The sequence below is a fragment of the Fusobacteria bacterium ZRK30 genome (assembly GCA_024628785.1).
Classification (GTDB): Bacteria; Fusobacteriota; Fusobacteriia; order Fusobacteriales; family Fusobacteriaceae; genus Psychrilyobacter.
Window position 1 is genome coordinate 461,373 of record CP102405.1, and the last position, 115,343, is coordinate 576,715.

A 115,343-nucleotide genomic window follows, 5' to 3' on the forward strand; every position below is an offset into this window, starting at 1 on the left:
CATCCTTTAGAAAGGTATTCAGTAGGCATATAAAGTTTTGTCTCACACGACATCTCGTCCTCTTTTATCCTTCCTTCAAATATAGACTCTTTTTTCAAGAATCTATCTACAGAAGTGGCTGCCCTTCTTCCCTCTGACATCGCTCCAATTACTACAAATGATGAAGCACAATCTCCTGCTGCGAAGACTTTTTTATCGTTAGTTGACTGTAATGTAAATTCATCAGTTTCAAATGTTCCATTACCTTTTTTAGCTATTGTTTCTTCTTTATCAAAAGATGAATCTACACCTTGTCCTATAGCAAATACTACCGTATCCACATCTAATATTCTTTTATTTTCTTCATTAAATTTCGGATTAAATCTTCTATCTTCATCAAAGATAGATATACATTCTTTAACTTCAAGTCCGCTTATTTTTCCATCTTCACCTACAATTATTTTATTGGTCCCGACAGCTAGATTTATCTTAACCCCTTCTGCAAGGGCACCTTTAATTTCATGCATAGAGGAAGCCATGATTTCATAAGTAGATTCTAAACATACAGCATGAACTTCCTCTACTCCTTCAACCCTAAGGGATGCTCTGGCACAATCCATGGCAACATCTCCGCCACCAATAACTGCTACTTTTTTTCCTGTACCTTTAATGTTCCTTGTTAAAGAAATCTCTCTTAAATACTCTGCTGCAGAATACACCCCTTTATTATCATGGTTTTCTAATCTTCTATCTACCCTTCCTACATGTTTTCCAACAGCTAATATTACAGCATCATTTTCTTCCTTAAGAGTTTCAAATTCTATATCTACACCGATCTCTACCCCAAGCTTGATCTCTACTCCTAATTTTTCAAGGAAAGAATATTCTTCATCTATAATATTTCTAGGTAGTCTGTATTCAGGAATTCCTACTCTCATCATTCCTCCGACTACATCCAGCTTCTCATAAATTGTTACACTATGACCTTTTCGAGCCAAGTCTGTAGCTGCCTGTGCTCCAGCTGGTCCCGACCCGATAACAGCAATTTTTTTTCCTGTTTCAGTTTCTTTTGAGATATCCCAATTTTTATGGTTGTCGAAGTTATCAGCTGCGTATCTTTTAAGATTTGCAACAGATATTGGGTTGTCTTCCCCCCCTCTTCTACAGCCGCCTTCACATGGATGAGCACAAATTCTTCCTAATATTTTTGGTAAAAAAAGTTTTTCTCTAATTACAGATATAGCTTCTTCTCCGTTTCCTTCTCCTATCAATCTTACGTATCTCTTTATATCGGTATGCATTGGACATGCTGACTGACACGCTGGTTTAGAGTCTCCCATACAGTTATCAACAATATTCTGCATATTATCAATTATATCTTTTTTTAACATATTATTGCTCCTTTTAAAATTATATCTAATTTTTATGATTTTTTAATTATTTTCAGTTTTAACTTCAAGATTTTTTTTCTTTTTAAAATCATTGGGATTTATAGCAAAGATAAATACTCCTACGATTATTACTGCCCCACATACTGCTAAATAAGGTGTAATTTCTGTTCCTAATATTAGCCAGCTGAATATAATTGCCCAAAATGCTGCTGTACTGTTAAGAGCCGTTCCCATTGCAGCACCAATATAATCCACTGCCTTATACCATGAAAGATATGTTGTAGCTCCTAAAACAGCTATTCCGGCAAAATATAATATATCTCTGCTTTGGGCAATTTTTGCAACTACAGGGTATCCACCGACTGCCGGCATAATTACTAAAGCATATACCGCAAAAGATGTAAGGTATCTAACCGTAAGAAACTGCTGAGGTGATGCCTTTATATTATCTTCATCTTTTATTTTTTTCATAGCATAACCAATAATAACCCCTTCAAATGCCCATCCAAGAACAGCTATACAGGTAAATGCTATCCCTTTATAAAAATCCGGGTATAGTGAAAGATCTACTTTTGAATACCCCAGAGCTGCCGAACCTATTAAACTGATAGTTATTCCTATTACCGCTCTCATAGAAAGTTTTTCTTTTAGTATAAAGTAAGACAGAATAGCTCCAACACCTGGATAAATAACTGAGATACTAGACGCATAAGCTGGTGCAGCATATTTAATTCCTATAACATAACCACTCATCCCTACAGGAGCACCAACTATTGCTGCCAAAAGAGATACTTTACCTTTTTTAGTTTTTAACAGTTTAAAAACTCCTGCAAGTTCTTTTCTGAAAAACATAACAACTGCTAACCAAAAAAAACAAAACCCATCATGCAAAAACGCTGATACCAATGCACTTGATTTAAACCCTTGTAATGTCGGGTTCTGTCCAACCATTCCCATCAATACTGTATCCAATCCCCACGCAAATCCTACTAAGATTCCAAAAAACAATCCCTTTTTTACATTATTATTCATCCTTATTCTCCTCTATAGTTATTTAATTCTCAAGAGCATTATATGTAAGTTTTGTTTTTTTGTCAAACAAAACTTACCCTACGTAAACCTAAAAGTTAATATTAATTAACCAAAATAACACTTTTAATCTTTTATTTTTAATTTTTAATTAACTCAAGGTCAATTCAATGAATAAAAATATACAAAAAAAAGCAGCATTTCTGCTACTTTTTTAAAAGTTTTATTCTAAACTCTGAAATAACTAAAAACTTCTGTTCTGACTTACAAAGAATATTAGCTCTTGGAATCATATAAAATGATCCTTCTGTTTCAAGTTTATTTTTTTCTATATAATCCACAAAAAGGTTCATACTTTTTTTTCTTCCGTAAACATCATTTCTTGTATACATCACAAGATAATCCCCTTCATTTATCTCATTATTTTTCTTCCCATCATCTAAATATATATAATCAAATAGTTCCCATTTTTTTCCCTTGAAATTATCTTCCTCTATCACATAGACTATTTCCGATCCTAAATGTCCCATGGAAATACTGTTATTATTTCCAAAATCCCAAATAGCCTCTATCTCCCTATCTATATCGATTGGGATCCTTTCCCTTAAAGCTTTATATTTTTTCTTTTTAAACTTCTTTATTTCAAAAGCTTCATTTTTATCACCTAATTTTTCTATTATCTCCAATTCTTCTTTTATTTTATTATTCTGTTCTTTTAGCTTTTTTATCTTTTCTATATTTTCATCGTGTACTGTCCTCAAAATCTTAAATTTTTCATGACAGCATTTACCGCCAAATAACTCCTGAATTTCCTTTAAAGGACACCCCTTTTCCTTCAACTCTTTTATATACATCAATTTTTTTATATTTTCTCTCGAATAATGTCTCTTTCCTCTTCCTTCCTGAATAGGAGTTATAAGACCTAATTCTTCATAATATCTAATTGTTCTCGTTGTTATTCCCAGATATTGAGACACCTCAGTTATACTAATTAAATCTTTCATCTTCTTTCTCCTCATTTATTTAAGTATAAAACATCATAAAAATATATCTATACAATTTAATTTTTTTAAAGTGTAACCTCTATAATTATAACAATATAATACAAAAAAATATATAGCTTTTTAATCAACAAAAAAAACATAAAACCAGTAAACCCACAGGGGGTCTCTAATCTTATGTTCTTTATTTAAAGTTATAATATTATTTTAATCTTTTCTTAATTTCTTCAGTTTCTTTTTCAAATCCTGGTTTTTCTAACAATGCAAACATATTGCTCTTATAAGCTTCTACACCTGGCTGATCAAAAGGATTTACCCCTAAAAGGTATCCGCTGATTGCACAAGCTTTTTCAAAGAAGTAATACATATATCCTAAGTGATAAGGAGTAGCTTCCGGCAGATTGATAGTTAAGTTAGGTACATTCCCGTCTCTATGAGCTAATCTGGTTCCCTCTGCTGCCATCTTATTTACATAATCCATAGTTTTTCCCGCTAAATAGTTTAGTCCGTCTAAATTTAAGTCATCCTCTTCAATAACCATATCTAGTTCCGGTGTTTCTATATTGATAAGTGTTTCAAAAAGGTGTCTCTTTCCATCTTGGATATATTGTCCTAAAGAGTGTAGATCTGCAGTAAAGTCTGCTGATGCAGGATATAACCCTTTGTTGTCTTTACCTTCAGATTCACCGTATAACTGCTTCCACCATTCTGCGATATAGTGTAATCTAGGTTCATAGTTTATTAATAACTCTATGTTTTTACCCTTTCTATGAAGAATATTTCTTACAGCTGCATATTTATAACAGTCATTTTCAGCATATGGTTTCTTGTAGTCTACCATTGCATCTGCTGCTCCTGCCATAAGTGCATCTATGTCTATTCCTGCTGCTGCTATAGGTAATAATCCCACTGCTGTTAATACAGAGAATCTTCCTCCTACATTGTCAGGGACTACAAATGTTTCATACCCCTCCCCTGTAGCTAATTTTTTTAATGCTCCTTTTTCTGCATCTGTTGTAGCATAGATTCTATCCTTAGCTTCATCTTTTCCATATTTTTCTATAAGTAATTTCTTTAATACTCTAAATGCTATTGCCGGTTCAGTAGTTGTACCTGATTTAGATATTACATTTACTGAGAAATCTCTATCTCCAATTAACTCAATTAAATGCTTTAAATAAGTTCCTGAAATATTTGTTCCTGCAAAATATATCTCTGGAGTATCTCTTTTTTCTGCTGGTAATTCATTGTAGAATGTATGCGTTAAGAATTCTATTGCAGATTTAGCCCCCAAATAAGATCCACCTATTCCAACTACAATTAGAACTTCTGATTGTTTTTTTATTCTTTCAGCAGCGACCTTTATTCTTTTAAATTCCGCTTTGTCATAAGCTTCTGGTAAGTTTACCCATCCTAAGAAATCGTTTCCTGCTCCTGTACCTTCCATCAACGCTTTTTCAGCTGTCTCAATATGAGTATTCATAAATTCTAATTCGTGACCACCAAAAAACTGGTCATTATTAGAAAAATCAAATGATAATTTTTTCATCTTTTGTCCTCCTGTAATTACTTAATTCTAAATAAACAATATATCTATTATTTCAACTTTTCCAATTCCAACTTTAATTTTTCAATCTCAAGTTCATTGCTCCGAACCCTTTGGTTCAACATCTCTATATCGTCTTCATTGGCTTTTATCTTCTTTATATACAAATCTGTATTAAATCCCATCTTATTCAATTCATTGGAAAAATCATAGACTAGATGTTCTAATATCAATAGGTCTGACTGACTGGCCTTTGTTTCATCTATCTTATTCAAAGTTTTAGACAGATAGTAAACCAGATCATATTTATTGATATTTTTATCACCGTCAAAGCTTGTAGAATCTTTAGGCAGTATTCCATTTATATATAGATTTTCGATCGCTCTATATGCCCAATGTTCATTGGATATATCTCCATACATCTGTGAACTAAAAGTAATAGAGGTCACAGCTATAAATATTGTTAATATTTTTTTCATCTTTTTCCTCCATCCAATAACTTTAGTCTGTACTTTGAGTATAGCATATGTTTTTTTAGTTCGCAATTCCATTCAAAGTGTAAAATAAAACTCAAAAGTTGCAAAACAAAACCAATCTTCCTCTTGACAAATCAAGGTTTAGACTAAAGTTATATAAAACATCTAGATTGATTTTAAGCCTCTAAAAAGTCTTTAACATTTTGTATCTCATCTACACCCTGTATCCAACCTATCTCATAATATTTATTTAATTTATCTATATCGTGCTCTATCATGGAGGCATTTATATTTTTAGGTCTAATAATATAAGCTTTGCCCAGCTTTTCTAACATCTCTAAAATTTGTATCGATTCATTATAATATAGATATCTATATTTTATAGCTTTAGTTAAGTTAGGAAATTTAGGATACCAAATAGAAGAAATTTTATGATACCAACCTTGTTTTTCTTCAAACCCTTTTGGATGTGTAAGAATGGCTATTATCTTTTTATTTCCATCTAAAATAGCTTTTCTTACAGGAATTGAATCAGCAATCCCTCCATCTAAAAAATTTTGATCTTTATATTTTACAATCTCACTTAAAAAAGGAAGAGAACAAGAAGATCTAATGATATCATCAACATCTGTTTTTTCATATTTATCTTTTTCAAAATATACAGGTTTTCCAGTAATACAATCTGTGCTTACGCTTATAAAAGTATTTTTACTATTAAAAAAATTATCATAATTGAAAAAGTGTTTATCTCTATTGATAAATTCAAAAACAAATCTAGAATTTAGAACGGATTCACCTTTGATCAACCTTTTAAAATTAATTAACCTCTTATCATTGATATATTCTGTATAAACTTTATAGTTTCTCTTTTTCTGTTTAGCTATATATGCTGCGCCATTATAAGCACCTATAGAAACACCTATAACATATGGAACTTCTATTCCATATTCTAAAAATGCATCTAAAACACCTGTACTATAAACCCCTCTAGTTCCTCCACCTTCTAATACCAACCCAATATTTTTCATGTCTAAACCTCTCTTTTTAAAACTATAATAATTAAACTCAAATAACTTATATATTTCTTGATTTTTAATATTAAATCATTTACTAAAAGGCTCTTTGAATGATATATTTTAAATATAATCTTCACTGAAGAGCTAGAACTTATCTTACAATTAAAATTAAGAACAAGTTAAATATTTATATTCTATATAAATGATAGGTATAAACCTATTAATAAGGAGGAACTATTATGACTATAAGAAAATTAGAGATCTATTATACTGTATCTGAGATGCTTAATATGACAGAGGCAGCTAAGGTCCTTTATATAAGCCAGCCTTCCATAAGTCAGGTTATAAAAGAATTAGAAGAAGAAATGAAAGTTAAATTATTTCAAAGACTGGGCCGAAAACTTTATATAACAGAAGAGGGAAAGGTCTTTCAAAAATATGCATTGAGAATGTTAAATTTATATGAAGAATCACAGAAAGTAATGGAAGACATGAGGGAAGTCAGGTCTGGAAATCTAAGGATAGGAGCTAGTACAACTATAGGAACATATCTTTTGCCTGATATAATAGCCGACTTCAAACAAGAATATCCTAAAGTTGATATAGAACTATATATTACAAATACCCAGGAAATATCAGAAGATTTATTAAAAAATAATATAGATATAGGATTAATAGAAGGAAAAATAGTGATAGAAGAACTAGAAACAATGGATCTTTGGGAAGATGAATTGATAATAATATCATCTCCTAATAAAAAATGGAAAAAAGTAATAGACCGTAAAAAATTAGAAGAAGAAACTTTTATACTTAGGGAAAAAGGGAGTGGAAGCAGAAAAACCTATGAAGATGCTATGGGAATAAGAGATAAAAATGTCTTTGTATTTGGAGGGACTGAAGCAATAAAAAGAGCCGTGATAAAAGACCTGGGAGTAGCTTGTGTTTCAAAGTTAACTATAGGAGAAGAGGAAAAAAGAAAAGAAATAACCGTGAGTCGAATAAAAAATTTAGAGATAAAGAGGCGTCTAAAGCTGCTCTACCATAAGGATAAAGAGTTTTCTAGATTGATAGAAAAATTTATAGAGTTTTCAAAAGAATATAATCTATCTAAAAATTAAATATATATGCTGATCTCATTAGGTTATTCCCTATACTAAATATCAATAATTAGTATTTCCCTTATTATTAAGTTTAGCTTAAAATATAATTATATTAGTAAAGGGAGTAAAAGATATGAATATTAAAAAAATTATACCAGGATTTATTGTTTGTTCTGTGATTGCATATATCGGAAGTGTTTTAGGTGGGATATTCCCAAAATTAGGAGGTGCAAGTTTCGCTATTATACTAGGAATTATTCTAGGAAATACTTTAGTCAAAAGTGACAAATTTGCTGCTGGATCTGTTTTTTCAGAATCGAATCTATTGTCTTATTCAATAGTTCTTTTAGGAGGAACTCTCAACATATATAGTGTTTTTAGTGTAGGAGTTAAGGGAGTAAGTTTTATTATCCTTCAAATGGTCACAACTGTAGCTGCTGCTATAACACTTATAAAGATCATGTATGGGTTAAACTTCTAAAAATATAAAATTAATAAATCGAAAAATAACACAGTTATTTTTCGATTTATTTACTTTTAACGAATATTCAAAACTATGATATACTGTAAAGAAAATTACAATTTGGAAGGTGGGATTTTATGACTCGAAAAGAATATTTAAAAGACACAAAACGATTGGTTGTAAAGGTAGGAACATCTACTCTTACATTTGAAAATGGATTATTAAACCTGTCTAGAATAGACAAATTAGTCCGTGAACTGGCTAACCTTCATAACAAAGGATATGAAGTTATACTGGTTACCTCGGGAGCTATCGGGGCCGGGATGGGTAGTTTGGGATTAAAAGAAAGACCTAAAACTCTTCCGGATAAACAGGCTGTTGCATCTGTAGGGCAGGTTGCCCTTATCCATCTATACCAGAAATTATTCTCTGAATATGGAAAACAGATAGGACAGCTGCTTTTGACCAAGGGAGATATATCCAATCGTGGAAGATATTTAAATGCTCGAAATTCTTGTCTGAGATTGATTTCCATGGGAATCATTCCGGTTATCAATGAAAATGATTCGGTAGCTGTAGATGAGATAAAAGTAGGGGATAACGATACCCTCTCAGCTTTCACATCTACCTTGATAGATGCAGACCTGTTGCTTATCCTATCTGATATAGACGGTTTATATACAGGCAATCCAAAGACCGATCCAAAAGCCACCCTTATTAATACAGTTAAAAAGATCGATGATCATATTAAAGATATAGCGACTGGAGCTGGAAGTAAATTCGGAACCGGAGGTATGGCTACTAAAATAAGTGCTGGTGAGATAGTTACTTCTGCTGGAATCCCTATGATCATTGCCAAAGGATTTGATCCTTCTATTATAGGAGAGGTCATGGATGGCCAGGAGATCGGAACATTATTTTTAGAAACTAAGATAAAATTAAAGGCTCGCAAACATTGGATCACCTATGGAACCACAAAAACAGGTAAGATATTTATAGATGATGGAGCCATCACAGCTCTCAAAACTCATAACAGTCTTCTTTCTATTGGAATTGTAAGGTGTGAAGGAGATTTTCACAGGGGAGAAGTTGTCTCTATCTGTGACAGCAATGAAAATGAGGTTGCCGTTGGAATTTCTAACTACAGTCAGGTTGAGGTAGATCTTATAAAAGGGAAAAATTCTTCTGATATCAACCATATTTTAGGACACAAAGATTATGATGAAGTTATACATATGGATAACATGTTTATTTTTTAATAGAGGAGATATATAATTATGAAAAAATATATGAATGATATGGGTGTCTTAGCTAAAAAAGCTTCAAAAAAACTACTTCAAATGGATACCATTACTAAAAATAATATCTTGGAAGAGATGGCTAAAGAACTTTTAAATAATATAGAATTTATAAGATCAGAAAATGAAAAAGACCTGATTAAAGGTAGAGAAAATGGACTTACACCTGCTTTTATTGACAGATTGACTCTGACTGAGGAAAGAATCTATGGGATGGCCCAGGGGATCAAAACAATAATAGGTTTAGATGATCCTATCGGTGAAACTCTAAGCGGGTTCAGACATGAAAATGGGATGGAAATATCACAGATCCGTGTTCCTTTAGGAGTTATTGGGATGATCTTTGAATCTCGTCCAAATGTTACCGTAGATGCCGCTGTCCTTAGTTTAAAATCTGGGAATGCAATTATCTTAAGGGGCGGCTCAGATGCTCTTTGTTCAAATATGGCTTTGGCTAAGGTAATTACTGAAGCAGGTAAAAAATTAGGTCTGCCTCATGGAGCTATTCAATTAATTGAAAATACTGACAGAAATTGTGTAAATGAATTGATTACCATGAATGATTTTATCGATGTAATTATCCCCCGGGGCGGGAAGGGATTAAAGCAAGCCATTCTTGCAGGAGCTAGTGTTCCTGTTATAGAAACAGGTGCAGGTCTGTGTCATACCTATGTTGATCATAGTGCTGATTTTAAGATGGCTATAGATATTATTATCAATGCCAAAACTTCTAGACCAGGAGTGTGCAATGCCATGGAAACTCTGTTGGTTCATAGTGATAGTATCTCTAAACTACTGCCTAGTTTGGGAGAAAAATTAGGAGATTTAGGAGTAGAGATTCGAGCTGATGAAAGATCTATAAAATACCTGGCCAACGCTATCCCTACAACTGATAATGATTGGAATACTGAATATTTAGATCTTATTTTATCTATAAAAACTGTAGATTCTATAGATGAAGCCATAAAACATATAGATACTTACTCTACAAAACATTCAGAAGCAATCATTAGTGAAAATTATAAAAATACTCAAAAATTTTTGAGAGAAGTTGATTCTGCAGCAGTTTATGTCAATGCTTCTACCAGGTTTACTGATGGAGGAGCATTTGGATTTGGAGGAGAGATTGGTATAAGCACTCAAAAACTCCATGCAAGGGGACCTATGGGAATCAAAGAACTTACTTCTGTTAAATATATAATTAGAGGAGATGGACAGGTTAGATAGTCTAAATTCCAATTAAAATAAAAAAATGCCGATAAATTTCGGCATTTTTTTATTTATTTTTTCTAATCCTCTACAGGATCTGTTTCCTCTTTATTTTGTATTTCTTCCATCGTTTCATTGTATTTTTTTATAACAATCTCTGTTAAAACTCTTCTTAAATCAGGTGTAATAGGATGAGCTATATCCTTAAATTCACCATTGGGCATCTTTCTAGATGGCATAGCCACAAACATACCTTTTTGACCATCGATAACCTTTAACCCATGAATAACAAAACTTCCATCCAATGTGATGTCTGCATAAGCCTTTAACTTTAATTCATTTTCATTTTTTACCGTTCTCAGTCTTACATCTGTAATATTCATTTTTAGTACTCTCCTTTTTAGTTTATTCAAAGAAAACTACATATTTCAACTTTGCAGCCCTCCATTGTTGTTTTTATTTTGTCATAAATTCGATCTATATTATCTTTTTTTACAAAAGTGTAATAACAACTACCACTACCAGACATATGAAACTTTATACCCTGATCTTTTCTTAATTTTTCTAATTTTTTTCTAAAATTGATTATATTTTTATCCTCTAACAACAGTCCCTGTTCCAAATGATTTTCCAGATAATTCTCTAGCTCGTCTAAATTACCGGATTTCATCCCTTTTATAATCTTATCTATATCAGCATCTTTTTTATTTTCTAATTTAGCATAATTTTTATATGCTACTATAGTGCTTACACCAAAATCTGGTTTTATCAAAATTATTTTATCTTTTATATTGTTTTCTATTACTTCTAAATTTTCTCCTATTCCCTCTACCCTGCTAGGTTTATTTAAAAGGAAAAAAGGGATATCTGCACCAATTCCCTTGGTTATCTCTATTGCCCTTTGGAAATTTATGGGATTACCATAATATTTATTTAATGCATTAAAGAAAAATGCACCATTAGAACTTCCTCCTCCAAGACCGGCCTGAGACGGGATATTCTTTTTTAGATACACTTCTATCATCTGTTTTTCTAATCCTGTTTCTTGGTAGAACTCCTCATAAATTTTAGATATTATATTGTCTTTTCCAACAGGAATTTCTTTTATATTCGTATCTATTTTTAAATTTCCTTTTATCTCTTTAAAATTTATGGATAAATCATCCGAAAGGGATATGGGAACCATAACCATGTCTAAAAGATGATATCCATTTTCTGCTTTCCCAACTATATTCAATCCTAAGTTTATCTTAGCATTTGATTTTAACTCAACAATCACTGATACTCCTTTATGTATACGTTCAATAATAAACTGTTTTTTAACTCAAATTTTATAGATTAATCCTCCCTTTAACCACATTTCAGATTTACTCAACTGCGAATAAACTGAATACTCGTGGATTAAAAGAAAATATAACTATTCACCTATCTCTATCTCCTTTACCTCTAATATCTTAAATAATTCCTCAGCTTCATCTTTTTTAGTATTTCCAATAGGAACTTCTAAAACTTCAACTTTCATATATTTACTAAAATATTCCAACTCAATTATATCTCCCACATTTACTGTAGTCCCTGCCTTGGATATTTTTCCATTTAATTTTACCTTCTTATTATCAAGTACTGTCTTTGCTACAGGTCTTCTCTTTATTATTCTAGAAACCTTAAAAAATTTATCTAAACGCATCGTTCCTCCTAATTTTCATACCTTAAAAAAAAGGTACTATTCCATAATATTTTATACTATATTTTTTCTCCCTCTCCAAATTAAATATTTTTTAAGGTTATTTCTTTTTTGCTTCATCCCATAATCTATCCATCTCTTCTAGCGTACTTTCCTTCAGATCACAGTTATCTTCCACATATCTAAATCTGTTTTCAAATTTATTGTTAGTCTTCATCACTGAATCCACTATATCTATATCTAATTTTCTAGCAATATTTACCAATGTAAAAACAACATCTCCTATCTCTTCCTTTAAATTTTCCCTGTCATTTTTTTCATATGCTTCTTTCATCTCACCTAATTCTTCCTCTAACTTATTTAATGCTCCTACCTCATCTTCCCAGTCAAAACCGACTTTGGCAGCTTTAACCTGTAATTTATATGCCTTGGCTAAAGGTGGATAAATTTTAGGAATCCCGTCTAAGACAGATTTTCTTCCCTTGTGTTCCTTCTCTTTTTTCTTTATCTCATCCCAGTTCCTCACGACATCCTTTGTTCCTTCTACCTCTACACCTGCAAAAATATGGGGATGTCTTCTGATCAATTTTTCACTGACTTTTTTAGCCACATCATCAATAGTAAACTCCCCTTCTTCCTCCTTTATTAGAGATTGAAAGATAATATTTAAAAGAAGATCTCCCAGCTCCCCCTTTAATTCCTCTCCTCCTATATCCATAGCTTCCAGAGTTTCATAGGTTTCCTCCAATAAATAAGGTTTTAAACTCTCAATAGTTTGTTCCCTGTCCCAAGGGCATCCGTCAGGAGCTCTTAATTTTTTCATTATATCCACTAATTTATAAAATTCATTCATCTCTTTCCTCCATAGTAAAAATATATACAATATGTATATGCTCAATAATAAAGTCACACTTTAATATTTTACTTCTAGTTTTAATAGTATTTTATTTCTCTAAAAAATGCAATAAAATAGGCGGCTATGCCACCTATTTTATTTTCTATATAACTTTTATTTTTTTATATAATCTTTCTTTAATTCCTCTACCCAGGCTCTATATTCTTCAGCTCTTTTCTTATTTAACAGTTCCTTCTCTAAAGATGGTTTTACATCTTCAAAACTTAGGTATCCAGCTTCTTTTTTATCTTCAACATATATTATATGATAACCAAATTGTGTTTTAACAACAGTTCCATATATTTTTTCCGGCACTCCTGTGAAGGCTGCATCAGCAAATTCTTTTACCATTGAAGTTTTGTCAAACCATCCAAGTTCCCCGCCATTTTCAGATGTAGGTCCCTCAGAGTATTTTTTTGCCATCTCATTAAAGTTTGCTGGTGTAACTTCTGTTAATATTTTTTCAGCTCTTTTTTTAGCATCCTTTTTTTGAGCTTCAGTCATATCATCGCTTACATTTATTAATATATGAGCTGCTTTTATTTGTTCTGGTGTCTTAAAGTTTTCCTTGCTTTTTTCATATTCAGCCTTTAATTCTGAATCTGTTAACTTTACACCCTCTACTATTTTCTTGTTAACCACGTGACTGATTAATAGATCTTCTCTAATTCCTTCTAAATCTTTTTTATAAGATTCTGTGTCTTCAATTCCTGTTTTTACAGCTTCCTGTTTTAACATCTTTCTTACGCTTATCTCCTCTATCAGAGCTGCTCTACCCTTTTCAGATTTAGAGTACTCCTTATATTGAGCCGGCAGGGTATCTATTTTTTCCTGTAATTCTGCTTCAGTTAAATTTTCATTCCCGATAACCATAATTACATTAGATTCATCCTTAGTTTTTACCCCTCCCTCTTTTTTATTACAAGCCGTCAATGCCAATGAGGCTATGATCAATATTATTGCCATTTTTTTCATTTTTTTCCTCCTTTTATTTATAATCTTCAAAGAATTCTTTTATACTATCTATCTCAATAGCTCCCTCTTTTTGGAGGTATCTTATCTTTTTAGACAGGATTAATTCTTGGATTTTTTCAATATTTATTTTGTTCTCTATAAATTTTATCCTGTATGATCCACCCTCTAATTTTATACTTTGAATATGATTTTTCTGAGCTATAATCTTTATAGTTAGATATTCAAACAGGTCTTCTACAACTTTTGGTAATCGCCCAAATCTGTCTTTTATTTCACATTTCATCTCCTCTAATTCAGAGATTGTATCTATAGTAACTAATCTTCTATATACCACTATTTTTTCTACTTCCTCTATATATTCACTAGGTATATATCCGTGAATCCCTATCTCTAGGTCGATATCCTCTATTATAGGTTCTTTTCCCTTTATCTTTTTTATCTCTTCATCCAGCATCTTAAGATACATATCATAACCAAACATTTTTAATGCTCCGTGTTGTTTTTCACCTAAAATTTCCCCGGCTCCCCTTATCTTCATGTCTTCCAAAGATAACTGAAACCCTGCTCCCAGATCTTTTATCTCTTTTATTGATTCTCTTTTTTGTTTTCCTTTTTCCGTTCCGCCCTTTAAAGAATCTACCAGGAGATAACAATAAGCTCGCTTGCTGCTTCTTCCTACCCTTCCACGGAGCTGATACACCTGGGATAATCCTAATTTATCAAAATTTTCTATGAGGATAGTGTTGGCATTTTCTATATCTATACCATTTTCTATAATTGTCGTTGTAAGAAGTACATCTATCTCCCCGTTTTCAAAAGAATTTATCTTATACTTTATCTCATTTGAAGGCATCTGACCATGGATATAATCTATTACAACATATTCGGGAATTATCTCTTTTAACTCCTTTAACTTAACTTTCATGCCCTTAACTGAATTATATAGGTAAAAAACCTGCCCCTCTCTGGCAACCTCTTTCATTATGGCATTTTTTATATCACCTTTATTTTTTTCTATAATATAAGTTTCTACTGGTATTCTATTGGTTGGAGGAGTCTGAATTATAGATATATCCCTTATTCCCAAAAGAGCTAAATTTAATGTTCTAGGAATTGGGGTTGCTGTTAATGTCAACATATCCACATTGATCCTCATGGTTTTTAGATGTTCCTTTGCCTTTACTCCAAATTTTTGCTCCTCATCTATTATAACTAACCCCAGATCTTTAAACTTTATATCTTTAGACAACAATCTATGGGTTCCTATAATAAGGTCTATAACACCATCTTTTATTTTTTTTACTACCTCGGTTTGTTCTTTGGGAGTTTTCAATCTTGACAGCAGTTCCAATTCCAATGGGAAGTTTTGAAACCTTTCCTTAAATCTTTCAAAATGCTGGGTAGCCAAAACTGTAGTAGGAGCTAATATTACAACTTGCTTTCCATCCATAAGAGCTTTAAATGCCGCTCTCATAGCTACCTCTGTTTTTCCATATCCAACATCCCCACAGACTATCCTGTCCATGACAGATGGCGATTCCATATCCTCTTTTACATCTAATATAGCCTTTAGCTGATCCTTGGTCTCATTATATGGAAACCCTTCCTCAAATTCCTCCTGCCAAATAGTATCCTTGGTAAATGAATAACCTACGTTCATAGCTCTTTTAGCCTGTATTTCCAGAAGTTCTATTGCAAATTTTTCTATCTCTTTTTTTATTTTTTCCTGCCGTTTTCTAAACCCTCTTCTACCTAGTCTAAATATGTCAGGAACTACCCCTGGTTCAGATATATAACGCTCTATTTTATTTAGACTAGCTATAGGTACAAAAAGTTTATCTTCGTCTGCATATTTTATCTTTAAATAGTCTGCACCATTTATATCTTCTACTCCCAAATAAATTCCTACACCATAAGTTTCATGAATTATATAATCATTTGGTAGTATCTGATCTATTTTTTTAAATCTTATTCCATCTGCTCTTTTCTCACTTCTCTTTACCCTGATCCCCTTTAATTCCCTGTCTGTCAGGATAAGATCATCTTTATATTTAAATCCCTCATAGTGGGGATTTCTATGGATTTGTATAGATGTTCCGTCAAATATTTCAGTATATCTTCTTTTTTCCTCTGTCAAAATCGTTATATTTTTTTTTCGAGATAATTTTTTTATATAATCATAATTTTTATAATTTTCTATCTCCTCATCTTTAAACCGCTGTAGCTCTATCTTTTCCGATATCTTCTTTATCTTAGAATATTCCAGCCGGATCTCTTGCTCATCCTGTCTTTTATCTAAAATATATTCCTCTACCTTATAATTCAATATTTCTTCATTCTCTAAATAGACTTTTCTTTTGTCGTTCTTCAACCTATCCAGCAGATCTAAAAAAGTATAATTTTCATCTTTATTTTTGTTTATATACATTTGAATTTTATTTATTTTCTCCAGTGATCTCTGGGTTTCTGCATTGAATACACGTATTTCCTCTAAAAGATCATCGAAAAATTCCAAACGAATAGGGTGCTTTCCATCAAAAGCAAATATATCTAAGATATCTCCTCTAAGGCTGTATTCGCCTCTTTTTTCAACCAGATAATTTTTTTTAAATCCACTTTTTTCCAATTTTTCTATTATATTTTTTAATTTATATTCTTTTCCCACACAAAATTCTAACAGTTCAGAATTTATAAAATATTTTTTAAAGATACTCTCAATAGATATCAATATCTTTGAATTACCTAACTTTAATTTTTCCAACAACTCAAAGGTTATACAGTCGAATTCCTCCTCTGTATAATTATAATTTTCTATCTTTAAAACATCTATATCTTCCTTTAGTGTGAAATAGTAGTCGATTATATTTTTATTAGAAGAGGATATATATATTACCTGATCCTTTTCAGATTCCAAAAAATAGGGAACTCCTCCCCTATATAGTTTCCCATTATTTATTGTTGATTTAAACTTCATAAATACCCCTTTATTTTTGTTAGTATACATTTCCACCTTATATTTTTCAATGGTTCACTCATAGGATGTTTTTTCATCTTTATTTATATATAAAGAGTTTATCATAGATCTTATATGAAAAATACAATAAACTTTTTTTGGGTTTAATTTTTAGTAAAAAGAAATTTTATAATATTATATCATTTATGTATACACTCAATAATAAAAATATTTTACTAAATAAAAAAAGAAAATTTCTAAACTTTATTTTTATCCATATACATTTCTAGATTAAGAAATTCAATATCATTTATGTATACTGACAAAAATAAACATATTCCTTTCATTTTTTTTTATATCTCTTTAAAATAATTTATTCATAATCTTCATGAGGAAAAAAATAACCTATATATGTATACACTCAATAATAAAGTATCAATAAATAAAAAAAGATCACTTCTGCGATCTTTTTTTATTTATTATTTCCCATCTTTTAAAGCTATCCCTATATATTTCTTCAATGTTATAAAATATACTCTTTTGGATACCTTTCTTAAATTATATAAAAATTCTTTTGGTATATCCTCATATTGAGAACATAATTCCAGTGCTTTTTCTTCTATTATCAATTTTTGAAATTCATCTAAACCATGATAATCCTGCATAATATCATGTTTTGGAAGATCTTCAATAACATCTTTTATATTTGTTATCTCCGGATTCTTCAGATGTTTTCTTGCCTTCTTTAGTTGTTTCTTGCTTTTTAAAGGTTTTTCCCTGGTTACCTGATTAAATAATGTTAGATTATTTTTATTAGATTTTCTAGCATTTCTATCCATCTTTCTTAAATTTCTCAATATTCCATTGATATATTGAACTAAAGTAGATTTTATCTCTGAGTTAAGACGTTTATATAAAAGGTTTAATATATCAATAGCTACCTCTTCCCCATCTTCCCTTATAATCTTTTTAAATTTATTATCTACCCTCTTATTCCAAGCTCTAGAAACAAATATATTTCTTTTACACTTGATTATCTTACTTTGAAGTTCCTCTGAGAAATCTTTTAATCTTTCTTTTACATCTTCAGATAGGTTAATTTCATTAGTTTTATTCTTATCAACCTTTCCAGTAACTATCTCAGCATCTATTATCTCATTATCGTCTCTAATTTCTATTTCTTTTATTTTTTCTTTTATTTTTTCCTTAGTTATAAGTGATTTTTCTTTCTTAGCTTTCTTGGCAGCATTTACTGCGTCCCATTTACCTTTATATTCAACTTGTTTTTCTTCTCCATTTAAATAACTAGATATATGACAAGTTCCATCTTTATCCTGATTAAATCTATAGTTTATATAATAACTATCCTCTTCGGCAACAAATTCAGAATTAAAATACTCCATATATCCCAATTCTTCTAAAAGTAAAAAGGCTTTCTCAATTCTCTTTAAAACCTGCTTTACCCTGCTTAATACATAGACCCTTTTCTCACCAGTTTTATTTACTCTTTCAGTTTCCTGTTCCATTTTTAACGGAATTATAGCAGCTAAAGTTCTAATATTTATAGAATCCTCCTGCTTAGAATACCTTATTTTACTTATATATTTATAGATCCTTGCAGCAATAGGATCCTTTTCCATTATTTCAATCAAAGCTTTAGAATTATATTTTATATATCTTTTGTCTTTAATTTTATTTCTAATATTTTTATTTAAAGTTACTTTATAATATACCTTTGTTCCAACTTTAAGTTTTTGATAGGTTAACAGTTTAAATTCTTCATCTTCAAATTGATAATTTCCCAGCTTACTATGGTTAGATACTTCAAACTGGTATTCAGTACTTTTTAAATTTTTAAGAGCCTGAGCTACCTTGGTATAATAATTTCTATTCATCTTATTTCCTAAAAAATTAACTATAAAGTCTGAAATTTCAAACTTTATGTACTCATCTGTATCGTTGGTCTCCTTTTTTAATTCATAGAGAGATATCAGATATGTATAAATTTTCTCTTCAAAAATAGATGGCTGATAGATCTTGTCTTCTGAATTTTTTGCAACTAATGTACAATACATTGTTACTCCTAAATCTTCAAAAGAGTATTTAAAGTTTATTTTTTTATTTTGTTTTTGAGGAGTAAAAAATGGAAAAACTATCATTTCTATTGGTATATTAATTATATTTTCTTTTAAATCTAAAAAATTTCCAGTTTCTTTAATAACAACTTCTCGAACTTCTATCTCAGGAAGTTCACTCATTTTTATATCAACTTTAGTCAGGTCAGTCAACAATGATCCAGTTTTATTTAAATTAAATTTATCTATTAAACCTGCATTTGCTTCCTTTGACATAACTCCTCCATTAATTTTTGTCCATTCACAATAATAATCCCAGTGTCATTCATAGTATCATCAAAATTAAATAAATTCAATCTTTATTTTTGAAAGTATACATATAATCGGTTATATTTTTTAGGAATATAACTCATTTTACTTAACTTTTTTTATTTAATATAATCATCATAAAAAATCACTTTATTAAACTTTTAAAAAATAATAATAAATTATGTATACGAACATTAATAATATATATATACTAATAAATCCTAATTATCTTAGGGTTATAAAAAATAAGTATTGAAAAACCTAGTTTTAAACTATGTCCATACACAATAATAATTACATTATATTGAATTTATTGTATTTATTGACCCTTAAACCATCTCTGATATCTAAACCCTTAAAAACTAAGGTATTCTCATTATGTATATCTACAATAATAATACATCTATCTCTAAAACAACGTATTTATTGAGGTCATTTTATATCTAAAAATAATAACCCTTTAAAATAAAGGCTTTCATTAAGTGTATATCTACAATAATAATAAATATTTACTTTTTTCTTTTCTAGCCCTTATAAAATATAGATTTTCTTTATAACAAATATTGGCTTTACTTTTACTACATCTTACAAAAAACAAATACTCTTTTTGGTTACTTTTATAAAAAACTTATTTAAAATTATCTTGACAAAATATAACTTATATATTAGAATAATAAACTGAAATGACAATTTTTTTAACGTAACAGGAGGTGTAATCAAAAATGGCAAGCAAGAGAACTTTTCAACCAAATAAAAGAAAAAGAAAAAAAGAACACGGGTTCAGAAAAAGAATGGCAACTAAAGCAGGAAGATCTGTTTTAAAGAGAAGAAGAGCTAAAGGTAGAACGAAATTATCAGCATAAAACCCGGTGTTCATATCACCGGGTTTTTAAAAATATTTTAAGGAGATTTTATGTTGAAGTTAAAAACAAAATCTGAATTCTTAAAAGTATATAACCAAGGAGAAAAACACTTTGGTTATTTTCAGTTGATCTATTTTAAAAAAAATAATTTACAAGAAAATAGATTAGGAGTAGTAGCTAGTAAAAAAACTGGCAATGCTGTTTGTCGGAATAAGTTAAAAAGACTTTTTAGAGAAAATTTTAGAAAACAAGATAAAAATTTAAAACAAGGATATGATATAATTTTTATAGCTAAGAAAAATGCAGGAGAACAATTTAAGACTCTGAGTTTATCCATGATCGAAAAGGATAGTATAAAAATATTTAAAAGAGCCAAAATATTTCTATGAAATATCTTTTAATATTTTTTGTAAAATTATATCAGTGGTTTATTTCACCAGTCTTAAAAAAAAATTGTAGATTTCAACCTACTTGTTCTACTTATATGATTCTAGCAATAAAAAAGTATGGAAGTATTAAAGGTGTGTATCTAGGTCTTAAAAGATTATCAAAATGTCATCCTTTTTATAAGGGTGGTTACGACCCAGTACCTTAAATTATGAGGAGGAACAAAGTTGATCGGAGCTGTATACGGAGCACTTCAAGGCGTTTTAGAAAGTGCGATAGAAATGATGTATAATATTTTTGGGAATTATGGATTAGCTATAATTGGTATAACTATTTTAATAAAATTAGTATTACTACCACTTACGTTAAAACAAGATAAATCTATGGGTGCTATGAAAAAATTGCAACCAGAATTAGAAGCACTTAAAGAGAAATACAAAAACGATCCGCAAACATTAAATCAGAAAACAATTGAACTATATAAAATACATAAGGTGAACCCTGCAAGTGGTTGTTTACCTATATTATTACAAATGCCAATATTATTTGCACTTTTTGGAGTTTTAAGAAAAACAGGAGCAGATGGAGGAGTTATAGCAGATGGAGCTAAATTTCTTTGGTTAACATTATCTCAACCAGATCCACTTTATTTATTACCATTATTAAATGGTGCTGTATCTTATTTCCAACAGAAATTAATGAGTGCAAGTCAAGGATCTGCTAACCCGCAAATGAAAATGATGACTTACATGTTTCCTGTAATGATGATATTTATCTCATACAAGATGCCAGCAGGATTACAATTGTACTGGTTTGTATCTAGTTTGGCTTCAGTAGCACAACAATATTATATAATGAGTAGAAGGGATGAGGCGTAAAATGAACTTAACTTATCAAATTAAAGCTAAATCAAAAGACGAAGCTATAATCAAAGCTGTAAAAGACCATAATATTGATAAGAATAAAATCGTAGAAGTTATTGAAATATCAAAAGCAACTTCATTTTTTGGTTTTTTTAAAAAAGATGGAGAATACGAGATTCAAATGGAAAAAACAGTTGAGATAGTAGAGACTAAAATAGAAGATATAGTAGTAGAAAGAGCCAATGAATTATTAAATAATATGGGACTAGTTTTAGATGTAGATATTCTAGAAGCTAGAGACCATTATGTTTTAATCAATCTATCTGGTGAAGACAATGGAATAATCATAGGAAAAAAAGGTAAAACTTTAAATAGTTTTGAATACCTTTTAAATTCTTTATGCAAAAGTGTAAAAGTAGAAGTGGATGTAGAAGGATTTAAAGCTAAAAGAGCAGAAACTCTTAGAGATTTAGCTAGAAAAATGGCTGAAAAAGCATTAAATACTGATAAAATAGTAAAGTTAAATCCAATGCCACCAAGAGAAAGAAAGATAATTCATGAGATAGTGAACAAATATAAGGAGCTTGATACTTTCAGTGAAGGAAGAGATCCTAAGAGATATATTGTAATTAAAAGAAAAAGAATGGGGTAAAACTATGTTTGATACAATAGCGGCAATATCTACTCCTAGAGGAGAAGGTGGAATAGGAATTGTCAGAATGTCTGGAGGAGACTCTATAAACATTCTTTCGAAAATATTTAGACCGATATCTAACAAAAAAGTAGAAGAATTAAAGAATTTTACTATTAATTATGGACATCTGTATTCAGGTGAAAAATTAGTAGATGAAGTAATGGTCAGTATAATGAAGGGTCCCAAAACTTATACTAAGGAAGATATAGTAGAGATAAACTGCCACGGTGGATATCTTATGACTGAAAAAGTATTGGAGTTAGTTTTGTCTAGTGGAGCTAGAATTGCTGAGCAGGGTGAATTTACAAGAAGAGCTTTTATGAATGGAAGATTAGATCTTACCCAGGCAGAAGCTATAATTGATTTAATCCATGGTAAAACAGAAAAAAGTTTGTCTCTTTCATTGGATCAATTAAGAGGAGATTTAAAAGACCAGATATTACATCTAAAGAAACTACTTCTAGATGTAGTTGCCCATATAAATGTGGTTTTAGATTATCCTGAAGAGGGAATCGACGATCCGTTACCAGAAGGTTTAGTAGATAATTTAAAGGAAGTTTTAGAAACTTCGGATAAATTATCAGCCTCTTATACCCAGGGAAAGATGATTAAAGAGGGAGTAAAAACAGCAATAGTTGGAAAACCTAATGTAGGAAAATCCAGTTTGTTAAACTCTTTATTAAAAGAAGAAAGAGCAATAGTAACTCATATTCCAGGAACAACAAGGGATGTAATAGAGGAAATTGTCAATATAAAGGGAATACCACTTATCCTGGCTGATACAGCAGGAATCAGAAATACAGATGATATTATCGAAAGTATTGGAGTGGAGAAATCTGAAAAGTTATTAAATGATTCAGATTTAATCTTGTTTGTTGTAGATGGCTCTAGAGAACTCAGTGAAGAGGATCTTAGAGTACACAACAGTATTCATGCAGAAAAAGTTGTAGGGATATTAAATAAGATAGATATGGAACAAAAAATAGACTTATCTAAATTAGATAAAGTAGGTAGATGGATTGAAATTTCAGCGAAAGAAAATATTGGTATAACTAATATGGAAGAAGAAATATATTCTTATATTGTATCAGGTAAGGTTGAAGATTCATCGCAAACTTTAGTTATAACTAATATCAGACACAGATCTGCTCTAGTTAAAACAAAAGAAGCTATAGAAAATATATTTGAAACAATAAATATGGGATTACCAATGGATCTAATAGCTGTAGATTTAAAAGAAGCTTTAGATGCGCTATCAGAAGTGACTGGAGAGATATCATCGGAAGATGTTTTAGATCATATATTTAGTAATTTTTGTGTAGGAAAATAAATTATAAAAAAAATATGAAATACTGCAGATATTTCTGCAGTATTTTTTTCTTTTAATACATAGTATTTATATTTTAAAGAAAAAAATGTATACGAACAAAAATAAAGTAAAAAAAGGAGAACTTATGAATTATGATGTAATCGTTGTAGGTGGAGGACATGCTGGATGTGAAGCTGCACTAGCTTCAGCAAGATCAGGATTAAAAACAGCTCTATTTACAATATATTTAGATACTATAGCTATGATGTCGTGCAATCCTTCTATAGGAGGACCAGGAAAAAGTCATATAGTTGCAGAAGTAGATATATTAGGTGGAGAGATTGGGAAACATACCGATAAATATAATTTACAGTTAAAACACTTAAATACCAGTAAGGGACCTGCAGCCAGGATTACTCGTGGACAAGCGGATAAATATTGGTATAGGGTAAAAATGAAAGAGATGATAGAAAATACTCCTAACTTAGATAGTATTCAAGGTACAGTAGAGGACATTATTATTGAGGATGGACAAATAAAAGGTGTTATCTCCGACCTGGGAATTGAATATGGAGCAAGTTCGGTAATATTAGCTACCGGAACTTTCTTAAAGGGACGAATAGTTATTGGAGATGTAAAGTATCCTGCAGGTAGGATAGGCGAGAAGTCTGCTGAAAAATTATCAGATGCATTGGTTAAAAGCGGAATAATACTGGATAGGTATCAAACTGCTACTCCTCCAAGGGTGGATATGAGAACTGTGGATTTCAGTAAGATGAAGGAGATGCATGGAGAAGATCATCCAAAATATTTTTCATTGTTTACTAAGAAGGAAAAAAATAATAATGCACCTACATGGCTGACATACACAACTCCTGAAACTGTAAAAGTAGCTCAAGACTTGTTGGAGTATTCACCAATAGTAAGTGGGATAATAGAAACTCATGGGCCGAGACACTGCCCGTCACTGGATAGAAAAGTTTTAAACTTTCCTGAGAAAACAAATCATCAAATTTTCTTGGAATTGGAATCAAAAGAAACAAATGAACTTTATGTAAATGGTTTGACAACAGCTATGCCCCCATTTGCTCAAGAAAAAATGATGAGAACTATAGCAGGATTAGAAAATGCTAAAATAATGAGGTATGGTTATGCAGTAGAATATGACTATGCACCATCTTATCAGTTGTATCCTAGTTTAGAGAGTAAAAAGATAAAAAATCTTTATTTTGCAGGACAGATAAATGGAACTTCTGGATATGAAGAAGCTGCAGCTCAAGGATTTTTAGCAGGGGTAAATGCCAGTAGAAAAGTATTAGGGAAAGAACCTGTTATAATAGATAGAACAGAGGGTTACCTAGGGGTATTAGTCGATGATATAATCCATAAAAAAACTCCAGAACCATATAGAGTATTACCGTCTAGAGCAGAATACAGATTAACTCTTAGATTTGACAATGCATTTATGAGACTAATAGATAAAGCTAAAGAGATAGGTATTGTTTCTGAGGATAAAATTAAGTTTTTAGAGGACGCCAGAGAGACGGTAAGATATGAAGTTGAAAGAATAAATCAAATAAGTATCTCCATGAAACAGGCAAATGAAGTTTTAGAAAGTGTAGATGCCAAGGACAGATTTGGTAAAGGGGTAAAATTATCTGAACTATTAAAACAAAAAGAAGTTACCTATGATTCTTTGGGATTAATTATAGATGTTAAAGAGTTGCCTACATTTGTTAAAAACCAGATTGAAACTATAGTTAAGTACAATGCATTTATTGAGAGAGAAAAAACACAAATAGAAAAGTTTAGAAAATTAGAGAGTATGAAAATACCAGAAGGATTTAAATTTGAAACCATAGCAGGATTATCTAATATAGCCAGAGATGGATTAGAACAGATAAAACCGTTGTCTATTGGAGAAGCTACAAGGATAAGTGGGGTAACAGGAAATGATATAGCAATACTTATTACAAATTTAGAGAATATGAAATAAAATTTTAGGTAAAATACAAAGTATTGTCTGTTAACAAATATGTATATAGACAAAAATAAAGTTGAACTATATATATTTATATTTACTTAAAAATATTTTGTATGATATAATTTATCCAGGAGATGAAGCTCTCCTTAGATTTGGATCTAAAACTACTTGCAAAAAGTTAATGGCTTCTACACCGATACAATTTTTGTATTGGTGTAGAAGTTTTTTTATTATATATATTTAGGAGGAAAATTATGTTAAATGTTTTGGTTTCGTTTTTAATTTTATTTGTAGGTGGAGTAATAGTTGGAAAATTAGTTGAAAAAATATATCTGCCCAAATTAATAGGTATGATTGCATTTGGTTGTTTAGCCAATGTATATCTAAAAATAATAGATCCTGCAGCTTTGGAATTGGGGGGAGTTTTAAAAAATCTAGCTTTGGTCGTAGTATTATTAATAGCAGGTTTAGGGATTAGAAAAAAACAAATAAAAAAAGTAGGAAGAGCAGCAGTACTTCTCAGTTTGATACCTGTGTCAGTAGAGGGGTTGGCAGTTATGTTTTTATCCATAAAATTTTTGGGGCTGCCAACGATACAAGCTGGAATATTGGGATTTATAATAGCGGCAGTGAGTCCGGCAGTATTAGTTCCTGCCATGGTAGACCTGATAAAGAGAGGTTTAGGAGAAAAAAAAGCTATACCTCAAATGCTTCTGACAGGAGCTTCTGCAGATGATAGTGTAGCCATTGCTATGTTTACATCCTTCATGGGGATGTATCTAGGTACCAGTGGTGGAATTTTAAAAAATTTAATAACTATACCAATTTCTACAGCAATAGGAATAGTTGTAGGAGTTATAGTCGCTGTAATAGCAGGGGAAATATCTAAAAAAATAAAATCTGAAATCTTCCAGACTATATTAGTAGGAGGAATGGCAGTTGGAATGAGGATAATTGAAACTACATATCATTTAAGATACTTTAATTCCCTTTTAGGAATAATGGTAATTGGTTATGTAATAACTAACTATTATGAATGGTTAGGAAATAATATAATGGATGGTTTGGGAAAAGCCTGGTCAGTAGGAGCGGTATTTTTATTTACATTAGTAGGAACAGCTATAGATCCTTCACTTGTTGGAAATATATTTTATATTGGTAGCGTGATAGTATTTATATCTCTTATAGTAAGGTCAATTGGTGTATTAATAGCTCTGATAGGTACAGATTTAAATATGAAAGAGAGATTGTTTTGTGTAATAGCTTACCTGCCTAAAGCAACGGTTCAATCAGCTAAAGCTGGTATACCTGTTCAAATGGGTGTGGTAGGAGGAGAGTTGATACAAGCCATGGCAATATTAAGTGTAATTATAACGGCACCGGTAGGTGCTATTGGAATAAGGTTGAGTGCAGATAAATTATTGGAAAAAAAAATTAATTAATAAAAAAATATGTTATCAACATTACATGTTGATAACATATAAGTTGTCTGGCTGTAAGTCAATAAAATAAACGATAGTTGATGTTTTGTTTTTTAAAAACAAAAAAAACAAAAAAAACAAAAAAAAATTCATAAAAAAACAAAAAAATCCTTGACGAAAACTTGTAAACGCGGTATACTTCTTCTTGTCCGCGAGGGAAAGCGAAAGCGACTTGAAGCGAGACAAACAACAGGACATTAGCAATTAAATAGAGAAAGAAAGTGTAAATTAAAAACTCAATTGTCGTTTGAAACTTTGTTTTCAAACAATCGATTAAGGTGTACAGTGGAATGAACCACTATAAAAATAATTATCTTTTAATAGATAGCTAAACTTCATTTATGAAGTTAGGATATAAATTTGAATGTAGAGTTTGATCCTGGCTCAGGATGAACGCTGACAGAATGCTTAACACATGCAAGTCGACTGGAATTCTTCTTCGGAAGATAGTACGGTGGCGGACGGGTGAGTAACGCGTAAAGAATTTGCCCTTCAGACTGGGACAACTAATCGAAAGGTTAGCTAATACCGGATATTATGAGATCTTGGCATCAAGAACTTATGAAAGCTATATGCGCTGGAGGAGAACTTTGCGTTCCATTAGGTAGTTGGTAGGGTAATGGCCTACCAAGCCGACGATGGATAGCCGGCCTGAGAGGGTGAACGGCCACAAGGGGACTGAGACACGGCCCTTACTCCTACGGGAGGCAGCAGTGGGGAATATTGGACAATGGACCAAAAGTCTGATCCAGCAATTCTGTGTGCACGATGAAGGTCTTCGGATTGTAAAGTGCTTTCAGGTGGGAAGAAGAAAGTGACGGTACCACCAGAAGAAGCGACGGCTAAATACGTGCCAGCAGCCGCGGTAATACGTATGTCGCAAGCGTTATCCGGAATTATTGGGCGTAAAGCGAGTCTAGGCGGCTTGTTAAGTCAGATGTGAAAATGCGGGGCTCAACTCCGTATTGCGTTTGAAACTGGCAGGCTAGAGTACTGGAGAGGTGGGCGGAACTACAAGTGTAGAGGTGAAATTCGTAGATATTTGTAGGAATGCCGATAGTGAAGACAGCTCATGGACAGATACTGACGCTAAAGCTCGAAAGCGTGGGGAGCGAACAGGATTAGATACCCTGGTAGTCCACGCCGTAAACGATGTTCACTGGGTGTAGGGGGTCGAACCTCTGTGCCGAAGCTAACGCGATAAGTGAACCGCCTGGGGAGTACGCACGCAAGTGTGAAACTCAAAGGAATTGACGGGGACCCGCACAAGCGGTGGAGCATGTGGTTTAATTCGACGCAACGCGAGGAACCTTACCAGCACTTGACATACAACGAACTCGTCAGAGATGACTTGGTGCCGCTTCGGTGGAACGTTGATACAGGTGGTGCATGGCTGTCGTCAGCTCGTGTCGTGAGATGTTGGGTTAAGTCCCGCAACGAGCGCAACCCCTATCGTATGTTACCATCATTAAGTTGGGGACTCATGCGAGACTGCCTGCGACGAGCAGGAGGAAGGTGGGGATGACGTCAAGTCATCATGCCCCTTATGTGCTGGGCTACACACGTGCTACAATGGTTGGTACAGAGAGCAGCAATACGGCGACGTGGAGCAAATCTCAGAAAGCCAATCTTAGTTCGGATCGCAGTCTGCAACTCGACTGCGTGAAGTTGGAATCGCTAGTAATCGCGAATCAGCAATGTCGCGGTGAATACGTTCTCGGGTCTTGTACACACCGCCCGTCACACCACGAGAGTTGGTTGCACCTAAAGTAGCAGGCCTAACCATTTATGGAGGGATGTTCCTAAGGTGTGATTAGCGATTGGGGTGAAGTCGTAACAAGGTATCCGTACCGGAAGGTGCGGATGGATCACCTCCTTTCTAAGGAGCACTTTATGAGACCATGCAAATGGTATTACATAAAGAATATTTATACTGCTCTTTCTCTATTTATTTGGTAATGTTCTCTTTTTTGAGAGAAAATACCAGTTGGACATTGAAAACTATATAGTAATGAAATAATAAATTAACAATTTTATTAGATCTTCAGTTACACGAGAGTGTAACAATAATTAACGAAGAGTTAGAAATAACTGAACGATAATTAGATTTCAAAAATTCTAAAAACAAATTAAGCAAAAAATATTAAAATTCTATTTTAATAATAGGTTAAGAAATTAAGGGCGCACGGAGAATGCCTTGGTAGTAAGAGCCGATGAAGGACGTGATAAGCTGCGATAAGCTAAGACAAGCTGCAATTGAGCGTAATAGTCTTAGATTTCCGAATGGGTAAACCTACTAGTTTGAAGAACTAGTGTGGAAACGGGAACCGGATGAACTGAAACATCTAAGTAATCCGAGGAAGAGAAAGTAAAAACGATTCCCTAAGTAGCGGCGAGCGAACGGGGAAGAGCCCAAACCGAACAAGTGTGATAGCATGCAGGCGTTGCTTGTTGGGGGTAGTGGGATACAGAGCGGCAGAACTGCAAGGTATGCGCTTGACTAACAAAGGTACTAGAATGAACTGGAAAGTTCAACCGTAGAAGGTGATAGTCCTGTATAGGGAACTTATGTTAGCAAGTCACTGTAATCCCAAGTAGCACGGGACACGAGAAACCCTGTGTGAATCAGCGAGGACCATATCTCGTAAGGCTAAATACTCTTACTAACCGATAGTGAATAGTACCGTGAGGGAAAGGTGAAAAGAACCCCGGGAGGGGAGTGAAATAGAACCTGAAACCGTGTGCTTACAAGCGGTCAGAGCAGAGCCTTCGGGCGTGTGATGGCGTGCCTTTTGGAGAATGATCCTGCGAGTTACGATCAATGGCGAGGTTAAGTATAACGGAGCCGAAGGGAAACCGAGTCTGAATAGGGCGAATTAGTCGTTGGTTGTAGACGCGAAACCTGGTGATCTATGCCTGTCCAAGATGAAGCTGTGGTAAGACACAGTGGAGGTCTGAACCCACCGTCGTTGAAAAGCCGGGGGATGAGGTAGGTATAGGGGTGAAAAGCCAATCGAACCAGGAGATAGCTCGTTCTCTCCGAAATGCATTTAGGTGCAGCCTTGATTGTTTAAATATGGGGGTAGAGCACTGAATGGTCTAGCGGGCATATTGCTTAGCGAAATCAATCAAACTCCGAATACCATATTTCAAGAGATCAGGAGTGAGACTATGGGTACTAAGATCCATGGTCAAAAGGGAAACAGCCCAGACCACCAACTAAGGTCCCAAATTATATCTAAGTGGGAAAGGAGGTGGAGATTCTGAAACAACCAGGATGTTGGCTTAGAAGCAGCCATACATTTAAAGAGTGCGTAATAGCTCACTGGTCGAGAGTCTCTGCGCCGACAATGTAACGGGGCTAAGATATAAACCGAAGTTGTGGAGTATACACTATGTGTAGACTGGTAGGAGAGCGTTCCGTAGGCCGTTGAAGGATAAGGGGTAACCCAATCTGGAGGTATCGGAAGTGAGAATGCAGGAATGAGTAGCGAGAAAGAGGGTGAGAATCCCTCTCGCCGGAAAACCAAGGTTTCCAGAGTAAAGCTTGTCTTCTCTGGGTAAGCCGGGACCTAAGCCGAGGCTAGATTGCGTAGGCGAATGGAAAGCAGTTTAATATTACTGCGCCACTGTAATTTGTTTGAGAGATGGAGGGACGCAGAAGGGTATGTGCGCAGACTGTTGGATATGTCTGTGTAAGCATGTAGGATGGAACCGCAGGAAAATCCACGGTTTTAGATCTGAGGTGTGATGCGGAGTGTTTGTAATGAACACGAAGGTACAAATCCCACGCTGCCGAGAAAAGCTTCTATTGAGAATTATAGTGCCCGTACCGTAAACCGACACAGGTGGTTAGGATGAGAAATCTAAGGCGTACAGGCTAACTCTCGCTAAGGAACTCTGCAAAATGGCCCCGTAACTTCGGGAGAAGGGGTGCCATTAAAGGTGATAAATACACGCGATTTTGAGCTTTTGATGGCCGCAGTGAAGAGATTCGAGCAACTGTTTAGCAAAAACACAGGTCTATGCTAAGCTGAAAGGCGATGTATATGGGCTGACACCTGCCCAGTGCCGGAAGGTTAAGAGGAGGGTTTAGCGACTCAAATTGAAGCCCCGGTGAACGGCGGCCGTAACTATAACGGTCCTAAGGTAGCGAAATTCCTTGTCGGGTAAGTTCCGACCTGCACGAATGGTGTAATGACTCGAATGCTGTCTTGGCGGGAGGCCTGGTGAAATTGTACTACCGGTGAAGATACCGGTTACCTACAGTAGGACGGAAAGACCCCGTGGAGCTTTACTATAGCTTGGTATTGGGTTGAGATGTTATGTGTATAGGATAGTTGGGAGACTGTGATTATATGGCGCTAGCTGTATATGAGTCGCTGGTGGAATACCAACCATATAACATTTTGATTCTAATCTGTGATGTGTAATCATGGAGACAGTGCTAGGTGGGTAGTTTGACTGGGGCGGTCGCCTCCGAAAGAGTAACGGAGGCGTTCAAAGGTTCCCTCAGGTTGGATGGAAATCAACCGAAGAGTGCAATGGCATAAGGGAGCTTGACTGTGAGATAGACACATCGAGCAGGTGCGAAAGCAGGACATAGTGATCCGGTGGTTCCGAATGGAAGGGCCATCGCTCAACGGATAAAAGCTACCCCGGGGATAACAGGCTGATTTTGCCCGAGAGTCCATATCGACGGCAAAGTTTGGCACCTCGATGTCGGCTCATCGCATCCTGGGGCTGGAGAAGGTCCCAAGGGTTGGGCTGTTCGCCCATTAAAGCGGTACGTGAGCTGGGTTCAGAACGTCGTGAGACAGTTCGGTCCCTATCCACTGTAGGCGTAAGAATATTGATGAGATCTGTCCTTAGTACGAGAGGACCGGGATGGACAAACCTCTAATGTACCAGTTGTCATGCCAATGGCATAGCTGGGTAGTCACGTTTGGAATGGATAACCGCTGAAAGCATCTAAGCGGGAAGCCAACTCAGAGATAAGTATTCTATCATTGATAAGTCACCTTCGAGACTAGGAGGTTGATAGGTTGGGGGTGTAAGGGCTGTGAAGTCTTTAGCTGACCAATACTAATATGACGAACACTTTACCTAAAGTAAATGATTTTTAGAAAGTTAATTTATGAAACATTATTATATAGTTTTGAATGTTTAACAATATTCAATAAGAAAGTAAGCTTGGTAAGAAAAGCTACGGGGGTACACCTGGTCACATTCCGAACCCAGAAGTTAAGTCCGTAAACGCCGAAAGTACTTAGGGGGCAGCCCCTTGGGAGGATAGGAACTTGCCAAGTCTTTCAAAATGCTTCTTTAGCTCAGTTGGTAGAGCGCTCGACTGTTAATCGAGTTGTCACAGGTTCAAGTCCTGTAAGAAGCGCCATTTAACGGAGCATAGCGCAGCCCGGTAGCGCACCTGCCTTGGGAGCAGGGGGTCATAGGTTCGAATCCTATTGTTCCGACCATTTTTAATAGAATATAGCAAGATACGCGGGAATAGCTCAGTTGGTAGAGCGTCAGCCTTCCAAGCTGAATGTCGCCAGTTCGAACCTGGTTTCCCGCTCCAAAAATTCTTTTAAAAGAGCCTGTAGCTCAGCTGGATAGAGCAACGCCCTTCTAAGGCGTGGGTCAGGGGTTCGAATCCCTTCAGGCTCACCATTTAAACAAATATGGTGGTTGTAGTTCAGTTGGTAGAGCGCCAGTTTGTGGTACTGGTTGTCGCGGGTTCAAGTCCCGTCAGCCACCCCAATAAAAAAAATATGCGCCACTAGCTCAGCTGGTAGAGCACTCGACTTTTAATCGAGTTGTCACAGGTTCAAACCCTGTGTGGCGCACCATAAAAAACAAAGTATGCCGCTTTAGCTCATCTGGTAGAGCAACTGACTTGTAATCAGTAGGTGATTGGTTCGACTCCGATAAGCGGCACCACAAATAATTTTTAAGTATGCTCCGTTCGTCTATCGGTTAGGATTCTTGGTTTTCACTCAAGCGGGAGGGGTTCAACTCCCCTACGGAGTACCATATTTAAAAATATTATATGTATACGGTGGGATGTCCGAACTGGCTAAGGAGCCGGTCTTGAAAACCGGTGAACCCGCAAGGGGTCTGGGTTCGAGTCCCAGTCCCATCGCCATACATATATGCCTTGATAGCTCAGTCGGTAGAGCAGAGGACTGAAAATCCTCGTGTCCGTGGTTCGATTCCGCGTCAAGGCACCACTTATGCTCGCATAGCTCAGTTGGGAGAGCACCTGCCTTACAAGCAGGGGGTCACTGGTTCAAGTCCAGTTGTGAGCACCATTTAAATTTAATAGTATTATATGGGGGTGTAGCTCAGTTGGTTAGAGTGCCTGCCTGTCACGCAGGATGTCGCGAGTTCGAGTCTCGTCACTCCCGCCATATAAAAACTTTAAAAGTCTCTTTTGAGACTTTTTTTTATACAAAATTATATATAGGTAGCTTTAAAATCAAGACTTAATTTATGTCTACATATAATAATAAAATTGAAAGAAAAATCTTGAACTCTAATAAATTAATTTAGTGTGTGAAATAGATATAACCAAAAAGGGTGGCTATAAGTAATTTTTTTGCTTGAGTTATCCTTTTTTGCTTTAAAATTTAATAAGAAACTTATCTATAAAAATGATTTTATTTTAAAGATTTAAGTTTTACTTTTTATGTTTTTTGATCGATAAGTATAAATTACAATGTCAAAGGCAAACCGAAGTAAAAATAGTGGGGAGACACTAACTAACAATTGTTATTATAGAAGCACTACATGACTATAAACTTCAAAACAGGAGGTTGGTAATGATTTCTGTAGCGAAGGGCGATATTTGTTGCTGTTTGCGAGGTAGGTTCTATATATACTTTTTTGCTGACATTTCTTAATAATTAGTTTACTTGGAAGAGAAATAGAGTATTTAAAAACAGTAAAATAACGAAAACGTTATCCTATTTTAAAGGAGATCTTTATTTTTTTGAATTATTTCATTTGTAATAACAAATGTGTTTTATCGGTTGTAAGGTAATAAAAATAGGTATTAATAGAGGCCATTCTGCTTTTAAATTCTATTTTGGGAAATGTTTTGAAAAAACACAATAAAAAAACAAAAAAATCCTTGACGAAAAGCTGTAAACGCGGTATACTTCTTCTTGTGCATCAGAGAAATATCTTTGAAGCCAACAAAAGGACATTAGCAATTAAATAGAGAAAGAAAGTGTAAATTAAAAACTCAATTGTCGTTTGAAACTTTGTTTTCAAACAATCGATTAAGGTGTACAGTGGAATGAACCACTATAAAAATAATTATCTTTTAATAGATAGCTAAACTTCATTTATGAAGTTAGGATATAAATTTGAATGTAGAGTTTGATCCTGGCTCAGGATGAACGCTGACAGAATGCTTAACACATGCAAGTCGACTGGAATTCTTCTTCGGAAGATAGTACGGTGGCGGACGGGTGAGTAACGCGTAAAGAATTTGCCCTTCAGACTGGGACAACTAATCGAAAGGTTAGCTAATACCGGATATTATGAGATCTTGGCATCAAGAACTTATGAAAGCTATATGCGCTGGAGGAGAACTTTGCGTTCCATTAGGTAGTTGGTAGGGTAATGGCCTACCAAGCCGACGATGGATAGCCGGCCTGAGAGGGTGAACGGCCACAAGGGGACTGAGACACGGCCCTTACTCCTACGGGAGGCAGCAGTGGGGAATATTGGACAATGGACCAAAAGTCTGATCCAGCAATTCTGTGTGCACGATGAAGGTCTTCGGATTGTAAAGTGCTTTCAGGTGGGAAGAAGAAAGTGACGGTACCACCAGAAGAAGCGACGGCTAAATACGTGCCAGCAGCCGCGGTAATACGTATGTCGCAAGCGTTATCCGGAATTATTGGGCGTAAAGCGAGTCTAGGCGGCTTGTTAAGTCAGATGTGAAAATGCGGGGCTCAACTCCGTATTGCGTTTGAAACTGGCAGGCTAGAGTACTGGAGAGGTGGGCGGAACTACAAGTGTAGAGGTGAAATTCGTAGATATTTGTAGGAATGCCGATAGTGAAGACAGCTCACTGGACAGATACTGACGCTAAAGCTCGAAAGCGTGGGGAGCGAACAGGATTAGATACCCTGGTAGTCCACGCCGTAAACGATGTTCACTGGGTGTAGGGGGTCGAACCTCTGTGCCGAAGCTAACGCGATAAGTGAACCGCCTGGGGAGTACGCACGCAAGTGTGAAACTCAAAGGAATTGACGGGGACCCGCACAAGCGGTGGAGCATGTGGTTTAATTCGACGCAACGCGAGGAACCTTACCAGCACTTGACATACAACGAACTCGTCAGAGATGACTTGGTGCCGCTTCGGTGGAACGTTGATACAGGTGGTGCATGGCTGTCGTCAGCTCGTGTCGTGAGATGTTGGGTTAAGTCCCGCAACGAGCGCAACCCCTATCGTATGTTACCATCATTAAGTTGGGGACTCATGCGAGACTGCCTGCGACGAGCAGGAGGAAGGTGGGGATGACGTCAAGTCATCATGCCCCTTATGTGCTGGGCTACACACGTGCTACAATGGTTGGTACAGAGAGCAGCAATACGGCGACGTGGAGCAAATCTCAGAAAGCCAATCTTAGTTCGGATCGCAGTCTGCAACTCGACTGCGTGAAGTTGGAATCGCTAGTAATCGCGAATCAGCAATGTCGCGGTGAATACGTTCTCGGGTCTTGTACACACCGCCCGTCACACCACGAGAGTTGGTTGCACCTAAAGTAGCAGGCCTAACCATTTATGGAGGGATGTTCCTAAGGTGTGATTAGCGATTGGGGTGAAGTCGTAACAAGGTATCCGTACCGGAAGGTGCGGATGGATCACCTCCTTTCTAAGGAGCACTTTATGAGACCATGCAAATGGTATTACATAAAGAATATTTATACTGCTCTTTCTCTATTTATTTGGTAATGTTCTCTTTTTTGAGAGAAAATACCAGTTGGACATTGAAAACTATATAGTAATGAAATAATAAATTAACAATTTTATTAGATCTTCAGTTACACGAGAGTGTAACAATAATTAACGAAGAGTTAGAAATAACTGAACGATAATTAGATTTCAAAAATTCTAAAAACAAATTAAGCAAAAAATATTAAAATTCTATTTTAATAATAGGTTAAGAAATTAAGGGCGCACGGAGAATGCCTTGGTAATAAGAGCCGATGAAGGACGTGATAAGCTGCGATAAGCTAAGACAAGCTGCAATTGAGCGTAATAGTCTTAGATTTCCGAATGGGTAAACCTACTAGTTTGAAGAACTAGTGTGGAAACGGGAACCGGATGAACTGAAACATCTAAGTAATCCGAGGAAGAGAAAGTAAAAACGATTCCCTAAGTAGCGGCGAGCGAACGGGGAAGAGCCCAAACCGAACAAGTGTGATAGCATGCAGGCGTTGCTTGTTGGGGGTAGTGGGATACAGAGTAGCAGATCTGCAAAGTCTGCGCTTGACTAACAAAGGTACTAGAATGAACTGGAAAGTTCAACCGTAGAAGGTGATAGTCCTGTATAGGGAACTTATGTTAGCAAGTCACTGTAATCCCAAGTAGCACGGGACACGAGAAACCCTGTGTGAATCAGCGAGGACCATATCTCGTAAGGCTAAATACTCTTACTAACCGATAGTGAATAGTACCGTGAGGGAAAGGTGAAAAGAACCCCGGGAGGGGAGTGAAATAGAACCTGAAACCGTGTGCTTACAAGCGGTCAGAGCAGAGCCTTCGGGCGTGTGATGGCGTGCCTTTTGGAGAATGATCCTGCGAGTTACGATCAATGGCGAGGTTAAGTATAACGGAGCCGAAGGGAAACCGAGTCTGAATAGGGCGAATTAGTCGTTGGTTGTAGACGCGAAACCTGGTGATCTATGCCTGTCCAAGATGAAGCTGTGGTAAGACACAGTGGAGGTCTGAACCCACCGTCGTTGAAAAGCCGGGGGATGAGGTAGGTATAGGGGTGAAAAGCCAATCGAACCAGGAGATAGCTCGTTCTCTCCGAAATGCATTTAGGTGCAGCTGATTGTTTAAATATGGGGGTAGAGCACTGAATGGTCTAGCGGGCATATTGCTTAGCGAAATCAATCAAACTCCGAATACCATATTTCAAGAGATCAGGAGTGAGACTATGGGTACTAAGATCCATGGTCAAAAGGGAAACAGCCCAGACCACCAACTAAGGTCCCAAATTATATCTAAGTGGGAAAGGAGGTGGAGATTCTGAAACAACCAGGATGTTGGCTTAGAAGCAGCCATACATTTAAAGAGTGCGTAATAGCTCACTGGTCGAGAGTCTCTGCGCCGACAATGTAACGGGGCTAAGATATAAACCGAAGTTGTGGAGTATACACTATGTGTAGACTGGTAGGAGAGCGTTCCGTAGGCCGTTGAAGGATAAGGGGTAACCCAATCTGGAGGTATCGGAAGTGAGAATGCAGGAATGAGTAGCGAGAAAGAGGGTGAGAATCCCTCTCGCCGGAAAACCAAGGTTTCCAGAGTAAAGCTTGTCTTCTCTGGGTAAGCCGGGACCTAAGCCGAGGCTAGATTGCGTAGGCGAATGGAAAGCAGTTTAATATTACTGCGCCACTGTAATTTGTTTGAGAGATGGAGGGACGCAGAAGGGTATGTGCGCAGACTGTTGGATATGTCTGTGTAAGCATGTAGGATGGAACCGCAGGAAAATCCACGGTTTTAGATCTGAGGTGTGATGCGGAGTGTTTGTAATGAACACGAAGGTACAAATCCCACGCTGCCGAGAAAAGCTTCTATTGAGAATTATAGTGCCCGTACCGTAAACCGACACAGGTGGTTAGGATGAGAAATCTAAGGCGTACAGGCTAACTCTCGCTAAGGAACTCTGCAAAATGGCCCCGTAACTTCGGGAGAAGGGGTGCCATTAAAGGTGATAAATACACGCGATTTTGAGCTTTTGATGGCCGCAGTGAAGAGATTCGAGCAACTGTTTAGCAAAAACACAGGTCTATGCTAAGCTGAAAGGCGATGTATATGGGCTGACACCGCCCAGTGCCGGAAGGTTAAGAGGAGGGTTTAGCGACTCAAATTGAAGCCCCGGTGAACGGCGGCCGTAACTATAACGGTCCTAAGGTAGCGAAATTCCTTGTCGGGTAAGTTCCGACCTGCACGAATGGTGTAATGACTCGAATGCTGTCTTGGCGGGAGGCCTGGTGAAATTGTACTACCGGTGAAGATACCGGTTACCTACAGTAGGACGGAAAGACCCCGTGGAGCTTTACTATAGCTTGGTATTGGGTTGAGATGTTATGTGTATAGGATAGTTGGGAGACTGTGATTATATGGCGCTAGCTGTATATGAGTCGCTGGTGGAATACCAACCATATAACATTTTGATTCTAATCTGTGATGTGTAATCATGGAGACAGTGCTAGGTGGGTAGTTTGACTGGGGCGGTCGCCTCCGAAAGAGTAACGGAGGCGTTCAAAGGTTCCCTCAGGTTGGATGGAAATCAACCGAAGAGTGCAATGGCATAAGGGAGCTTGACTGTGAGATAGACACATCGAGCAGGTGCGAAAGCAGGACATAGTGATCCGGTGGTTCCGAATGGAAGGGCCATCGCTCAACGGATAAAAGCTACCCCGGGGATAACAGGCTGATTTTGCCCGAGAGTCCATATCGACGGCAAAGTTTGGCACCTCGATGTCGGCTCATCGCATCCTGGGGCTGGAGAAGGTCCCAAGGGTTGGGCTGTTCGCCCATTAAAGCGGTACGTGAGCTGGGTTCAGAACGTCGTGAGACAGTTCGGTCCCTATCCACTGTAGGCGTAAGAATATTGATGAGATCTGTCCTTAGTACGAGAGGACCGGGATGGACAAACCTCTAATGTACCAGTTGTCATGCCAATGGCATAGCTGGGTAGTCACGTTTGGAATGGATAACCGCTGAAAGCATCTAAGCGGGAAGCCAACTCAGAGATAAGTATTCTATCATTGATAAGTCACCTTCGAGACTAGGAGGTTGATAGGTTGGGGGTGTAAGGGCTGAAGTCTTTAGCTGACCAATACTAATATGACGAACACTTTACCTAAAGTAAATGATTTTTAGAAAGTTAATTTATGAAACATTATTATATAGTTTTGAATGTTTAACAATATTCAATAAGAAAGTAAGCTTGGTAAGAAAAGCTACGGGGGTACACCTGGTCACATTCCGAACCCAGAAGTTAAGTCCGTAAACGCCGAAAGTACTTAGGGGGCAGCCCCTTGGGAGGATAGGAACTTGCCAAGTCTTTTTTATTTTTTGTAAAAATATGCGCCACTAGCTCAGCTGGTAGAGCACTCGACTTTTAATCGAGTTGTCACAGGTTCAAACCCTGTGTGGCGCACCATAACCAATATAAATACCGGAGTCATCAATTAATTTTGATGGCTTTTTTTGTTATTTTATTTTTTATAAAACTTGAAAAAAGTAGATACAAAAACATGAAATTACTATATAATATATTTAATAAAAAAAGGGGGAGATAATTATGAGAAAGAAATTAGAAGAATACGCAGAATTAGCAATAAAAACAGGAGTAAATGTACAGAAAGATCAAATAGTAAGTATAAATGCGCCAATGCATTCGTTAGAATTTGTAAGGGAATTAAGTAAAATAGCTTATGAAAGAGGAGCAAGAGAAGTAGTATACAACTGGTCTGATGATCAATTAACTCTAATGAAATTTCAAAAAGCAAATGATAAAGCTTTTGAAGAGTTTCCTAAATGGAGTGCAGATCGGTTAAATGATTTAGCTGATAAAGGAGCTTGTTTTTTGAATGTAATCTCTCCAGACCCGGAATTATTAAAAGATGTAGATGCTAAAAGGGTAGCAAACTGGTCAAAAGTGAGATCACAAGCTATAAAAGGGTACTATGAAAAAGTATTATCTGATAAAAACGCTTGGAGTATAGTTGCAGTACCTTGTGAAGCTTGGGCAACGAAGGTATTTCCTGGAGTTTCTACAGAAGAAGCTATGGATAAATTAATGGAAATGATACTAGATATGTGTAGAGTAGACGGAGATGCTATCTCTAACTGGGATCAACATAATAAGAACTTAACAGAAAAAGTAAATATTTTAAATGAAAAGAAATTTACAGCATTTCACTATAAATCAGAAGGAACTGACTTAATGGTGGGGATGTCAAAGAAGCAATTATGGAAAGCAGGAGCATCAACAACGACAGGCGGAGTAGTATTTAACCCTAACTTACCAACAGAAGAAGTATTCTCATTACCAAATAAAAATAAAGTAGATGGAACTTTAGCAAGTAAGCTGCCATTAAACTATAATGGAAATATAATCGATAACTTTACGTTAACTTTTGAAAAAGGAAAAGTAGTGGATTTTACAGCTGAAAAAGGATATGAAGTATTAGAAGGTTTATTAAATACAGATGAGGGAGCTAGATACTTAGGTGAAATTGCTTTAGTACAAGTAGATTCTCCTATTTCTAATACAAATACTTTATTCTATAACACTTTATTTGATGAAAATGCATCTTGTCACTTTGCATTTGGGTCAGCTTATAAGAGCTGTATAGAAGGTGCAGAAAATATGACTAAAGAAGAATTAGAAATTGAAGGAGTAAACGACAGTTTGGTACATGTAGACTTCATGGTAGGATCAAAGGACCTATCTATCGATGGAATTGAAGAGAATGGAATTATAACACCTATATTTAGAGATGGGAATTGGGCAATATAGAGGTCAAAAAAATACAAGGAGAAATTTTTATGAAATTATCAGACTTAAAGTTTTTAAAAATAGAGCTAAAAGATCATCCTACCAGGGAATTGAAGATGGAATATATAAATAAGCCTAATGCCATAGGTGTATTAGTATTAGATGAAAAAGAAGAAAAAACTCTCCTAGTAGACCAATACAGACCTGGGACAAATTCTCACCTATTGGAAATACCGGCAGGGATAATAGAAAAAGGAGAAACTGCTAAATCAACCTTGGAAAGAGAGCTCAGGGAAGAAACAGGATATACAATGGATGATGTAGAAATAATATATGAATCTAAGGAAGCTTTGGCCTCATCACCGGGGTACACTACTGAAAAATTGTATATTTATATAGTTAAATTAAAAAATAACGAAATAAAACCGTTGGAATTAGAATTGGATGAAACTGAAGATCTCATAACTAAGTGGATAAACTTAGAAGAGATGGAAGAGATAACTACAGATATGAAGAGTTTATTGACTTACTATATGTATATGAACAGAAATAAAAAGTAATATAATAGATAAAAATGGAGGATTTTCCTCCATTTTTTTTATAAAATTAATAAGTGCTCTCTCTTGAAGGAATGAAGGAGAGTTTTTAGAATAAATAAAGATAAATCAAATTTTTTTTAAGGATGGTTGTTATGGTAATTGAAAGTTATTTGTTTGGAAGAATGAAAGTGGATGGTAATATTTTTGATTCAGATCTTATAATATTTCCAGAGAAGGTAAAATCGAGCTGGTGGAGGGATCAGGGGCACTATCTGCAACTTAGAGATTTAGGTGAAATCTTAGATTACCAGCCAGAGGTTTTGGTTATTGGAACAGGCTATTCAGGTCGTATGGATGTAGCAGATGAAGTAAAAAAAGAGTTGGAAGCAGCCGGAATAAAGTATTATATTGAAAAAAGCAGTAAGGCTGTAGAGATATTTAATAAGATTGATTCAAAAAAAAAGGTGGGTGCTTTTCATTTGACCTGTTAAAGGAGGAGGTATGGGCAGAATAAATATTAAATTTTATAGTTCTTTAAATAAGCTGTTAAAAAAAGGACGAAGGGATAAAGAATTATCTTTGGAGTTAAAGCTGAGGCAGAGTGTAAAAGATCTCATCGAGGCACAGGGAATACCGCATACTGAGGTTGGGATGATACTAATAGATAGTAAGAGGGAGGAATCTTCGTATATATTAAAAGATGGTCAGAAGATTGAAGTATATCCTGCATTCAATGATATAGAAGAAGCAAAGTTTCAAAATTTGATAAATTATCCTAAAAAATTTATTCTGGATGTACATCTTGGAAGGCTGGCTAAATATTTGAGAATTTTTGGTATAGATACCCTGTATGAGAATTATTATTCCGATGAAGAAATTGTGAAAACAGCCTTGAAAGAGGGAAGGGTGATTCTCACAAGGGATAGAGGTATATTAAAAAGAAGAGTAGTGAAATATGGTTATTTAATTAAATCAAATGAATCGAAGGAGCAGTTAAGGGAAATATTTTTAAATTTTGATATTTTGCCAAAGATTAAACCTTTTTTGAGGTGTATCAGTTGTAACGGTATATTGGAAAAGGCAGACAAGGAAGAGATAATAGAAGAGCTTGAGCCTCTTACAAGAAAATATTACAATGAATTTTTCAGGTGTACTATATGTAAAAAAATTTATTGGAAGGGTGGGCACAGGGAAAGGATGGAGGAGTTTGCAAATGATTTTTTAAAACAATTTCTTTATTCTTTAAGAGATTATAAAAAAAATGAGTTGTTGGATAAATATAATAAGGGGGATCTATGGAAAAATTAAAAAAAGAAGCGATGAAAAGATCATTGAAAAAATTGATACACAAATATTCTTTGGAAAAATCATCAATACTTCCAATACTAAATGAATTACAGGATGAATATGGAGAGGTAGGAGAAGGTATTATGGAGGAGTTGGCTCACAGTTTAGGAATCCATCCTACAGAAGTAGAGGGAGTTTATTCTTTTTATAGTTTTTTAAATAAAAAAAATGGTAAGCACACAATTCGGTTATGCCAAACAATTTCATGTGATTTAAAGGGAAAAAAAAGACTGGAAAAACAACTTATAAATGAACTGGGGATAGGTTTTGGAGAGACTACTCAGGATGGTTTATTTTCTCTGGAATATTGCAATTGTTTAGGAATGTGTGATAGGGGACCGGTTTTGATGGTGGATAAAAAATTGATCTCAAAAGTAAAACCCTCAGATATCCCTTCAATAATAAATGCATGTAAAAATAATAATTTAGATGAAAAATTTGAAGATACGATAATTTCAAATGTTCAGATAGAGGGACCTCTGCTTAAAGGGAAATTTAAAGATGGTGAAGTGCTTGAAAAAGTGGTGAAAAAATCATCTGATGACTTATTAGGAGAGATAGAGGCAGCTAACCTAAGGGGAAGAGGTGGAGCAGGATTTCCTACCTTTTTTAAATGGAAGTTAGCTTATAAACAGGAGAAAAAACCTAAATATATAGTTTGTAATGCAGATGAAGGGGAGCCGGGAACGTTTAAAGACAGGTATATCCTGCACAAACATTGCGGTAAGGTAATAGAGGGGATGACTATAGGTGCTCATATAATAAAAGCCGAAAGGGGATTTATATATCTCAGGGGAGAATATTTTTATCTGAAAGAGATAATAGAAAAAACTATAGAAGACAGGAGAAAAAATAGATTATTGGGAAAGGGTATATTGGGGATAGAAGGATTTGATTTTGATATTGAGATAAGGATGGGAGCAGGTGCCTACATATGTGGTGAGGAAACCGCTTTAATTGAATCATTGGAAGGGATGAGAGGGGAGCCTAGAAATAGACCGCCCTATCCGGTAGATACAGGCTTTTATGATAAACCTACCATAGTGAATAATGTGGAAACTTTTTTAGATATAAATTTAATCTTTAAAAATGGTGTAGAATTTTTTAAGAAATATGGGACTTCTAAATCTACAGGAACTAAATTTTTTAGTGTTTCTGGGGATTGTGAAGATGAAGGAATATATGAACTTCCCTTTGGGATAACTATAGAAAAATTAATAGAAAGGGTAGGGGCTAAAAATATAAAGGCGGTACAAGTAGGAGGAGCGGCAGGGCAATGTGTTAAGGTAGGAGATTTTGAAAATAGGATAGCTTTTGAAGCGGTACCTACAGGAGGTTCAATTATCTTATTTAACGAAGACAGGGATATGCTGGAAGTTGCCCAAAATTTTATGGATTTTTTTGTAGATGAAAGTTGTGGACAATGCACCCCCTGCCGGGAGGGAAATAGAAAATTATCTAATGGATTGAAGCTTTTAAAGGAAGGAAAGTGTTCTATTGCATATTTGGAGGAGTTGATGGATCTGGCTGAAACTATAAAAATTTCTTCCAAGTGCGGATTGGGGCAGTCCAGTCCCAATGCATTTATATCTATCATAGAAAATTTTAAAGATGAGATCTTAGGAAGGTTACCAAAGGAGGAAAACGATGAGTGAATGTAGGGCAAGCAAGGCAGAAAAAATAAGGCTGGCCTGTGAAAATAAGGATAAGGCCTGTGAGACAAAACTAATAGATATAGTTATAGATGGAAGGGAACGGACAGTAAAAAAGGGAACAACTATCTTGGGGGTAGCTAGATCTTTGGGGATAAAGATACCTACTCTATGTTATCATGAGGACCTCTGTATTGCGGGGATCTGTCGGATTTGTCTGGTAGAAGTGGTAGGGATGGAAACTCTGCAGGCATCTTGCTCTTACTCTATAGAAAGGGAGATAGAGGTGAAAACACACAGTCATAAGATCAGAAAAGCCAGAAGGCATATACTGGATCTTATGCTGGCTAATCATGTGGGGGAATGTTATTCCTGTATAAGAAACGGAAATTGCGAGCTGCAGGACTTGGCAGAAGATTACGGGATCACTAAATATCCCTTTGGACACCCGAATAAGACGGTAAAACCAGTGGACTGCAGTAGTATGTCTATAGTGAGAGATATGGATAAATGTATCCTTTGCAGAAGATGTGTGAGGAGTTGTGTGGATCTACAGGAGGTAGGAGTTTTTGGAGTGAAGGGACGAGGAGACCGGTGTTATATCTCAACCTTTGGAGATAGAAATATGGAGGATGTTATCTGTATTAACTGTGGGCAATGTGTGAATAGATGTCCTACCGGTGCCTTACACGAAAAAGATCAAACTGAGGAAGTGTGGAAGGCATTGGAAGATAAAAATAAACATGTGGTTATTCAGACAGCTCCGGCACCTAGAGCAGGAATAGGGGAGTTATTTGGATTAGCCCCTGGTAAAAGTCTGACTTTAGAGATAAATACAGGATTAAAATACTGCGGATTTGACAGGGTATTCGATACTTGCTTCAGTGCTGATTTGACCATTATAGAGGAGGGATTAGAACTTCTTTTGAGACTGAAAAAAAATTTAATGGAGGGTGGGAATGAAGCTTTACCCCAGTTTACATCGTGTTCTCCAGGGTGGGTAAAATATTTGGAGCATTTCAATCCCAAATATATAGAGAATCTATCCACTGCCAAGAGTCCCCAGCAGATGTTTGGAAGTATTATAAAAACTTATTATTGTGAAAAAAACAATATCGATCCAAAAGATGTAGTGACAGTAGCTCTAATGCCGTGTACAGCTAAAAAGTTTGAAGCAAGCAGAGAAGAGATGTGTGATTCGGGTTACAGGGACATAGATTATGGTTTGACAACCAGGGAACTAGGGAAGATGTTTAAGGAAGTAGGATTAGATCTGCCTAACTTAGAAAAATCTGAATTTGATGATCCCTTTGGTGGTATCAGTGGTTCTGGAGTTATTTTTGGAGCTACAGGTGGAGTTATGGAGTCAGCTATACGGACAATCTATGAATTAGTTACAGGAAAAGAGATAGAGTCGGTATTTGCAGCAGGAGAGATAAAGGTAGTAAGAGGGTTTGAAAAAGTAAAATATGCTGAATTGACTATTGATAAGGTAGGGGAAGTTCCGGGACTTTTAAAACCATATTTTGATAGTTTTGATTTTTTAAAGGGTGTTACATTGAAGATAGCTGTATGCCATGGGACTGCCAATGCTAAGATGGTCATAGAAAATATTGAATCTGGCGGAGAGTTCAGCGGGTGTCACTTTATAGAATTTATGGCCTGTCCTGGAGGATGTTTAGGAGGAGGAGGTCAGCCGATTCCTACAAATGAGGAGGTAAGAAAGGCTAGGGCTCAGGCAATTTATGGAGAAGATAAAAAATCTACCATAAAAAAATCCTATAAAAACCCGGCAGTTATAGAGTTATATGAAAATTTTCTAAAAGATGGTCCTGGAGGGCATAGTGCTCATAAACTTCTACACACTGAATATATTGCAAGGGGAAAGAAGTTAACTTAAAAAAGATAGCAGTCAATGTTTTTAATTGACTGCTATCTTTTATTTATTTTAATTTTTATATGAACATTTTTTTAGCAGTTGTTCCGTGAATAGAGTTTAATTTTTCTAAAAATTTATCGATAATATTGTTTTCGGCAACTAACTCTAATAAAATTAAACCATCCTGTGAGCAGACTTGTTCATTGAGATTATGAAGCCCTAATCTTACCTTGATATAACATCCATACTCGGTAAGGGTGTTTTGTACCTGAAGAGCAGTTTCATTTCGATTTTCTAACTTGATACCTACAATTTTAAATTCCATAACTTCCCCCTCTAAAAAAAATTATTGACTGAGTTTTTGTATTATAAAAACTTAGTTATTAGTATGAGTATAGGTTAAATATATAGAAAAAACAAGAGATCAATCTAAATCTTCTTCTGAATATAAATTTTTATAGAGTTCTTGACGTTTTAAGAAATATTTATCCTTAAATTTATTTCTTCTATCTGTAAAAGTACGGATGATAGGTAGTAAAACACCTGCTACTATACCAGCAGAAAAACCATTGTTATATAGATTTAATCCACCATGGACAACACCTATATTTCTAACTACTGACATATGCAGCCATCCTGCAGCTATACCCCAAAGAGGGCCATAGACCCCTGAAATTGGAGCCATGGCAGTACCAAACAGGGCTGAAAGAACTAAAACAAATTTATCCACTTCAGTGGTTACACCAGCTAACCAAACTCCGAAAAGGATAGGTGTGATATTTAAGGGATGTTTTCCAAAAGCTGAAAAACCAACGATCGTTAAGATTCCTGCTAAGAGTGGTCCACTCAGAGTTTCTCCTACAAGGAGGATAAAGGCAATAGAGATAAACCCGTTGATCCCCATATTGATAAATGAAAGTCCATATCCGTATTTTTCTGTGAAATCAGATTTTAAACCATCACATTTTAATAGTTCTTTGTAGCCTTTGAAACTATTTTTATTGATATAGAATCCTACTAAGATCATAAGTAAAAATACCATGGAACAAGTGATTAAAAGCACCAGGTGATATTTAATTGAAATTAATTTTTGGGGCTCTATATCAAAATCATAAGCCTTAAGGATAGAGGTGATAACAGCTCCTAAAAGTCCACCGGTAAACCCTAAATTATAAAGGTTGAATCCCTCATGAAATGAGATCATTTTTTTGGCTAGGGGAGTGGCGATAAACCCTATAACTATACCTAAGATCATAGCTAAGAGATAGGCTTCTTCAAATGTACCTGAACTAAATGCCATGGCACTGATAAATGGCGCCAATGCACTGGTAAACATAATTGTAGGTAAAACTGTTTTGAAGTCTAAGTGCTCAAATTTTGCATACATGATTCCACCTAGATAGATTGGCAGGACATTAAATATATTTTTTCCAAAGAATGAGAATCCAAAGACAGTAAAAAAAGCAGCCAGAACTAAACCGCTGATCTTTAGTCTGAAACTTTTAACCAGGATAAAATTGAAAATAAATAAACTGAATGCATTTAAAAATGTAGCTCCTAATCCTCCGATAACCAAGAAATCTGTTATCAGGGTAGAGGGAGATGTAACTATATTCTTTAATCCGATAATGATATTTGTTTTATCAATAAAAACAAAATAAGTAAAAACCGTAAGAATGGCAAGAGCCAATGCAAAGGTTAATTTTTTAGCTTTCTGCAGCCTTCCACAGCTAAATTCATCCATAAAAATCCTCCTAATAAAATACAATAAACCCCAATCTTTACAATTGGTATAGACTTATATTATACTTTATTTATAGGTAAAAAAATAGTGAAAAAAACTTAAGTAATAAATGTTTTTGTAAAAATAGAGCTAAAAATAGAGGTGGATAGATGTATTATGTATATATGCTGGGATGTGGAGATGGAAGTGTCTATACGGGCATAACCAATGATGTAGAGAAAAGGATGGAGGCTCACAAGAATGGAGAAGGAGCTAAATATACCAGGGGAAGGGGACCATTTGAACTCTTCTCTCTGTGGGAGACAAAAACAAAATCCCAGGCCTGCAGGGTAGAATATTTTATAAAAAAGCACACGAAAAAGAAAAAGATATTATTCTATACAGACAGGGAGTATTTGGCTAAATTGGTATATGAGGAGAAGGGGATAGAGATAAAAAAGTTATCAGGATGGGAATAAAAATAAAAGAACTCGTAGTTATTGTGAGTGATAACAGGGAATTAAAAAAAGATATTTCTGCATTGGAAACAATGAAGAAATATCTTTTTTTATACGATAGGAAACTACACCAGAGATTGGCTTTACCGATATTCTTAGTAATTATAAAAAACTAAATTATACTTGTTTGGATGCAGCGTCACGTAGCTTTTTTAATATTTTAACGTTTTTCCTAAAAATTCTTTTAATTCCGGTGTCTGGGGATTACTAAACATAGAATCAGCTTCCCCGGCTTCTACAACCTTACCTCCATCGATAAAGAGGATATAATCTGCTACATTTTTGGCAAAGCCCATCTCGTGGGTAACCAGTATTAGATCTTTTTTCTCTTTTTTTAACTCTAAGATGCTGTCTAAGACCTCAGAGGTCAGAGCTGGGTCTAGTGCTGAAGTAGGCTCATCCAGGAGTAAAAATTGAGAATCTAGAGCAACAGCCCGGGCTATTGCTACCCTTTGTTGCTGTCCCCCTGATAGCTGTGATGGATACTTATGACCGTGCTCTCCCAATTGAAATCTGTCCAATAGAGTTCTGGCTCTTAGATTTGCTTCATTTTTTTTGATCTTATGGACTTTTTCCAAAGGCAGTGTGATGTTATTTATCGCTGACAGGTGGGGAAAAAGATTAAATGCCTGAAACACCATTCCTATGGTTTTTCTATAGTTGTGGAGCTCAGCCTCTTTAAATAAGAGATTTTTGTTATTTATGGTGATCTCCCCTTCTTCTGGGATTTCTAACCCTGCTAATATTCGCAGGAGGGTAGATTTCCCTCCCCCGGAAGGGCCGATAATAACCAGGGAATGAACTCCCTTTATATCCAGCTCTAAATTATTTAGAACAACCTGGTCACCGTATTTTTTATTTAAATTTGATATATTAATCTCCATATGAAAACCTCTTTTCTAATTTTTTTGACAGGTGGGAGATAGGATATGTCAATAAGATATATCCTAGAGCTAATACTGCATAATTTTCAATGGGAGTAAATGTAATGGAATCCACTTCTTGGACATTTTTTGTAAATTCATTTACTGCAATTATAGATAGAAGTGATGAATCCTTAATAAGGGACGCAAACTGTCCTGCAAGGGGAGGCATAACCCTCTTTATAACCTGTGGCAGGATGATATATCTATATTTTTGAAAATTGGTAAACCCCAAAGCTTTGGCGGATTCAATCTGTGTTTTGTCGATACTGTCTATTCCGCCTCTGATAATTTCTGCAACATATGCACCGGAAAAGGTAGCCATAATGAGGACCCCCATAATATAACGGTTGTTTATGTTCAAGGCCGTTCCAACGACATAGAAAAACAGATAAACTTGGACAATAAGAGGGGTTCCTCTGATTATCTCGATGAAGATCTTAGTAAAATAATGAAGGGGCAAAAATCTGCTTTTTTGACCCATAGCTAAAAGGCTGCCGATGATTAGACTGCAAATTAAAGAAAAAATAGATATCATAATGGTTATGAAAAAACCAAAAATAAATTTATATTTAAATTCTAAAAAAACTGAAAGTCCCTGAGATTCATAGTTTAATCTGCTGAAAGCATAGTTCCAAAATATAATTCCTATGAGTAAGATGAATGTAGTATTAACTATTTTTGCTGACAAAGTTATATCGAATTTATCATCTTTGGCATAGAATAAATCTTTAATTTTCATATGTTATAGGAAAAAAGGTATATCTCTTTTTTCAAATTCCTCTTTAGGTTCAGCAAGATATTTGTCAGCTAATCTATCTAAACTTCCATCTTTTTTATAACTCTTTATAAATTTATTTATTTTTTCTCCTAATTCGTTGTTATTTTTACTGTATGCAATAGCCCAATATTGAGGAGTTTCTTCAAAGGGTTTTAAGATAGGTTCAGTAGTGCTTTTATTTTTTTTCCAATTTTTTAAAATTGTCAGTGGATCATATATAAAAGCATCCACCTTTCCCTGGGTAACTTCTAAGATGCAGGCAGTTTCCTTTTCAAAGACTAAGATATCGGCTTTAGGAAAGGTCTTCATTGCTACTACATGACCTGTAGTTCCTTTCTTTACTGCTACTTTCTTGCCTTTTTTATTCAGATCCATAGGATCCTTTATCCCGCTGTTTTGGTTGGCTAAAATTGCAAGATTTGATTTTGCATAGGGAATGGAAAAATTGATGGATCTCTTTCTCCTATCTGTGATACTCATAGATGATAAGATGATATCAATTTTTTCAGTTCTAAGTGCAGGGATAAGACCTCCATATGCCATATTCTCGATGACAACTTCTCTGCCTAGATATTCTCCTAAATCTGTGGCCATGTCTACACTAAAACCACTTGGATTTCCATATTTATCGGTAGTTTCAAATGGAGGATAAGCCAGTTCCATTCCTACCACTAAAGGCTTCTGTCCAAAAGTAATAACGCTAAAGATAATTAAAAATAAAAATATAATTTTTTTCATAAATCCCTCCTTGAATTTCTGAGTTGAAATATAAACAATATCTTAATACTATTGTATACCATAAACTTATTAAATAAAAAATTAAATTTCCTCTTGAATATAAGGTATTTAATTTTATTTATTTATATTTTTGAAATCATCTGTATTTTAAGTATAAAAAAAGAGGCAAAGCCTCCTTTGTAATAACTTATTTATAGACACTTAAGATTGTTGACTTGTTGTCATATGAATAATAGTTAGCATATTCCTCGATATTACCCTTTACTCCTACGTGGCAAGTTACTGTCTTTATTTCAACTTTGTTCTTTTTTTTCTCTTCTAAAACGACTCTATATCTCATGTTATAATCCTCCTCAACCACTCTATGTGATTTTTTTCTCTTATTGTTGAAGATAGTATATAATTTTAACGATTAAAATTCAAGCGTAAAATTTAAGTTTTTGATGGTTAAAAGTGATTCGTTTTTCAAGGGTGGAAATTAAAATTAGGAGTTGGAATAAAAAAAATATATAATTTAAAAAAAGAGAAAAGGATGGGAGGAGTTTATGGAGGAGATTAGATATAGACGGGAACAGCAATTGATTATGAATTATACATCTGGAAAGATGGCTATCCCGGCAGTTCCTGGAGGAGGTAAGACATTTATCCTCAGCAGATTAGCTGCTAAATTAGTTAAAAAATTAGGAGATGAAGAGGAAATTTTGATCTTAACCTATATGAACTCTTCTGTAAATAACTTTAAACATAGAATAATGGAACTCCTTCAAAAAAGAGGCGAATATGAGCTCTATAGAAAATTTCAAATAAAAACCATCCATAAGGTGGGCTCGGATCTTTTAAGGGAACATGGGGACAGTGTGGGGATAACAGAGGGGTTCCAGACTATGACAGATGCCAATAGATATTATTTGATGAGCTTGGTTGTGATGGAGTACAGAAGGGAAAAATCAAAAGATTTAGATTCATTTTTAGATCTTAAATATAATGGAAACGGGATACAGGTCAGATGGGATAAGGAACTGGTCAATTTAACCCTAAAGATGATCAGTGTGATGAAAAATAAGGGAATGACAGCTAAAAGATTGTATAGTTACAGTAAAAAATACAGAAAAGACAGTTTATTGAGGGTCGTAGGAGAGTTGTTTTATAGATATGATATGAAGTGTAGAAAAGATGGGATCTTGGATTATGATGATATATTATTCTATGCCTATAAATTGTTGAAACAAACCCCTGCCTTAGTAGAGGAACTGAAATTAAGATATAGATATATTTTTGAAGATGAAGCCCAGGACAGTAACCTCCTTCAAAATAAGATAATAAATTTGATATCCAATGGGAATTTAGTTAAAGTAGGAGATCCTAATCAGAGTATATTGGGAACGTTTACTTCCAGTTCCCCTGAAATTTTTAAAAAGTTTATAAGATCTAACCCAAAGGTGGAGATGTTTACTGCTGGTAGAAGTACCAGGAGTATAATAGAGATAGCTAACCATCTGGTACAAATAGTGACTCTAAAGCATCCACTTGAAAAGGTGAGGTCAGCATTGCAGCCACAGATTATAAAGCCTGTATTGGAGAGTGAGACACCTTCTAATCCAAAGATAGATGGATATGGAGTTAAAACCATAAAAGTTTTGGGATGGGAAGAGGAAAGGGAGAGGCTGATAAGGGGGATAGAGGGATTTATAAAAAAATATCCCGAGAAAAGTATAGGGATCTTGTTGCCTACTAATTACAGGATAGATGAAGTGGCCAGGATATTTAGGAGAAAAAAGATAGATTTTCAGATTCTCAGTGATATTCCAGAGAGTCTGCTGGAACTTATGAATTTTTTAGGAGATTTTTTAGAATATCTGGCTAGGCCGTTTGAAAATAAAAGGCTGATTAAACTCCTGGAAGATAATTTTTTTGCAGATGATGAAAGGGATGTCAGGGAAAAAATATCCCAATTTATAAGGTCAAATCTTTTGGAGGATATTCTTTATGGTGAAGAGTATCCCAAATTAGATAAACTTTCATTGAAAAAATATAAAGCTGTTTTGAAAAAAATCCGGGCTGTATTGGATCTAAATCAGAGTTCCCTGGAAAAGGTGATTGTTTTTATAGGTGAGATATTTGAAATTCATGGGGAAAAACGACTGTTGATAGAAAAAATATCCTATGACCTGAAAAAAATATTGAAATATAATCCTAAATGGAGCTTACTGGACCTGGCTTCTAATTTAAAAAAAGCAAAGAATAGTGAATTTAGTTATATGGCTAAGGCTGTGGAAGAGGAAGGTGTTTTAGAAAATAAGGAAAAATTCAAGATAACCTTATCTAGCTATCATAGAAGTAAGGGAATGGAATGGGATTTTGTTTATTTGGTAGGAGTGGATAACAGGACTTTTCCTGTCCATCTCAATGAAACTAATTATGGCCAGTGTTACTATTTAAAGAAGGAGTATGAGTATCCTCAAATTTTTGTAGAAAAAGAGTTCGAGAGGGAATTTGTAGATAGAGAGACAGAGGTAGGGATAGTAAAGAATAAGTTGGAGAAACTGGCAGAAAATACGAGACTGCTCTATGTAGGGATAACCAGAGCCAAAGAATATCTCATGATTAGCGGAAATGCAGAAAATGGAGTGTATTATTTAGGGGAGATAGAGAAGTTTATAAACAGCAGAGTCAATTAATATAAAGTGGGGTTAATTCATGAATCAACCCTACTTTAGGAATTTTTTAAACAAAAGGAGTTGAAAATATATGGATAAATCTTTTTATTATAGTCAAAATTCGTTGGGAATATATGAACGATGTCCAAAGATGTTTGAGTATATCTATATAGATGGTATATCAGGAAAGGGGATAGATCCTGAATTAAAAAAGAATATAGAGAGGGGTACTAATTTTCATATCTTAGCTGAAAGGTATTTTAATGGGATGAAAGATTACTTCTATATAGAAGATGATCAGCTTTTGGAATGGATGGATGTATTGGAAGAAAGATATCCTGAAGAGATAGATTACAGGACTGAATTTGAGATAAGGCAGGATAGAGATGAAATCAGGCTTATGGCTAAATATGACCTTCTTGTTATAGAAGAGGATAAAATAAAGATAGTGGATTTTAAAACAAATAAAAAGCCATATAACATAGGGGTTATGGAGGAGGATATTCAGACAAAAGTTTATATGTTTCTTTTAGGTGAAAATTTAAAAAAAGTTTTTCCAAAGATGAAAATAGAGGATATCAGTATGGAATATTTTCAATTAAATTACCCTGAAAATAAAATTTTTATAGGATATAATGAAAAAAAACACGAAACAAATAAAAAAAAATTAAAAAAATTAATAGGTGAAATAAAAAAAAATAAAAAAATTTTTTTTATCAAAAACAACGAAACCTGTGAAAAATGTGGGTTTGAGAGTTTTTGCAAAAAAAACTTAAAAAAAACTTCATAAAAAACAAAAAAAAGTGTTGACGAAAAGTTGTAAACACGGTATACTTCTTCTTGTCCGCGAGGGAAAGCGAAAAACGCAACGAACTCACAGACGAAAAGAATAAACGTTTTAAATGATTATGCCTGGGTGGCGGAATCGGTAGACGCACGGGACTTAAAATCCCGTGTCCTCTGTGGACGTGCGGGTTCAAGTCCCGCCCTAGGCACCATTTAAAACACAAATCCATGTCGCGGGATAGAGCAGCCTGGTAGCTCGTCGGGCTCATAACCCGAAGGTCGTAAGTTCAAATCTTGCTCCCGCCACCAAAACAATTGAATAACCATATATGTATGCGGGAATAGCTCAGTTGGTAGAGCGTCAGCCTTCCAAGCTGAATGTCGCCAGTTCGAACCTGGTTTCCCGCTCCATAAGCGCCACTAGCTCAGCTGGTAGAGCACTCGACTTTTAATCGAGTTGTCACAGGTTCAAACCCTGTGTGGCGCACCATATATGAATCTGTAGCTCAGCTGGATAGAGCAACGCCCTTCTAAGGCGTGGGTCAGGGGTTCAAATCCCTTCAGGTTCACCATATATGGATCTATAGCTCAGTTGGTTAGAGCACTCGGCTCATAACCGAGTGGTCGCTGGTTCAACTCCAGCTAGATCCACCATTTATTTCAAAGTGTGGTCCGTTCGTCTATCGGTTAGGATTCTTGGTTTTCACTCAAGCGGGAGGGGTTCAACTCCCCTACGGACTACCAAATGAAATAAACAAACAAACAAACAAATAATTGTTCTAAATGATTATGCCTGGGTGGCGGAATCGGTAGACGCACGGGACTTAAAATCCCGTGTCCTCTGTGGACGTGCGGGTTCAAGTCCCGCCCTAGGCACCATTTAAAACATTTATACACACATTGTGTGGTTGGATTCCCGAGTGGTCAAAGGGAGCAGACTGTAAATCTGCCGGCTCAGCCTTCGAAGGTTCAAATCCTTCTCCAACCACCATCTACGCCTATAGCTCAGCTGGTTAGAGCGCACGCCTGATAAGCGTGAGGTCGGTGGTTCAAGTCCACTTAGGCGTACCATTTTGGGGATATAGCTCAGTTGGGAGAGCGCCGCACTTGCACTGCGGAGGTCAGCGGTTCGACCCCGCTTATCTCCACCAAAATATGCCTTGATAGCTCAGTTGGCTAGAGCACTCGGTTCATACCCGAGCGGTCGATGGTTCGAATCCATTTCAAGGCACCATTACAATTTGCTCCGTTCGTCTATCGGTTAGGATTCTTGGTTTTCACTCAAGCGGGAGGGGTTCAACTCCCCTACGGAGTACCAAATTGTAATAAGCTCGCATAGCTCAGTTGGGAGAGCACCTGCCTTACAAGCAGGGGGTCACTGGTTCAAGTCCAGTTGTGAGCACCATTTAAAACTTTATAATTTATGGGGGTGTAGCTCAGTTGGTTAGAGTGCCTGCCTGTCACGCAGGATGTCGCGAGTTCGAGTCTCGTCACTCCCGCCATTAAATTATAAACATATGTATGCCGCTTTAGCTCATCTGGTAGAGCAACTGACTTGTAATCAGTAGGTGATTGGTTCGACTCCGATAAGCGGCACCATATATATAGTAAACATGTTGGGCTGTCGCCAAGCGGTAAGGCAACGCACTTTGACTGCGTCATGCGCAGGTTCGAATCCTGCCAGCCCAGCCAACTATAAATTTTAACACCCTTCGGGGTGTTTTTTTGTATATATAAATTTAAATATATATATGGTATAATCTAGAGAATGATGAAAAAAAATGGAGTGAATAAATATGAAATTATCGGTAGGTATAATAACATATAATGAAGAGCGAATTTTAGGAAAAACTCTAGAAGCTATTAGGGAATTAGCTGATGAGATAATAATTGTAGACAGTAACAGTTCGGACACCACTGTAGAGATTGCTAAGTCTAAAGGAGCTACGGTTTACACTGAAAATTGGAAGGGATTTGGTCCTCAAAAAAACTCTGTTATAGACAAATGTAAGGGGGAATGGATCCTACTAATTGATGCAGATGAAGTAATAAGTAAAGAATTAAAAGAAATTATCAAAAATATAATAGAGGGAAAAAATAAATATGAAGTCTATGATATAAACAGGTGTTCAGTATGTTTTGGAAAAGAATTGAAATATGGCGGGTGGTCCAATCAATATGCTACCAGATTGTGGAAGAAGGGCAGTGTAAGGGTAAGTGATAACTTGGTTCATGAGGAATTTGAAACAAGGTCGACTAAAGGTAAAATAAAAGAGAAGATATACCATCATACATACCTGACTTTGAGTGATTATATAACCAGATTTGACAGATATACTACATTGGGAGCAGAAGAGTATGTCAAAAGAGGTAAAAAATCCAGTTTTTTTAATATAGTAATAAATCCATTTTTTAAATTTATAAGGATGTATATATTTAGATTGGGATTTTTAGATGGTATAGAGGGCTTGATAATAGCGTTATTTAGTGGAATGTATACTATGACTAAATATTTTAAGCTGAGAGAGATGGAAAAAACAAGTATAAAATAAGAATAAAATTAATTATAGTTTTGAGGAGCTAAGTTATGAAAGATATAAAAAGGATCATAATATCTAGAACGGATAAGATAGGGGATTTGGTGTTGTCAATCCCCAGTTTTTTTATGGTTAAAAAAATGTATCCAGATGCTGAGATAATAGTTTTGGTAAGAAAATATAACTATGAGATTGTGAAAAATCTACCCTATATCGATAGAGTAGTTAAAATAGATGATTACAGAAGGGTAGAATTGATAGAAAAAATAAAATATTTTAAAACAGATGTATTTATAGCTCTATATAACGATGAATTTGTTATGCAGCTAGCCAAGGCCAGTGGCGCTAAGGTTAAAATAGGTCCATTATCAAAAATAAAGTCATTTTTTGTATACAACAAAGGTGTTCTGCAAAAAAGATCTAAGTCAATTAAAAATGAAGCTGAGTACAACCTTGATTTGGTAAAAAAATTAGATTGTAAAAAATTTGATGACCTGTTTGAGCTAAATACAGAGATCTATTATGAGGAAAAACACAGAAAAGCAGTGGAAATATTCTTAGCAGAAAAGGAAATGAAATCTCCGATATTGGTAATAAATCCATTTATGGGAGGAAGTGCTAAAAATATTAGCGATGAAGAGTATATAGAATTAATAAAGGCTGTATTAGATAGGATTGCAGATCTAAATGTGGTATTGACGTGTCATATATCGGAAGAGGACAGAGGACAGAGGATCTTAGATGGTATAGAAAGCGAGAGGGTGCATCTGTATGCCAACGGAGGAGACCTCTTAAATCTGGCAGCTATGATAGATAAAGCAGATGTGTATTTCGGGGGATCAACAGGGCCGACTCATATAGCAGGATCGTTGAAAAAGAGCATTGTAGCTATCTATCCCAATAAAAAAACTCAATCACCTCTTAGATGGGGAGTGTTTGGGCATAGGGATGTAACCTATATAGTTCCTGACAGGGATAAAAAGGAAGATTATAAACATAAATTTTTTGACAGCTATACAGATGAGACAAAGGAAGAGATAGTAGAAGCTATAGTTTCTAAGGTGAAAGACTAAAAAAGGAATGGTGAAATCATGGGAATTAGGGAATTAAATAGAAAGTTACAGGATTTTTTTAGACCTAAGAGATTGGCTTTAGGAAGATTTTTGTGGGATCGGAAAAAGCAAGAAAAGACTAATAAAGAAAAGATAAAAAATGACAATAATCTTATAAAAAATCTGGATATAAAATCTATTTTATTTATAAGAAATGATGGAAAGATCGGGGATATGATAATAAATACCCTGATGTTTCGAGAGATAAAGAAGGTATACCCCCAGATAAAGATCGGTGTAGTTACCAGAGGAGCTAACAGGCAGGTTATAGCCAATAATCCTCACGTGGACAAGATCTATGATTACAGTAAATCTGACAGGGAATTAAAAAACTTAGCCAATGAGATATCTACTGAAAAGTATGATCTTTTAATTGATTTTTCTGAGATGCTGAGGGTGAAGCAGATGAAGTTTATCAATCTGTGCAGGGCTAGGGTCAATATGGGGCTGAATAAAGCTGACTGGAGTTTGTTTGACGTGTCTGTAGAGTATAGAGTGACAGATAAACATATAACTGATAGATATAAAGAATATCTAAAAATATTAGGAATAAAAAATCCGGATCTATCCTATGATATTCACCTTTCAGAGGAAAACTTAAAATTTGGAATGGAATTTAGAGAGAGAATAAAAGAAAAAAAATTGATCTGTATAAATCCCTATGGTGCAAGTAAATACAGGACTTTAAATAAAAATAAAATTAAGGAAATAGTAGGAGTAATATTAAAAGAAGAAGACACAGCAGTAACTTTTGTATATTCGCCAAATAAATTGGAAGAACTGAAAAAAATAGTAGAAGATATGGATACAAAGAGGGTTTGTCTAAATGAAAACATAGGTTCTATTTTGGATACAGCATCAATTATCAAGGTATCTGATTTTATAATTACACCAGATACTTCCATAGTTCATCTAGGAGTTGCTTTAGATAAAAAGATGGTAGCCATTTATAGATCGGATGAAGGATCTGGAGAGTTAAATAGTCTTGTGTGGGGAGCAAATTCGGCTAAGGTAAAGCAGGTTTATGCTAAACCAGGTTTAGGAGAAAACGAAGAAGCGAATGTAAATGAATTTGAGATTGAGGAGATAGAATTGAAAATTTAGTTAAACTGGGGGAATCATGGATATAAAAAACAAACTAAAGAATAAACTAAAAATTATACCTATAACAATCTATGTTGAATTCCTAAAAATGATATATATATTATTTTTAAAAAAACGAAAAAATATATGGTTAATATGTGAGACAGAAAAACAAGCTCGAGATAATGGATATCATTTTTTTAAATATATAAGAAAAAATTATCCCCAAAAAAAAGTTTATTATTTAATCAAGGAATCATCACCAGATTATTTTAAAGTGTCAAAATTAGGTAATGTAGTAAAATATATGAGTATAAAACATATACTTTATATGTTTCAAGCAAAAATGATTTTATCTACTCATGGTTTATGGATGGTTCCTAGGGAATTAGGAATTTTAAAAAAACATACAAAAAAAATGATTCGTGCTAAAAAAATAATGTTACAGCATGGAATAATTGCAATTAAAAATGTTGAAAAAGAATATAACAAATTAAAATTTGAATTGAAAGATGGATTTGTTGTTAGCTCTAGGTTTGAAAAGGGAATAGTTGTCAATGATCTTAAATATAGAGCTGAAGAGGTTTTTTTGACAGGATTACCAAGAATGGATAACTTACTTAAAAACAGAAAATTTGAGAATAAGAGTATATTATTTATGCCAACTTTTAGAAAAAAAATAGACAGTAACGAAAACAAATTTAAAAATTCTGACTTTTTTTATCAGATAGGGAATCTATTAAAAAATAAAAAATTAAACGAACTATTAAGTTTACACGGTGTAAAATTAAATTTATATTTACATCAGAATTTTCAACAATATAGTAATTTGTTTAAAAAATTTGAAAATGAGAATATAAGAATATTAGAACAAGAAAAACAAGATTTTCAGAAGTTATTAAAAGAAAATAAATTAATGATAACAGATTATTCAAGTGTAGCTTTTGATTTTGCTTATTTAAATAAACCTGTAATTTTTTACCAATTTGATTATGAAAATTTTTTAAAAGTAAGAGAAAAAGCAGGATATATTGATGTGAAAAAAGATTTATTTGGATTTAGAACTGAAAACGAAGAAAAAGTAGTAGAAAAAATAATAGAATATCTGGAAAAAGATTTTAAATTAGAGAAAAATTATAGTGAAAAAGTAGATAATTTTTTTAAATTTAGAGATCAAAATAATTGTGATAGGTTATATAAAAAATTAATTATGTTGTTAAAAGCGGGGGAAAAATGATAAGTGAAAGTTTTTTAAAAAAATATACTTTAATATTGATTTATATTTTGGCACCATTCTTAATGAGTGAAGCTAAAATTTTAAATGTAATATATTATTTGTTATTAATATTATTTATCTTTAAAGTAAAAAAAACTGGGTATAAAAAAACTGGTTATGAAATAGGTTTGGTTTTATTTTTTATAGGGATAATAGCAGGTGCTTTTTTTTCAAAAGATGCTTTAGGGGTTATTAAATTATTCGAGAGAGCTTTAAGAGCATGGCTATTGGTAGTTATTTTAGGTCAATACAGTTTTAATAAACAAGAAAAAAACATTTTTTTGATATTAGTATCGACGGGATTATTAAGGTTGTTGGGTTTAGGGATAGCTGAAAAATTTGGATGGCTAAAAGGGAATTATGGTATTAGAATTTCTGCTGGTTACAAGCTTTGGGTATATACCATGTGGATTTGTATATATATAGCAGGAGCACTGACGTTGCTGTTTTTCAAAAGAAAAAAAATTGAATATATATATTTATTAGGAACATTAGGAGTATCAATATATGTAATTATTCTAACACAGAGCAGATCTAGCTGGTTATCGATATTAGGTGTATTAATTATTTTAATTGCAATAAAAAAATCAAAGTTTGGAATTTTAATGTTATTTTTATCAGGAATACTAGTACTAGGAACTTTAAATTTAAAGACAAATCTCATGTATAAAAACAGGGTAAAAAGTATCATTAGTTTAAAAAATTCAAGTAATTCTACCAGAATCGATATGTATAAATATGGTATTGAAACTTGGAAAAAAAATAAGTTTGGAATAGGATTAAAACAGTATAAATATACAAATAAACGTGGTAACACATTTTATCATGCACACAATGATTATGTTGAAATATTGAGTGAAAACGGAACTATAGGTATACTAGGATTTTTGATATTAATGGGGTTAATATTAAAAAATAATTTTAAAGTTAAAGATGAGTATAATTTGATTGTTTTTACAAGTTTTATTTCTATGGTCATTTATGGCTTTTTTGAATCGCCAATACATTATCCACAGGTACAGCAATTACTGTACGCAGGATTAGGAATTTTAGGGTACAAAGAGTGGGAAAAAAACATAGATGAGTCATAGATATGCTGAAAAAAACATTATTAGAGAAGGAGATTTTATGAAAAAAGAAATAAGTTTAATAGTTACTGTATATAATAGGCTCGAATATGCTAGAAATTTAATTATTTGTCTTTTAAAGCAAAACATAGAGGTAAAGGAACTTGTTTTTGCAGATGATGGATCAAATGAAAAACTCATGGAATATATAGAAGATTTAATTCCGCAATGTAAGTTTAAAGTAAAGCATGTCTACCAAGAGGATAGGGGGTTTAGACTAGCTAAAAGTAGAAATAATGGTGTTAGAGTTTCAGAATCAGATTGGGTAGTATTTTTAGACCAGGATATTATTTTCGGAAAAAATTTTATAAAAGAAATATCAGATAATCTTGAGGAAAATAAATTTTTAATGGCCAAAGCGTATATGACAAACAAAGAAGAAAGAATTAATATACAAAAAAAAATAGATGAAAATGATAAATATTCTTCTATTATAAATGAATTGGAAGACCTAGAAAAATTGAATAACATAGAAAAAGTTTTTAAAAAAGATAGATTTAGAAGCTTTCTCCATAAAATAAAGTTAAAAACAAGAGGTGCAAAAATAGTGGGGTTATTTTCTGTAGTTTCTAAAAAAGATTTTATAAAAGTTAATGGATTTGATGAGAAATATCAAGGATGGGGAAAAGAGGATGATGACTTTGGAAATAGATTATTCAAAGCAGGGATAGAGTCCAAGCCTATAAAATTCAGCGAAGACATGATTCATATGTATCATCCATTTGATCCTACTAAAAAAGTAAGTGCTAACGATGAATATTATATAAAAAGAAAAAAAGAAATATCTAAAAAGAATTACAGATGTGAATACGGAGTAGAAACGCCTCTAGGTGAGGATAAAATTACGTGTAAGAGTTTAAATTAGAAAATAGAGGTGGATTTCCCCCAAAATGAGAAAAGTTAAAGACCTTTATTATAAAAAAAGAAATTTAATATAGTTGTAGGAGAGTGCGTTTTATGGAAAAGCCTTTAGTAAGTATTATTATACCTGTGTATAATGTAGAAAAATATATAGGTAAATGCTTGGATTCGATAGTTAATTCTATGTATAGTAATTTAGAAATTATTGTTATAAATGACTGTTCGCCAGATAATAGTGAAGAGATAATAAAAAAATATATGGTGGAAGATAAAAGGATAGTTTATTTAAAAAATGAAAAAAACTTAAGGGTTTCTGAAACTAGAAATAAAGGTTTAGACAACGCCAATGGTAAATATGTCGCTTTTATAGATGCAGATGACTATATCTCTTCAAATTGGATTAAGGATCTAGTCAGAAGCATTGAAGAAAAAGAAGCTGATGTTATTATTGGTTCGGCAAAACAGTTTGAAGGAGAGCAGGTAAAAGATTATATAATAAGAGATCTAGATAGGGAAAAGTGGATTGATTTTAAAAATGTTAGAATGAATAAAAACGGTGTCATATGGAATAAGTTATACAAAAGAGAACTTATTGAACAAAATAAATTTAGGTTTAATAAAGATATTAAAATAGGAGAAGACTTAATTTTTGTATACAAAGTTTTTTCAAAATCAAAAAGAATATTCTACAATAATTTAGGACACTATTTTTATAGAACTGAAAATGAAAAGTCCTTAATGAGTTCAGCTACCTCATTAGATAAAGTTAAAGATATAGAAAAAGTATATAAAGAGCTTCTTCTTTATTCTAAGACAACTGGGGATATTAATAAAGAGGTTTTAAAAAAACAAGCACGTGATATAATTTTTCATTATTATTGGTCCTATAAAAAATATCAAATAGATAAAAGTATTATAAAGAAAGAGTTTCCAGGTTTATTTTTTATAATGTACTTAAAATATCTGAAGAAAGAGTTGAAAAGGCCTAAAATTACTGTGATGGGATATTATGGAATGGAAAACTTTGGAGATGATATTTTTGTAGAAGTTATTTCTAAAGAATTTAGAGAATATGGAATAAACTTACTCTTATCATCAAGAGATAAAAAGAGGAGCTATGAACATCTTGAAAATGTAAATATAAAAACATATCAAACAGGAGAAAAACTCTTAAAAATATTATATTTTATTAAAATAATTTTGTTTAGTAGAGGAGTTTTTTGGTGTGGTGGAACTATAATAGATAATAGTAAAACTCCTAAATATAGGGAATTTAAAATTGCTAAATTATTTAGAAAAAAAACTGGCTTTATTGGGGTTGGAGTAGATTCATTCGATAACACGGATAAACAAAAAAAGTATATGAAAAATTTTGATCTAATTACTCTCAGAGATGAAAAAAGTTTTGACACTTTGAATAGATACGGAATTAAAAATATATATCTTACAGAAGATTTAAGTTATATCTTAGATTTTTCGAAATATGTTTCTGATGTGAAAAAAAATCAAATAGTGGTTCTTTTAAGAGATTTTTTTGAAGATTCTTACCTTGAATCAAAAACATATGAAAAGTATAAAGAAAATATAGTAAGAACATTAAAAATGTTGTCCAAGAATTATGAAGTTATTTTAGTGAATACTCAAAATTCTAAAGACATTAAGCTTAATAAATATATTTTAGATGAAGTTGAAGGTGTGGTTCTTTCAAAGGCTGAAAATTTAAAAGAAAAACTAGCTATTATTGGTGAAAGTAACATTGTTTTGACTTCTAGACTTCATGGGTATCTTATCGGAAAAATTTTAAAAAAGAAAGTTTTCGGAATTTCTTATAGTCCTAAACTTTCTAGGTGTTTTGATATGTTCGAAGATAAATATTCTATAAAAGTGGATAAAATAAAAAATCTTTCAGTTAAATTTAAAGAGTTTTTATCTGCCGAAAATATAGAAAAAACTGATGAGAGAGATAAAAAAATAGAGAAAGCTAAAGAAAACATTAGCTTAATGAAAAAAATAGTATAAGGTAAATAAGTAAAAAAAGATTTTCCCATAGCTATGAAATTAAGAAAGTCATATAAAATATTGAAACTTTAATACATGAATGAAATAGTAAGAGGGATTAATTAAAAATAGATGAGGTGGAGAAAAAAATGTTAGACGGAGATTATTTTAGAGGTTATTTTGACTCTGGAGAACTAAAAAAGAAAAAGTGTTTAAGAGATTATCACGGTAGAAGAAATGTTTATATCGAAGAAATAGATGGAGAAATATATTATATAAAAAAATATCGACCACATAAACAAAGAAAAAGAGGAATAGCGTTTGGAGTAACCAGAGATAGAGCAGAACACTATAAATATATATCGGAAAAATTAAAAAAAATAGGTATTCTTCATGCACAACCTCTTGTAGTTTTAGTAAATAGGATCTCTTTTTTCGAAAGGGAATCATTGTATGTAACCAAAGATTTAGGAACTCCGTTTAACGAAAGTCAAAGAACTAAGAAACATTTAAAAATTTTTTTCGAATACTTTTTGTTACTTTTAGAAAATGAAATTTATCCAACAGATTATAATCTAGGAGGAGCGTTGATAGGTAAAGATAACGAACTCTACTTAATAGATTTTGATGCTTATAGGTTAAAATGGATTGTAACTAAAAAATTTAAAAAGTATGTTCTAGAAAAATATAAGAAAAATTTTTATGAGGACTACGAAGAAGAAAATAGTAAAAAAATATTAAATGACTTTAGAAAATATAGTGATCTTATTAAAGAAAATATAGAAAAAGTAAAAGCGATATTAAAATTATAGGTGGTAATATGGAGATTCTAAAAGAAAAATATAAAAATTGGGACATTTACTATTTAGAAGATAATAAAAAACTCTTAGATTTAGGGAAGGGTTTAGCTGACGGAAGAAAAATAGAGGTTGAAAAAGTATATAAAGAAAGTCAAAGGAATTATGTAGCTAAGATTAAATTTGATGATAAATATTATGTATTAAAATCGCCTAGAAATGAGTATAGAATTCCACAAAGAAGGTTTTTTACTAGATTTAAAGATGGCGAAGTGTTAACTACATTAAAAAATATAACTAATTTAAGAAAAAAAGGATTAGATATTTTTGCTAACCCTCTATTAGCTATGACCAAGAGAAAAAAAGGTGTAATAATAGAATCTTATATAATATTAGAGTATATAGACGGAGAAAACGCAGGCGAAAAAAAGGATGAAGCTGTAGAGTTGGTAAAAAAAATGCATAGTTTTAAAGTTTATCATGGAGATTTCAATCCCGGTAATTTTGTATTTGATGGAGATAAACTAAAAGTAATTGATACTCAAGCAAAACAATATCGTTTTGGAGAATACAGAGCTCATTATGATATGTTGACAATGAAAATGGATTCATATCGTGAAATGGAATATCCGTATAAAAAAGATTTCTGGTTTTATTTAGCTTTATTATTAAAAAAATATAAGAGAAATACTATTGTTGAAAAAATAAAAAAATGGAAGAAAAAGAAGAGAGATCAAGGGTGGAAGATATGAAAAAAATATTAATAGTAAGGTTTAAACAAATAGGGGATTCACTTTTAGCTACTCCCATATGTGAGTCGTTAAGAAAAACATATCCAAATGCCAGGATAGATTATGTAGTCTATGATCATATAGGACCTTTATTTGAGGGGCACCCTGCAATAGACAATGTAATATCCATAACTAAGGAAGAAAGAAAAAATCCTTTGAAATATATAGCTAAGGTATGGAAGGTAACCAGGCTAAAGTATGATGTTATAATAGATATTATGTCTACTCCTAAATCTGAATTATTTACACTATTGGGAAGATCAGCAGAATATCGTATAGGAAGGTGGAAACCCAAAAGAGGATATACTTATACTCATTCAGTGAAAGAGCCTAAGGTATCTCGTGATAAGGTAGATAAATTTTTACATATGCTAAAGCCATTGGAAGATGCTGGAATAGATATAAAATATGATACAACTTACAGGGTAGTATTGGCAGATAATGAAAAAAATATGATGAAGGACAGGATGATAGATGCCGGGGTAAATTTTAATAAGCCTATTTTTGCATTTGCTATAAACAGCAGAAGACCTGAAAAAATATGGAACCCTGAAAACATGAAAAAATTGATTACAATTATTTTGGAGAAATACGATGCCCAGGGAATATTTTATTATTCGCCGGCAGAGAGAGAATTTGCAAAAAATATGCACAGAGAATTAGAGGACAGAGAAGATATCTTTTCTAATATAGAGACTAAGTCTATAAGAGAGTTAGCTATGCTGCTTTCTAATTGCGATATGTTTTTAGGAAATGAAGGTGGTCCCAGGCATATAGCTCAAGGGCTTGATATACCTAGTTTTGCTATATTTTCACCCAGGGCAGAGAAGAAAGAGTGGCTGTCTAATGCCAATGATAGGCATCGTGGTATAGAACCAAATGATATTCTTATGGAACTGAATATAGAGGAGCTAGAAACTTCCAAAGAGGAATATGAGTTAATAACACCTGAAAGAGTTTTACCTATAATAGATGATATGATAGGCAACTATATAAATAAAAAATATTAATAGGTGTAAAGGAGAAAGAATTTCTTTCTCCTTTTATATATTTTATTAAATATGTTATAATAATGAGCAATTATGTATATGAACAAAAATAAAATGATAGAGGAGGCTTTAATTTGAAAAAAATATTAATAATACATACGGCATTTATTGGAGATATAATTTTATCAACTCCTCTAATAAGAAAATTAAAGGCTAAGTATATAGATGAAGGGTGCAGTATAACCTATGTAACTACTCCAGCAGGAGCCAGTGTGTTGAAAAATAATCCGGATTTGGATGAGATCATAGCCTATGATAAAAGAGGGGCTCATAGAGGATTTAAGGGGCTTTATCTGCTAGGGAAAAGACTTAATTATAAGGGGTTTGATGAGGTGATAATTCCTCACAGATATTTGAGAAGTTCTATCCTAGCCAGATTGACTGGTGCTCCTACAAGAATTGGGTATGATAACGCCAGTGGAGGCTTTTTATTGACTAAAAAAATTCCTTACGATAAATCTAAGCATGAGGTAGAAAAATTATTGTCATTTGTAGAATTAGATAATTTCACCGATGATAAACTATCTCTTTATCCTAGTGAGGTAGAGGGACAAAAGATAGATGAGATCTGGAAAAAGAATAATTTAGACACGAAAAAAATAATTTTAGTTGCTCCTGGAAGTAAATGGTTCACCAAGAGGTGGCCGCTGGAATACTTCAACGAACTTCTAAAAAAGTTGGCAAGAAAAAGTGAATATAGAGTTGTCCTTATTGGGGGGCATGAAGAATCTATGCTTAATATGTATACGGACAAAAATATAATAAATTTGATGGGCAAAACGAGTCTTTTGGATGTAGCGGAACTTTGCAGGAGAAGTAATGTAATAGTTACCAATGACAGTTCACCTATCCACATAGCTTCAGCTTTTGAAAAGTTACATATAATAGCTCTTTTTGGAGCAACAACCAAGGAATTAGGGTTCTTTCCATGGTCGAAGAATTCAGAGGTACTGGAAAATAAAGAGTTAGACTGTAGACCTTGTGGGTTACATGGAGGCGATAGATGTCCTAAAGGACACTTTAAGTGTATGCTAGAGATTAAGCCGGAAAGAGTATATGAAAGAGTAGTTAAAAGTCTTAAAGAGAAAGAGGAAAATTTAAATTAATGAATTATTTTTTCTAATCAAGGTAGCTGCCTAAAAGGCAAGAGGGGTCAGATGAAAATAAAAAAAAGTAATGATATGATTATTTATTATAGAGAGGATAAGTATTTAAAAATATTGGATGATTTAGAAAATTTAAAGGTAGAAAAGGTATTTAAAGATGATAATAGGAGTAAAGTTAGTTTATTTACTTTTGAAGGCGAGAAATTAGTCTTTAAAGTTCCGAGAGAAAAAAACAGCCGTAAATGGCAAAGGTTTCTGTCTATCTTTAGAGGTTCGGAATCTTATCGTGAATTTATACAGGCAGAAAAGATATATAAGGCAGGGCTGCTGACATACAGACCAATCTTAGCCTTTGAAAGAAAAAGAGATGGTTTTGTGGTAGACTCTTATTTTGTATGTGAATATCTTTCCGGGGAAACAGGGTCGATAAAACATTTAGAGGTTATTAAAAATGAGCTGGATAAGATCCATGAATCTGGATATTTACACGGCGATTCCCAGCTGGTTAATTTTATTATTGATAACAAACATGTCTATATTATAGATTCAAAGTTTTCAAAAAATAAATATGGGAAATTTGGAGCCAGGTATGAATATATCTATTTAGAAGAGAGCTGCCCCAGAGAGATAGAGTATGAAAAAGATGATATTTATTATAGGGGAGCGAAAGGTTTAAATAATTTACTTCATTGGTGGGGAAGAACAAAGAAAAAGCTAAAGGGAAAAAAATAAATATGGAAAGTTATTAAAGTCAGGAGGGAGAAAAATAAAGATAATAGTAGATCATAAAGACACAAAAGTTTATTATGATAAAAATAAACAAATATATATAAAAGAGTTTTATCCAAAGTTTAAAGAAAAAATAAAATATTTTTTTAGGTTAAGAAAATATCCAGGAGAAAATTTTTATTTTGTTACAGAAGTATTAAAAAAAATAGGCATAAAGGTTCCGGAAGTTATGGAATATTCTAAATATAAAGTGGTAACTAGGGATATTGAAGGTGTTGTATTAAGAGAATATTTAAAAAAAGATGACTCTATATTAAAAGATTTTTTAGATATAATAGTAAAAATATTAAAAAATAAAATATATTACAGTGATTTTAATACTAAAAATTTTATAGTTAAAGATGGAGAAATTTACGCTATAGATCTCGAAGGCTACAAGACAAAAATGATGGCAGTTAAAACAAAAAAAGAACTGCATGATAGATTACAAAAAGCTTTGAAAAATGATGATTGGGTAAGATATATAGAGGAAAGGTTGTAAAAAATAAAAAAATGGGGGAGTTGGAATGGTAAAAAAAGGAATATTAAAGAGTTTTGTAATACAATATATTTTAATATTGATTACCTTATGTTTTACAAGAGTTTGGTTTTTAAACGTAAATAATGATAGTACTTTGACATGGGAAGAAATTTTTAAAGGATTTTATATAGGAGTTAAGTTTGATGCATCTATCGGTGGAATGATAATGGCAGTTTTACTTTTATTATTTTTATTATCCAGGGTAATACCGTTAAAAAAAATATGGTTTAAAATCTCCATGGGAATCTATGGAATTTTAATGTTGATAACAATATTTTTTTCAGCAGGAAATGCTTATTATTACAGGGAATTTGAGACTCAGCTAGATGCATCTATCTTTGAATATGCAGGAGATACTGAGATATATGGAAATATGGGAGCCATTTTTAATTTGCCACTTATATACAGTTTAATATGTATACTGACAATAATAAACCTATGTCTGTCTTATAAAAATTTAAAAGAAGTCTATTTAACTGACAGGCTGGGAAAGGTAAAGAAGAATATATTTATTTTTATAGTTTTAATTTTAGTTGTATTTATTGGAATAAGAGGATTACAGAATAGACCTAGAAATGTAGAACATGGATTCTTTTCTAAGAAAAATTTAGCAAACCAGATGACACAAAATGGTATGCTGTCTCTGATCCATTCAATAGACAGGCAGAGAGAATTTAAAAATATCGATATGAAAAAATTAGAATTTTTTGATAACGATGAGTTGATTAAAAGAAGCAGGGAATTAGTGGGAACTGAAAATAATGAATTTTTAAGTGATCAAAATCCTCTGCTTAGAATTACAGATACAAAAAATCCACTGAAAAATAAAAATGTAGTTCTGATCATAGCTGAAAGTTTTTCAGGACAATATATAGGAGCACTTGGGCATAATGATCCTGATTTGGCACCTTATTTTAGTGAATTATCTAAAAAAGGAGTCTTGTTTACCAGCTTCTATGGAAATGGTACAAGAACAAGAAATGGTGTATTGTCTACCAATGTGTCTTTCCCGGTACAGGTAGGAAGAGATCTGATGCGTGATCCGGCTGTGCAAAAACCATTTTATGGTCTGCCTAGAATATTAAAAGACAGAGGTTATAACACTAATTTTTATCATGGATCCAGATTGAACTTTGATAATATGCAGGGAGTTCTTCTGACTAACGGGATGGATAATTTTACCGGAAAAAAAGATTTTCCCAAAGAAATAACTTCCAAATATCACTGGGGTGCACCGGATACAGTATTGTTTAACAGGAGTGCTAAAGAGATAAAAAAATTAAAGGAACCATTCTTTGCTGAGATACTTACTATATCCAATCATAGTCCATTTGAAATACCAAAGGAATATGACAGGCTGGAGGAGTATAGAGCAAAGTATGGACACAGAGATGAAAACCCAGACAATGATACTTCAGAGATGTTAAGGTATAGTGCATTTAGATATGCTGATACAGCACTTAAACAATTCTTTGAAAAAATAAAAGATGAATCTTGGTATATGGATACACTTTTTGTGGTTGTATCAGATCATCCGGTGAAAGGGTTGCATAATAATATTCCAATGCTGCTTTATACACCAGACGGGTCATTGAAACCTCAGAAGGTAGATAGTGTAGGAGCACAGGTAGATATCCTTCCTACTATTATGGGTTATTTAGGCGGATCATATAAGAATGCGTCATGGGGAAAAGATCTGCTCAACGCAAAAGACGGTGAGAGGATGGCTTATACAAAATCTCCTAAGGAATTTGAAAAAGCAGTAATTATGTATAAAGATTATTACTATGAAAAAAATGGAAGAAATTTTACCCTTAGAGATAGGAAAACATTAAAAAATATAGATTCTAAAGGGAAAGAAAAAGATATAGAAAAGATGGAAGACTTCATAAAATTACACCTGCAGTTATCAGAAACTATGGTTAGAAAGAGAAGTTTTGCAGATGTAGATGATGATATGTCGTTAAAAGATTTAAAAGTTGTTAAGAATAAGTCGGAAAAGAAAAAATAGCGGATTATAAAAAAAGGAGTTGAGAACTATGTTCTCGACTCCTTTTAAATTGAATTATATAGAAAAAAGCTTATTTTACTGCTTCTGCACCTTTATTTAAAGCTTCTCTGTTCATAGGAACAAATTTAGCCTTATTTTCTCCGAATACTTTTACGAAAGCTTGTAAAACACTATCTTGCTCTACAGTTTTAGTAAGTTCTAAGAAAGCTCCTAACATAACCATGTTAGCTGCTTTAACAGTTCCACAAGATTCAGCGATTGCATTTGCATCGATATAAAATGCATCTACATCAGTTCTAGTTGTTTTTTCTTTGATTAAAGATGAGTTGATAAGTATTTTCCCCCCAGAAACTACATCTACTTCAAATTTATCTAAAGAAGGTTTATTCATAGCTATTAAACATGTTGCATCTCCTACAACTACAGGTGATCCAATAAGACCATCAGAGACGATAACACCACAGTTAGCAGTTCCTCCTCTCATTTCAGGACCATAAGATGGTAACCATGAAACTTGTTTCTCTTCTATCATTCCAGCATATGCTAATAATTGACCTAAAGACATTACACCTTGTCCACCAAATCCAGCAGCGATTACTTTCTCATTCATTATTTATCCCCTCCTTCAGGAGTTCTGATATTACCTAATGGGTAATATGGAATCATGTTTTCTTCTAACCACTTTAATGAGTCAACAGGAGTCATTCCCCAGTTTGTAGGACAAGTAGATAATACTTCTACGATTCCAAAACCTTCACCATTTATTTGCATTTCAAATGCTTTTTTTATGGCAGCTTTAGTTTTTCTAACACCAGCAGGGTTATGAACAGTAGCTCTTTCAACGAATTTAGCTCCGTCTAAAGTAGCTAACATCTCAGACATTCTCATAGGCATTCCAACTTTTTTAGGATCTCTTCCCAATGGAGCTGTAGTAGCTTTTTGACCTACTAAAGTAGTAGGAGCCATTTGCCCACCAGTCATTCCATAGATAGCATTGTTGATGAATATAGTTGTGAATTTTTCTCCTCTAGCAGCAGCATGAACGATCTCAGCAGCACCGATAGAAGCTAAATCTCCATCACCTTGATAAGTAAATACTACTTTATCAGGATGAACTCTTTTGATACCAGTAGCTACAGCAGGAGCTCTTCCATGGGCAGCTTGGTGAACATCACAATTGAAATATTTATATGCAAGTACAGAACATCCAACCGGTGCAACACCGATAGTTTCTCCTAATACTCCTAATTCTTCTAAAACTTCTCCAACTAATCTATGAACAATTCCGTGAGTACATCCAGGACAGTAGTGAGTTTTAGCATCTGTAAGTCCTTTTGTTTCTTTAAAAACAACTGCCATTATTTAGCACCTCCAACAAGTTTCTTAACTGCTTCTACAACGCCAGCAGGAGTTGGAATAACTCCACCAGTTCTTCCAAAGAATGCAGTAGGTAATTTACCATTTAAAGCTAATCTAACATCTTCGATCATTTGTCCTCTACTCATCTCAACTGTTAATACATTAGTTGTAGTAGAATCTATGTGATCAAATGCTTTCTTAGGGAATGGCCATAATGTAATTGGTCTGATTAGTCCAACTTTAATTCCATCTTTCTCTAAGGCATCGATAGCATTTTTTACAATTCTAGCAGTAGTTCCATAAGCAGCGATTACTATTTCAGCACCTTCTAACTTATATTCTTCCCATCTGCATTCATTTTCTTCCATTAAGTTATATTTTTCTTCTAATCTAATGATGTGATCTTCTAAATCTTGAGCGTCTAAGAATAAAGAGTTAATAACATTAGGTTTTCTCTCTTCTTTAGTTCCATCAGTTGACCATGTTTTGTCCTCTAATTTTCTATGAGGCATCTCTTTAAATTCAACTGGTTCCATCATTTGACCGATCATTCCATCAGCAACTACCATAACTGGAGTTCTGTATTGGTCAGCTACATCAAAAGCTTCTTGAATTAGGTCAACTGTTTCCTGGATAGATGCAGGTGCATATACCGGCATGAAGTAGTCTCCATTACCTCCACCTTTAACTGACATAAAGTAGTCAGATTGAGCAGGTTGAATCCCTCCTAAACCAGGACCCCCTCTCATCATATTTACTATAACAGCTGGTAATTCTGCTCCAGCTAAGTAAGAGATTCCCTCTTGCTTAAGTGCCATACCAGGTGAAGAAGATGAAGTCATTACTCTTGCTCCAGATCCTGCAGCACCATAAACCATGTTTATAGCAGCTACTTCAGATTCAGCTTGAACGAACTCTCCTCCAACTTCAGGAAGTTTTTTAGACATATATTCTGGAATTTCATTTTGTGGTGTGATAGGATAACCGAAGAAATATTTACATCCAGCTTTAATAGCTGCTGCACCGACTGCTTCGTTACCTTTCATAAGTACTTTAGACATTATTTTAGTCCCCCTTTATTAATTTCTTTCAACTGTGATAACAGAATCTGGACACATAAGACCACATTGAGCACAACCGATACATTTATCCTTATTTGCTTCACTTACGTGAGCCGGGTTATACCCCTTTGAGTTTGTAGTGGTTCTATCTAATTCAATTATCTTAACTGGACAGACAGACACACATAGTTGACAACCTTTGCAACGATCTGCATTAAAACTAACTATTCCTTTAGCCATTCTAAACCTCCTAATTTGTATTTACACGGGGTAGGCATAAGACACTACCTTTACGTTTAACTTACTTTTTTAACTCATCCAATTTTCTCTCATGATTAGAGAGGTAGTGATACAGATATCTTTTAATTCTTGAGGGAGCTGTTTTTCTACTTCCTCGATACACGATATATATTTAATTGGAAGATTCAATTTTTTAGAAACTTCCTCAGAAACTTTTTGACCAAATAAAACATCTTCCAATGTAGTTTTTCTCATCATATGAGTATTATTTACAAGGCCGGTAACCTTGATTCCAGTAGTTTTTTCTACAGCCTGTAAGTGAGCTATAACATCTTCGGCATTCTGTGTTTCAGGTCTATAAGCATTGATGATGAAGAACATATCATAATCATCAGGTCTAATTTCCTTAGAGTGACGTGCCAAAGCTCTAGCTCCTACATTATCTCCTCCAACATCCAAAATTAAGTTCCATTCATTACCTACGATCAATGTTTCAACTTCTCCACTGACAGCAGGAATATCAAGAGCTGTTCCCTCGATAGAACTGTATATAACTTTGATTCCCTGTTCTCTTAAAATTTCAGCTTTCTCCCTGCTTCTAAAATAGGGATTAACTACATCCATATCAGCAATGGCAACTTTGTCTTGAGACGCCTTAAGAGCCAAAGAATAGTTGATTGCAAATTCGGTTTTTCCACTTCCGTAGTGACCACAAATAATTCTAATTCTATTATCTTTTAGCATTTTGAACTCCTAAGTTACTATATTTTTAGTACATATAATTGATTATACTTTAAAATTGATGAAAAAGTCAACAAAAAAAAGCTTTTTTTTGATCGGATTAGAATTAAAATAGGATATTATGTTTTGATAACATACGGCCATAATAGGAGTAGCCTTGTATTTACAAAGAATTCCTATAAATCTATCTTTTTTTTATCTTTTGAGAAAAATAAAATTTAAATTTTTTAATTTTTTCGTTGACATAAAATTTAAAAATTGTATAATTTATATAGTAATATCATAATAAAAAATGGAGGTAAAATCATGTCAAAAAGATATATTCATACAGACAATGCACCAGCAGCATTAGGACCATATTCACAAGCGGTAGAAGTAAACGGAACATTATATGTTTCAGGACAAATCCCATTCGTACCAGCTACAATGGAATTAGTATCTGAAGATGTACAAGAGCAAGCTAAACAATCATTAGAAAATGTAAAGGCTATCCTTACTGAAGCTGGGTACTCTTTAGCTGATGTTGTAAAGGCTGGAGTTTTCATCAAAGATATGAATGACTTTGGAAAGATCAATGAGATCTATGCACAATACTTTACAGATACAAAACCTGCTAGAGCTTGTGTAGAAGTAGCTAGATTACCAAAAGATGTTAAAGTTGAGATTGAAGTAATCGCAGTAAAATAATTGAAATAATCTTATAGAATTTAGGAGAATCTTTGGGTTCTTCTATTTTTTTATTACAACTATATTAAAATTAAGGAAAAACTTATGGAAAATAAAGATATTTTATTAATAAATAATTTATACTATATATTAAAGGAATAAAAATAAAAATCGTACTAAAATACAGTACTTTTAATGAAAAAAGTTCGTTATTTATTTTTTTAAGTTATTTATTTTTGGTATCGTTGTGTTTATATTTGCGTTTGTAATTAAAAGTTGCTTAAGAAATGAGAAAATTAGGGTTAAAACTTTTTAAAACTGAAGAATTTATAGTATTACATTAGTATATAGAATGTTTATGTTATAAAAATAAAACTAGGGAGGTAAGAATGAAAAAAAAATTATTAATACTTGGAGTGTTAGCAACCTTGTTATTAACGGGGTGCGGAGGATCGGATAAGGAAACAGCAGGAACTACTGGGGAAAAAGGTAAGGAAACAACCTTTGTAATGGGATCAGCTAACTTTAATGGTGATTTCTATGAGGGGTGGACAAATTCAGCATATGATGCAAATATCAGAAGATTGGTATGGGGTGGAGGACTTTTATCACCGACAGACAAGGGTGAACTAACTTTATCTTCCTTTGTGGAGAGTAAGACATTATCAAAATCTGACCCGTCTAAAGAAAATGATGATGTTTGGACATTTAAGATAAAAGATGGAATGAAGTTTTCAAATGGAGACCCGTTGACAGCTAAGGATGTAAAGTTTACATATGATTTTTATATGGATAAAAAAGCTTTATCGGATACAGGAGCGACAACAAGCCTTCCAGAATATATTGACAGAGTGGAATTAGATGAAGCTAACAACAGTGTGACTTTTTATTTGAAAAAGGTTTTGTATACTATAGATAACACTGTATTCGGAGAAACTATGTATATACTGGATTCTACAAATATTCTTGCAGAATCAGAAAAAGCAGGAGTAAATCCTCAGCAATGGGTAAAGGCAAATATGTCTACTCCAATAGGGTATGGGCCGTATAAGATCGATGAGTATATAGAGTCACAATATGTAAAACTATCTATCAACGAAAACTATCAGGGTAACTTTGAAGGGGAAAAGCCTAGTATAGATCATTTAATAGTTCAAAATGTACCGGAAGAAACTAAGATAACTCAGTTAGTCAGTGGAGAGGTCGACGGGCTTGTAAATATTGGGAAAGAAGAAAATGTAGATGCTGTTTTAGCAGAGACATCAACACTAACAACTAATAACTATTTCCGTCATGGGGGAGGACAGATTACATTCCATAATGATTTTGGACCAGTACAATTGCCGGAAGTAAGAAAGGCTTTTGCATATGAATTTGATAGAATTAAATTTAGAAATATTTTCTTAGGGAAATACGGAATCTCATCTAATGCACCATACTCTAGAAATATGTGGATGATGTATGAGGACGGTGAAAAGCTAGGAACAGAGGGGAAATTTGAAAAATCATTGACTAGTTATGATATCTTAGATGCAGATGGTAACTGGGATGAAGCAGCTAACTTAAAAGAAGCCCATAAATTATTGGATCAGGCTGCAGCTAAAACAGACGGGTTATATGCAAAATTAACTAAGGATGCAGATGGAACTTATCTATGGGAAGGAAAGGAACTTACCCTTAATTTGGCTATCACATCAGCATGGACAGATGCAATCAACCTTACTCTGACTAAGGGAGTTCAAGATAAGTTTGGAATGAAGATCAATGTAGACTCTATGGACTGGTCTATCATGGCTAATAATTTATATGGAAATGCAGCTTTAAGTGAGAGAAAATACCATATGTTTACAGGTGGAACTTCATATGTATTAAAAGCTAATCCTTATGCTGACTGGTCTAAGACAAAGATCTTACCTTATGGAAAAGGATCTTCAAGTAATACACCAAGATATGTCGGTGACGAAGAACTACTTATTGCTATAAGAGATGCTAATCCGTCAACTGATGAAGGAACTGCTAACTACAAGAAAAACTGGAGAAAATGGATTGTAGGAGTCAATAAAGAACTGCCGTCATTACCACTATACTCAAATAACTACTACGATGCTTATACAAATAAGATAGAAAATTTTGAGACAAATGCACTATGGCAATGGCCTTATGCAATAATAAAAGCAGATTTCAAAAAATAATGTTAGGAATTGAAATAATTCAAATTGTTTAATAGAATTTGAGAGGGTCTTCGGATCCTCCTATTTTTATATTAGAAACTACTAGTTTTCAAAATATACAAAGAATAAATTAAGGGAAAAATCATAAAAAATTAAGATGTTTTAATTATATAAATAATTGATAGTGTAATCAATAAATAATATATATATAATACCAAAATATAGAACTATTCATTAGAAAAGTTCATATTTTTTTAAGGAATTTCTAATTTTAAATTGATTATTTTTTGGTATTATGATACTTTTAATTTATGCTTTAAATTAATAAAGAATTATATTTTAATTAAATTATTCGAAAATCAAAATTAAAGTTTTTAAAATCAAGAAAATTATAGTATTACATTAGTATATATAATGATTATGTTCTAAAAAAAACTAGGGAGGAAAGAATGAAGAAAAAATTATTGATACTTGGAGTATTGGCAACTTTATTATTTACAGGTTGCGGTGGATCGGACAAAGAAACAGCAGGGACAACAGAGGGGAAAAGTAAACCTACAACCTTTGTAATGGGATCATCTAATTTTAATGGAGATTTTTACGATGGATGGACAAACTCATCGTATGATGCAAATGTCAGAAGATTAGTATGGGGGGGAGGACTTTTATCACCGACAGATAAGGGTGAATTAGTTTTAGCTTCCTTTGTAGAGAGCAGAACTTTAACAAAATCAGATCCTTCAATGAAGAGTGAAGATATATGGACATTTAAGATAAAGGATGGGATGAAGTTTTCAAATGGAGATCCGTTGACAGCTAAGGATGTAAAATTTACATATGATTTTTACATGGATAAAGAAGCTTTGGGGAATACAGGTGGAACAAGCAGTTTAGATCAATATATTGGGAAAATTGATCTTGATGAAGAGAATAATACAATTACATTCCATTTAAAACAACTTATATATACTGTAGATGCTTCAGCATTTTCAACATTTATTTTAGATTCTACATATATAAGTGTAGGGGCAGAAAAAGACGGAATAACTCCTCAGCAATGGGTAAAGGCAAATATGTCTGCTCCAATAGGTTACGGACCATATAAGATAGATGAATATGTAGAGTCACAATATGTAAAATTGTCTATCAATGAAAATTACCAGGGTAACTTTGAGGGAGAAAAACCGAATATAGATAGATTAATTGTTCAAAATGTACCTGAGGAAACTAAGGTAACTCAATTAGTAACAGGGGAAATTGATGGTATAACAGGATTAATTAAAGAAGAAAATATAGATGCAGCAAAAGGTGATCAAGCTATTGCTACAAATGATTATTTCAGACATGGTGGAGGGCAAATCACATTCCATTCTGATTTTGGACCTGTACAACTACCAGAAGTAAGAAAGGCTTTTGCCTATGAATTTGACAGAATTAAATTCAGAGAGATCTTCTTAGGAAAATACGGAATAGCTTCAAATGCACCATATTCTAGAAATATGTGGATGATGTATGAAGATGGTGAGCAGTTAGGAACAGAGGGAAAATTTGAAAAATCATTGACAAGTTATGATATTTTAGATGCTGATGGTAACTGGGATGAAGGAGCTAACTTAAAAGAAGCGCATAAATTACTGGATGAGGCTGCGGCTAAAACAGATGGATTATATGCAAAATTAACTAAGGATGCAGATGGAACTTATCTATGGGAAGGGAAGGAGCTTACTCTTAATCTGGCTATTACAGCAGCTTGGACAGATGCAGTCAACCTTACTCTGACTAAGGGAGTTCAAGAGGAATTTGGGATTAAGATCAATGTAGATTCTATGGACTGGTCTATCATGGCTAACAACCTATATGGAAATGCAGCTTTAAGCGAAAGGAAATATCATATGTTTACAGGAGGAACTTCATATTCGATAAAATATGATCCATATGCTAACTGGTCTAGTACGAAGATCCTGCCTTATGGAAAAGGATCATCAACTAACAGTGCAAGATATATTGGAGACGAAAAATTACTTGATGAGATCAGATTCTCAAACCCATCAACAGAGGAAGGAACAGCTAGTTATAAAGCTAACTGGAGAAAGTGGATTGTAGAAGTTAATGAAGATCTGCCTTTATTACCGTTATACTCAAATAACTACTATGATGCTTATACAAATAGAGTGGAAAATTTTGAAACAAATGCTTTATGGCAATGGCCTTATGCAATTGTAAAAGCCAGATTTAAATAAACAAATAAATATTAAATAAGCAGAGGGGGCTCTGCTTATTTATTGGAGGTAAATATGGAAAAGGAAAAACAGCAAGGAAAAATAAGAACTCTATTTGATAACGTATTTCCCTATTTAAAATATATAGGAAATAGATTGTTTCACCTCTTACCAGTTGTGATTATAATCTCAATAGTTATATTTACATTGATACAATTGATGCCGGGAGATCCTATCTTAGCGATGATAAATCCAGAGACAACTGCTAATATGACAGAGGAACAAAGGGTAGCATATATAGAGACCATGAGAAAAGTATTGGGATATGATAAACCTGTTATAGTAAGATATTTTTTATGGTGGAAAGATGTATTGACTGCTAATTTTGGTTACTCAGTAGCACTTAATAAGCCTATCAATGAATTTATTGGAAGTTATATTATGAATTCATTCAAAGTTAATATTGTAGGATTTGTTTTAGCTTTCTTGATTGCTATACCTATCGGAATTAAATCAGCAGTAAAGAAAAATACAAGATACGATAAGGTGGTAACTGTAATGTCTATGGTTGGAATTTCCCTTCCTTCATTCTTTATGGCACTGTTATTAGTATTATTATTTTCTGCAGTACTAAGAATCTTACCGTTTTCAGGGATGGTAGATCCTAGAGGTGTAAGACCTGAGTATGTATATTATATCCTGCCAGTTTCAGTAATTGTATTATCATCTCTTGCAGGGTTGATCAGATATATTAGAAACGCCATGATAGAAGTTTTAAAAGCTGACTATATCAGAACTTCCAGAGCAAAGGGATTAGCGGAGAAAGTAGTTATCTACAGACATGCCTTTAAAAATGCATTGATTCCTGTAATTACAATCATTGGATTCTGGATTCCTGCATTATTTGGCGGATCTATCATCGTAGAGAAAATATTTGCATGGCCTGGAATGGGACTTTTGATGAACCAGGCATATCAATTTAAAGACAGGGGAGTTTTATCTACTGTATTGTTATTCTTTGCAGTATTGACATTGTTTGCTAATTTATTTATCGATGTAGGTTATGCATTGGTAGATCCTAGAATAAAAGCAAGGAGGATAAAATAATGAGTAATAATGATAAATTAAATAAACAGCATGAAAAAATTATTTCTCCTACAAGGCAGATAATTGAAAAATTTAAACATAATAAATTAGCAATGGCCGGACTTATTTCATTTATATTTTTAATAATAGTTATAGTAGGAGCTAAATTGTATATACATATTACTAACTATGACTTGGCAAATGTAGATATATCCCAGAAATATATGAAACCAAGTATGGATCATCTATTTGGAACAGATGCCCAGGGAAGAGACTTATTTCTAAGGGTATTAGCTGGTGGATGGATCTCTATACAGGTAGGTCTGTTATCTACTTTCTTATCTGTAATTTTAGGAGTTTCAATTGGAGCCATAGCAGGATTCTTTGGCGGAAAAGTAGACACGTTAATAATGAGGGGAACAGAGATTGTTTCAGCATTTCCATTTTTAGCAATTGCAATGACTATATCTGCTATATTCATGGATTTAGATCCCCAGCTTAGATTATACCTGATAATCTTTATCTTAGGATTCTTAAGGTGGACCGGGTTAGCAAGGATGGTAAGGGGACAGATCCTATCTCTTAGAGAACAAGAGTTTATAGTAGCAACAAAAGCTTTAGGTATCAGCAGTTTTAACCAAATAACAAAGCATTTAGTTCCAAATGTATTAACATATGTAATCGTTAGTGGAACTCTTACATTTGCAGGAGCAATCCTTATGGAATCTTCACTATCATATTTAGGATTATCAGTAACAGAGCCTATTCCTACGTGGGGAAGACTTATCAGTCTGTCTGCTAAGAATGCTATTATAATGACAAATTACTGGTGGACTTGGATCTTCCCGGGATTGGCATTATTTATCTTAATAATGAGTATCAATGTAATCGGAGAAGGGCTGAGAGATTCTGTAGATCCAAAATCTCAATATGTTACTAAGGAACAGAGAATAAGAATTAGAGAAAAGAGAAAAAGAGAGAAAGAAAGACAAAGAAGAAGAAAATTAGCAAAGGCGGCGGTGTAGATGAAAACAAATGAAAACTTACTTGAAATAAGAAATCTGCATACTTATTTCTTTACTAATAAAGGTACGATAAAAGCTGTAAATGGTGTAGATATGGAGATCCAAAGAGGTAGAACTCTTGGGGTTGTAGGAGAATCAGGATCAGGAAAATCTATAACTTCATTCAGTATATTAAAACTTATAGATGATCCCGGTGATATTGTAGACGGAAGTATAATGTTTGATGGTGAAGAACTGTTGGACTATACAGAAGATGAAATGAGACAAATAAGAGGTAATGAGATATCTATGATATTCCAGGAGCCTATGACAAGTTTAAATCCTGTATTGAAGATAGGGGAACAATTAGGAGAGCCACTAATTCTTCATCAGGGTATGGATAAAAACCAGGCTTGGGAAAGATCTATAGACCTTCTAAGAGAGGTTAAGATACCTGAACCAGAAGGAGTAATCCATAACTATCCTCATCAATTATCAGGGGGAATGAGACAAAGGGTAATGATAGCTATGGCACTAGCCTGCGAACCTAAATTACTTATCGCTGACGAGCCGACAACTGCCTTGGATGTAACTATACAGGCGCAGATATTTAACCTTATGAATGACCTAAAGAGAAAACATAATACAGCTATATTATTTATAACCCATGACCTGGGAGCTATAGCAGAATTAGCTGATGACGTAGTAGTAATGTATACAGGAGAAGCAGTAGAAAAAGCTCCAGTAGAGATATTATTCTCAAAAGTTTCAAAGTTTTCTCATCCATACAAAGAAGGATTATTGAACTCTATTCCAAAACTAAATGAAGAGGTGGAATATTTAGATCAAATAGATGGAAGTGTACCTCATCCATTGAACCTTCCAATCGGCTGTAGATTTGCACCTCGTTGCAAGTTTGCTACCCAAAAATGTATCGATGAAAAACCAAATCTTGTAGAGGTAGAACCTAATCATCTGATCAGATGTTTCTATCCAAATAAGGAGCAGAGAGATGGAAAATAGAAAAATAATATTAGAAACTAAAGGGCTTAAGCAACATTTTCCTACCGGGAAAAGAAAAAATGGTGAAAGATTATTTGTCAAGGCAAATGATGGGATAGATATGGTGTTATACGAAGGGGAAACTATAGGAATAGTAGGAGAGTCAGGGTGTGGTAAATCTACATTCGGAAGAAGTCTGCTTAAATTATATAACCCTACAGCAGGAAAAATAGTCTATGACGGTAAAGATATAACGGATCTATCTGTAAAGCAGATGGTACCTTTAAGACGTGAGATGCAGATAATATTCCAAGATCCATATTCATCATTAAATCCTAGGATGACAGTAGGAAATATAATTGGAGAAGCTTTGGTAGAGCACAAGATATACAAAGCTGGATCTAAGGAACTTGAAACATATGTAAAAAAAATAATGAAAACTTGCGGGTTGGATGACTACATGATCTATAGATTCCCTCATGAGTTTAGTGGAGGACAAAGACAAAGAATCGGGATAGCCAGATCTTTGGCTTTAAAACCTAAGTTTATAGTCTGTGATGAGGCTGTATCTGCCCTAGATGTATCTATTCAGTCACAGGTAATAAATTTATTGAATGATTTAAAAAAGGAATTTGGAATGTCATATCTATTTATATCTCATGACCTTTCAGTGGTAAAACATATCTCTGATAGGATTGGGGTAATGTATTTAGGGAACATGGTAGAATTAGCCCCTAAAAAAAATCTATATGCAACTCCTCAGCATCCATACACAAAAGCACTATTATCTTCTATCCCGGAAACGGATCTGGATATCATAAAGAATAGAAAGAGGATTGTATTAGAGGGAGATATTCCTTCAAATGTAACTCCTCCATCTGGATGTAAATTCCATACTAGATGTCCTATCGCTAAGGATGTCTGCAAAGCAGAGGAACCTAAGTGGGAAGAGGTATCAGAGGGTCACTTTGTAGCCTGTCACTATAAGGGTGCGGAACTTGTTTAAAGATAAAGAAAAAGGGACTATGGAAGATTTTGTTTCTAAAAAAGAAAAGCTTAAACGAGAAAATGACGAATTGAAAAAATTGATAGATGAAACAGAATTTGAAAAGAACGATGCTAAAGCACTTATAATTGCAGCACTAACAACTATTGTGCCGGTAGTTTTGGTGGCTTGTTTATTATTTTATCTCCTTATAAAATTTGTTTTTAAATTTTAAGGGGTAGATATAAAAAAAGGAGTTTATTCATCTTAGGGTGGATAAGCTCCTTTTCTTAGGGGAGGAATTATGAATAATTGGAATTTAGATAGATTATATCCGTCATTTGATTCAAATGAGTTTAATGAGGATTTAAGAAGGTTAGACGAAAATATAGCGGAGTTAAACAGTTATAAAGATAGATTAGATGACAAGGTGGAAACTGTAGAAGGGTATATAAAAACTCTGACAAAATCAGCAACTCTATACAGAACTTTAGGAGCGTTTTCATCTCTGACAAAATCTACAAATACATCTGATTTAAATGCAATAAAATATATAAATTTATTATCAAATAAATATTCAGAAACAACAGAGGTAGAGACCAGAGCCAAAAAATGGATAGCAAATTTAGATATCGATGAGATGATAAATAAAAGTGAATTTTTAAAGGAACATGAATTTTATTTGAGACAAATAAAGGAAAATGATAGGTATATTCTGGATGAAAAAACAGAGTTTTTACTCTCTAAATTGGGACAGACAGGGGCAACAGCTTGGAGTAACCTCCACGGAGCTCTTACTTCTACATTGGATGTAGAGATAAACTTAGACGGTGAGGATAAAATAATAACTTTATCAGAAGTAAGAAACTTAGCCCAGGACAAGGATGCAGATATCAGAAAAACAGCTTTTGAAGCAGAATTAAAAGCGTATAAAAAAATAGAAAAATCAATAGCTTCTTCCCTTAACTCTATAAAGGGAGAGGTTAATACTATAAACGATCTCAGAGGTTATGAGATGCCTATCTCAAAGACACTGACAGACTCCAGGATGACAAAGGAAACATTGGATGCATTATTAGATGCGATCAAAGAATATCTTCCATATTTTAGAAAGTATCTAAAGAGAAAAGGTAAGATGTTGGGCTATGAAAATGGGTTGCCTTTTTATGGTTTATTTGCTCCAATTGGCAGTGCAGATAAAGTGTTTACTATTGAGGAAGCACAGAACTATGTGTTGAAAAACTTCGGATCGTTTTCTCCTAAGTTAAGAGGAGTAGCAGAGAGAGCATTCAATGAGAACTGGATCGATTATACTCCTAAAAAAGGAAAGGTCGGAGGAGCATTTTGTGCCAATATACCCCCTATTAAACAAAGCAGAATATTACATAATTTTACAGGAACTTTCTCCGGAGTACTTACCCTAGCCCATGAATTAGGACATGCATATCATGGTGACTGCATATTCGGTCAAAGCATCTTAAATACCAGCTATACCATGCCTGTAGCAGAGACAGCATCTATTATGTGTGAAACTATAGTTATGAAAAATGCATTATTAGACGCAGATAATGAGGAGAAAATCTTCCTTTTAGAGAGTTCATTACAGGATGTAACTCAGGTAACAGTAGATATATTGAGCAGATATATATTTGAAGAAACGGTATTCAATGAAAGAAAGGATAATATCTTAAGTTCGGATCAGTTAAAAGAGATCATGTTAGATGCCCAGAAGAAATCATATGGTGACGGATTAGACGAAGATACTCTGCATCCATATATGTGGGTAAATAAAGGTCATTATTATAGACCCGGGTTGAGTTTTTATAACTTCCCTTATGCATTTGGAGCTTTATTTGGAAGAGGGTTATACTCTCAATATCTAAAAGATAAAGAGGCTTTTTTACCAAAATATGATAATCTGCTTAAACTGACAGGGCAAAAAAATGTAGAAGATGTAGCTAAACTAGCTGATATAGATGTGACGGATATTGCATTTTGGAGAAGTTCATTGGAGCAGGTAAAAGAAGATATAGAGTTATTTTTAGAACTGACAGAGAATTATAAAAAATAAAATAAAATTTAAACTTTATTGTTGAAAAAGCGTAAAAATGTGGTACTATTCAAGTAGGTTTTAACTGTATTTTAGTATTAAATTAAGAAATATAGTTGAAAGTACTGTATTATGATAAACTCCTTTATTGAGGAGTTTAAAAAGGGGAGGAAATAATGTTTTACAAAAAAGAAAATGGATGGAAAGATATTGAGGAATCTGTTAAAAAAAATGTAATGGATTTTTCAGAAGGATACAAAGAATTTTTAGATACAGCTAAAACAGAGAGAGAAGTAATTACTTATTCTCAAAAAATGGCTGAGGCTAATGGTTTCGTAGATGCAGAATCTGTGGAAACGTTAAAAGCCGGGGACAAGGTTTTCTATAATAACAGAGGGAAAAACCTTATCTTAGCAGTTATTGGAAAGGAAGATATTTTAAAGGGAGCTAACTTTGTAGTATCTCATGTAGATTCTCCTAGGTTGGACTTAAAGCAAAATCCATTATATGAAGATGGTGATTTTGCACTTTTACAAACTCACTACTATGGTGGAATAAAGAAATATCAATGGGCATCTAGAGCGTTATCACTACATGGTGTAGTAGCTTTAAAAGGTGGTAAGTTAATAAATATAGTTATCGGTGAAGATCCTACAGATCCTGTATTTGTAATTCCTGATATCCTACCTCATTTAGATAGACATGTACAAAGAGACAGAAAAGCCAATGAAGTATTAAAAGGTGAAGAGATGAACATCTTAGTAGGATCTATTCCTACAACTATGAAAGATGGTGAGATGAAGGAACACTTTAAATACACTATCTTAAAGAAATTAAACGATGATTATGGAATAGTAGAAGAGGACTTTATCTCGGCTGAATTACAATTAGTTCCAGCAGAAAAAGCGAGAGATATCGGTCTTGACAGAGGTATTGTAGGGGCATATGGTCACGACGATAGAATCTGTGGATACACTTCTATGATCTCTATGTTTGACCTGAAGGAAACTCCTAGAAGAACTTCTATCTGTTACTTAGCAGATAAAGAAGAGGTTGGATCTATGGGATCTACAGGATTACAATCTAGATATTTAGATTATTTCATGGGTGATATCATCTATAAGATCTTAGGAGATAAATTTAACGATCAGATCTTAAGAAAAGTGTTATGGAACTCACATGCACTATCATCTGACGTAAACGCTGGTCTTAATCCATTGTTTAAATCTGTTCATGATGAGCAAAATGCAAGTAAATTAGGATATGGAATAGTTCTTACTAAATATACCGGGTCTGGTGGAAAAGGCGGGTCATCTGATGCAGATGCAGAATTTGTAGCAGAACTTAGATCTATATTTGATGATGCAAATATTAAATGGCAGACTGGAATGCTTGGAAAGGTAGACGAAGGTGGAGGCGGAACTGTAGCTATGTTCTTAGCTCACTATGGTATTAGAACTATTGATGCAGGAGCTGCATTATTATCTATGCATTCCCCTATTGAGTTAGCTTCAAAATATGATGTATATGAAATTTACAGAGCTTATAAAGTATTCTATAACTTTTAAATATAAAGTTAAAATAAGAAAAACTGCAGGGAATTCCTCTGCAGTTTTTGTATTTAGAGATAATGTTGATAGAAGAAAAAATTAATACTATACTTTAATTGTATAATAAATATTTAGGTGGAGGTAAAAATGAAGGATATTTTTTCAATATACGATAAGATCAAGATACAAAGAGATATCGAAAAAAAATATTTTAAAGTTGCTCTCAACCCTGTGGGGCAATTTAGGTATACCACAGGACGAAAAGCTTTGGAGTATTTAAAATATGATAGGAAGATAATAGAGCAGCTTCCTGAAATAGTAGCTGCTAGCTACTGTGGAACGGGAAATCCTTTTTTATTAGGAAATATAAAAGATGGGGAAGAGATTTTAGACTTTGGTTGCGGAGCAGGGATCGATCTTATTTTTGCCTCTAAATTAGTGGGGGATCAGGGTAGGGTAGTTGGTTTGGATATGGTTTCTGAGATGTTGGAAAAAGCAAAAAAAAATATAGGCATGATGGACCTAAAAAATACAAGTCTGGTATTGTCTGAGGGTGAAAAATTGATATTTGAAGATGCTGCCTTTGATACAATAATATCTAACAGTGTTTTTAACTTAGTTCCAAATAAAGAATTTCTATTTAAAGAACTGCATAGGGTGCTAAAACCAAATGGGAAATTGATGGTAGTAGATCAACTATTTATAGGAGAAGAGATTAAAGAGCATAGGAAAAGGGTCGATAGCTGGTTTCAATGAGAGGGGGGAGCTATATCAGAAAAGGTTTTTCTGAAAATGCTGGAAGATGCTGGTTTTGTGGAAGTAGAAGTTGTAAAGGAGAAAGGCTATAATAGCTCTTCTAAAACCAGGGGAACATTGGTTCGTGGAAAGAAGGGAAGTTAATTAGAGGTGAAAAATGTCTAAATAAAATTAGAATCTTCGGGTTCTATTTTTTTATATATAATAAAAAGTAGTATTTAAATATCAAAAAAGTTGACTTTATCAAAATTAAGATCTATTATTGTGGGGCAAAAGAATTAAATTTTACTTAAATTAAAGTAAAAATATTAAATGTGGGGGAATTAAAAATGGTTAAGAGGTTTATAATTTTATTGACAATATGGTTTTCATCGATAAGTTTTTCTGCTTATATCCCAAAAGATGAAGCTATTAAAACTTTATCACCTATAGCAGCGGAGGATTATGCTGAATATAACGAGGTTTATATAATCAACTCGTTGACAGAGAGGGATAAATTAGGAGAAGGGACAATAACGACCGAAATGTATAGAAAAGTCTTGAATACCACCTCTAAAAAAGATAACTCTCTTTACTTTAATTATGATGCTAATTACAGTAGTTTAGATATAGCTGTAATAGAACTGATTAAAGCAGATGGAAAAATATTTGAACTGGATCCTAAAAAAATATTGGAAGAAAAAATAAGTGGAGCTTCTCAAGAGGCTAATATATATACAACTCAGGATAAAACTTTATCCGGGACAATACCAAATCTGGAGATAGGAGATATAATCTATACCAAAGCTGTTAAAACTATAAAAAAAGAAAGGATAGAGGGACATTTTTCAGGGGTGGTTACTCTGGAAAGTTCTAACAAATTTATAAATAACTATGAAAAACTAACTTTCCCTAAGGATAAAAGATTATATGTCCACGAGTTGAATAAGATGGGATTTAAATATGACCAAATAAGAACTGTAACAGAGGATAAACAGATATATGAATGGAATATAAGGGATAATCAATTGGTTACTTCAGAGCCTAATATGGAGGATGCTATATTTTCTTTAAACCATATAGAGTATACAACTATACCAAACTGGGAGTATATATCTAAATGGTATTATGATCTAGTGACGCCTCACCTTACCATGAATGACGATATCAGAAATAAGGTTAAAGTTTTGACCAAAGATGCCAAAACAAGAGATGAAAAAATAGAGAATATCTTCTACTGGGTAGCTAGAAACATAAGATACCTAGGTGTAGATGGTGAAAAGAACAGACCTGGTCTAGAACCCCATGATATCTCTTATACATTTAAAACCCGAGGGGGAATATGCAGGGATAAAGCAGCCCTTTTAAGTGCTATGCTAAATGAAGCAGGGGTTGAGTCAGACGTGTTCCTTATAAGTTCTGGATATAGACTTAGTCAAGAAGTGCCAGTTACCTGGTTTAATCATGCTATAACGATGGTCTATGATGAAAAAGGTGAGCCGCTGCATATCCTGGATCCAACAGATGAGACCACTAAGGATTTTTTACCTAAATATGAAGAGGATAACTCCTACCTAATAGCTCGGAAAGATGGGGATACACTGAGAAGCACTCCCATGTCGCCGGCTATAGAAAATAACTCCAGTGCAGCTATAGATCTAAAGCTAGACAGTGACTATAATGCTGTGGGAACCATTGAATTTATATTTTCAGGTGTAGCTGATGGTAAATTTAGATCAACATCTATGAGGATGAATAAGTATGATTTAGATAATTTGATAACTGGGCTTATAAACAGGGTCAATCCCAGTATAATAACGACAAATATTAAAACTTCAGATCCTAAAAATATGGATTCTAAATATACTATAAAAGCTGATATTGAGATCCCTAAATATGGAAAGAAGATCAATGACTATATATTTATTCCCTTTAGCGGGGCTGATCCCAGTATTCACTTTATGTATGAGGAGTCAATTTCATACCCATTTTCATTATCTGAGAGAAAATATGATTTTAGACTAAGTTCACCTACAAGTTTCACTGTAAATTATCGTGTGGAATTTCCTGAAAGTATCTCAAATATCTCTGTGCCAAAACCGAAAACCATAAACTATGCTGGATTCCAAACGGTATTTACTTCTAAAGTAAGAGAAAATATGTTAGATACTACTTATTATTTGGAAAATTCAAAGATTCATTTCCCTAAAGAAAAATATCAGGACATAAAAAAAGAGATAGGGGAATTATCAAATAATAACAATTTATTCTTGATAAAAGAGGTGAAAACAGATGAGAAATAAAATGAAATTATTTTTGTATCTAACTTTGACTGCCTTTATTTTTATAGGGTGTACCAAGTCTAAGTTAGAAAAAAGTGAAAATTCAGATAAGATAGGATATAAATTTAGTGAAGTTATAAAGATTATTAAAGATAACAATAAACTTCCAGAGGAATATGCTGAATTAGGGGCAGTTTACCTGATCAACAATAAAAAATTAACTGTTCATAAAGATGGAAGCAGCGAGATCCATAAGTTTAAGGTCACTAAGGTAATTAACTATGAAGGAAAGAAAAAATTGTCAGATATAATTATAAATTACGATCCAACCAATGAAAAATTGATCTTGGGAGAAATGTATACTGTTACAAAAGATTACAAAAAAATCTCAATCCCTAAAAATCAGAGTATTGAGCAGGATGATGAACTGGCAATATATTCGCCTTTATATGTTCACAATAAAAATAGGATAGTTAATTTTCCCAAAGTAGAACCGGGAACGTATATTATAACTGATTATACTATTAAAACTAAGTGGACTTATCCCTTAGGTAGAAACGAACCTTTTGATACTGAGATCCCGTCTTTAAATAAAACCAGAATAATAGACTATCCAAAGTCTATGAGATTAAATTATGAGGTTATAGGAGATAATATAGTTGAGGATAAAAAAGTTTTAGATGATAGGAATATCCTTGCCTTTAGTTCAAAGAATACAAGGGTTTTAAAGAGAGAGGAGAAAATGCCTATAAACCTTTTGCTGGATATAGATAAAGTTGTATATTCTTTTTATAAGGATTGGGCTGGCCTTGCTAAAGAAAAAATACAATCTATGGATAATATAAAAATCACCCCTGAGGTCAGAAAGCTTTCGGACGAAATAGTAGGAGATACTGGAAAAAAATCAGAAAAAATAGCTGAGATATATTCATATGTGGTAAATAATTTTACTTTAAAGGATATATATTTGGATCAATCGAATTTTAAACCACTAAACTTAGATCGGATTATCTATCAGAAATACGGATCTAAAATAGATTTGAATGCTTTATTTGTAGGTCTTGTCAGAGCACAAAATATCAATGATGTCTATCCTGTAATCATATTGGATTCATATGCGAAAAGCTCTTCTTACCAGATAAAATATCCTATGAATTATTCTATATATGACGTAGGAACATACGTCGATGGAAGAATAGTTCTGTTAAATAGCAGATATAATTACTTGGATGCAATGGATGAAAAGATAAACTATATCTCTAAAAAAAATAACTACCTGCCTCAGGTCTATGAACCAAAAATAGATTATAAGGAGAATACAAGTTATCTTTATAAGTTAGAAGGTGACGATGCAAAGGTAGATGTAAACCTTGAATTTAAGGGGGGGATGGATAGTTTCATAAGGTATTATGGAGGAATACTCCCTGCTCAGAGGAAAAATCTTATGGATCAAGATTTTGGCAGCTCATCTACTACGATTGTAGGGGATGCTAAGTTCAGTGATTTTATGGACTATAAAAAACCCATGAATATGTCATATAATTTAAAAGCTGATAACTTTGTGATAGACCAGGATAAGTATTTATATTTTTCAATCTCTCCTGTGAATATTAACTTGAGTATATCTTTGGATAAGAGAGAACATGATTATCAGATATACAATGAGATATCTATGAAGGAAACTTTTAGAATAGACCTCAGTCAGAATAAAGATATTCTAAAAACTTCAAAATTTATCAATGGGCTGAATATTGTAAAGGAATTTAAGGTAGGAGACAGAAGTGCAAAATATAAATTTATCTCAAAACAGGAGAAAAATATTATAGATATAACCAGAGAGATCTATATCCCTGTTGGAATAGTAAAAAAAGGGGATTATAAGGAGTTTAAAGACTTTGTATTGGATATAAAAAATCCTATGAGAGATAAAGTTTTTATAGAAAAATAGTGGAATAAAAAAAATAGGACTTTCGAGTTCTATTTTTTTCATTTCTGAGACCCTCTAATCTGTCAAATAAGGACGGTTAAAAAACTTTTTAATGATGGGATTAAGATAGATTGTTGAGAACCCGTTTTAATTGATAATAAAGGGGAAATGTGATAAAATATAATGTGTAATTATATTGAATAGATGATCTAAATTTTATTAAAATTAATCATTACTTTGAAAAAAATTTAAAGGGATAGAGATTAAGTTGGTTTAGAAAATATTCAATTAACTTGGAGGTAAAGAAATGGAAAAAATACAAATTACAACGGAATTTATTAAATTGGATCAATTGTTGAAATGGGCCAATGTAGTAGGCAGCGGATCAGATGCAAAACATGTAATTACTGAAGAGATGGTCAAAGTAAATGGCGAGATAGAAACTAGAAGAGGGAAGAAGATCCGTGTGGGAGATATCGTAGAATTTGACGGTAAAAAGATAGAAGTAATAGCGTAAGAGGTGCTAAGATGCAAATCCTGGATATGAATATGATCAATTTTAGAAACTTAGATGATGAACACTTAGAATTTGATCGTAGATTTAACTTGTTTTTAGGGAAAAATGGTCAGGGAAAAACCAGTATACTGGAGGCTGTTTATTTTACAGTTACAGGAAAGAGTTTTCGAACCAATAAAAATAAGGAAATGATTAAGTACGGTCGCCATAAGATGGGAGCTTTTGTTAACTATGAGGATAGGATAGCACTGAAATCCATATCGGTAAAAGTAGATGAAAAAAAGAAGATATATTCCTATAATAGGAAATCGATTAAGTATGATGAATTTTTGGGTAAATTAAATATTATATCTTTTATACCAGAAGATATAGAGCTTATTATTGGGTCACCCAGTGTGAGGAGATCGTTCTTTGACTATGAGATAGCTCAGGCAGATCCAGAGTACTACCTTTATTTAAAGTCGGTATCCAAGCTGTTGAAATTCAGAAATAAATATCTAAAGGATAGAAATACCAAAGATCCAATGTTTGAGATATATAACTTGGAGTTTATAAAATATGCATCATTAGTAGTAAAGAAAAGGATTGATTATGTAAAAAATGTTTCAAGGTTGTTGTCTTTAAACTATCGAAAGTTATTTGACGGGGAAAAGGAGTTGACCTTGGGGTATAAATCCTTTTTAGGAGAGCTGAGATCTCCTACTTTGGAGGAAATAGAGGGCAAAATCAGGAAAAGTTATGAAGAGGTAAGGGGTCGTGAATTACGATATGGATATTCTCTTATTGGTCCCCAAAGAGATGATTTTATCTTTCTGTTGGACAATAAGGAAGCCAAATCCTATTCATCCCAAGGGGAGAAAAAATCCATAGTATTTGCCTTAAAAATATCTGAAATAGATATGATAATAAAGGAAAAAAAAGAAACACCTGTCTTTATAATAGATGATATATCATCTTATTTTGACTCCATAAGGAAGGAAAATATATTGAAATATTTTCAAAAGAGGGAGATACAATTATTTATTAGTTCTACCTCGGATCTAGAGATAGAAGCGAAAAGATTTCATGTACACAGAGGTGAGATAGATGGTTAAAAATCTAGTAGATGTAAGTGATCTGATGGAATCAGCCATAACTAAGAGCCGGCTCCTAAAGGAAGGAATTTTAAAATCAGAATGGGATAAGATCGTTGGGGAACTCTCTAAAAAAAGTTTTGTTATCTTTTTAAAGCAGGGAAAACTATTTGTAGGAGTAGAGAATTCTATCTGGATCCAGCAGATGAATTTTCAAAAACAATCTATCATAAAGAAAACCAATGAATTTTTAGGTGGAGATTATGTAAGTGAGATAATCTTTAAAATTGGAAAAAAAGATACGAAAGATTATTTTCTGGATGAAAGAGAAAGAGATGATTCTATAGACCTGGACAGTGTGACCTTAACCACTGAAGAATATCTGCAGATGGAAGAGGAACTTAGTGAGATTAAAGATGACCTTATAAAAAAACAGACAAAGGTTGTTCTGGAAAAATCATATAAAAGGAAAAAATACTTGAAACTTCATGGATATAAGCAGTGTAAGTGTGGAATTTATTATAGTTCCCTCCAGCCTATGTGTGCCATATGCATGAATAAAGAGGTCTTGAAATTAGAAGAAACCCTTATGAAGGCCTTTAAAGATAGGAAAATGCTGAAATATTCCCAGGCTGTAAAGGTGATAGAAGATCTGACAGAAAAAGAATATGACAGGATAAAATTAAAAAAACTATCCAAGATAAAAAAAAATATAGATATCTACTTGAGAGACAGGAAAGACGAGCTGGCTTTTGAGTTGTCTAAACTATATTTTATAATAGATTTAGGTGAACTAGAAGATGAATATATAGAGAGAAGGGCAGAGGAATTTATACAACTGTTGAAGAAATAAGATTTAGGAGGGTAAGTTAGATGAGTAATAATTATAAAGCGGAAGATATAACGGTTTTAGAAGGATTAGAAGCCGTTAGAAAAAGACCGGGAATGTATATTGGTTCTACATCTGAAAGGGGATTACACCATCTTGTGTGGGAAGTAGTAGATAACTCAGTAGATGAAGCCTTGGCAGGACATTGTGATAAGATAATTATAAATGTATTGGAAGACAATATAATCGAAGTAATCGATAACGGAAGGGGAATTCCGACAGGAATGCATCCTAAACATGGAAAATCAGCATTGGAGATTGTATTGACTGTATTACATGCTGGTGGTAAGTTTGAGAACGATAACTACAAGGTATCTGGTGGACTTCATGGAGTAGGTATCTCAGTAGTAAATGCTTTGTCTGAATGGATGGAAGTTTATGTAAAGAGAGAGGGACAAATCTTCCACCAAAGGTTGGAAAGAGGAAAACCTATGTTTGATGTAAAAACAATAGGTAAAACTAAGGAAACTGGTACGAGAATACTTTTTAAAGCTGATGATGAGATATTTGAAACTTTAATCTATAGTTTTGAAACTTTAAAGAATAGATTAAAAGAATTAGCTTATTTGAATAAAGGTTTAGAGATAGTTCTTACTGATTCTAGAAAAGAAGATAAAGTAGAGGAAACATTAAAATTTGATGGTGGTATAATCGATTTCCTGGCTGAGTTAGAGGACGGAAATGAAAAATTAATCAAAGAACCCATCTATATGAATGGAGAGGCTGAAGGGGTAGTCGTAGAGATTGCCATGACCTATACAATAAAACAAAGGGAGAGTATATTCTCATTTGTTAACAACATAAATACCCATGAAGGTGGAACTCATGTAAGTGGATTTAGAACTGCTCTTACTCGTGTAGTAAATGATGTAGCTAAAACTATGGGACTTATAAAAGAAAGAGACGGGAATTTCCAAGGTAGTGATATCAGAGAGGGAATGACTGCAATTATATCTGTAAAAGTACCGGATCCCCAATTTGAGGGACAGACTAAGACAAAATTAGGTAGTTCAGAAGTTACCAGTATAGTTTCTGGAATTGTAGGTAAGTATCTAAAGATGCACTTAGAGGATACTCCGGCAGACGCAAGAAATGTAATCGAAAAGATCTTGATGTCTAAAAAAGCAAGAGAAGCAGCTAAAAAAGCAAGGGAATTAGTAATGAGAAAATCTGCATTAGAAGTAGGGTCATTACCAGGAAAACTTGCAGACTGTTCATCTAAGAAACCTGAAGAATGCGAAGTCTATATAGTAGAGGGAGATTCAGCAGGAGGATCAGCAAAGCAGGGAAGAGACAGACACACTCAGGCTATCCTGCCATTAAGAGGGAAGATACTAAATGTAGAGAAAGCTGGATTACATAGAGCGTTAGAAAATACAGAAGTAAGAGCTATGATCACAGCATTTGGTGCTGGAATGAATGATGAGATGACTCTTGAAAAATTAAGATACCATAAGATCATAATCATGACCGATGCCGATGTAGATGGAGCTCATATCAGAACTTTAATCTTAACGTTCCTATTTAGATATATGTCAGATCTAATAACTAATGGAAATATATATATCGCTCAACCACCATTATTTAAGATAACAGCTGGTAGATCGGTACAATATGCTTATACAGATAAACAGATGAAGGATGCTACAGATCTCCTTAACACAGAGAACAGAAGATTTACCCTTCAAAGATATAAGGGGCTAGGAGAGATGAATCCTGAACAACTATGGGAGACAACTATGGATCCGGATACAAGAACATTATTACAGGTAAGTATAGATGATGCTGTAGAAGCAGATAAGTTATTTGATAAATTAATGGGTGACAAGGTAGAACCTAGAAAGAAATTTATCGAAGAGGGAGCCGAATTCGTAAAGAACTTGGATATATAGGGTGCTTGCTGTAAAAATTACAGTAAATAAGAAAAAAAATAGAAGGTTTAGCTTCTTAAAAATATAAAAGAGTAAGAGATAGAATTCTATTTCTTACAAATTACCTACCCTCTCCCGATTGACCAGTATGAAAAAATTATATTTAATAAATATGATTTTTACGTTGTCAAGGGAGAGGGTGTCCGAGAGGACAGGTGAGGGTAAATTAATTCAGGGAGGATTAGATGTCAAATATAATAACTAGATATATAGAACAAGAGATGAAAGAATCATATTTGGACTACTCTATGAGTGTAATCGTAAGTAGAGCATTACCAGATGTAAAAGATGGACTAAAACCAGTTCATAGAAGAATTCTTTTTGCCATGAATGAGTTAGGAATGACTAGTGACAAACCACATAAAAAATCGGCTAGAATCGTCGGAGAAGTACTGGGTAAGTATCATCCACATGGAGATTCAGCTGTTTATAATACTATGGTTAGAATGGCTCAAGATTTTAACTATAGATATGAATTAATAGACGGACATGGAAACTTTGGATCGATAGATGGAGATTCGGCGGCAGCCATGAGATATACAGAAGCAAGAATGGCTAAAATTACTAAAGAATTATTGGTAGATTTAGATAAAAATACTATAGATTATAGAAAAAACTTTGATGATTCATTGGATGAACCTATTGTATTACCTGCAAAACTACCTAACCTATTATTAAATGGAGCGACTGGTATTGCAGTCGGAATGGCGACAAATATACCTCCTCATAACTTGGGAGAATTAGTAGAAGGAATCTTGGCTGTTATAAATAACAGACTGGAGATAAAAGGTAAAAAAGATGGGATAGTAGAAGGGTTTGAAAAAATAAAGGAATTAATTACTAATTCTACAGAGAAGATTGATGCAGAGATTACTTTTGAAAGAATTGAAAAGATGATCTCAAAAGCTGAAGTATCTGATGAAAATAGATTGTTGAACACTCTTGAAAAAATAAAAGCTGTTGTAGATAAATCAATAGAAGAAAACGATGCATTAAACCTTAAACTTCAAAAAGAAAGAGAGGCTAGGGAAGCATCTTCAGAAATTGAAAATTATACAGAAATACCAAAAGAACTTTCATTGACTACTTTTAGAGAGGTAAAAGAGGTGATTTCAGGGATTTTAGTAGAGGCAACTAGAATAACTTCTAGAGACCTGATTGAATATATAACTGGACCTGACTTCCCAACTGGTGGAATAATTGATGGAAAAAAAGGAATCTATGATGCTTATACTACTGGTAGAGGTAGAGTAAGAGTAAGAGGTAAGGTAAAGATTGAAGAGCATAAGAATGGAAAAAGCTCGATAATAATCAATGAAGTACCATTCCAAGTAAATAAAGCTAGGATGATAGAAAAGATTGCTAACCTTGTAAAGGAAAAAAAGGTTACAGGAATAACTGATCTTAGAGATGAATCTGATAGAAATGGTATAAGAGTAGTAATAGAGACTAAAAGGGGAGAAGAACCTGAATTAATCTTAAACAAACTATATAAATATACTGAGTTACAAAATACATTTGGAATTATTATGTTAGCCTTAGTGGATAATGTACCAAAAGTATTGAATTTAAAAGAGATATTAGACCACTACATCAACCATAGATTCGATGTAATAACTAGAAGAACTAGATTTGAATTAGAAAAAGCTGAAAAAAGATCTCATATCTTAGAAGGATTTAGAATAGCTCTAGATAATATCGGAGAGATAATCAAGATAGTTAGAGGATCAAAAGATGCGAATATGGCTAAAGAAACTTTAAAAATTGATTATTCATTCAGTGAAGCCCAGGCTAGATCGATCTTAGATATGAAATTACAAAGATTAACTGGATTAGAAAGAGATAAAATAGAGAATGAATACACAGCTCTAGTAGAAATAATAAAAGAATTAAACTTTATCTTAAACAATGAAGATAAAGTTTATGAGATAATAACAGAAGAATTAGAAGAGATTAAAGAGAACTATTCAGATGAAAGAAGAACTCAAATAGAGGAATCTAGATTAGATATCAATATAGAGGACTTAATTTCAGATGAAAAGGTAATCGTAACTCTGACTAATAAAGGTTATGTAAAGAGAATAAGCCAGGATAAGTATAAAGCTCAAAAAAGAGGCGGAAAAGGTGTAAGCAGCCAAAATACAGTAGAGGGTGACTTCGTAGAAAATATGTATGCTGCTTCTAACTTAGATACCATGATGATCTATACAGACAGCGGAAAGGTATATAGCTTAAAAGTATATGAAATCCCAGAATCTTCTAAGCAGGCTAGAGGTAAATTAATTGAAAATATGATTAATTTAGGAGAAGATGAGAAGGTAAGATCTATAATAAAAGTTAGAGATTTTTCTGAAGAACATGAAGTATTCTTCCTGACTAGAAATGGTATAGTGAAGAAAACTAACTTAAGTCAGTTTAAAAATATTAATAAATCTGGTCTACGTGCTATAAACTTAAAAGATGAAGATGATCTTATATTCGTTGGATTAGTTGATACCAAAGAAAGTGAGGTATTCGTAGCTACAAGATTAGGATACTCTATAAAGTTCCCACAAGATAATGTAAGATCTATGGGAAGATCAGCAACAGGAGTAAAAGGAATCACTCTACGTCCAGAAGATGAGGTAGTATCAGGAGTAATAATAGAGCGTGAAGATGCTAAGATCCTTACTATAACTGAAAATGGATATGGAAAAAGAACGAGAATAAGCGGTTATACCAGCCAATCAAGAGGTGGAAAAGGTGTAATCAATATAAGAGTAAGTGCTAGAAACGGAAAGGTTGTAGATGTAAAATCTGTAACTGATGATGAAGAATTATTAGCTATTACTTCAAATGGAGTTGTAATTAGAACTCCAGTAGAGGATATATCTTTAATTGGAAGAGCAACCCAAGGTGTAAAGATCATGAGAGTAGAAGATACGGAACATGTAGTTTCTACAATCAAAGTAAAAAGAAATATGGAAGAGCTTATTGAAGAGGAACTTTTAGAGAAAACAGAAGAAAAAAAATAAGAAAAAAAAGGAATATATATAGTTGTGTAGAAAAATATAAATACTTAATGAATTAGAAATAATTAATAATTGTTGATTATTAGTTATTCAAATGGAGGGGTACTTATGTTAAATAGAATTTTGATTTTATTCGGGAATGAACTGGACAAAAATAATTTACTAAAAACAGGACAACATTTAAAAGAAAAGTATGGAACAGAAGTATACGGGCTATATATTAGAGATATAAGGAAATATGAAGTATTACCTCCTACAGTAGAGGGGTTAGTTGTGGATAATTCAGCTAATTTTTTAATCAGGGAATGGGAAAAGTCAGAAAATATCCAGGTAGAAGAGTTAAAAAAAGTATTTAAAAATTATTTTCCAGTGGAACACCTATTGATAGAAGAGGGGATTACCCAAGAGATCGTCCAAGAAAAGATGTTGGGGTTTGATTTAGTAGTAGTAGAGAAATCCAATACTATTACAGCTAACCAAAAAGATCTTCTTAGACATCACTATAAACCTGTTCTATTGATTCCTGAAAAGAATAGTTTGAAGGTGGAAAAAGTTATGATTGCTAACGATAAGAGTGAAAGGGTAAATAAATCTATCTTTACCTTCTTAAATATGTTTGATAAATTAAATAATTTTACCTCTGTAGCTGTAAATTTAGAGGATGAAACTGATGATGAATTTTCAAAATATATGGAGATAGCAGGAAAAACATTAAATACTTTGGAATTAGAGGGAAAACCTATAGATATAATTACTGAAAAGAGTAAAGAGTTTGATATCTTGATTATGGGAGACCTTAAACACTCCTTCCTATTGGAAAGATTGACAGGAAATACAGGTTTGAAATTATTGGAGAATATAGATATTCCTATCTATATAGGATAATATTTTATATGAATAAAAAAGTTTTTAGGAGGAGAACTGGTGTTCTCCTCCTAAATTAATCTAGACTCTTTCCTCGTTGTAGGGATTTCACGACTATTAAAATCAAGTATAGTTAAAACTTGATTTTAAATTTGAACCGATTGGTGAGAACTAAAGTTTCTTTTAATTATAAGAGGTTTACAGTGTTAAAAGGGAAACTATAAAAAGGAAGAGTGAGAAAGGAGTCGTTATGAAAGTATTGGTGGTATCGGATAGTCATTCGAGGCTGGATAATTTGATGAAAATATGGGAAAAGGAAGTTCCAGATGTAGTTATCTCAGCTGGAGATTACAGTAAAGATGTAGAGGAGTTATCATATGTATATGAAAACTCTAAATATTATATAGTCAGAGGAAATTGTGATTATATGGATCATAATACGGAGGATACTTTAGAGTTTGAACTCTCAGGTAAAAAGATATTTTTAACCCATGGCCATCTATTTGGAGTTAAGACAAGTTATGATTATCTGAGGATGGAAGCAAAAGACAGAGGTAGCGATCTATGTATCTTTGGTCATACACATATCCCTTATTTAGAGGAAGAAGAGATGATTTTATTTAATCCGGGAGCCGTGAAAGATGGGCTCTATGGGATATTGAACATAAATAATGATGAAATCAATATAGAACATAGAAAGTTATAAACTAAAAAAAAGTATGATAATCATCAAAAATTTGATAAAATACTATGAGATTAATGATATAAGAAAGTTTTTAGGAGGCAAGATGAAAGGGATAATAAACGCTCTAAAGGATGAAGTAGCTATTAGCTTAACTTCAATAACTAGTGTAAAAGAACTAGAAGATCTAAAGATAGAGATTTTGGGGAAAAAAGGTAAATTGACAGATATCATGAAAGGTATGAGAAATTTATCCAAGGAAGAAAGACCTATTATTGGTCAATTAGCTAATGAAGTTAGGGATTTTATTACAAATGAAATTGAAACTAAGATGACTGAGCTAAAGGACGCAGAAAAAAATGAGAGAATGAATAACGAAACTATAGATGTTAGTTTACCAGGAAGAGAAACAGGAACTGGAAGATTACATCCTATAACCGAAACTATGGATTTTTTAAAGAATATATTTATAGAGATGGGATTTGATGTAGCGGCAGGACCGGAATTAGAAACTACATTTAATAACTTTGATGCATTGAATATACCAGAAACTCATCCATCGAGAGATCTACAGGACACTTTCTATATTGATGATAATACAGTACTTAGAACACATACATCACCTGTACAAATTAGATATATGCAAAATAAAACAGCACCATTTAGAATGGTATGTCCAGGAAAGGTATACAGATCTGACTATGATGTATCTCATACACCAATGTTCCACCAAATGGAAGGATTGATGGTAGGAGAAAATATATCGTTTGCTAACTTAAAAGCAATCTTAACAGAATTTGTAAACAAGGTATTTGGAGAAACTAATGTAAGATTTAGACCTCATTTCTTCCCATTCACAGAACCTTCAGCAGAGATGGATGTAGAATGTGTAATCTGTAAAGGAAAAGGTTGCAGACTTTGTAAAAATACAGGTTGGTTAGAAATAATGGGTTGCGGAATGGTAGATCCTGAAGTATTAAAAAGTGTAAATTATGATGCAGATGAAATAAGTGGATTTGCATTTGGAATGGGAATAGAAAGAGTTGCGATGCTAAGACATGGTATAGATGACTTAAGAGCATTTTATGACAATGATATGAGGTTCTTAAAGCAGTTTAACTTTTAATTGTTACTTTTTTCTTGAAAGAAAAGTAACCAAAAATTCAAGTCTGTAAAAAAATATTTATTACATACTCGAAAAAAATGAAAAAATCGAAACTCACTTCATTCAGACAGTCGAGTATTTTTCAATTTTTTTCTTTGTATTTCATTTACAATATTTTTTTAATGACGGATTAAAAAATATAACTCTTACCTTCTTTCATTAAGGGGGAAGGTGCCCAAAGGGCGAATGAGGGTAACAAAATAATTTGGAGGAAAAAATGTTAATATCTTTAGAATGGTTAAAAGAATATGTAGAGATAAATGAAGATGTTAAAGAGCTTGAAAATGCCCTGACTATGATAGGTCAAGAGGTTGAGGCAATAGAAGAGCAAGGACAACATCTAGATAACGTAGTGGTAGGACATGTTGTAGAATATGGTCAGCATCCTGATGCAGATAAATTATCACTATTAAAGGTAAATGTAGGGGAAGAAACTCCGTTACAAATAATCTGTGGAGCTCCCAATCATAAATTAGGAGACAAGGTAATAGTAGCCAAAATAGGAGCTGTTTTACCTGGAAACTTTAAGATAAAAAAAGCTAAAGTAAGAGGAGTAGAATCTTGTGGAATGCTTTGTTCAGAAGCAGAATTAGGAATGGGTACAGATGGAGATGGAATTGTAATTTTATCTGAAGATGCACCTATCGGTGAAGACATCAGAACACATTTAGGGTTAGATGACATAATTTTTGAATTAGAAATTACACCTAACAGACCTGACTGTTTATCTCATATTGGTATAGCAAGAGAAGTAGCAGCTTATTATGAGAGAAAGGTAAAGTACCCTACATCTGATATCAGAACTTTAACTGGACCATCTGGAATTGTTGTGGATATCAACGATGATAAAAGATGTACCAGATACAGCTCTAGAATATTAAAAAATGTAAAGGTAGAAGAGTCACCAGAATGGTTAAAGAGAAGATTGAAAGCTATCGGACTTAGACCAATCAATAATATTGTGGATGTAACTAACTATATTATGTTTGAATATAACCAGCCTATGCATGCTTTTGATCACTCTAAATTAGAGGGTTCAAAGATAACTGTAAGAGAAGCTGAAAAAGGTGAAAAAATCACTACTTTAGATGGTGAAGAGAGAGAATTAAACAACTCTGAATTAGTTATTGCTGATGAGGCAAAGGCTGTAGCAATAGCTGGAATCATGGGTGGTAAAGATACAGAGGTAGATGAAAATACTACTGATATATTATTAGAAGTAGCATACTTTACTCCTGAAAATATAAGAAAAACAGCTAAAACATTGGGATTATCTTCTGATTCTTCATATAGATTTGAGAGAGGAATAGATAGAGATAATACTTTAGTTGTATTAGAAAGAGCATCATCTTTAATTCAGTCTCTAACTGATTGTGAAGTTGTAGGAGAATATGTAGATGTATATACAGATCCTTATACTTCTAGGGAAGTTTCTTTAGATATCAACAGATTAAATAAATTTGTAGGTAAGGAAATAGAATTAGATACAGTAGGAAAGATATTAAATAGCTTAAATATGCAGATAAAAAACAGAGGAGAAAACAAAATTTCTGTAACTCCTCCATCATATAGAAACGATATCACTAGATCAGCAGATCTATATGAAGAGATCATCAGAATGTATGGTTTTGAAAATATTGAAGATAAGATGCCGGTGGAAAATATCAAAGCTGGTGTAGTAGATGAAGAATTCCAAACTACTGATACTTCTAAAAAACACTTAAGAGACATGGGATTACAAGAAGTTATAAACTATAGCTTTATCCCTAGAGGAATTTTAGAAAAATTAAAGGTAGAAGCAGAGACTATCGATATCAAAAATCCTATAAATGAAGATATGGTAACACTTAGACCTACTTTAATGTATGGTTTACTTACTAATATCAGAGATAATTTCAACAGAAATATAAATGATCTGAAGATATTTGAAGTATCTAGAACATTTACTAAGGCCGAAACTTTAGCAGATGAACTTGTAAAAGTAGGAATTGCTTTAGCTGGCAGAGAGGAAAGAAATTTATGGGATGCAAAACCTGAAGCCTATGATTTTTATGACTTAAAAGGATATGTAGAAACTTATCTAAAAGATATGGGAATGACGAGATATCAATTAAGAAGAACTGAAAATAAAAGTTACCATCCAGGTAGAGCGGTAGATATCTTAGTAGGAAGAGATTATATCGGAACTTTTGGAGAGATCCATCCAGATGTAGCTGAAGCTATGTCTATCTCAAGAGAAAGAGTATATCTTGCAGAGTTAGAATTAGCTAAGATAGTAAAATATGGAAAAACTAAGGTAAAATACGAGAAGATAGTAAAATATCCGGCAGTAAACAGAGACTTAGCTATCTTAATGGATAGAGATAAGTTAGTTGGAGATATGTTGGGAGATATTAAAAAATCTTCAAATATCATCGAAGGTGTAAATTTATTTGATATCTATCAAGGTGAAAAGGTAGAAGCAGATAAAAAATCAGTAGCTATTAATATAGTTCTTAGAAAAACAACAGGAACTTTAGAAGAAAGTGAAGTAACTGCAGCAATCGATAAGATCTTAGGACTTATCAAGAAAAAGTATCAAGGTGAGATCAGACAATAATTATAAAAACCCCTCCTAAATTTTTAGGAGGGGTTTTCTATTTAATAATTTTAATTAAATGTAGTGTCACGTTGCTTTTATTCGTCCTCTGAATCACCGAAAACTTCATATACTTCCGAGATAACAATAAAAGCTGTTGGATCGATTCGATGCATAAATACCTGTAAATCACGAAGCTGTTTATTCTTTAAGATAACCATGATCATCTTTCTTTCAGAATCCTGGATACGACTCTTAGTCATAATAGTAGTACTCTCAGTCTGGATATCATTAGCTAGTAGTTCCTGGATCTCATCATATTTTGAACTTGTGATATACACCATCTTACTATGGCTTACCCCTTCAAATATCTTATTTAAGATGGAGTTACAGGCAAATGCAGATAAGATAGCATAGAGTCCCCTCTCTATCCCGAAGACAGCTATTCCACTACCCATTACAAGGATATCTAACATTAAGATAGCATGAGCTACCGGTAGTCTAGAATATTTACTGATAACCTGTCCTAAGATATCAGCGCCTCCCATGCTTCCACCAAACCTAAAGATTAAACCCATTCCTGAACCTAAAAATAATCCTCCAAAGATAGGTGCTAAGAGTAAATTTCCACCCTTGGCATAGTCAATTACAGATGTATTGTTGAGTAATGTCTGAAAAGTCTGGGTATAAAAGGCTAAACCCACAATTCCAAAAAAAGTTTTAAACCCATATTCCTTTCCGAATACTTTAACCCCTAAGATGAATATAGGAATATTAAAGACCAAAATGGTAAGACCAATTGGGATTCCCATCCCGTAAAATAATATAGTGGCAACTCCTGGAACTCCGCTACTGACTAGTCTCCCAGGAACCAAGAAAATTCCTATCCCAATGGCTGATAATATCAGTCCTAAATTAATAACAAAATAATCAAAAAATAACCCCTTTAAGTGTCTTTTCATTTTACTCTACCTCCCCCCGATGTAATAAATTTTATTAAACTTTAAATTTTATTGATTTAAATTATTTTTCCTATAAATCGATAAATTTTAGCATTTTTAAAACAAAAAAGATACAATAAAATTAGTTATTTTTTTAACTAGAAAAAACCATATAAAGTTATAACTTTTTTAATTTTGTGGTAAGATTTAGGAGACAAAAAACTGGGAAATTTAAGGCGTTTTTAATATAGAAATATGAAGGATAAAAAAACTTAATATAGAGAATAAATAATTAAAATACGGAGGTAAAAAATGAACTTAGCAGAGATAAAAAAAAATGCCCGGGAAAAGATGAAAGGTGTATGTGCTATATGTCGTGAATGTAATGGTGTTTGGTGTAGAGGGATGGTCCCAGGAATGGGAGGAGCAGGAAATGGTTCTACTATGCAGAGGAATTATAATAAATTAAATGAGATAAGAGTTATGATGAAAACATTACATGATGCCAAGGATCCGGATGTTAAATTTAATTTTTTAGGGAAGGTACTTTCCAGCCCGGTAATGGTAGCTCCTATAACGGGATTAAACTATAATGCCGGAGGAGCCGTAGAAGAGGAAGATTATATAGACGACATCGTAAACGGAAGTTTAGAATGCGGAACTATAGCTATGATAGGTGATGGAGGAAATCCTGATTTTTATAGGTGGGGGATAGAAGCTATAAAAAAAGTGGATGGTAATGGTGTGGCTATCATAAAACCCCGTGAAAATTCTGAGATCATAAAAAGAATAAGGATGGCAGAGGAAGCAGGGGCACTGGCTGTAGGAGTAGATGTAGACGGAGCTGGATTATTGGTTATGAGTACTATGGGACAGCCTGTAGGACCAAAATCAGTGAAAGAATTAAAGGAATTGGTGGATTCGACGAAATTACCATTTATACTAAAGGGGATTCTCAGTGTAGAGGAAGCTAAGATAGCCATGGAAGCAGGAGTGGCAGGGATCATAGTATCTAACCATGGAGGCCGTGTGTTAAACGGTACCATAAGTTCAGTTGAGACACTGGCTGAAATATCTGCAGCTGTTGGAGATAAGATGGTAGTAATAGCTGATGGAGGAGTAAGGGAAGGAATGGATATAGTAAAATTCTTAGCCCTTGGAGCTCACTGTATATTGGTAGGAAGACCTGTTATTTGGGGAAGTGTAGGAGGTAGAAGAGAAGGAGTAAAAGTAACTTTGGAAACTTTAAGAAATCAACTATATCAAGCCATGATACTGACAGGTGCCGGTAGTTTAGAAGAAATAAATAAAAGTATGATATACAGGGATTAATTAAAAAAATAAGAAAAAGAAAAAAAGGTGCGTTCTAGCACCTTTTTTTTATTATGCTGTATGATCTCTTTAGATTAAAAATAAAAAACGTCCAAAAGTATTGACAAAGTGTTCATATTAGAGTAAACTCAGTACTAATAGTTTAAATCGTACTTTTTAATCGAAGTATAGTGCCAATTAAATGGTATTTATATATAATTTTATTTAAGGAGATGAAAGAATGAAAAAATTATTTTTATTAGTTACAATGTTTGTAATGTCGGCGTTTGCCTTTTCAGCAGACTACCATATTGGTGTAGTATCCGGGACAGTATCTCAATCAGAAGACGGGCTTAGAGGAGCTCAGGAGTTAATAAACAAGTTTGGAGCAGCTGAAAACGGAGGGAAAGTAATACATATAACTTACCCGGATAACTTTATGCAGGAGATGGAAACTACAATCTCTCAAATCGTAAGTTTAGCAGATGACCCTAAGATGAAAGCAATAGTTATAACAGAAGCTATTCCTGGAACAGTGGAAGCATTTAGAAGGGTAAGGGAAAAAAATCCTGATATTTTATTAATTGCAAACAGTCCCCATGAAGATCCAGAGATGATCGCAGATGTAGCAGACTTAGTATTAAACCCCGATAATGTGGCTAGAGGTTACTTAATTGTAAAAGCAGCTCAAGAGATGGGAGCAAAGAAATTTATGCATATATCATTTCCTAGACATATGAGTTATGAACTTTTATCTAGAAGAAGAGATATTATGAAACAGGCGGCAGCTGATTTAGGTATGGAATTTATAACTATGACTGCCCCAGACCCTGTAAGTGATGTCGGTGTAGCAGGAGCTCAACAATTTATCTTAGAAAAAGTGCCTTCATGGTTAAAAAAATACGGTAAAGATACTGCATTTTTCGCAACAAATGATGCACAGACTGAACCTTTATTAAAGAGGATAGCAGAAGATGGTGGATACTTTGTAGAAGCAGACCTGCCTTCTCCAACAATGGGATACCCTGGAGCTTTAGGAGTTAAATTTGATAAGAGTGAAAAGGGAAATTGGCCTAAGATATTGAAAAAAGTTGAAAAATCAGTAGTTAAAGCTGGTGGGTCAGGAAGAATGGGAACATGGGCATATTCATATAACTTTGCTGCAGCAGTAGCTTTAGGAACTCATGCAATAGATGTAATAGAGGGAAGATCAGAGATAGATGATTTTGATGAAGTTATGGCTGCATTAGGAATGCAAAGTCCTGGAGCAGGTTGGAATGGAAGTGAATATGTAGATGTTGACGGAATAGAGAGAGAAAACTTTTTCTTAGTATATCAAGATACATATGTATTTGGAAAAGGATACTTAAATATGACAAACCTTGAAGTTCCTGAAAAATATTTTGAAATTAACTAAAAACCTAACTAAGATAAAGTGGAGGGGCGAAAGCCCCTTTTTTATCATTAAATCGGAAAAACAGGGGGAAACCAGTGAGTGAACTACTTTTAAAGATAGAAAATTTGTCCAAATCATTTGGCGAAAATTGTGTGTTAAAAGACATAAATATAAGTATAAACAAGGGTGAGATAATAGGCTTGGTAGGAGAAAATGGAGCAGGAAAGTCGACTCTAATGAAAACTATATTTGGAATGCCTGTAATTCGTGAAACAGGTGGATATGGCGGGAGTATAAAATTTGAAGGAAAGGAAATAGATTTTAAATCTCCATTTGATGCTTTAGAAGCAGGAATAGGGATGGTACATCAAGAGTTTTCCCTGATACCTGGATTTGAAGCTACTGAAAATATAGTTCTTAATAGGGAATCGACTAAAAATAGTTTTTTAGAAATTCTATTTGGTGACAGGATAAAAAAATTAGATAATTTGGAAATGGAAGCTAGAGCAGGGATAGCAGTGGGACATCTAGGTGTAAAGATGGATCCAAAAACTATAATAAAAGAGATGCCCGTAGCACATAAACAATTTACAGAGATAGCCCGGGAGATAGAGAGGGAAAATACAAAGCTGTTGGTACTGGATGAACCTACAGCAGTCCTTACAGAATCAGAAGCAGAGATCTTATTGCAGACTATGAAACGACTTGCTAATGAGGGGATCTCAATAGTTTTTATAACCCATAGATTAAATGAGATCATGGAAATAAGTGATAAGGTAGTAGTTCTCCGGGATGGGGTCCTAATAAAGGAGGTAGAAACAAAGAAAACTAACTCCCACGAGATAACTGAATGGATGATCGGAAGAAGTTTCAGCGAATCGGAAGCTATGAAAAAAGTGACTGAAAACAAGGAAGTTCTGCTGGAATTAGATGAGTTCTGGGTAGATATGCCTGGAGAAACAGTAAAAAAATTAGACCTGAAAGTATATAAAGGCGAAATATTGGGAATAGGCGGAATGGCAGGACAGGGAAAATTAGGAATAGCCAATGGGATCATGGGGCTTTACACCACTGGAGGAAAACTAATTTTTAGAGGGGAAAATTTAGAGCTGAATAAGCCTAAGTTACCCCTGGAAAATGGTATTTTTCTGGTGTCGGAAGACAGAAAGGGAGTGGGGCTGCTCCTGGATGGAACTATTGAAGATAATATAGCTTACTCTGCAATCCAAATCAAGGATGAATTCGTCAAAAAATATCTTGGAGGTCTGGTAGAGTGGGTCGATGAAAAAAATGTGGAAAAAAATGCGTTGGAATATATAAAGAAGTTAGAGATTAGGTGCTTGAGCTCTAAACAGACAGCTGGAGAACTCAGCGGAGGAAATCAACAGAAAGTCTGCCTGGCTAAGGCATTTACTATGAAACCTGAATTGTTGATGGTTTCGGAGCCAACCAGGGGAATAGATGTAGGAGCAAAAAAATTAGTTTTGGAGACTCTCCGGGAATACAATGAAAAATATGGTACTACGATAGTCATAACTTCTTCAGAGCTTGAGGAGCTCCGAGGTATCAGTGACAGGATAGCTATAATAACAGAGGGTAAAGTAGCTGGGATACTGCCTCCAGAAGCAGATATAATTAAATTTGGAGAATTGATGGTAGGGATAGGAGGAACTGATGGAAAAAATTAAAAGTTATATTGAAACTATGGGATGGCCCAGGGTAATAATAGCGCTGTTTCTTTTGAGCATGTATGTGGTTGCTCCATTTGTAGGCTTGAATTTGGGGACATCTATAAGTGATACACTGATAAGATTTGGAATGAACGCTATCCTGGTATTATCTCTTATGCCTATGATATATTCGGGAACAGGACTAAATTTTGGGCTGCCTTTAGGGGTGGAAGCAGGATTGATTGGAGCGGTAATTAGTGTAGAGATGGGACTTACTGGAGTTTTAGGATTTTGGGGAGCTATCATAATGGCAATTCCATTTGCAGTTATATTTGGATGGGGCTACTCACAGATATTAAACAGGGTAAAGGGTGGAGAGATGATGATCGCTACCTATGTAGGATTCTCTTCAGTAGCAATTATGTGTATCATGTGGCTTATATTACCCTTTAAAAGCCAGGATATGATCTGGGCATATGGAGGATCAGGTCTTCGTACAACAATAAGTATAGAAAATTACTGGCAGGGAGCATTGAATAAAATCTTCCCAATGGCAGATAAAATACCATTTGGTGAGATAATCTTCTTTGGTTTTTTGGCATTTTTGATGTGGGGATTCTTTAAAACTAAATCAGGTCTGGCAATGAAAGCCGTAGGAGCTAATCCCAAATTTGCTCTGGCAACAGGTGTAAATATAGATAAAGTAAGGACTAAGTCGGTAATAATGTCTACTATGTTAGCTGCTGTAGGAATTATAGTATATCAACAGAGTTTCGGGTTTATTCAGCTGTATTTAGCACCATTTTATATGGCATTTCCGGCAATTGCAGCGATCCTTATAGGAGGAGCTTCTGTAAATAAAGCAACTGTAATAAATGTAATGATAGGAACTTTTTTATTCCAGGGGATTCTTACAATGACACCTTCGGTAATAAATAACTTGGTCAAAACAGATATGTCAGAAACCTTGAGGATAATAATTTCAAATGGAATGATTCTCTATGCTTTGACTAGGAAAGGGGGTAAAAAGAATGGAAAATAAAGGTAAAAAGTTTCTCATAAATAACATAGTACCCATAGTGATATTAATAATGATTGTCATGGCTGCTCCGATATCTGGTCTTTCAGGTGGGTATTTGGTTCAGGAGATGATCTCCAGACTTTCCAGGAACTCATTTTTGGTACTCTCTCTTATCATACCGGTAGTTGCAGGAATGGGACTGAACTTTGGAATAGTTTTAGGAGCTATGGCCGGCCAGCTGGGTCTTATCTTTATTACAGATTGGAGAATAGTAGGGATGGAAGGGATTATGTTGGCGGTCTTAATCTCATTACCTATAGCTGTCTTATTGGGTATATTAGGCGGATATATATTGAATAAAGCCAAGGGCAGAGAGATGATAACCTCTATAATCATGGGATTTTTTATAAATGGTGTCTATCAGCTGATAGTTTTATATGGGATGGGAAATATCATTCCCATGACAAATAAAAAAATAATATTAAGCCGTGGATACGGGATCAGAAACGCCATCGACTTAAAAAATATTCGTCAGGTTTTAGATAAATCTATGGTTGTAAAGGTAGGAGAATTCACAATACCTCTTCTGACTATATTAATAATAGGAGGCCTGTGTTTATTTATAGTCTGGTTTAGGAAAACTAAGTTAGGCCAGGATATGAGAGCTATAGGTCAGGATATGGAGATAGCCAAATCTGCAGGAATAGCAGTGGAAAAAACCAGGGTCTTATCAATTGTAATATCTACTGTATTAGCCTCTATCGGGCAGATAATATTTTTACAAAATATAGGGACAATGAATACATATAACAGTCATGAACAGATAGGGATGTTCTCTATCGCAGCGATCCTAATAGGCGGGGCAACAGCTGCAAAAGCCAGTATACCCAACGCTTTAGGTGGAATAATATTATTTCATCTGATGTTTGTGATATCACCTAGAGCAGGAAAGGAATTGGTCGGATCAGCTCAAATAGGGGAGTTTTTCAGGGTGTTTATCTCCTACGGAGTAATAGCCTTGGCTCTAGTATTACATCAATGGAGAAGGGAACAGGAAAATAAAGCTGAAAGGAAGAGGATGATGGAGATACAGCTTTCTGGAGGTGAAAAATAATGAAAACTATTGCTACCAGAATAGGAGTTATTCTAGCCATGATCCTTTTGGGAATATTTTTATTTATAAGCGGGAAGGAGCATGCAGTATTTATAGAAAATAAAGGAGAAAAATATACTCCTAAAAATGCCTACTATATCCTGGATGGAAAAAAAGAAGTTAAGATAAAGAAAAAGAAGAAAAAAAGAGAGTATGTAAAGGGTGTAAATCATACTATAGAGGTTAGGTTTAAAGATGCCGATGGAATAGAAAAAAAAGTTGTTAAAGAATTTAAAACAAAGATGGGTAAGAAGATAACGATAAATGCAGCTATGATAGAAAATGATTCATGGATGAAAATAGAAGAGTTAAAAAGTAAAAAATAATTAAGATTATTCCCGGTTATGAAAATAACTGGGAATTTTTTATGAAAATAAAACTAAGATGTAAGTTAAGTTTTTCACTAGAATGGTTTGTAGCTCTTTTGTTGCAAGAAAAAGTATTTTTTATCCCCCTTATCGCTTTGAGAAAAAAATAACTTATACTTTTAATTACCTTTTACCCCTTGAAATTATTGAGAAAAGGTATTAGACTTTAAATTGTAGACACATTTTAAACTAAAAAAAATGGGGGACGATATGAATCAGTTAGAGAAGTTAAAGAAATTGAAAAAAGAGAAAAATGCAATAATTCTTGCTCATTATTATCAAAATGCAGATGTACAGGATGTTGCTGATTATGTAGGAGATTCTTATTATCTAAGTGAGGTTGGAAGGGATAGTGATGCAGATATAATCGTATACTGTGGAGTAAAATTTATGGCTGAAAGTGCTAAGATACTTTCTCCTGAAAAAAAAGTATTGTTTCCGGCTCATGGAGATGCTACTTGCTGTATGGAACACCAGGCTACCCCTGGATTGGTATTGGAGATGAAAAAAGCTCATCCAAATGCCAAAGTAATAACCTATATAAATTCATCCAGTGAGGTGAAAGCAGTATCAGATGCTTGCTGTACCTCTTCTTCTGCTCTAAAAATCGTTGAAAATATAGATGCTGACGAGATAATATTTGTACCGGATCAAAATTTGGCTTCATATGTAGCAGAACAGACAGATAAAAAAATCATCCCATTTGATGGTCAGTGTAATGTGCATCATAAGGTAACTTTGGAAAACATAAAAAAATTGATAGAGGAACATGGAGATATAGAGATTTTAGCTCATCCAGAGTGTCAGAAAGAGATAAGAGATATCTCTACTTATGTAGGGAGTACCGCTGGAATATTAAACTATGCTAAAACTTCTCCCAATAAAGAATTTATTGTGGTGACGGAAAGAGGGATCCAGCATCAACTGAAAAAAGACAGTCCGGAGAAGAGTTTTTATTTTCCATATATGATATGTTCGCCTATGAAGAGGGTGTTTATAGAGACGATTATAGATGCCTTGGAAAATGAGAAATGTGAGGTAATAATGGATGAAGAGCTTATAAAAAAAGCTAAGGTTTCCCTTCTAAATATGCATAAATATGCAGGAGGGTAGATATGAATTATGATGTAATAATTTGTGGAAGTGGGATAGCAGGGATCTATACAGCCCTTAATATCAGCAGTGATTTAAAGATTGCGATAATTACCAACGATAAATTAGAGAGTTGTAATACATATTTAGCTCAGGGTGGGATAACCACAGTTAGAGGGAAAGAGGATAGGGAGTCTTTTATAGAGGACACTCTCTATGCAGGTGGGAATGAGAATAATTTAGAAACGGTGAAATTAATAGCCGAAGAAGCAGATAAAAATATAAAAAAGTTGGTGTCCATGGGGGTTCCCTTTAACAGAGATGATGACGGGAACCTGTTGTATACCAGAGAGGCTGCCCACTCTAAGAGAAGAATTTTATACTCCAACGATCAAACTGGAAAACATATCTTTTTGACATTGGCTGAAAAGATGAAAAGAAGAAATAATATAACCACTTATTCAGAGGTTGAAATATTAGATCTATTGATATCCAATGAAAAAGCAGTTGGCGTCATAGGAACTAATGAAAAAAATGAAATTTTAGAATTTCTAGGTGATAAAGTGGTCTTAGCTACTGGTGGCATTGGAGGATTGTTTAAAAATTCTACTAACAGAAGAAACCTTAAGGGGATAGGAATTGCTCTTTCAAAAAAACATGGGGTGGAGATATCCAATGTAGGTGCTATCCAGTTTCATCCTACAGCATTTTATGATCCTCAGAGTGAAAGGCGATTTCTAATTTCAGAATCCCTCAGGGGAGAAGGGGCAGAGCTGAAAGATCTGGAGGGGAACAGGTTTGTGGATGAGCTCCTCCCCCGGGATGTAGTGGCAGCCAGTATTGAAGCAAAGAAAAAAGAGATAGGCTCACCCTATGTATATTTAGATGCTACAAAATTAAAGGTTGATTTTTTAAAGGTAAGATTTAAAGGGATATATGAAAATTTATTGGAGAAGGGCTATGATCTTGCAAAAGACATGATCCCTGTAACAACTTCCCAGCACTATTTTATGGGGGGGATCACAGTGGATATGGATGGGAAAACCAGCCTGGACGGTCTATATGCCTGTGGTGAGATCGCATTTACAGGACTTCATGGGAGAAACAGGCTTGCTAGTAACTCTCTGTTAGAGGGATTGGTATTTGGAAACAGGGTAGCTGACCACATAAATAAAACAATAATAAAAAACAGGGTTTTTAAGGAAGAATTTTCTTGTGATGAATCAAAGCTGGAAATAGGAAATTATAAAGACATAGAGAAAATCAA

The 115,343-nt window shown here is 33.8% G+C and carries 91 protein-coding genes, 30 tRNA genes, 6 rRNA genes and 1 riboswitch (2 of these 128 cut by a window edge); of the genes, 102 read left to right on the forward strand and 25 right to left on the reverse strand.

The features are described 5' to 3' along the window. The 6 genes from NRK67_07155 to NRK67_07180 form a co-directional block, all read right to left on the reverse strand. A protein-coding gene (locus NRK67_07155) for an FAD-dependent oxidoreductase (GenBank protein UUV19252.1) crosses the window boundary here: on the reverse strand, nt 1–1,370 show its 5' portion. It extends 1,210 nt beyond the left edge of the window; only the first 1,370 of its 2,580 coding nucleotides appear in the window; the start codon lies at nt 1,368–1,370; the stop codon falls past the left edge of the window. A 42-nt stretch (nt 1,371–1,412) separates the two neighbouring features. Continuing rightward, nucleotides 1,413–2,402 carry a DMT family transporter gene (locus tag NRK67_07160; protein ID UUV19253.1) on the reverse strand — a complete coding sequence of 330 codons (990 nt, stop codon included), beginning with the start codon at nt 2,400–2,402 and terminating at the stop codon, nt 1,413–1,415. A gap of 203 nt (nt 2,403–2,605) precedes the next feature. Then, complete coding sequence (locus NRK67_07165; GenBank protein ID UUV19254.1) at nt 2,606–3,403, reverse strand: MerR family transcriptional regulator; 798 nt, start codon at nt 3,401–3,403, stop codon at nt 2,606–2,608. A gap of 199 nt (nt 3,404–3,602) precedes the next feature. After that, nucleotides 3,603–4,949 (reverse strand): glucose-6-phosphate isomerase, encoded by a 1,347-nt coding sequence (locus tag NRK67_07170; protein ID UUV19255.1) that lies wholly within the window; start codon nt 4,947–4,949, stop codon nt 3,603–3,605. A gap of 47 nt (nt 4,950–4,996) precedes the next feature. Next, a complete protein-coding gene (locus NRK67_07175; protein ID UUV19256.1) occupies nt 4,997–5,425 on the reverse strand; it encodes an S-layer homology domain-containing protein in 429 nt (142 codons plus the stop codon). Nucleotides 5,426–5,598: 173 nt separating this feature from the next. After that, the gene (locus NRK67_07180) at nt 5,599–6,450 is read right to left on the reverse strand and encodes a patatin family protein (protein UUV19257.1); all 852 of its coding nucleotides are present in this window, start codon (nt 6,448–6,450) and stop codon (nt 5,599–5,601) included. 227 nt (nt 6,451–6,677) lie between these two features. Here NRK67_07180 and NRK67_07185 point away from each other — a divergent pair, with 227 nt between their 5' ends. The 4 genes from NRK67_07185 to NRK67_07200 all read left to right on the forward strand — a co-directional run bounded on the left by NRK67_07185 (nt 6,678) and on the right by NRK67_07200 (nt 10,526). Beyond that, on the forward strand, nt 6,678–7,556 hold the full coding sequence (locus NRK67_07185; protein UUV19258.1) for a LysR substrate-binding domain-containing protein: 879 nt from the start codon (nt 6,678–6,680) through the stop codon (nt 7,554–7,556). A gap of 115 nt (nt 7,557–7,671) precedes the next feature. Next, entirely contained in the window at nt 7,672–8,019 is a 348-nt protein-coding gene (locus NRK67_07190; protein UUV19259.1) for a YeiH family protein, read from the forward strand. 119 nt (nt 8,020–8,138) lie between these two features. Further along, nucleotides 8,139–9,260, forward strand: coding sequence for a glutamate 5-kinase (gene proB, locus NRK67_07195; protein ID UUV19260.1), 1,122 nt, complete (start codon nt 8,139–8,141; stop codon nt 9,258–9,260). A gap of 30 nt (nt 9,261–9,290) precedes the next feature. Next, a complete protein-coding gene (locus NRK67_07200; protein UUV19899.1) occupies nt 9,291–10,526 on the forward strand; it encodes a glutamate-5-semialdehyde dehydrogenase in 1,236 nt (411 codons plus the stop codon). A gap of 62 nt (nt 10,527–10,588) precedes the next feature. Here NRK67_07200 and spoVG read toward each other — a convergent pair whose 3' ends face one another. The 7 genes from spoVG to NRK67_07235 form a co-directional block, all read right to left on the reverse strand. Then, nucleotides 10,589–10,891 carry a septation regulator SpoVG gene (gene spoVG / locus NRK67_07205; GenBank protein UUV19261.1) on the reverse strand — a complete coding sequence of 101 codons (303 nt, stop codon included), beginning with the start codon at nt 10,889–10,891 and terminating at the stop codon, nt 10,589–10,591. A gap of 26 nt (nt 10,892–10,917) precedes the next feature. Further along, nucleotides 10,918–11,787, reverse strand: a complete 870-nt coding sequence (gene ispE, locus NRK67_07210; protein ID UUV19262.1) for a 4-(cytidine 5'-diphospho)-2-C-methyl-D-erythritol kinase — start codon at nt 11,785–11,787, stop codon at nt 10,918–10,920. Nucleotides 11,788–11,925: 138 nt separating this feature from the next. Further along, nucleotides 11,926–12,195 carry a S4 domain-containing protein gene (locus NRK67_07215; protein ID UUV19263.1) on the reverse strand — a complete coding sequence of 90 codons (270 nt, stop codon included), beginning with the start codon at nt 12,193–12,195 and terminating at the stop codon, nt 11,926–11,928. A 97-nt stretch (nt 12,196–12,292) separates the two neighbouring features. After that, the gene (gene mazG / locus NRK67_07220) at nt 12,293–13,045 is read right to left on the reverse strand and encodes a nucleoside triphosphate pyrophosphohydrolase (protein UUV19264.1); all 753 of its coding nucleotides are present in this window, start codon (nt 13,043–13,045) and stop codon (nt 12,293–12,295) included. A 156-nt stretch (nt 13,046–13,201) separates the two neighbouring features. After that, a complete protein-coding gene (locus tag NRK67_07225; GenBank protein UUV19265.1) occupies nt 13,202–14,062 on the reverse strand; it encodes a peptidylprolyl isomerase in 861 nt (286 codons plus the stop codon). A gap of 13 nt (nt 14,063–14,075) precedes the next feature. Next, complete coding sequence (gene mfd / locus NRK67_07230) at nt 14,076–17,036, reverse strand: transcription-repair coupling factor (protein UUV19266.1); 2,961 nt, start codon at nt 17,034–17,036, stop codon at nt 14,076–14,078. Nucleotides 17,037–17,494: 458 nt separating this feature from the next. Then, nucleotides 17,495–19,366 (reverse strand): replication initiator protein A, encoded by a 1,872-nt coding sequence (locus NRK67_07235; GenBank protein UUV19267.1) that lies wholly within the window; start codon nt 19,364–19,366, stop codon nt 17,495–17,497. Nucleotides 19,367–20,121: 755 nt separating this feature from the next. Between NRK67_07235 and rpmH the strand changes: the two genes are divergently transcribed. The 33 genes from rpmH (at nt 20,122) to NRK67_07400 (ending at nt 46,174) form a co-directional block, all read left to right on the forward strand. Then, complete coding sequence (gene rpmH / locus NRK67_07240; protein ID UUV19268.1) at nt 20,122–20,262, forward strand: 50S ribosomal protein L34; 141 nt, start codon at nt 20,122–20,124, stop codon at nt 20,260–20,262. A 50-nt stretch (nt 20,263–20,312) separates the two neighbouring features. After that, nucleotides 20,313–20,651 carry a ribonuclease P protein component gene (gene rnpA, locus NRK67_07245; GenBank protein UUV19269.1) on the forward strand — a complete coding sequence of 113 codons (339 nt, stop codon included), beginning with the start codon at nt 20,313–20,315 and terminating at the stop codon, nt 20,649–20,651. Further along, nucleotides 20,648–20,857, forward strand: coding sequence for a membrane protein insertion efficiency factor YidD (gene yidD / locus NRK67_07250; GenBank protein UUV19270.1), 210 nt, complete (start codon nt 20,648–20,650; stop codon nt 20,855–20,857). The genes rnpA and yidD overlap by 4 nt, the downstream gene beginning before the upstream one ends. A gap of 73 nt (nt 20,858–20,930) precedes the next feature. Beyond that, nucleotides 20,931–21,527, forward strand: coding sequence for a YidC/Oxa1 family membrane protein insertase (locus NRK67_07255; GenBank protein ID UUV19900.1), 597 nt, complete (start codon nt 20,931–20,933; stop codon nt 21,525–21,527). Between the two features lies 1 nt (nt 21,528). Next, entirely contained in the window at nt 21,529–22,164 is a 636-nt protein-coding gene (locus NRK67_07260) for a KH domain-containing protein (protein ID UUV19271.1), read from the forward strand. Between the two features lie 4 nt (nt 22,165–22,168). Then, nucleotides 22,169–23,536, forward strand: coding sequence for a tRNA uridine-5-carboxymethylaminomethyl(34) synthesis GTPase MnmE (gene mnmE / locus NRK67_07265; GenBank protein ID UUV19272.1), 1,368 nt, complete (start codon nt 22,169–22,171; stop codon nt 23,534–23,536). A gap of 124 nt (nt 23,537–23,660) precedes the next feature. After that, entirely contained in the window at nt 23,661–25,511 is a 1,851-nt protein-coding gene (gene mnmG / locus NRK67_07270; protein ID UUV19273.1) for a tRNA uridine-5-carboxymethylaminomethyl(34) synthesis enzyme MnmG, read from the forward strand. Nucleotides 25,512–25,620: 109 nt separating this feature from the next. Then, nucleotides 25,621–25,697: riboswitch (Fluoride riboswitch) on the forward strand. 56 nt (nt 25,698–25,753) lie between these two features. Beyond that, nucleotides 25,754–26,941 carry a cation:proton antiporter gene (locus NRK67_07275; GenBank protein ID UUV19274.1) on the forward strand — a complete coding sequence of 396 codons (1,188 nt, stop codon included), beginning with the start codon at nt 25,754–25,756 and terminating at the stop codon, nt 26,939–26,941. A gap of 400 nt (nt 26,942–27,341) precedes the next feature. Further along, a 16S ribosomal RNA gene (locus NRK67_07280) occupies nt 27,342–28,859 on the forward strand. Between the two features lie 286 nt (nt 28,860–29,145). Beyond that, nucleotides 29,146–32,089: ribosomal RNA gene (locus NRK67_07285) — 23S ribosomal RNA — on the forward strand. A gap of 83 nt (nt 32,090–32,172) precedes the next feature. Then, nucleotides 32,173–32,289 (forward strand): 5S ribosomal RNA (gene rrf, locus NRK67_07290). Together the 16S, 23S and 5S rRNA genes with 12 tRNA genes alongside form the textbook arrangement of a ribosomal RNA operon. Before the next feature lie 10 nt (nt 32,290–32,299). Next, nucleotides 32,300–32,375 (forward strand) — tRNA-Asn (locus tag NRK67_07295). 5 nt (nt 32,376–32,380) lie between these two features. Further along, nucleotides 32,381–32,457, forward strand: a tRNA-Pro gene (locus NRK67_07300). A 25-nt stretch (nt 32,458–32,482) separates the two neighbouring features. Further along, nucleotides 32,483–32,558 (forward strand) — tRNA-Gly (locus NRK67_07305). A 15-nt stretch (nt 32,559–32,573) separates the two neighbouring features. Further along, nucleotides 32,574–32,650: transfer RNA gene (locus NRK67_07310), tRNA-Arg, on the forward strand. 14 nt (nt 32,651–32,664) lie between these two features. Beyond that, nucleotides 32,665–32,740: transfer RNA gene (locus NRK67_07315), tRNA-His, on the forward strand. A gap of 13 nt (nt 32,741–32,753) precedes the next feature. Beyond that, nucleotides 32,754–32,829 (forward strand) — tRNA-Lys (locus NRK67_07320). A gap of 15 nt (nt 32,830–32,844) precedes the next feature. After that, nucleotides 32,845–32,920: transfer RNA gene (locus NRK67_07325), tRNA-Thr, on the forward strand. An 18-nt stretch (nt 32,921–32,938) separates the two neighbouring features. Continuing rightward, nucleotides 32,939–33,013 (forward strand) — tRNA-Glu (locus NRK67_07330). Between the two features lie 24 nt (nt 33,014–33,037). Beyond that, nucleotides 33,038–33,125 (forward strand) — tRNA-Ser (locus NRK67_07335). A gap of 9 nt (nt 33,126–33,134) precedes the next feature. Then, nucleotides 33,135–33,210: transfer RNA gene (locus NRK67_07340), tRNA-Phe, on the forward strand. Between the two features lie 5 nt (nt 33,211–33,215). Then, nucleotides 33,216–33,291, forward strand: a tRNA-Val gene (locus tag NRK67_07345). Nucleotides 33,292–33,313: 22 nt separating this feature from the next. Further along, nucleotides 33,314–33,390 (forward strand) — tRNA-Asp (locus tag NRK67_07350). Between the two features lie 961 nt (nt 33,391–34,351). Next, nucleotides 34,352–35,870 (forward strand): 16S ribosomal RNA (locus tag NRK67_07355). Between the two features lie 286 nt (nt 35,871–36,156). Next, a 23S ribosomal RNA gene (locus tag NRK67_07360) occupies nt 36,157–39,095 on the forward strand. Nucleotides 39,096–39,178: 83 nt separating this feature from the next. Next, nucleotides 39,179–39,295: ribosomal RNA gene (rrf, locus tag NRK67_07365) — 5S ribosomal RNA — on the forward strand. 24 nt (nt 39,296–39,319) lie between these two features. After that, nucleotides 39,320–39,395: transfer RNA gene (locus NRK67_07370), tRNA-Lys, on the forward strand. 141 nt (nt 39,396–39,536) lie between these two features. Continuing rightward, a complete protein-coding gene (locus tag NRK67_07375; protein UUV19275.1) occupies nt 39,537–40,757 on the forward strand; it encodes an aminopeptidase in 1,221 nt (406 codons plus the stop codon). 29 nt (nt 40,758–40,786) lie between these two features. Continuing rightward, complete coding sequence (locus tag NRK67_07380) at nt 40,787–41,296, forward strand: NUDIX hydrolase (protein UUV19276.1); 510 nt, start codon at nt 40,787–40,789, stop codon at nt 41,294–41,296. A gap of 131 nt (nt 41,297–41,427) precedes the next feature. Further along, nucleotides 41,428–41,766 carry an MTH938/NDUFAF3 family protein gene (locus NRK67_07385; protein UUV19277.1) on the forward strand — a complete coding sequence of 113 codons (339 nt, stop codon included), beginning with the start codon at nt 41,428–41,430 and terminating at the stop codon, nt 41,764–41,766. 10 nt (nt 41,767–41,776) lie between these two features. Beyond that, nucleotides 41,777–42,583, forward strand: a complete 807-nt coding sequence (locus NRK67_07390; GenBank protein UUV19278.1) for a Mut7-C ubiquitin/RNAse domain-containing protein — start codon at nt 41,777–41,779, stop codon at nt 42,581–42,583. Continuing rightward, nucleotides 42,571–44,277: an NAD(P)H-dependent oxidoreductase subunit E gene (locus NRK67_07395; GenBank protein UUV19279.1), complete on the forward strand. Its 1,707-nt coding sequence runs from the start codon at nt 42,571–42,573 to the stop codon at nt 44,275–44,277. The genes NRK67_07390 and NRK67_07395 overlap by 13 nt, the downstream gene beginning before the upstream one ends. Continuing rightward, complete coding sequence (locus NRK67_07400) at nt 44,270–46,174, forward strand: [FeFe] hydrogenase, group A (protein ID UUV19280.1); 1,905 nt, start codon at nt 44,270–44,272, stop codon at nt 46,172–46,174. Before NRK67_07395 ends, NRK67_07400 begins: the two co-directional genes overlap by 8 nt. Nucleotides 46,175–46,229: 55 nt before the next feature. On the opposite strand, the gene NRK67_07405 is transcribed toward NRK67_07400, so the two are convergent. Together NRK67_07405 and NRK67_07410 are read right to left on the reverse strand one after the other, a co-directional pair. Beyond that, nucleotides 46,230–46,478, reverse strand: coding sequence for a hypothetical protein (locus NRK67_07405; GenBank protein UUV19281.1), 249 nt, complete (start codon nt 46,476–46,478; stop codon nt 46,230–46,232). A gap of 99 nt (nt 46,479–46,577) precedes the next feature. After that, the gene (locus NRK67_07410; GenBank protein UUV19282.1) at nt 46,578–47,897 is read right to left on the reverse strand and encodes a DUF1576 domain-containing protein; all 1,320 of its coding nucleotides are present in this window, start codon (nt 47,895–47,897) and stop codon (nt 46,578–46,580) included. 149 nt (nt 47,898–48,046) lie between these two features. Here NRK67_07410 and NRK67_07415 point away from each other — a divergent pair, with 149 nt between their 5' ends. Both NRK67_07415 and NRK67_07420 read left to right on the forward strand, forming a co-directional pair. Beyond that, nucleotides 48,047–48,355 (forward strand): GIY-YIG nuclease family protein, encoded by a 309-nt coding sequence (locus NRK67_07415; protein UUV19283.1) that lies wholly within the window; start codon nt 48,047–48,049, stop codon nt 48,353–48,355. After that, nucleotides 48,346–48,510: a hypothetical protein gene (locus tag NRK67_07420; protein UUV19284.1), complete on the forward strand. Its 165-nt coding sequence runs from the start codon at nt 48,346–48,348 to the stop codon at nt 48,508–48,510. The genes NRK67_07415 and NRK67_07420 overlap by 10 nt, the downstream gene beginning before the upstream one ends. Nucleotides 48,511–48,546: 36 nt before the next feature. On the opposite strand, the gene NRK67_07425 is transcribed toward NRK67_07420, so the two are convergent. The 4 genes from NRK67_07425 to NRK67_07440 form a co-directional block, all read right to left on the reverse strand. Beyond that, nucleotides 48,547–49,278 (reverse strand): amino acid ABC transporter ATP-binding protein, encoded by a 732-nt coding sequence (locus NRK67_07425; protein UUV19285.1) that lies wholly within the window; start codon nt 49,276–49,278, stop codon nt 48,547–48,549. Beyond that, nucleotides 49,268–50,059, reverse strand: a complete 792-nt coding sequence (locus tag NRK67_07430) for an amino acid ABC transporter permease (protein ID UUV19286.1) — start codon at nt 50,057–50,059, stop codon at nt 49,268–49,270. The genes NRK67_07425 and NRK67_07430 overlap by 11 nt, the downstream gene beginning before the upstream one ends. Before the next feature lie 3 nt (nt 50,060–50,062). Further along, nucleotides 50,063–50,836 (reverse strand): transporter substrate-binding domain-containing protein, encoded by a 774-nt coding sequence (locus tag NRK67_07435; protein ID UUV19287.1) that lies wholly within the window; start codon nt 50,834–50,836, stop codon nt 50,063–50,065. Between the two features lie 187 nt (nt 50,837–51,023). After that, a complete protein-coding gene (locus NRK67_07440) occupies nt 51,024–51,176 on the reverse strand; it encodes a hypothetical protein (GenBank protein ID UUV19288.1) in 153 nt (50 codons plus the stop codon). 205 nt (nt 51,177–51,381) lie between these two features. On the opposite strand from NRK67_07440, the gene NRK67_07445 reads away from it, so the two are divergent. The 33 genes from NRK67_07445 (at nt 51,382) to NRK67_07605 (ending at nt 71,336) form a co-directional block, all read left to right on the forward strand. Next, nucleotides 51,382–53,514 (forward strand): ATP-dependent helicase, encoded by a 2,133-nt coding sequence (locus tag NRK67_07445; GenBank protein UUV19289.1) that lies wholly within the window; start codon nt 51,382–51,384, stop codon nt 53,512–53,514. A 70-nt stretch (nt 53,515–53,584) separates the two neighbouring features. Continuing rightward, on the forward strand, nt 53,585–54,283 hold the full coding sequence (locus NRK67_07450; protein UUV19290.1) for a PD-(D/E)XK nuclease family protein: 699 nt from the start codon (nt 53,585–53,587) through the stop codon (nt 54,281–54,283). Nucleotides 54,284–54,403: 120 nt separating this feature from the next. Beyond that, nucleotides 54,404–54,491: transfer RNA gene (locus NRK67_07455), tRNA-Leu, on the forward strand. Nucleotides 54,492–54,511: 20 nt separating this feature from the next. Next, nucleotides 54,512–54,588, forward strand: a tRNA-Met gene (locus NRK67_07460). A 26-nt stretch (nt 54,589–54,614) separates the two neighbouring features. Further along, a tRNA-Gly gene (locus tag NRK67_07465) sits at nt 54,615–54,690 on the forward strand. A gap of 3 nt (nt 54,691–54,693) precedes the next feature. After that, nucleotides 54,694–54,769, forward strand: a tRNA-Lys gene (locus NRK67_07470). A gap of 5 nt (nt 54,770–54,774) precedes the next feature. After that, nucleotides 54,775–54,851 (forward strand) — tRNA-Arg (locus NRK67_07475). Nucleotides 54,852–54,856: 5 nt separating this feature from the next. Next, a tRNA-Ile gene (locus NRK67_07480) sits at nt 54,857–54,933 on the forward strand. A gap of 15 nt (nt 54,934–54,948) precedes the next feature. After that, nucleotides 54,949–55,023 (forward strand) — tRNA-Glu (locus NRK67_07485). 47 nt (nt 55,024–55,070) lie between these two features. Next, nucleotides 55,071–55,158 (forward strand) — tRNA-Leu (locus NRK67_07490). Between the two features lie 27 nt (nt 55,159–55,185). Continuing rightward, a tRNA-Tyr gene (locus NRK67_07495) sits at nt 55,186–55,270 on the forward strand. Nucleotides 55,271–55,273: 3 nt separating this feature from the next. Next, a tRNA-Ile gene (locus NRK67_07500) sits at nt 55,274–55,350 on the forward strand. A 4-nt stretch (nt 55,351–55,354) separates the two neighbouring features. Beyond that, nucleotides 55,355–55,430, forward strand: a tRNA-Ala gene (locus NRK67_07505). Nucleotides 55,431–55,436: 6 nt separating this feature from the next. Further along, nucleotides 55,437–55,513 (forward strand) — tRNA-Met (locus NRK67_07510). Between the two features lie 9 nt (nt 55,514–55,522). Continuing rightward, a tRNA-Glu gene (locus NRK67_07515) sits at nt 55,523–55,597 on the forward strand. A gap of 11 nt (nt 55,598–55,608) precedes the next feature. Further along, nucleotides 55,609–55,684: transfer RNA gene (locus tag NRK67_07520), tRNA-Val, on the forward strand. 20 nt (nt 55,685–55,704) lie between these two features. Continuing rightward, nucleotides 55,705–55,781 (forward strand) — tRNA-Asp (locus tag NRK67_07525). Nucleotides 55,782–55,802: 21 nt separating this feature from the next. Beyond that, nucleotides 55,803–55,878: transfer RNA gene (locus NRK67_07530), tRNA-Thr, on the forward strand. Between the two features lie 18 nt (nt 55,879–55,896). Continuing rightward, nucleotides 55,897–55,971: transfer RNA gene (locus tag NRK67_07535), tRNA-Gln, on the forward strand. A 104-nt stretch (nt 55,972–56,075) separates the two neighbouring features. Then, complete coding sequence (locus tag NRK67_07540) at nt 56,076–56,831, forward strand: glycosyltransferase family 2 protein (GenBank protein ID UUV19291.1); 756 nt, start codon at nt 56,076–56,078, stop codon at nt 56,829–56,831. A 35-nt stretch (nt 56,832–56,866) separates the two neighbouring features. Continuing rightward, nucleotides 56,867–57,889 (forward strand): glycosyltransferase family 9 protein, encoded by a 1,023-nt coding sequence (locus NRK67_07545; protein UUV19292.1) that lies wholly within the window; start codon nt 56,867–56,869, stop codon nt 57,887–57,889. An 18-nt stretch (nt 57,890–57,907) separates the two neighbouring features. Continuing rightward, on the forward strand, nt 57,908–59,032 hold the full coding sequence (locus NRK67_07550) for a glycosyltransferase family 9 protein (GenBank protein UUV19293.1): 1,125 nt from the start codon (nt 57,908–57,910) through the stop codon (nt 59,030–59,032). A 16-nt stretch (nt 59,033–59,048) separates the two neighbouring features. Then, nucleotides 59,049–60,248: a CDP-glycerol glycerophosphotransferase family protein gene (locus NRK67_07555; GenBank protein UUV19294.1), complete on the forward strand. Its 1,200-nt coding sequence runs from the start codon at nt 59,049–59,051 to the stop codon at nt 60,246–60,248. Continuing rightward, a complete protein-coding gene (locus tag NRK67_07560; protein UUV19295.1) occupies nt 60,245–61,378 on the forward strand; it encodes an O-antigen ligase family protein in 1,134 nt (377 codons plus the stop codon). The genes NRK67_07555 and NRK67_07560 overlap by 4 nt, the downstream gene beginning before the upstream one ends. A gap of 37 nt (nt 61,379–61,415) precedes the next feature. Then, the gene (locus NRK67_07565) at nt 61,416–62,279 is read left to right on the forward strand and encodes a glycosyltransferase (GenBank protein UUV19296.1); all 864 of its coding nucleotides are present in this window, start codon (nt 61,416–61,418) and stop codon (nt 62,277–62,279) included. Between the two features lie 92 nt (nt 62,280–62,371). Then, nucleotides 62,372–64,294 (forward strand): glycosyltransferase, encoded by a 1,923-nt coding sequence (locus NRK67_07570; protein ID UUV19297.1) that lies wholly within the window; start codon nt 62,372–62,374, stop codon nt 64,292–64,294. Between the two features lie 128 nt (nt 64,295–64,422). Further along, nucleotides 64,423–65,085: a hypothetical protein gene (locus NRK67_07575; protein UUV19298.1), complete on the forward strand. Its 663-nt coding sequence runs from the start codon at nt 64,423–64,425 to the stop codon at nt 65,083–65,085. An 8-nt stretch (nt 65,086–65,093) separates the two neighbouring features. Next, nucleotides 65,094–65,822, forward strand: coding sequence for a lipopolysaccharide biosynthesis protein (locus tag NRK67_07580; GenBank protein UUV19299.1), 729 nt, complete (start codon nt 65,094–65,096; stop codon nt 65,820–65,822). Further along, nucleotides 65,819–66,871 carry a glycosyltransferase family 9 protein gene (locus NRK67_07585; protein UUV19300.1) on the forward strand — a complete coding sequence of 351 codons (1,053 nt, stop codon included), beginning with the start codon at nt 65,819–65,821 and terminating at the stop codon, nt 66,869–66,871. Before NRK67_07580 ends, NRK67_07585 begins: the two co-directional genes overlap by 4 nt. A 113-nt stretch (nt 66,872–66,984) precedes the next feature. Further along, nucleotides 66,985–68,016, forward strand: coding sequence for a lipopolysaccharide heptosyltransferase II (waaF, locus tag NRK67_07590; GenBank protein UUV19301.1), 1,032 nt, complete (start codon nt 66,985–66,987; stop codon nt 68,014–68,016). Between the two features lie 51 nt (nt 68,017–68,067). Beyond that, a complete protein-coding gene (locus NRK67_07595; GenBank protein ID UUV19302.1) occupies nt 68,068–68,748 on the forward strand; it encodes a lipopolysaccharide biosynthesis protein in 681 nt (226 codons plus the stop codon). A gap of 226 nt (nt 68,749–68,974) precedes the next feature. Next, entirely contained in the window at nt 68,975–69,286 is a 312-nt protein-coding gene (locus NRK67_07600; GenBank protein ID UUV19303.1) for a hypothetical protein, read from the forward strand. 25 nt (nt 69,287–69,311) lie between these two features. Next, nucleotides 69,312–71,336: an LTA synthase family protein gene (locus NRK67_07605; GenBank protein UUV19304.1), complete on the forward strand. Its 2,025-nt coding sequence runs from the start codon at nt 69,312–69,314 to the stop codon at nt 71,334–71,336. Nucleotides 71,337–71,406: 70 nt separating this feature from the next. Here the strand turns inward: NRK67_07605 and NRK67_07610 are convergent, their stop codons facing one another. The 5 genes from NRK67_07610 to NRK67_07630 all read right to left on the reverse strand — a co-directional run bounded on the left by NRK67_07610 (nt 71,407) and on the right by NRK67_07630 (nt 74,740). Further along, nucleotides 71,407–71,949, reverse strand: coding sequence for a 2-oxoacid:acceptor oxidoreductase family protein (locus NRK67_07610; GenBank protein ID UUV19901.1), 543 nt, complete (start codon nt 71,947–71,949; stop codon nt 71,407–71,409). After that, nucleotides 71,946–72,695, reverse strand: a complete 750-nt coding sequence (locus NRK67_07615; protein UUV19305.1) for a thiamine pyrophosphate-dependent enzyme — start codon at nt 72,693–72,695, stop codon at nt 71,946–71,948. Before NRK67_07615 ends, NRK67_07610 begins: the two co-directional genes overlap by 4 nt. Then, complete coding sequence (locus NRK67_07620; GenBank protein ID UUV19306.1) at nt 72,695–73,756, reverse strand: 3-methyl-2-oxobutanoate dehydrogenase subunit VorB; 1,062 nt, start codon at nt 73,754–73,756, stop codon at nt 72,695–72,697. Before NRK67_07620 ends, NRK67_07615 begins: the two co-directional genes overlap by 1 nt. A gap of 18 nt (nt 73,757–73,774) precedes the next feature. Continuing rightward, nucleotides 73,775–73,996, reverse strand: coding sequence for a 4Fe-4S binding protein (locus NRK67_07625; GenBank protein UUV19307.1), 222 nt, complete (start codon nt 73,994–73,996; stop codon nt 73,775–73,777). Between the two features lie 69 nt (nt 73,997–74,065). Next, nucleotides 74,066–74,740: an ATP-binding protein gene (locus tag NRK67_07630; GenBank protein ID UUV19308.1), complete on the reverse strand. Its 675-nt coding sequence runs from the start codon at nt 74,738–74,740 to the stop codon at nt 74,066–74,068. A 303-nt stretch (nt 74,741–75,043) separates the two neighbouring features. Between NRK67_07630 and NRK67_07635 the strand changes: the two genes are divergently transcribed. From NRK67_07635 to pheT, 22 genes are all read left to right on the forward strand, one after another. Then, on the forward strand, nt 75,044–75,424 hold the full coding sequence (locus tag NRK67_07635; GenBank protein UUV19309.1) for a RidA family protein: 381 nt from the start codon (nt 75,044–75,046) through the stop codon (nt 75,422–75,424). A gap of 368 nt (nt 75,425–75,792) precedes the next feature. Further along, nucleotides 75,793–77,595: an ABC transporter substrate-binding protein gene (locus NRK67_07640; protein ID UUV19310.1), complete on the forward strand. Its 1,803-nt coding sequence runs from the start codon at nt 75,793–75,795 to the stop codon at nt 77,593–77,595. 428 nt (nt 77,596–78,023) lie between these two features. Continuing rightward, a complete protein-coding gene (locus tag NRK67_07645; protein UUV19311.1) occupies nt 78,024–79,814 on the forward strand; it encodes an ABC transporter substrate-binding protein in 1,791 nt (596 codons plus the stop codon). Nucleotides 79,815–79,868: 54 nt separating this feature from the next. After that, a complete protein-coding gene (locus NRK67_07650) occupies nt 79,869–80,900 on the forward strand; it encodes an ABC transporter permease (protein UUV19312.1) in 1,032 nt (343 codons plus the stop codon). Beyond that, nucleotides 80,900–81,904 (forward strand): ABC transporter permease, encoded by a 1,005-nt coding sequence (locus tag NRK67_07655; protein ID UUV19313.1) that lies wholly within the window; start codon nt 80,900–80,902, stop codon nt 81,902–81,904. Before NRK67_07650 ends, NRK67_07655 begins: the two co-directional genes overlap by 1 nt. Further along, entirely contained in the window at nt 81,905–82,906 is a 1,002-nt protein-coding gene (locus NRK67_07660) for an ABC transporter ATP-binding protein (GenBank protein ID UUV19314.1), read from the forward strand. Further along, nucleotides 82,896–83,891: an ATP-binding cassette domain-containing protein gene (locus NRK67_07665; protein UUV19315.1), complete on the forward strand. Its 996-nt coding sequence runs from the start codon at nt 82,896–82,898 to the stop codon at nt 83,889–83,891. Before NRK67_07660 ends, NRK67_07665 begins: the two co-directional genes overlap by 11 nt. Further along, nucleotides 83,884–84,105, forward strand: a complete 222-nt coding sequence (locus tag NRK67_07670) for a hypothetical protein (protein ID UUV19316.1) — start codon at nt 83,884–83,886, stop codon at nt 84,103–84,105. Before NRK67_07665 ends, NRK67_07670 begins: the two co-directional genes overlap by 8 nt. Nucleotides 84,106–84,174: 69 nt before the next feature. Further along, complete coding sequence (locus NRK67_07675) at nt 84,175–85,941, forward strand: M3 family oligoendopeptidase (GenBank protein ID UUV19317.1); 1,767 nt, start codon at nt 84,175–84,177, stop codon at nt 85,939–85,941. Nucleotides 85,942–86,096: 155 nt separating this feature from the next. Further along, nucleotides 86,097–87,488: an aminopeptidase gene (locus NRK67_07680; GenBank protein ID UUV19318.1), complete on the forward strand. Its 1,392-nt coding sequence runs from the start codon at nt 86,097–86,099 to the stop codon at nt 87,486–87,488. Nucleotides 87,489–87,617: 129 nt separating this feature from the next. Then, nucleotides 87,618–88,226: a methyltransferase domain-containing protein gene (locus tag NRK67_07685; protein UUV19319.1), complete on the forward strand. Its 609-nt coding sequence runs from the start codon at nt 87,618–87,620 to the stop codon at nt 88,224–88,226. Between the two features lie 329 nt (nt 88,227–88,555). Next, on the forward strand, nt 88,556–90,508 hold the full coding sequence (locus NRK67_07690) for a DUF3857 and transglutaminase domain-containing protein (GenBank protein UUV19320.1): 1,953 nt from the start codon (nt 88,556–88,558) through the stop codon (nt 90,506–90,508). After that, complete coding sequence (locus tag NRK67_07695) at nt 90,498–92,435, forward strand: DUF3857 domain-containing protein (protein UUV19321.1); 1,938 nt, start codon at nt 90,498–90,500, stop codon at nt 92,433–92,435. The genes NRK67_07690 and NRK67_07695 overlap by 11 nt, the downstream gene beginning before the upstream one ends. A gap of 286 nt (nt 92,436–92,721) precedes the next feature. Then, complete coding sequence (gene yaaA, locus NRK67_07700; protein UUV19322.1) at nt 92,722–92,931, forward strand: S4 domain-containing protein YaaA; 210 nt, start codon at nt 92,722–92,724, stop codon at nt 92,929–92,931. An 11-nt stretch (nt 92,932–92,942) separates the two neighbouring features. After that, nucleotides 92,943–94,025: a DNA replication and repair protein RecF gene (recF, locus tag NRK67_07705; protein ID UUV19323.1), complete on the forward strand. Its 1,083-nt coding sequence runs from the start codon at nt 92,943–92,945 to the stop codon at nt 94,023–94,025. Further along, nucleotides 94,018–94,857: a DUF721 domain-containing protein gene (locus NRK67_07710; GenBank protein UUV19324.1), complete on the forward strand. Its 840-nt coding sequence runs from the start codon at nt 94,018–94,020 to the stop codon at nt 94,855–94,857. The genes recF and NRK67_07710 overlap by 8 nt, the downstream gene beginning before the upstream one ends. A gap of 20 nt (nt 94,858–94,877) precedes the next feature. After that, complete coding sequence (gene gyrB / locus NRK67_07715) at nt 94,878–96,785, forward strand: DNA topoisomerase (ATP-hydrolyzing) subunit B (GenBank protein UUV19325.1); 1,908 nt, start codon at nt 94,878–94,880, stop codon at nt 96,783–96,785. Nucleotides 96,786–97,009: 224 nt separating this feature from the next. Next, nucleotides 97,010–99,838, forward strand: a complete 2,829-nt coding sequence (locus tag NRK67_07720) for a DNA gyrase subunit A (GenBank protein UUV19326.1) — start codon at nt 97,010–97,012, stop codon at nt 99,836–99,838. 105 nt (nt 99,839–99,943) lie between these two features. Continuing rightward, nucleotides 99,944–100,720, forward strand: a complete 777-nt coding sequence (locus NRK67_07725) for a hypothetical protein (GenBank protein ID UUV19327.1) — start codon at nt 99,944–99,946, stop codon at nt 100,718–100,720. A 229-nt stretch (nt 100,721–100,949) separates the two neighbouring features. Beyond that, nucleotides 100,950–101,405, forward strand: a complete 456-nt coding sequence (locus tag NRK67_07730; GenBank protein ID UUV19328.1) for a metallophosphoesterase — start codon at nt 100,950–100,952, stop codon at nt 101,403–101,405. Between the two features lie 82 nt (nt 101,406–101,487). Further along, a complete protein-coding gene (gene pheS, locus NRK67_07735; GenBank protein UUV19329.1) occupies nt 101,488–102,507 on the forward strand; it encodes a phenylalanine--tRNA ligase subunit alpha in 1,020 nt (339 codons plus the stop codon). A gap of 256 nt (nt 102,508–102,763) precedes the next feature. Next, nucleotides 102,764–105,145 (forward strand): phenylalanine--tRNA ligase subunit beta, encoded by a 2,382-nt coding sequence (pheT, locus tag NRK67_07740; protein UUV19330.1) that lies wholly within the window; start codon nt 102,764–102,766, stop codon nt 105,143–105,145. Nucleotides 105,146–105,222: 77 nt separating this feature from the next. Here pheT and NRK67_07745 read toward each other — a convergent pair whose 3' ends face one another. After that, nucleotides 105,223–106,086 (reverse strand): YitT family protein, encoded by an 864-nt coding sequence (locus NRK67_07745; GenBank protein UUV19331.1) that lies wholly within the window; start codon nt 106,084–106,086, stop codon nt 105,223–105,225. A gap of 291 nt (nt 106,087–106,377) precedes the next feature. Here NRK67_07745 and NRK67_07750 point away from each other — a divergent pair, with 291 nt between their 5' ends. The 8 genes from NRK67_07750 to NRK67_07785 all read left to right on the forward strand — a co-directional run. After that, on the forward strand, nt 106,378–107,397 hold the full coding sequence (locus NRK67_07750) for an alpha-hydroxy-acid oxidizing protein (GenBank protein ID UUV19332.1): 1,020 nt from the start codon (nt 106,378–106,380) through the stop codon (nt 107,395–107,397). A gap of 220 nt (nt 107,398–107,617) precedes the next feature. Then, nucleotides 107,618–108,793 (forward strand): DUF3798 domain-containing protein, encoded by a 1,176-nt coding sequence (locus NRK67_07755; protein UUV19333.1) that lies wholly within the window; start codon nt 107,618–107,620, stop codon nt 108,791–108,793. 74 nt (nt 108,794–108,867) lie between these two features. Next, a complete protein-coding gene (locus tag NRK67_07760; protein ID UUV19334.1) occupies nt 108,868–110,460 on the forward strand; it encodes a sugar ABC transporter ATP-binding protein in 1,593 nt (530 codons plus the stop codon). Next, a complete protein-coding gene (locus NRK67_07765) occupies nt 110,447–111,484 on the forward strand; it encodes an ABC transporter permease (GenBank protein ID UUV19335.1) in 1,038 nt (345 codons plus the stop codon). Before NRK67_07760 ends, NRK67_07765 begins: the two co-directional genes overlap by 14 nt. Further along, the gene (locus tag NRK67_07770) at nt 111,474–112,577 is read left to right on the forward strand and encodes an ABC transporter permease (GenBank protein ID UUV19336.1); all 1,104 of its coding nucleotides are present in this window, start codon (nt 111,474–111,476) and stop codon (nt 112,575–112,577) included. Before NRK67_07765 ends, NRK67_07770 begins: the two co-directional genes overlap by 11 nt. Continuing rightward, nucleotides 112,577–112,942, forward strand: coding sequence for a hypothetical protein (locus NRK67_07775; GenBank protein ID UUV19337.1), 366 nt, complete (start codon nt 112,577–112,579; stop codon nt 112,940–112,942). The genes NRK67_07770 and NRK67_07775 overlap by 1 nt, the downstream gene beginning before the upstream one ends. 252 nt (nt 112,943–113,194) lie before the next feature. Then, complete coding sequence (nadA, locus tag NRK67_07780; GenBank protein UUV19338.1) at nt 113,195–114,097, forward strand: quinolinate synthase NadA; 903 nt, start codon at nt 113,195–113,197, stop codon at nt 114,095–114,097. A 2-nt stretch (nt 114,098–114,099) separates the two neighbouring features. Continuing rightward, nucleotides 114,100–115,343: the 5' portion of an L-aspartate oxidase gene (locus tag NRK67_07785; protein ID UUV19339.1), read on the forward strand. 82 nt of this gene lie beyond the right edge of the window; the window shows 1,244 of its 1,326 coding nt (coding positions 1–1,244); the start codon lies at nt 114,100–114,102; its stop codon lies off the right edge, out of view.

Excerpts from the sequence above, each read along its gene's own strand:
- NRK67_07160 (UUV19253.1), bottom strand. The coding sequence starts at position 2,402 with ATGAATAATAATGTAAAAAAGGGATTGTTTTTTGGAATCTTAGTAGGA.
- NRK67_07165 (UUV19254.1), bottom strand. The coding sequence starts at position 3,403 with ATGAAAGATTTAATTAGTATAACTGAGGTGTCTCAATATCTGGGAATA.
- NRK67_07170 (UUV19255.1), bottom strand. The coding sequence starts at position 4,949 with ATGAAAAAATTATCATTTGATTTTTCTAATAATGACCAGTTTTTTGGT.
- NRK67_07175 (UUV19256.1), bottom strand. The coding sequence starts at position 5,425 with ATGAAAAAAATATTAACAATATTTATAGCTGTGACCTCTATTACTTTT.
- NRK67_07180 (UUV19257.1), bottom strand. The coding sequence starts at position 6,450 with ATGAAAAATATTGGGTTGGTATTAGAAGGTGGAGGAACTAGAGGGGTT.
- NRK67_07185 (UUV19258.1), top strand. The coding sequence starts at position 6,678 with ATGACTATAAGAAAATTAGAGATCTATTATACTGTATCTGAGATGCTT.
- NRK67_07190 (UUV19259.1), top strand. The coding sequence starts at position 7,672 with ATGAATATTAAAAAAATTATACCAGGATTTATTGTTTGTTCTGTGATT.
- proB (UUV19260.1), top strand. The coding sequence starts at position 8,139 with ATGACTCGAAAAGAATATTTAAAAGACACAAAACGATTGGTTGTAAAG.
- NRK67_07200 (UUV19899.1), top strand. The coding sequence starts at position 9,291 with ATGAATGATATGGGTGTCTTAGCTAAAAAAGCTTCAAAAAAACTACTT.
- spoVG (UUV19261.1), bottom strand. The coding sequence starts at position 10,891 with ATGAATATTACAGATGTAAGACTGAGAACGGTAAAAAATGAAAATGAA.
- NRK67_07215 (UUV19263.1), bottom strand. The coding sequence starts at position 12,195 with ATGCGTTTAGATAAATTTTTTAAGGTTTCTAGAATAATAAAGAGAAGA.
- mazG (UUV19264.1), bottom strand. The coding sequence starts at position 13,045 with ATGAATGAATTTTATAAATTAGTGGATATAATGAAAAAATTAAGAGCT.
- NRK67_07225 (UUV19265.1), bottom strand. The coding sequence starts at position 14,062 with ATGAAAAAAATGGCAATAATATTGATCATAGCCTCATTGGCATTGACG.
- mfd (UUV19266.1), bottom strand. The coding sequence starts at position 17,036 with ATGAAGTTTAAATCAACAATAAATAATGGGAAACTATATAGGGGAGGA.
- NRK67_07235 (UUV19267.1), bottom strand. The coding sequence starts at position 19,366 with ATGTCAAAGGAAGCAAATGCAGGTTTAATAGATAAATTTAATTTAAAT.
- rpmH (UUV19268.1), top strand. The coding sequence starts at position 20,122 with ATGGCAAGCAAGAGAACTTTTCAACCAAATAAAAGAAAAAGAAAAAAA.
- rnpA (UUV19269.1), top strand. The coding sequence starts at position 20,313 with ATGTTGAAGTTAAAAACAAAATCTGAATTCTTAAAAGTATATAACCAA.
- yidD (UUV19270.1), top strand. The coding sequence starts at position 20,648 with ATGAAATATCTTTTAATATTTTTTGTAAAATTATATCAGTGGTTTATT.
- NRK67_07255 (UUV19900.1), top strand. The coding sequence starts at position 20,931 with ATGATGTATAATATTTTTGGGAATTATGGATTAGCTATAATTGGTATA.
- NRK67_07260 (UUV19271.1), top strand. The coding sequence starts at position 21,529 with ATGAACTTAACTTATCAAATTAAAGCTAAATCAAAAGACGAAGCTATA.
- mnmE (UUV19272.1), top strand. The coding sequence starts at position 22,169 with ATGTTTGATACAATAGCGGCAATATCTACTCCTAGAGGAGAAGGTGGA.
- mnmG (UUV19273.1), top strand. The coding sequence starts at position 23,661 with ATGAATTATGATGTAATCGTTGTAGGTGGAGGACATGCTGGATGTGAA.
- NRK67_07275 (UUV19274.1), top strand. The coding sequence starts at position 25,754 with ATGTTAAATGTTTTGGTTTCGTTTTTAATTTTATTTGTAGGTGGAGTA.
- NRK67_07375 (UUV19275.1), top strand. The coding sequence starts at position 39,537 with ATGAGAAAGAAATTAGAAGAATACGCAGAATTAGCAATAAAAACAGGA.
- NRK67_07380 (UUV19276.1), top strand. The coding sequence starts at position 40,787 with ATGAAATTATCAGACTTAAAGTTTTTAAAAATAGAGCTAAAAGATCAT.
- NRK67_07385 (UUV19277.1), top strand. The coding sequence starts at position 41,428 with ATGGTAATTGAAAGTTATTTGTTTGGAAGAATGAAAGTGGATGGTAAT.
- NRK67_07390 (UUV19278.1), top strand. The coding sequence starts at position 41,777 with ATGGGCAGAATAAATATTAAATTTTATAGTTCTTTAAATAAGCTGTTA.
- NRK67_07395 (UUV19279.1), top strand. The coding sequence starts at position 42,571 with ATGGAAAAATTAAAAAAAGAAGCGATGAAAAGATCATTGAAAAAATTG.
- NRK67_07400 (UUV19280.1), top strand. The coding sequence starts at position 44,270 with ATGAGTGAATGTAGGGCAAGCAAGGCAGAAAAAATAAGGCTGGCCTGT.
- NRK67_07405 (UUV19281.1), bottom strand. The coding sequence starts at position 46,478 with ATGGAATTTAAAATTGTAGGTATCAAGTTAGAAAATCGAAATGAAACT.
- NRK67_07410 (UUV19282.1), bottom strand. The coding sequence starts at position 47,897 with ATGGATGAATTTAGCTGTGGAAGGCTGCAGAAAGCTAAAAAATTAACC.
- NRK67_07415 (UUV19283.1), top strand. The coding sequence starts at position 48,047 with ATGTATTATGTATATATGCTGGGATGTGGAGATGGAAGTGTCTATACG.
- NRK67_07420 (UUV19284.1), top strand. The coding sequence starts at position 48,346 with ATGGGAATAAAAATAAAAGAACTCGTAGTTATTGTGAGTGATAACAGG.
- NRK67_07425 (UUV19285.1), bottom strand. The coding sequence starts at position 49,278 with ATGGAGATTAATATATCAAATTTAAATAAAAAATACGGTGACCAGGTT.
- NRK67_07430 (UUV19286.1), bottom strand. The coding sequence starts at position 50,059 with ATGAAAATTAAAGATTTATTCTATGCCAAAGATGATAAATTCGATATA.
- NRK67_07435 (UUV19287.1), bottom strand. The coding sequence starts at position 50,836 with ATGAAAAAAATTATATTTTTATTTTTAATTATCTTTAGCGTTATTACT.
- NRK67_07440 (UUV19288.1), bottom strand. The coding sequence starts at position 51,176 with ATGAGATATAGAGTCGTTTTAGAAGAGAAAAAAAAGAACAAAGTTGAA.
- NRK67_07445 (UUV19289.1), top strand. The coding sequence starts at position 51,382 with ATGGAGGAGATTAGATATAGACGGGAACAGCAATTGATTATGAATTAT.
- NRK67_07450 (UUV19290.1), top strand. The coding sequence starts at position 53,585 with ATGGATAAATCTTTTTATTATAGTCAAAATTCGTTGGGAATATATGAA.
- NRK67_07540 (UUV19291.1), top strand. The coding sequence starts at position 56,076 with ATGAAATTATCGGTAGGTATAATAACATATAATGAAGAGCGAATTTTA.
- NRK67_07545 (UUV19292.1), top strand. The coding sequence starts at position 56,867 with ATGAAAGATATAAAAAGGATCATAATATCTAGAACGGATAAGATAGGG.
- NRK67_07550 (UUV19293.1), top strand. The coding sequence starts at position 57,908 with ATGGGAATTAGGGAATTAAATAGAAAGTTACAGGATTTTTTTAGACCT.
- NRK67_07555 (UUV19294.1), top strand. The coding sequence starts at position 59,049 with ATGGATATAAAAAACAAACTAAAGAATAAACTAAAAATTATACCTATA.
- NRK67_07560 (UUV19295.1), top strand. The coding sequence starts at position 60,245 with ATGATAAGTGAAAGTTTTTTAAAAAAATATACTTTAATATTGATTTAT.
- NRK67_07565 (UUV19296.1), top strand. The coding sequence starts at position 61,416 with ATGAAAAAAGAAATAAGTTTAATAGTTACTGTATATAATAGGCTCGAA.
- NRK67_07570 (UUV19297.1), top strand. The coding sequence starts at position 62,372 with ATGGAAAAGCCTTTAGTAAGTATTATTATACCTGTGTATAATGTAGAA.
- NRK67_07575 (UUV19298.1), top strand. The coding sequence starts at position 64,423 with ATGTTAGACGGAGATTATTTTAGAGGTTATTTTGACTCTGGAGAACTA.
- NRK67_07580 (UUV19299.1), top strand. The coding sequence starts at position 65,094 with ATGGAGATTCTAAAAGAAAAATATAAAAATTGGGACATTTACTATTTA.
- NRK67_07585 (UUV19300.1), top strand. The coding sequence starts at position 65,819 with ATGAAAAAAATATTAATAGTAAGGTTTAAACAAATAGGGGATTCACTT.
- NRK67_07595 (UUV19302.1), top strand. The coding sequence starts at position 68,068 with ATGAAAATAAAAAAAAGTAATGATATGATTATTTATTATAGAGAGGAT.
- NRK67_07600 (UUV19303.1), top strand. The coding sequence starts at position 68,975 with ATGGAATATTCTAAATATAAAGTGGTAACTAGGGATATTGAAGGTGTT.
- NRK67_07605 (UUV19304.1), top strand. The coding sequence starts at position 69,312 with ATGGTAAAAAAAGGAATATTAAAGAGTTTTGTAATACAATATATTTTA.
- NRK67_07615 (UUV19305.1), bottom strand. The coding sequence starts at position 72,695 with ATGGCAGTTGTTTTTAAAGAAACAAAAGGACTTACAGATGCTAAAACT.
- NRK67_07620 (UUV19306.1), bottom strand. The coding sequence starts at position 73,756 with ATGTCTAAAGTACTTATGAAAGGTAACGAAGCAGTCGGTGCAGCAGCT.
- NRK67_07625 (UUV19307.1), bottom strand. The coding sequence starts at position 73,996 with ATGGCTAAAGGAATAGTTAGTTTTAATGCAGATCGTTGCAAAGGTTGT.
- NRK67_07630 (UUV19308.1), bottom strand. The coding sequence starts at position 74,740 with ATGCTAAAAGATAATAGAATTAGAATTATTTGTGGTCACTACGGAAGT.
- NRK67_07635 (UUV19309.1), top strand. The coding sequence starts at position 75,044 with ATGTCAAAAAGATATATTCATACAGACAATGCACCAGCAGCATTAGGA.
- NRK67_07640 (UUV19310.1), top strand. The coding sequence starts at position 75,793 with ATGAAAAAAAAATTATTAATACTTGGAGTGTTAGCAACCTTGTTATTA.
- NRK67_07645 (UUV19311.1), top strand. The coding sequence starts at position 78,024 with ATGAAGAAAAAATTATTGATACTTGGAGTATTGGCAACTTTATTATTT.
- NRK67_07650 (UUV19312.1), top strand. The coding sequence starts at position 79,869 with ATGGAAAAGGAAAAACAGCAAGGAAAAATAAGAACTCTATTTGATAAC.
- NRK67_07655 (UUV19313.1), top strand. The coding sequence starts at position 80,900 with ATGAGTAATAATGATAAATTAAATAAACAGCATGAAAAAATTATTTCT.
- NRK67_07660 (UUV19314.1), top strand. The coding sequence starts at position 81,905 with ATGAAAACAAATGAAAACTTACTTGAAATAAGAAATCTGCATACTTAT.
- NRK67_07665 (UUV19315.1), top strand. The coding sequence starts at position 82,896 with ATGGAAAATAGAAAAATAATATTAGAAACTAAAGGGCTTAAGCAACAT.
- NRK67_07675 (UUV19317.1), top strand. The coding sequence starts at position 84,175 with ATGAATAATTGGAATTTAGATAGATTATATCCGTCATTTGATTCAAAT.
- NRK67_07680 (UUV19318.1), top strand. The coding sequence starts at position 86,097 with ATGTTTTACAAAAAAGAAAATGGATGGAAAGATATTGAGGAATCTGTT.
- NRK67_07685 (UUV19319.1), top strand. The coding sequence starts at position 87,618 with ATGAAGGATATTTTTTCAATATACGATAAGATCAAGATACAAAGAGAT.
- NRK67_07690 (UUV19320.1), top strand. The coding sequence starts at position 88,556 with ATGGTTAAGAGGTTTATAATTTTATTGACAATATGGTTTTCATCGATA.
- NRK67_07695 (UUV19321.1), top strand. The coding sequence starts at position 90,498 with ATGAGAAATAAAATGAAATTATTTTTGTATCTAACTTTGACTGCCTTT.
- yaaA (UUV19322.1), top strand. The coding sequence starts at position 92,722 with ATGGAAAAAATACAAATTACAACGGAATTTATTAAATTGGATCAATTG.
- recF (UUV19323.1), top strand. The coding sequence starts at position 92,943 with ATGCAAATCCTGGATATGAATATGATCAATTTTAGAAACTTAGATGAT.
- NRK67_07710 (UUV19324.1), top strand. The coding sequence starts at position 94,018 with ATGGTTAAAAATCTAGTAGATGTAAGTGATCTGATGGAATCAGCCATA.
- gyrB (UUV19325.1), top strand. The coding sequence starts at position 94,878 with ATGAGTAATAATTATAAAGCGGAAGATATAACGGTTTTAGAAGGATTA.
- NRK67_07720 (UUV19326.1), top strand. The coding sequence starts at position 97,010 with ATGTCAAATATAATAACTAGATATATAGAACAAGAGATGAAAGAATCA.
- NRK67_07725 (UUV19327.1), top strand. The coding sequence starts at position 99,944 with ATGTTAAATAGAATTTTGATTTTATTCGGGAATGAACTGGACAAAAAT.
- NRK67_07730 (UUV19328.1), top strand. The coding sequence starts at position 100,950 with ATGAAAGTATTGGTGGTATCGGATAGTCATTCGAGGCTGGATAATTTG.
- pheS (UUV19329.1), top strand. The coding sequence starts at position 101,488 with ATGAAAGGGATAATAAACGCTCTAAAGGATGAAGTAGCTATTAGCTTA.
- pheT (UUV19330.1), top strand. The coding sequence starts at position 102,764 with ATGTTAATATCTTTAGAATGGTTAAAAGAATATGTAGAGATAAATGAA.
- NRK67_07745 (UUV19331.1), bottom strand. The coding sequence starts at position 106,086 with ATGAAAAGACACTTAAAGGGGTTATTTTTTGATTATTTTGTTATTAAT.
- NRK67_07750 (UUV19332.1), top strand. The coding sequence starts at position 106,378 with ATGAACTTAGCAGAGATAAAAAAAAATGCCCGGGAAAAGATGAAAGGT.
- NRK67_07755 (UUV19333.1), top strand. The coding sequence starts at position 107,618 with ATGAAAAAATTATTTTTATTAGTTACAATGTTTGTAATGTCGGCGTTT.
- NRK67_07765 (UUV19335.1), top strand. The coding sequence starts at position 110,447 with ATGGAAAAAATTAAAAGTTATATTGAAACTATGGGATGGCCCAGGGTA.
- NRK67_07770 (UUV19336.1), top strand. The coding sequence starts at position 111,474 with ATGGAAAATAAAGGTAAAAAGTTTCTCATAAATAACATAGTACCCATA.
- NRK67_07775 (UUV19337.1), top strand. The coding sequence starts at position 112,577 with ATGAAAACTATTGCTACCAGAATAGGAGTTATTCTAGCCATGATCCTT.
- nadA (UUV19338.1), top strand. The coding sequence starts at position 113,195 with ATGAATCAGTTAGAGAAGTTAAAGAAATTGAAAAAAGAGAAAAATGCA.